This is a genomic window from Enterococcus sp. CR-Ec1, from assembly GCF_002850555.1.
GTDB classification, from domain to species: Bacteria; Bacillota; Bacilli; order Lactobacillales; family Enterococcaceae; genus Enterococcus_D; species Enterococcus_D entomosocium.
The window spans coordinates 1814559-1929901 of sequence record NZ_CP025223.1 but is presented as its reverse complement, the minus strand read 5'-3'; the positions used below and the strand labels follow the sequence as shown (position 1 = coordinate 1929901).

Below are 115343 nucleotides of genomic sequence, written 5' to 3'. Positions count from 1 at the left end.
TTTATTGAAGATAAAATAATAAACTATATAGATGAAACGGGTGATTACATGGAAACAACATTTTTCATTTCTAAAAATACTTCTGTCACGTCAAAACAGCTGGAAAATGAAGTGATTGGGCATGCTTGCGAGATATTGCAGCGTGACATTTTAACCGTTGTGGCAGACACAAAGAAGGCAAATGAAATTGAATTGGTTTTACTTGATGAAAAAAATGAAACGGATGCTTTTCATATACTTTTCGTATCGCCAGATAAAGTAAAAGTGTGTGCTAAAACACCGTTAGGATTAATGTATGGGGTTCTTGAAATCTCTCATAAAATTTTAGGTGTTCAACCCTTTTGGTATTTCATGGAGATTCCCCCAATAAAAAAGCCATTTATTGAATGGACAGGTTTTGACTTAACATTGCCTGATTTTGCAACGGACTATCGGGGCTGGTTCGTTAATGATGAGTTGCTGCTGGATCAATGGGAAGATAATGGTTCAAATGAATATGTATGGGAACGTATTTATGAAACATTGTTACGTTTAGGCGGAAATGTCATCATCCCTGGAACAGATAAGAACAGTCATAGACATCGAGAAAGTGCGCAAGCGATGGGGTTGATCTATACACATCATCATGCCGAGCCACTAGGCGCTGAGATGTTTGCTAGAAGGTATCCCAGTTTGAAGGCTTCATACGAGGAACATTTTGTGTTGTTTCAGGAATTATGGAAAAAAGCCTTACACGAGCAAAAAGGTACCAAGGTTATTTACACACTCGGTTTTCGTGGACAAGGGGATTGTCCTTTTTGGTCAGAAGATCTTGATCGTCAGTGGTCTGCAGCGGAAAAAGCAGCAGTGATCAACGAAATCGTCCATCTACAATATCATATGGTTAAAGAAGTCGATCCTCATGCAGTATGCTCGATGAACATTTATGGGGAGATGACGGAATTATTTAATCTTGGCTTACTTGAGCTTCCAGATGATGTGATTGAGATTTGGGCGGATAATGGTTATGGCAAAATGGTTTCTCGTAGACAAGGGAATCACGATCCACGAGATGAGGTGTTAACAAACACACCAAAACCAAATCAATCAAGAGGAATCTATTATCACGTTGCCTTTCATGATTTACAAGCATCTAATTTCTTGACGATCTTGCCTAATAGCCCAGAATTTGTTTCTAGAGAGTTAATGGCGGTTAGAGAAGTCAAGATGGATAAGTTTGTCTTAGTTAATACAGGTAACATAAAACCGCATATTTTGTTCTTACAAGAAATAGCGAATTTCTGGCGAGCAGATTATCAGTTACGAACCAATCAAGAGATAATTTTAGAGCATGTAACACAATACTATCAAAATCAGCAAGAAGAGATCCAAGCTGTCTACGAAGCTTACTTTGAAGCGGTTATCCGATATGGAACATATGAGGATCAAACCGCTGGGGATGAGTTTGCCTGTTATTTGATTCGAAAAATTATTCAATCCTGGCTCAAGCAAGAAACAAAAATTCCGAGGTTAGAATGGTTGACGGGTGATCGGAAAATCAAGGAGCAAGTCACAGAAATTTTCTCTATGGTAGGAGAAAAGATAGTAGCCTGGGAGAATCTATTGCTGAGATGCCAGCAGATTACATTATCCCTTCAGGATAAAAATCCGGAAAATGCTCGCTTTTTTAATGATATTTACCTCTCAGTAGCCGTTCAATGCAAAACATTAAAAGCACTGCTCCGTTTGTTAGACGCTTATCAGATGATTGATCGGGAAGAAATGGTTTTTGTATTTGTAAAAGTTTTCGATGCGTTAGAAGAAATCCATCAACTAATTCAAATACTGAAAGAAAATCCAAGTGATACATGGTATGATTTTTATGAAAACGATGGCTATACCAACCTAACATTGACAAAAGAGATGATTAAAAGCCTGTTGTCTTACATTCGCATCATTGGCGATGGTCCAGATCAAGACCAGTGGGAGAGAAAATATATTATGGACTCCACTGAATCAAGAGTTATGTTGCTTTCAAATACTAAAAAAGCGTTGACGGATGAAAAGTTAGCAAGAAAAATCAGAGTAAGTTTTAGAAAAGTTCGTAAATAATATTAATTTGAGATGAAACGCCATTCAAAAGTTAGACTTAATATCTTACTTTTGAATGGCGTTTCATCTAGTATGCAGTTTTTTATTAGAATTCATTAGGCGTGTTGGCCAATTCTAGCACCATATTATACCAAGCAACACCTGCATGTTGTGATTCTGACAGTCCTTCTAGTTGATAGCCATGCTTTTTGTAATATGTAACCAATGATTCTAAACAAGTTAAGGTGATTCCTTTTCTGTTTTGAAGACGACATTTTTCTTCAAGGGCTGACAGTAGTTTGTTACCAATTTGGCAGTTTCTATAATCAGGAGCGACAGCTAAGCTAAGAATACTTTGGTAGCCACCAAAAGGCTGATTAGGACGAGTACTTTCAAAAAGATTGTCAGAGAGATAACGTTTAGAAATAATGGGTCCTACAACGTAGCCGATCGGATAATCCTTTTCATTTACTGCAACAATAAAACTGTCACTTATTGTAAGTATACGATCCATCATCGCAGATTTGGATGCTGCTTCATCCGCTGTAAATCCTGCATTTTCAATCTGCATGATTTGATCAATATCATCTTCTTTTGGTGGTCTGAAAAAAACGTTCATTCAATCACTCCTATACTATTTAGGAATAGTTTATCATATAATGATCCTTTTAAAATCCATCTTACGCGCTTCTATTTTATTTTTGCTTGTCTAACGTTTTTTAACATAAATGCGTTGACTTTTTCGCCACATATTTGAGGAAAATCGAAAGATAAATGGAAAAGTCGTTAATAAATTATTGTTTACAACTTTCTTTCAAACTCTTTAATAAGCCTTAGAAATTTTATATGGAAAGATAATTAAAAAAAAGATTGGAGAGCCTTAGTGGTAAATCAACTTTATGATTTATTCAAAAATGAAGCTTTCTTCTTGTACCAGGAGTAATGCCATATGTTTCTTTAAATTTTTGGTAAAAGAAATTAATATTCTCAAATACGACTTGTTGCGAAATATCAACGATATCCATGTCAGTTGAAAGTAAAAAACGATCAGCTGCCAAGATACGTTGATTGATTACAAGTTTTTTGTAAGAATAGCCGGTGTGTTTTTTTAAAAGATTGGACAGATAATTAGGATTAAGGTTGAATTGTTTCGATAATTCTGTCAAAGTCACATTTGCATAATTTTTCTCAATGTATTTCAAAATTGGAACAATCGGGCTCTTTCGATATCGATCAGAACGATCCGTATAAGAGTCTTGATAGATATTCACAAGATCCGAAATGATCAAACTCAACAACCCTTCACAAATGTCGGTATATGCTGTTGAACGATCGAACCATTCGCATAACAACTCTTTAAAAAAGAACTGTAAACGTGTCCTTGTTTCTGAAGCAAAATGAATAAATCGATCATGTTTCATTCCATGAGTGATGGCTTCAATAAAAAATGAAGTCAAAACGCTGTCCGAGGAAAAACGGTTGAAGAAATTTGCAGTTAAATAGTACTTGGGAATAATCAAATTAATGAGAATATCATTTTCGCCAAGCGGTTCAATCTTGTGAACAGTGTTTGCATCCATCAGCAAAATTTGCCCTTCATACAGAAAATGTGGCTCATTGTTAATGATCTGCTGACATTTTCCAGCATACATATAATTAAACTCGATCCAATCATGGCAGTGAATCGGATAATTTTGAAAACGAGAATGCCGTTTTATAAAAAAAGGCTGTTCATGCGTAATCATCTGTGAATTTGTCAGTTACATGCAAAGAACTTCTTGACCATTGACAACTACTTTTTTATAGTCGGAATAATCAGGTTTCAAATTTCCGTTTCGATACGCCTTTTCATGATTAGAAACCTTACGGATCAGCCTGTCTAGGGATAAATGGTCCATCGTTGCGCTCCTTTTTTATCGATTTTAACAATCAAGAATCAAGTAGTCAAATCTTTGTTTTTGTCAAAAACAAGTCAGGAATTGATATTCGCTTTCGCTAAAGAGTCTGTTATATTGATAACAAGTTGAAATTGAAGGCGCTATCAAATCAACAATAAATGATTGGAAGGAAATATTATGAAAGAAAAAATCACAGGTCATTTCGATAAATTAAGTCCTTTTTTTGACAAATTAGGCAACAATGCTTATTTAAAATCGATCTCCGGGGCGATGATGGGGACACTAGGTCCTATTTTGATCGGCTCGATCGCTGTTTTACTTCTAGTATTACCTAATAGTCTTCCAGCACTTTCATTTTTAGCTGGTTTCGCAAATGTTTTTAGCAAACTAAATCAAATAACTATTGGCTCGATGGCTGTTTATGTCGTGGTATTAATGGCTTATCATTTAGTGAAAAATCTACGTCCGACAGAAGATGGTATTTCTGCTGCTATTATCGCATTGCTTAGTTTCTTTATCATTACCCCTCTAGGTACAACGACGGATGAAGTCAGCGCAATTCCAGCTACTTGGCTAAGTGCACAAGGAGTATTTTCCGCAATGATCGTTGGTTTGGTAAGTGGAAGGGTATATATTTGGCTGAAAGACAAAGGTTGGACAATCAAAATGCCAGCAGGTGTACCTCCTATGGTAACAAAAGTGTTTGAATCAATTTTACCTACGATTCTTATCAGTGTGCTCTTCATTGTACTAAATTCACTCTTTGAAGCAACCAGCTTCGGCAACATGCATCAGTTTGTTTACAGTATCATACAAGAACCGCTTCAAGGGATCGGAGGATCAATCAGTGCAGTCATTCTGATCTCACTGATTCAACAGGTTTTGTGGTTTTTCGGTATTCATGGAACAAATGTCGTTATGCCGATCGTTCAAGCCCTGTGGATGGCAATGGACGTCGAGAACTTAAACGCTGTTGCGGCAGGCCAAACACCGCCAAACATTACTGGCTATGCATTCTTTATGATCATAACTTGGAGCGGTATGGGCTTAGGATTAGCATTATTAATGCTGCGAGCGAAAAGCAAGCAGTATCGAGAAACAGGGAAAGTCGCAATTGTTCCAGCTCTTTTCGGAATCACTGAACCATTGATTTTTGGTACGCCTTTGGTATTAAACTTTAAATTAGCGGTACCATTCATTACCAATAATAGCATTGCTTTAATTTTAGCTTATGTTTTAACACATTTTGGATTTGTCGCTCGTTTTACTGGTGTTACTGCCATTTTCGGTTTACCAATTGGGTTCCATGCTGCTGTTCAAGGGAAACTGTCGATTATCATCTTACAGTTGTTCATTCAACTGATTTTGTCCCCAATACTATGGTATCCGTGGTTTCGAAATCTGGATAAAGAAACCTATCAATTGGAACAAGCCGCATTGAAGGAGCAAGTGTAAACCCGAAAAAGAAAGCGGCTAGTGTCGCTTTCTTTTTTCTATGTGGCAATACAAAGAGAAAAGAGGAGCACAATGAAGTATACCAATCCGGTTATCAAAGGATTTCATCCTGATCCGAGTATTTGTTTCGATGGAAAATCCTACTATTTAGTCTGTTCAAGTTTCGAATATTTTCCTTGTCTGCCGATTTTTAAAAGCCAGGATCTACTCAATTGGCAATTTAAACAGTATGCGATTGATTGTCCAGATCATATCAATCTGAAAGAAATCAGCAACTCGATGGGACTTTTTGCCCCAACGATCCGCTTCTTTGAGGAAACATATTTTCTGGTATGTACAAATGTCTCTCAAGGGAATTTCATCTGCCATACGAAAAACCTTGACCATGGCTGGTCTGATCCAATCTGGATCAATTGTCCTTTTGGGATCGATCCCTCGCTTTCATTTATTGATGGCCGATTTTTCTTCCAACTTGCTGCATCAATGAAAGGGAAAAACAGCATTCTACAATTTGAAATCGATCCTTACAGCGGGAAAATGCTGACAGATCCGGTAGAAATCAGCCAAGGGTGCGGTGGACGCGACGCGGAAGCACCACATCTTTTCAAGAAAGACGAATGGTACTATCTTATATTGGCGGAAGGTGGCACAAGAGAAGGACATATGGTAACGATTCAAAGAAGTAAATCAATCAATGGTCCATATGAAGGAGCAAGTATGAATCCTATCCTCTCGAATAGAGATATCAAGTCGCCGCTTCAAGCCGTAGGGCATGCAGATTTCTTTCAAGATAAAGAAGGTTTTTGGTGGCTGACAGCTCTTGCGACTAGGCCCAAACGTCATTTTACCCTGCTTGGTCGTGAAACGATTCTATTACCTGTAGAGTGGATTGACGGTTGGCCAGTTGTCAACCAGACAGGGAACGCATCGGTTGAAGTTGAAACAGATCGTTTTTCAAAGAGCGTTAAGCAGCGGAATGAACCGGTACCTTTTCTCTGCAAGAAGTTGCAGAGTGTACGTTTGCCAATTGATTATACGTATGATACTGATTTGGTCATTGATAACTTACCGACCCGTTTAGGAACTTCTAAGGACGAGCCCATTGCCTTTTTGTCCTTAAGTCAAGCTGATACTGACTGCTGCTTTGAAACGACATTGATGGTCGACGAATGTCAGGAGGGAAATTTTGGCATAGCAATCTATAAGGATGACCTGCATTTTTGCCAATTCGGATTGCGAAAAACAAAACACCAAACAGAGCTTTTTTCCAGCAAAATCATCTTCGATTTACATCTGCATCGATCCAATAATTTAAAAGATAGAAAGAGACTGACCCTGAAATTATCTGGAGACAGCAATAGCTACAATCTGCTGATTATAGATGGAACGAGTACTGTAGTGTTTAAAGATCAAATCGCTGTACGTCATTTTACAAACGAATGTTCTGACTCAAAATTTACCGGTGTCCAGTTAGGAGTTTTTGCAGAAGCAGCTACAGGAAAGACTCGCTTTATCACACCAGAACTAAGATATCAATAGAAAAAACTATGCGAGGAGTAATAATATGAAAAATCAAACACTGGTACAATTAGTCAACCAACTGACCTTAGATGAAAAAATCGGCCAATTGGTGCAGTTATCTGGAGAATTCTTTCACGGAAGCGATTTGTCTTTGGGTCCTCAGCAAAAACTTGGCATCGAACAACAAACCATCGATTTTGTCGGTTCGGTACTAAATGTCACAGGGGCTCAAGTAACTCGAAAGATTCAAACAGACTACTTAAGAAAAAGCCGACACAAAATCCCTCTATTGTTCATGGCAGATATCATTTATGGATACCGAACAGTCTTCCCGATTCCTCTAGGATTGGGAGCAACATGGAATCCGGCGTTGATTCAAAGCGCCTACCAAGCCGCAGCCCAAGAAGCAAGAGCGGCTGGCGCGCATGTAACTTATGCACCGATGGTCGACTTAGTACGCGATGCTCGCTGGGGCCGATGCTTGGAGTCGACAGGAGAGGATCCGCTGCTAAATGCTGATTTTGCGAAAGCGATGGTAGAAGGCATTCAGCAGGAAAAAGGGGGGGATCTGTCCGGAATCGCTGCCTGTGTTAAACATTTTGCTGCTTATGGAGCAGCAGAAGGCGGACGCGATTATAATACAGTTGATATGAGTGAACGCAAACTGCGTCAAGACTACTTAATCGGCTATAAAGCGGCTGTCGAGGCTGGATGCAAACTAGTCATGACTTCTTTTAACACGTATGATGGTATTCCCGCTACTGCTAATCAATTTCTGATCAAACAAATTCTAAGAGAAGAATGGCAGTTTGACGGAGTCGTTATTTCGGATTATGCAGCTGTTCAAGAATTGATTCCTCATGGGATTGCTGCGGATGATCGAGAAGCGGCCAAATTAGCGATCGAAGCAACAAATGACATCGATATGAAAACCCGCTGTTATGCGAAAGAGCTTCGTCCGCTGCTGGAAAGCGGTGCGATTGATCAGCGGTTGATCGATGACGCTGTGTATCGTGTCTTGAAACTTAAAAAGGATTTAGGGCTGTTTGAAGATCCTTTCCGTGGCAGTTCAGAAGAAGTAGAGGCTCAAATACTTTTATCCGAAGAGAACCGGAAACTTGCACGAAAAGTTGCCTCCGAAGCGATCGTTTTATTGCAGAATAAGCAAGAGGTACTTCCTCTTACTCCAAACAAAGAGAAAATATTACTCGTTGGTCCCTATGGTGACAACCAAGCAATGATTGGTTTATGGGCAGTACACGGAAAAACAGAGGATGTCACAACATTAAAAACGGCGCTCCAAAATGCAGTAACGGAAAAATATGTTCATTACGAACCAGGTTGTCCGCTTTTAGAAGATGATTCTATACTTGGAGACTTTGGCTATACTGCCAGCGGCAATTCCTCATCAGCTGCACAGCAAGATCTTTGGCTGAAAGAAGCGTTGAAATCTGGCACTGAGGCAGACATTATTCTTTTTGCTATGGGGGAACACAGTTTGCAAAGTGGGGAAGCTGGCAGTCGAACGGACCTTCATTTACCAGCTGTTCAAAGAGCTTTTATTAAAAAAATGACCGCTCTTGGTAAAAAAAATATCTTGATCAATTTCAGTGGTCGCCCACTGGTGTTAAAAGAAGAAACAAAACAAATGGATGCAATATTACAGGCATGGTTTCCTGGTACAGAAGGAGCACAAGCAATCGTTGATATACTTTTTGGGAAGGTCAATCCTTCTGGTCGTTTAAGTATGAGCTTCCCAGAAGATGTAGGGCAGCTGCCACTTTACTACAATCACTTCAATACTGGAAGACCATTGAACAGCAAGACACATACAGGACGTTTCGTTTCGAAGTATCTGGATTGCTCAAACGAGCCGCTCTTTCCATTTGGTTATGGGTTGAGTTTTGGGGAAGCATCATACCATTCGTTAAAATTGAGTGATTCAACCATGAATGAAACGTTGGAAGCTGAAATTACGATCCGCAACAATTCTGCTTACTCCAGATTGGAGACAGTCCAGCTTTATATCAGAGATCACGTTGGATTGGTAGTTAGGCCTGTGAAAGAATTAAAGAAATATCAAAAAATCTCTTTGTCAGCTTATGAAGAAAAAACCGTTCAGTTCACAATAACAAAAGAAGATCTTTATTATTATCAAAAAGACATGAATTATGGCGTCGAACCAGGAATGTTTACTTTGTTTATTGGAAAAAATTCATCTGAGGGCGAATCAACAACTTTTGAACTTCTCTGAATTTCCTTCGCTGGCCCAGATTAAACACTGAAAAACAAGATAGAACAATAAGAGATGAGACTTGGGAGAGCTGTAGAACAACAGGAATTATTTTACGGCTTTTCATTGTGTTGATTTTGTGAGAAATTGGTAAAAGAAAATCTAAAAACGCTTCTAGCGTATTGCCCTAAAGTACACTTCAGGAAATATACTTAAAAAGTCAATCTGATTGATAATAAGAAAAAGGGGTAATATGATGAAAAAAATTTTGTATGGAATACTTTTTTTAGTGATCTTTCTCACCGGATGTGGTCAATCACAAAATGAAGAGACAGAAAATGGTGCGACGACTGACAATACAGCAGAAGTTGATGGTCTAGAAAGTGAACAAGTAGGGAATGGAGGGGTAGAAGCTACGATTGCCATAGCATACTTTACACGTCCAGAGAATTTAGAACAAGAGCCTGAGATCGAAGCTGTTTCAAGAGCCAGTTTTAATATAGTAGACGGTGAACTCGCAGGAGATGTGCGCATTTTGGCTGAAATGATCGCAGAGGAGACAGGTGGTGAATTATTCTCCATTCAGACAGTATCAGGCTATCCAAATATTTATGATGAACATACAGCTACAGCCACTGTAGAGGTGGAAGAGGATGCGAGACCAGAATTGATGGAGAATACTGAAGAACTAGAAAATGCAGACGTTCTTTTTATTGGATTTCCTATTTGGTGGAACCGGGCACCGAGAGCTATTTTAACATTTCTTGAATCAAATGATTTTAGCAACAAACAAATCGTTCCATTTGCAACACACGGTGGTAATGGATTAACAAATAGTCAAAATGAATTGGAATTGCTATATCCAGACTACGAATTTCTCCCAGGATTTGGGGTAAGAGGGGGAAATGTGGAAGCGTCTGAAACGAACCTGCAGGATTGGCTAACGGAAATTGGATTCTAGCTATTTCTTTAGGTATCAGCAGATGGATGATACCTTTCTTGAAAAATAAAATGAAACATAATATTGTTATGGTAAACTAAATTTAATCGGAAGTCACAGCTACAATGAAGGAACATAAGGATCTTCATCGCAGCTGATTTGTAAAAAAAATCTATTATTAACTTGCTACATGAGCTTGTATAGATATTTAGACTATCTCGGGTAAGAATAAGCATAACAAAAACCCACTTATCCTACGTCAAATGCCATAAAATAAATAGCTGATAAACCTGTTCGTTTGTGCGAACAGGTTTTACATGTCATTCCATAAAACGATCTTCTTAAAATTCTACAGTCTTCTCCGCTTTTTTAGCATGATTCGCTGAATTAGCGATTCTTTGTTATTATTAAAAATGAATAGACCAAGAAGTAGGATGATTCTTTTCATCGCTAAGAGTTAAAATGTTGCAAAAAAGAGGAGGCGATTTAGTGGAATTTCGTTTATTAAAATATTTCTTCACGATTGCAGAGGAAGGGACAATTTCTCAAGCTGCAGAAGTGCTCCACATCACCCAACCGACATTGAGCCGTCAATTAAAAGAATTAGAAGATGAATTAGGAACGGCTCTTTTCATTCGTGATAATCGTACAATGCTCTTAACGGAAGCAGGTCGTTTTTTAAAAAGCCGTGCCGAGGAGATATTGAGTCTAACGGATCAAACCATGCAAGAGTTTGAAGATCGTAAGAAACAGTTGTTTAGTGGTCATTTCACAATTGGCTGTGTGGAAGCAGATAATTCCGACACGCTTTCCTTGATGTTGGAAGAATTTATCAGTGACTATCCAGATGTCCGCTTTCATATTCACAGTGGCACAGGAGATGATATCAACGAGCGTTTAGAGAAAGGCTTATTGGATTTGGCGATTTTGATCGAACCCATCGAAATCGAGAAATACGAAAAAGTCGTTCTACCAAGAAAAGAAACTTGGGGCATGTTGACATCGGCTGATTCTTTTCTCGCCCATAAAGAAGAGATTACACCAGAGGATATCAAAGGGGTGCCATTGCTAGTGTCAAGGCGTCCGGAAGTGCAGCAAATGTTCAGTCAATGGTCAAAAATACCAATAGAAGAATTACCGATCGTTGGAACATATAACTTGATTTTCAATGTCTTTTCCTTAGTAGAAAACCATGTTGGTTCGGCGTTGACCATCAGCGGAGCTGTCGGAGAACGGAGGGATGAAACGATCAAATTTTTGCCTTTAGTCCCTCAAATCGAAACCAGCTGTGTCTTGGTGTGGAAAAGAAATCGTGTGATGTCGCCGGTTGTGACGGCGTTCATTGCCCGCTTTCGTGACGCTTTTGAATAATTGCATCCTAAAAGCCAAAAGAAGTGGAGTGATCCGCTTCTTTTGGCTTCCACCTCTCCCTATGCTTCGTAAGCATAGGGACTTTTTATAGAAAGCATTATTCAACGGCTCCGCTTTGCCTTACTATTAAATATACCAAGAAGAGAAACCAAGGAGGTGACAAAATGCCGGCAATACTTGTGTATTCACGAGCAGGGGAGAATCTTATTGAAGGGCAGCGAAAAAAGCTGATAGTGGGAAATACGCGGGTTCTAGCAGAGAAAATAGCAGAGAAATTACAATGCCCGCTTTATTCTCTTGAACCGACTTATCCTTACCCTGAAAGCTATCAAGCAATGGTCGAGCTAGCAAAAAAAGAAAAGGCGGCTAATGATTTCCCTTTCTATCAAGAGATATCGGCAGCGTTTTTTAAAGAACGGGTCTTGTTTATCGGTTTTCCCAATTGGTGGGGCACATACCCGATGATCCTAGCGAGTTTTTTAAAAGATCACCGATTGGAAGGGAAGATTATTTTTCCGTTTTGTACTCATGAAGGCTCAGGATTCGGCAATAGCATTGAAGACTTTAAAAAGACTTGTCCTGATGCAGTTGTTTATCCTGGATTAGCTGTTCGTGGTTCAAGAATAGAGAAAGCGGATACAGCTATTCGAAATTGGTTAAATCAGCATTTCATTAAAATAGATGAAGGAGTCGATCGATATGGTCAAGAAACAAACAGCAGGAAGAGATAACTTAGGCAACTTTGCGCCGAAATTCGCGCAACTGAATGATGATGTGTTATTTGGTGAAGTTTGGTCACGTGAGGCAGAATTGGCTCCTCATACGAGAAGTTTATTGACGATATCTGCCTTGATTTCCGGTGGCAATTTTGAACAGTTGACTGCCCATTTAACGATTGGCAAGGAAAACGGGATCACTGTAGAGGAAATTGCAGAAGTAATCACTCATCTGGCTTTCTATGTTGGCTGGCCCAAAGCTTGGTCTGCTTTTAACATCGCCAAAACGGTTTATCAAGAAGAGCTAGCTGAATTGGAGGAAAAATAAATGTCAAAAGCTGATGCAGCAAAAGAAGCAGGAATCTTTTTATTGGGCAACACAAATGATGCCTATGCGCAATATTTTAGCGGTCAGAGTTACTTGAATCCTTTAGTAGCTGATTCAGCGATTCCAGTCAACGTTGGCAATGTGACCTTTGAACCGGGTTGTCGCAACAATTGGCATCGGCATATCGATGGTGGGTATCAATTGTTGTTGGTGACTTCAGGAGAAGGCTGGTACCAAGAAGCAGGTAAGAAACCGCAAAAACTTACTGTTGGTGATGTCGTAGTCATCAAGGAAGGGGTCAAACATTGGCATGGTGCAGCAAAAAATAGTTGGTTTGCCCATGTAGCGATTACTGCTGGTGCTTCAGAATGGTTAGAAGCAGTCAGTGATGAAGAATACGATCAATTGCCTGACGCATAAGTGATGGTAAGGCAGCCGTACTTGAAGGCGTGTAACAAATCTTATGGGGTCTCACTTGACTGCAGCCAATACTGTGGCTAGTCAAAAGAGATTGAAGAGATCAATGTGAATGAATGTACGGTCGATTCGATGATTCAACCGGGGTAAATAGGAAACAAAAAGAAGTGTCCACTTGCACAATTAACGTGCGAGTGGACGCTTCTTTTTGTTTAACCAAGATAAAATTCAATCAAGGTTTTTGCAATCAATTTTGTCATGGGATGACCTTTCGTAAAGCTTGATGCCAAATAGATCGTCCTTGATAAGGGGAAATCTGCTAGTTCACGTAAAACGAAAGGTGCCTCATCTTCATAACCCCAAGTAATTTTAGGAAAGAAGGTGATTCCTAGTCCTTGATTGATAAAGGAGCGCAGCGTCGCTGGATCGTCCGTCGTTGAGCCGATAGTCAAACTGATTTTTTTGGCTTCAAAAGCTTCGTCAATGGTTCTGCGCAGCGGGCTGTTTTCAACCAGCATCAGCAAAGGCACGTGTTGGATATCGGCAACTTGCAAGTCTTTTTTTTCTGCCAAGGGGTGCTTTTGGGGGATCGCCAGTAAGATGGGTTCCGTGAATATCGGCAGATTAGTCAAGCCGTTCTTTGGCTCTGAGGTAATGTAGAAGGCTTGTTCTTTGTTGGTCTCCTTACTGCCGTGCTGCTTGATCGAAAGTTGGATCTCAGGGTGCTTTTCAACGAATGTCGCCACCAGGTTAGGCAAGGAAACGGATGCGACTTCAGAGTAGATCGTCACTGCCGGGACCATTTCTCCATTTAAGGCTTGGATCGCACTCATTCCTTCGTCGAAACGTGCTAACGTCTCAACGACATAGGGATAAAATTCTTCAGCATACATCGTCAACTCGATATGCCGACCGGCATGATAGAACAAAGGAACGCCTAGTTCACTTTCTAAGTGTTTCATGGCACGGCTCAAGGCAGGTTGCGAGATGTATAATTCTTGTGCAGATTGGGTAATATTTTTCGATTCGGCTACTTTTTTAAAGTAGCGTAAATGATCAAGGTTCATCAGATACTCCTCTTTCCATACCTTTTGGTTATGGATATTCACGAAACTGGTATTTTTTATTATAACAAACTTCCGTTATTATGACACAGGAAAGAGAAATTGCTTAGGAGGTGTTTCATGAGTACAGGTTTCGTATACCCAGGACAAGGCAGTCAGACCAGCAAGATGCTTGAAGACGTACCTGCCAGTTATTTCCATCGGCTAGAACAGGCGACAGGCTTTGATTTACACCGTCTATCGGAGAATCTCGAACAAGATACCGTCTCTATTCAGTTGGCGCTTTTAGTAAAAGCGGCTTTTTACACGGACCAGATGAAAGCCTCTGGTGTGCAACCTCAGCTTGTGGCGGGGCATTCGATTGGCGCTTTTTCCGCTGCGTTAGCTTGTGAAAGCTTAAGTTTCGAAAATGCCGCTAGCTTGGTCTATCATCGGGCGACATTGATGAAAGAAGCCTATCCGACTGATTATGCCATGGGGGTACTTGTTGGTGTAACGAGAAGTGAAGCAGAAGCGCTCGTGGCAAAAACATTTGATCCTGCTGCTCCCGTCTATTTGTCAAATGAAAATTGCCCCATGCAGCATACGATCTCTGGTCATCTCAAAGGCTTGCGCAAGACGCTGGCTCAAGCGAAAGACTATCATGCGCAAACCGCCAAACTTTTAGCAGTGCCTGTGCCGTCCCATTGTGTGTTGATGACAGAACCCGTGAAACGGTTTGCGCCATTTATGAACACGGTATCCCTTGATGTGCCTATCTGTCCGTACCTCAAAAATACAGATGGGCGGATGACCATGAATCCTGAAGAGATCCGCCGTGATTTGCTGCAAAATATTGCTTTTCCGGTGCAGTGGAACAAGATCATGGATGTTGCCTACGAAGCAGGACTTGATTTGGCTCTTGAATTTCCTCCGGGCAACACCTTAACAAAACTGATCCAAGCAAAATTTGGTGAAAACAAAGCGATCCGTGTGATCAATTTGGATCAACATGGCATGGATGATGCTTTATTCCTATATCAAAAATGGAGATGAATAGAATGGAAAAACCTGCAAGAAACTGGGCAAGTAAACGTGAAAAGAAAGCCCAAACCATGAAAAAAATCGAGCATCTTCTCGATGGAAAATATGTCCCAACGGAAGCAATCATTGAAGTCTTAGAACAGTTGATCCGTCCGGGAGACAAAGTGGTCCTTGAAGGCGACAATCAAAAACAAGCAAGCTTTCTATCAAAAAGCTTAGAACAAGTCGATGCTCAAAAAGTCAACAATTTGCATATGATCATGTCGAGTATCTCCCGTCCAGAACATTTGACGATATTTGAAAAAGGCATTGCAGCGAAAATCGATTTTTCTTATGCAGGCGCACAAAGTACGCGCGTTGCCCAAATGATTGAAGACAAAACCATGAAATTAGGGGACATTCATACGTATTTGGAATTATATGGTCGCTTATTTATCGACTTGATTCCGAATGTGGTCCTTGTGGCGGCGGACAAAGCCGATCGCCAAGGAAATCTTTATACAGGTTACAATACGGAAGAAACACCAACGATCGTCGAAGCAGCAGCCTTTAAAGATGGGATTGTGATCGTCCAAGTTAATGAAGTGGTCGATCGTTTGCCGCGGGTCGACATTCCCAGCGATTGGATCGATGTCGTCGTGGTAGCAGACCAACCGTATCAATTAGAAGCCCTCTTTACGAGAGATCCGCAAAACATTACGGAATTACAAATTTTGATGGCGATGATGGCATTAAAAGGAATCTATGCAGAACATGAAGTACAATCGTTGAATCATGGGATCGGTTTTAATACCGCTGCGATCGAGTTACTTTTACCAACCTATGGAGAAACCCTTGGAATCAAAGGAAAAGTAGCGAAAAACTGGGTCTTGAATCCTCATCCAACGATGATTCCAGCTATCGAATCTGGTTGGGTCGAAAGCATCCACAGTTTTGGTGGGGAAGTTGGTATGGAAAAATACATTGCCGCTCGTCCAGATGTATTCTTTGTAGGAAAAGACGGCACGATGCGCAGCAATCGAGCATTATCCCAAACTGCAGGTCAATATGCCACCGATATGTTTATCGGTTCGACCTTACAACTGGATTATCAAGGAAATTCTTCTACAGTGACGAAAGGCCGCTTATCTGGATTTGGTGGTGCACCAAATATGGGGCATAATCCGGGGGGCCGTCGGCATTCGACTCCAGCTTGGCAATCCTTGCGGGATGAAACAGATCCTTTAGCAAAAGGACAAAAATTAGTCGTTCAAATGGTTGAAACGTATGGTTCCAATAAAAAACCTGTTTTTGTAGAAACGTTAGATGCGTTGGCTGTCCAAAAGCAAGCTGGTTTAGCCAATGCCCCAATTATGATCTATAGCGAAGATACGACGCATATCGTGACAGAAGAAGGCATCGCTTATCTTTATAAAGCAAACTCAAAAGAGGAAAAACAAGCAGCAATCGCAGCCATCGGTGGTGTAACCCCACTAGGAATGACCAGCACAAAAGCTTCTCTGGATGCCTTGCGCAAAGCGGGAATCGTGAAATTACCAGAAGACTTAGGGATCAAACGCAGTGATGCCAAACGATCATTGCTAGCAGCTCAAACCGTTGATGATTTGATCGAATGGTCCGATGGGTTGTATGAACCGCCAATGAAATTCAGAACGTGGTCTTAATAAGAGCAAGAGGAGAGAAGAAGAGATGGAAAAATTAGCTTATACGTATCAAACAACGAAACCAGTCACCAAAAAAGTCCATGTTGGCGTGGTTGGTTCTGGTGACTTGGAAATTCTGCTTTTTCCAACAGACAAACAAGAAACCACCGTTTCAGTTTGTACAGGAAGTGATGGCTTTGGCGATGTGTGGCAAAATGTCTTGACACGTTTTTTTGAGCGCTATCCAATCAGTGCGCAAATAGTGATCAACGACTTTGGCGCCACTCCCGGTGTGGTTTACCTACGATTAACCCAAGCAATGGAGGAACTAGCAGATGAAGAATAGTTTTGTAGAATTAAATGCCCGAGAACGGGTGCACGCCTTATTGGATGCCAAGAGCGGTCGTGAATTGATCGATCCATTCGACCAAATGATCGCACCCAATCTGGTGGCTCAAGACATCGTGCCACAAAGCGATGATGGGATCGTTGTTTGCCGTGGAACGATTTCTGGAGAAAACGTGGTCGTGATCGCTATGGAAGGAAAATTCCAAGGTGGCGGGATCGGTGAAGTTTCTGGTGCTAAAATCATCGCGGCATTGACTCATGTGTTGGAAGAAAACCAAAAGGGCAATCCGATCACACCGATCATCATCCTCGATACTGGTGGCGTACGCCTCCAAGAAGCGAATTACGGCTTATTGTCGATTGCAGAAATCGGCAATTTGATCGTTGCAATAAAATCGTATGTGCCAGTGATTGGCTTAGTGCCAGGTGGGGTGGGTTCTTTTGGCGGTATGTCGATTACCTCAGCACTTATGAGCTACTTGATAGCGACGAAGAAAGCCCGTATCGGTTTGAACGGTCCTGAAGTCATCGAACAAGAAGCTGGCGTGAGAGAATTTGATTCCAGTGATAAAGATTTGATTTGGAATACCATTGGCGCCAAACAACGTTTGGCAGCACAAATGATCGATGAACTAGTGACTGACAGTGTCGAATCGATCCAAGAAGCTGTGATTGCGGCGATGGTTGAAAAGAAAGACAGTCATCGCAGCGAAAAAAGTGGTTTTTATCTTTCTCTTTTAAACGAACTTGATCTATCAAAGCCGCTGGCTATCGAGGCATACAATAAGGCTCTTGCAACGCATAAAGCAACTGAAGTGGCACCTATTACTGTAACAGAAGGCCAAGAAGCTGCTGCTGACAGTATCGGTTATCATTGGTTTTCAGCATTGACGAATCTGCAGTTCCCAACCTCAACTAGTGCAACTGTCTATGCAGCTGCATCTGACCTTTTTACTGAAGAAGTCGTTGTTACAGCGATCGTGCCAAACCCAACTAATCCGATGTATCGGGTACGCAATGGAGAAGTTGGTTTAGTCGAAGGGTACGAGATGGGCCACCTGTTAGAAACTGTTTATCAAGAAGACAAAGAGAAAGCAGTCAAACGACCAATCATTGCGGTCATCGATGTCCCTAGCCAAGCGTATGGCTACAATGAAGAATTGATTGGTATTCATGCAGCTTTAGCAAACAGTGCGGCAGCTTATGCCAAACTACGCCAAGCGGGTCATCCAGTGATCGGTTTTATCGCTGGTAATGCGATCTCTGGGGCTTTCTTAGCGCATGGCTTGCAATCAAGTCGTCTGATCGCATTAAATAGTGAAAAGATCACTGTTCAAGCAATGTCAAAAGAAAGTGCAAGTCGGGTCACCAAACGGTCGATTGCAGCGATTGAAGCCGCGGCGGAAAAAGTACCAAGTATTGCTTATGATATCAAAAATTATACGAAACTTGGGGCAATCTTCACTTTCTTATCCTCCATTACGGATCAGTCTGTCACCTCTGAAAGCAAAGCGACTGTAATTGAAGCGATCAATGAGGCGATTGATGATGTGCGTAAAACGAATGACACGATGTTGACCAGTCGCTACACCAATCCGATCGCTAAAAAGAGCGGCCGGCTGGAAACGAATAACGTATTTGAAAAAATGAATGCAGAATGGAATGAGTAACGAATGAACCGTGCCCACGATATCGTTCAATTAGATAAAGAAGTTCTTGATATGATTGATATTCCCAAATGGTTTTCTGAAAAAGAACAGCTTTTTGCGACCGTCCGTCGTGGGAAACCCCGTAACCCCAGCTATTTACCCGTGGGGTTGCGCGGGGAAAAGCGGCAAGAACGGTTTGCCTTTGAGGCACCTTGCAACATGATCAAACGAACGATCCATCCTTGGGAATTGATCACTCGTGAGAGCTTTCGATTCAATGAAGTAGCCAATTATCCAGTTTACCGCAACTATCAACAAGCACGGCTTTTATTGAAGCACTATTCTTGGGGAATCGGTGGCAGCTTGGGTTTTGAATTGGCTGCAAAACAGGCAGCAATCAAGCCGACAAGTGATTTAGATCTGTTGCTTTATGCCGACACGAAAGAAAAGCTGCCACTGGAACTATTGGAAAAGCAGGCAGCCTTTTTTCAACAGATCGATGTTCAAGTTATCACAAAACAAGGCGGGTTTGCCTTAAAGGAGTATTTGGAACATCCATCAAAAAAAATCTTAGTAAAAACAGACGAAGGGCCAAAACTCACCACTGAGATTTGGTAATTATTAGAAAAGTGAGCGAAAAACATGTTTGAGAACAACGATTTAAAAATCAACATCAGTGATTTCCAAAAAGTATTTGCCGTGACAGCAGTAATGATGCAAACGATTTTGACTTTTGCCTTATCCAATACCCAAGATGAAAAGACTGCAGCATTCATCGGTACCTTTTATGTCTTGGTGAAATTTACCGCACCCCTGTTTATTTTTGCTATTGTTTATAACATGGTTAAGACAAGTCAACATCTGTCTTATCTAGAATTTTTGAAAGAAAAGTTTTTTGAACTTGTCGTGCCATATGTGCTTTGGACGACGGCTTATTTATGGCTCTTTCCCGCTGTCCAACAAGGAAAACCTTATACTGATACAGCAACGTTTTTACTGAAATATGTGACGGGGGATGCGGCGCCACACTTGTGGTATACGATCATGATGCTGCAGATCCAATTGTTGATGCCGTTTTTTGTCTGGTTAGGCTACAAAGTGTTGACGAAGAAAAAAAATGTTTGGCCAGTATTGATCGTCGCAACTGCTTTGTATGTCGCTTGGTATGTGTTTTATGATCGCCAAGTTTTTGAAGGACCGCATCATGAAAGCTGGTATTTATTGGATCGGTTTGTCTTTAGCTTTGTGATCTATGGGATCTATGGCGAAGCCGCTTTGATTTATCACGAAACCGTCTATCGCTTCCTATACAAGATTCGCTATGCTTTCTTGCCAGTGGGTTTAGCATTGGGGCTATTATCTGCCAATCATCTGCTACATTATGCAGGTGATCTAAGTTTCGCTCATGCACCGTATTTAAATACATTGCAAAGCTTATATAGCTTAGTATTGATTTTTGCAGTCTTTATGTTTGGGTCAACTATGCTCAAGAACAATGCCCCTCAGTTAGGGACATTTAAGTGGCTATCTACTTATGCGTATCGAACCTATCTTGCCAATGTTTTTGTCTTTCAAGTTTTGTTGCTATGCTTCAAAGATTTGTTGCTGCAACTGCCAATGGGCATCATGATCATCGTCGCTTATTTGGCAACTGCCAGCTGTGGTTTTTTAACAAGCTATGTTTTGCATGTTTTATGGGTAACGATCAAAGGTCAAATCAAAAAATAGAGGAGGAGTTGGATGTTTGCATTTGCTGTAGAAGAAAATTGTCAGCGACTCGCCCAATTGGTAGAAGAAGCCTTGATTGTAGAAGTGACATTGTCCCCAAAACCTGGGTTAGTGGATGCCATTGATTCAGGTGCCCATCACGATATGGATCAAGCACTCTTTTTGCGATCAGCTCGAGCATTGACGCCATACTTTGAAGAAATGGCCTTGGTGTCTTGGGGAAGCAGCATGTCTCAAGAGTTGCGGGAAGCAATCGCTGCAATCGGTCGGAAGGCAGAACAGGCGATGTTGGCAGCCACTGGTGGCATCAACACTCATAAAGGAGCCATTTGGGCATTAGGCTTGCTCATCAGCGCCGTCAGTAGCCAACTTAGTCGCAAACAGCGGATTTTTTTGCCAGAAGTCTTTTCTGACATCCAGCTTCTCACTGCATTTCCTGATCGTGCGCTGACTCAACAAACGGAAAGTCATGGCAAAACTGTTCAAGCCAAATATGGACATCTCGGTGCGTATGGGGAAGCTGCTGCTGGGTTCCCCCATGTTCAAATCGCTCTAGCGGATTATTTTTCTCGGGATTGTTCCAATGAGACTGAAAAAAGGCTCCACATGCTGTTGGCGATCATCGCTACACTGGACGATACGTGTATTTTATACCGCAGCAATCAAGAGGTACTGGCACTGGTTCAGCAACTCGCACAAAAAGCCAATCAGCAAGCATTGCCGAACCCAGCATTTCATGCACTAGCAGCCTTCTGCCAGTCAAAAAACGTGTCTCCCGGCGGTAGTGCTGATCTGTTGGCTGCCAGCTTCTTTTTATTGTCCATCAATTCGATTTTACCCGTAAATGAAGGAAGGACCGTTTATCAATAACTCTTTTCCTTAGAAGAAAGCCAATGATTCTTCTAAGGATTTTTTGTTTCATTTTTTCACTCGTTTAAGAAAAATAAAATCTCTTGCTATTTGCATAGTTTAATGATTAGATAATTCTTAGGCACTACTGAAATGCTTCATTGCTTCATTTCAACGAAAAAAGGAGTTACAGATGAAATACTATAATGCTTTTCTTCAAAATCTTGTGTTGCGGCGCTGGACGGTCTTGTTTATGCTTGCGGGCATTCTTTTTTTGTTTCGCAGTCTGATGACCATTCTTTTGCTGACCTTTATCTTTACGTATCTGATTTATCGGCTGGTTCTTTTGCTCCATCGAAAAAGCCGACTGCCCATCAAGCTTACGAGCATCCTGACTTACAGCTTGATTGTCTTCATTCTTTATTTAGTGGCAACAAATTATGTACCAATCATCATCAAACAATCCGTCCAATTAGTCAATTCCGTTGCTGATTTCTACCAACGGACAGACTCCAATAATGAATTGATCGAATATGTCTTGAATTTATTGCAGACCAGCGAATACATCCAGAAATTACAAAGCGGCGTTCTAGTCGTGATCAATTATCTGTATAATTTCGGTGAGTTGGCATTGAGGGTGCTGATCTCATTTCTGCTTAGTTTCTTCTTTATGATCGATAACAAAAAGACCGTTGCGTTTTCTCGGCTATTTTTGCAAGGGCGAGGGGCGTGGTTCTTTGAAGATGTTTACTATTTAGGAGCTAAGTTTACGCGTGCTTTCGGAAATGTGATCGAGACGCAGTTGGTGATCGCCTTAGTTAATACAGCAATCACTGTCTTCGCCATAGCGGTGATGGGCTTTCCGCAGCTGTTGAGTTTGGCGTTGATGATTTTCTTTCTCAGCTTGATTCCTGTTGCTGGTGTGATCATCTCGTGTATTCCATTGACGTTTATTGCGTATTCTATCGGCGGATTTAATGACGTGATCTACATTCTATTGATCATAGTGTTTGTTCATGCGTTGGAATCCTATATCTTAAATCCCCGCTTGATGGCCAATAAAACAGAGATCCCGATGTTTTACACGTTTATTCTCCTGTATCTTAGCGAACATCTCTTTGGCTTGTGGGGCTTGATCATCGGGATCCCATTGTTCACCTTCTTTTTAGATTTAATGAATGTGAAAGAGATTCCGCGATTGCGTAAAAAAACCGATGACACCTTGCAGGACCAATAAAAATGATTGCTGTAAAGGATGGCAATTGATAGAAAAAACCATCTCTGCCGATGAAAGGCGAGATGGCTTTTTTATTTCGCAGCAATTTTTTTCGTAAAGGAGACAAAGCAGATTGCTGAAGAGGTGCTTTGAAACCTGCCTGTTTGGGAATACCCCAAAGAATGATAAAAGTGAACCAGCTTGTGTTCTTGCAGGATCGTATTCAAATGTATCGTATCTGTTTGTACGTTCCTTTCAATCAAGGTCATTGCTTGTCTACCGATCCCGTGGTTCTCGTAGGAGGGAAGAAGGGCGATGGAAGATAGCTTCGTCGTATGCTCCTGCTCAACCGTCAGTTTTAGGAAGCCCACGGTTTTCTGAGCGGTCATGATTAAATAATAAGTGGTATTCGACGCAGAAAACTTTGCGTTTAGCTTCTCAAAACTTTGTAAATAGGGAGAAGTTTCTCCATCTTGATAACGGAGAAAGAGAGATTTGAAGGCAGCTTTTTGTATCAAGTAGATAGAAAGTAAATCGGAAAGCTTCGCTTCTTTAAGCTGAATGAGCATGCACACCTCCATAAAAAGTCAGACATCATTTGTTGAAAGACATTGATTCGGTATAGAAGGTCCTGATGAAAAAGCCATCGAAGAGCAGTCTTTCATTGGCTCGTTTCCGTTTTGATCCTTCCCTCAACCAGAGGTTCAAAAACGAAGAGATCCGCAGGGCTTCGTGCCAACGGTGTTTTATTGAAAAAGATCATTTATCGATGTAACCAAGTCGTCATAGGTTTGACCGGTAGCGATTGCATAAACGGAAAGCAAAAAGACGAGGGCTGCTGCCAGCACGTAAAAAATTCGGAGGCGATAACCGTCACCTGTCCGGCGATTTTTTACAAAAGTAAAAATCGTCACAGCTAGATAAGCGAAGGTCAATAAACAAATAAGATAAGTAATAATTTCTGGTGTCATGGGCGTTTTCCTTTCTTTTTCTATTTGTATAAAAATATACTCAATAAATATAATATAACCATTTCGATACCGTCAAAGAAAGCGCTCAATTTTTGATACAAAAAACTGACCGAGTGGTAGCCACTGGTCAGTTCTATTCAAAAACGATGGGGCATGATCTTAATTGTCTTTTTTTTCCGCATCTAGCAAGCTTCTTAGTTCATCTGCTAAAGCGATACAGGCAATACTATCCGTTAAGGACATCAGGGAATTTTCGAGTTGTCCTTGTGCAAGAGCGGTGTGAACTGCTTGAATCTCTGAATGGAAATCATCGATCTCGTACCCAATATCATAGACCGTGTCTTCTTGGTCAATCGTCACGGTAAAAGAAGCGGGGCGATGGAAGTTGGGGATCGTGATTTTCCCTTTTGTTCCTTGTAATTCCGCCACCGTCTCTTTTGTTTGGTCAAATCCAGTCTCAATCACTGCGACAAAGTCTTCACTGACAAAGCGTGCTTCAACGTAGGTATCAACCCCAGTTTCATAAAGGCTGTAACCGATCAATTCGGCAGTTAAATTTTCTGGTGAAAAATCTTGAATAAAGGCTAAGTTATAGATCCCCATATCCAGTAAAGCACCACCTTGTTTTGGCAGATAATGATAAGAACTGCCTTCGACTGGTAAATGGCGGCGAAAAGTAGTCGTAACACTGGTCAGCTCGCCGATATAACCACCATCCACAAGTTCTTTTAGTTTGCGATACGCTGGGGTGAAGCGTGGCTTCATGGCTTCCATAAAGAAGACTTCGTGTGCTTGGGCTTGTTTTTGTACATCGCGCATTTCTTGTGCAGTCAAGGTTGCTGGTTTTTCACATAAAACAGCTTTTTTTGCTTGAAAGGCTTTGATGATCCATTCATAGTGATACAAATGCGGCAAAGCAATATAAACGATATCGATAGCTGGATCATCTAATAGGTTTTGGTAGTTATCAAAGACGGCATCACACGGAAATTTTGCTTGAAACGCTTGCGCTTTTTCCATCGTACGACAAGCAACCCCATAAAGCTGGGCATCTTGAAAATTTTCTAGACTTGCAGCAAAGCGATTGGCGATATTTCCGGCACCAATAATTCCCCAATTGATCATTTCATTTCCCTCTTTTCTTCAGTTGACGGGTATTCTGAGAGAATCCCTGATTCCAAAACAGATTGTTTTTTTCTTAACTCGACAATATTTTTTGATATTCTTTGGCATACAGCAAGGCAAACAGTGAATCTAAAATATACTCAAAGGCGACCTGTGAAGAAAAGGTACCGACTTTGAGAAAATCACGTTCATCATGAGAAGCGATGATCGCATGGGTCGCTAATGGGATGATTTTCGCATGGGCGTTGCCAGAGATTACGATCACTGGTACCCCAACATCACGAAAGTGTTGCATGATTTTTTCGTATTGTGTATTTTTCCCACGATAGGTAATAAACACGGCACAATCATTTTGCGTGACGTTCGATGCATTCCACGCATCATCCCCATATTCATCCGCAATGATCAGATACTTATTGATTTTGACCAACTTATTTTGAAAACTCCTTGCCCGGATCTGAGAATCACCGCGAGCAAATAAGAAAATCCGCTGCGCAGCTTCCAACGATTGCACCACTGCTTCCATCGTTTCTGGAGCGACCTGAGCGTGGGTTTTGTGGATCGAGTTGATCGTTAGATCGGCCATTTTTTTCATAATATCAGGTGTTTGATCCTTGGGCGAAAAGGGAAAATTCGCGTCAACAAAGGTTGGGTTGAACATCTGATTATGGGCAATTTCAGCCAGACCTAAGCGAAAACTTTTAAATCCTTCATACCCCATCTTTTTGGCTAGACGAATGACGGAAGAGTGGGATGTGTATGTATGCTTAGCGATGACTTCAATCGTCAACGAAGGCACATCATTGATATTTTGCAAAATATAATCGGCAATCCGCTTCTCCGTATTGGTCAATCCTTCTTGAAGCCGTAATTTATCTCCTAATAACATCAAACCACCTCTTTCTAATCATAGCCTAGGACAAAGAAAACCAAAAGCAAAAACTGTGCCTTTTTGGCAATTTGGTAAAAATGTTCAGAACCACTCAACAGTTTGCGAAAAAGTCTGGTCAAAAGAACCTGTTTTTGGCAAAAGACTTCCCATTTCGAAGGATTTCATCAATAATCAAGCTATCAATTCATAGGAGGCGTTACAATGTTAACTATCGCATATCTCGGAAACGGAAAAAGCACCAATCGCTACCATCTGCCTTTTTCAACCAAGCTGCAGGATAAGATCAAAGTAAAGACGATCTATTCACCAAGCGGCAAGCTGACCTGGCCAACACTAGAAGGCGTTCATTACACCTCTGACTTAGAGGATATCTACCGTGATCCTGAAATTCAATTAGTTGTGGTCACGACCCCCAGTCATTTGCATTATGAATTAGGCAAGGATGTCTTGCTCCATGGGAAAAATGTCTTGATCGAAAAACCTTTTACGGAAACTTCGGCACAAGCAAAGGAATTGTTCGCACTGGCGCAAGAGAAAGGCTTATTTGTGCAATGCTATCAAAATCGCCGCTTTGATTCCGATTTTTTGACTACGCAAAAAGTGATCGAAAGCGGCGTGCTCGGAGATCTCTTAGAAGTAGAGATGCATTATGATTATTTTCGTCCAGAGATTCCACGGTCAGTGACCGAATTTTCATTGAATACTAGCTACTTGTACGGACACGCTTGTCATACACTGGACCAAGTGATCTCCTATTTTGGACAACCAGACGATGTCCATTATGAGGTTCGGCAATTGTTTGGAAAAAATCGCATGAATGATTACTTCGATTTGGATCTGTTTTATGGTCGAATGAAAGTCTCTGTCAAATCTAGTTACTTCCGATTAAAAGAGCGGCCTAGTTTTGTCGTTTATGGCGAAAACGGCGTTTTTGTAAAACAAACGAAGGATCGACAAGAAGAGCATCTAAAACAGTTTTATCTCCCAGATCATGCCGATTTTGGGATTGATTTGCCAGAGCACTATGGCACACTAACTTATATGGATGCTAACGGTGACTACCATGAAGAAAAAGTCATCTCTGAAATTGGTGATTATAGCCGTGTGTACGAGGGCGTCTATGAAACGATCATCCATGGCAAAGAGAAAATCGTGAAAGACGAAGAAACGATTTTACAAATCGAAATGCTAGAAACAGGCATCAATCAAATGATCACTGAGTCATAAGGCAGAGTGATTACGAGGCTTTTGACAAACAAAGCGCCTGAAGGCATCAACTGACTCAACGTAAAGGAGTAGATACGAATCGAATCTTCAGAAATCCTGCAAGAAGAACAGCAGCTGCAGTTTGCTCATTTTGACAATGACCTCGCATTGCGATTGGTAATTGCCATTGATCAGTACGTTAAAAGGAACTACCCGAAGCCTGTAGGGATCAAAGTTGTTCATCATGGCTTGCCGATCATTCGATTTTTAATGGCAGGGCGAAAAGAAAGCCCTTGGCTTGAAAGAAAAGAACGAACGGTACTAGAAAGCGGGCATAGTTCACTATACGTCTATGCGCAAAAAGATAGAGATATACAATTTGCTAAATGGGCACAAGACGAACATTATGCAGTTTGTGGTGGTGGTTTTCCAATTATCGAAGATAGAGAAGTCACTGGTGCTATCTGTGTGTCAGGTTTGGCCCATTTAGAGGATCATAAAGTGATCACCGAGGTATTGAAACAAATGATCTAAGAAGATAGAAAAGGGGAAGCAAGATGAACTTAGCGATTTTAGGGGCAGGCATGATCGTCCATGATTTTTTGACGGTGGCAGGGGATGTCCCGCAGCTTGAACTGTCCGCTATTTTTGGGACAGAAAATGATTTAGAGAAAATGAATCACTTAAAACAGCAATACGGGATTCAAACCGTCTATACAGAGTTAGGGGCATGTTTGGCGGATCCCTCCGTTGACACCGTGTATGTCGCATTGCCCAATCATTTGCATTATTCCTTTGCCAAAGAAGCGATCCTCGCTGGCAAACACGTCATTTGTGAAAAGCCATTTACGTTGCAGGCACGAGAATTAGTAGAATTAACAGAATTGGCTGCTGCCCATGGGGTGCTTTTGATGGAAGCCATCACGAATCAGTACTTAGCCAACTACCAAGGAATAAAAGCGCAGCTTGAAACATTGGGAGAGCTGAAAGTGATTGAATGCAACTATTCGCAATATTCTTCTCGTTATGATTCATTCAAAGAGGGAACCGTTTTACCTGCATTTAACCCAAAAATGGGTGGTGGGGCATTGATGGATATCAATATCTATAATATTCATTTTGTGGTCGGGCTTTTAGGAAAACCTAAAAGTGTCCGCTATTTTGCTAATGTCGAAGAGGGGATCGATACTTCTGGCATGCTGTTTTTAGACTATGAACAAACAAAAGTCGTTTGTATTGGCGCCAAAGATTCGACAGCGACGATTCGCTCAACGATCCAAGGGACGAAAGGATCGATCATCGTCAATGGGCCGACGAATATGCTTGCCAGCTATGACGTTGAACCGGTCAATGGGGAAAAAATCCATCAGGATCAAAGCGTTCACGGACATCGTATGTTTGAAGAATTCGCCCGTTTTGCACAAGCCATTCACGAAAATGATCATGTCTTTGTCAAGGAACGCCTTGCACATAGCAAGCTGGTGATGGAAGTAGTGGAAAAAGCATTGGCAGATGCCCAGATCGTATTAGGATAATCGCATCAATGTGGAAAGACACCAGCTTCTTAGAGAAGTTGCTGGTGTCTTTGTGTGTTGTCTTATTTTTTCTTCTTTAAACTCAATAAGGTTAGTGGGATACCCAAGGTGAGGTAGCCGACAATTGTCATCAAACAGACGACCAGCCAAAAATTATCTACTGCTAGAAACGCAATCAGGCCATAGGCCACCAGAATCGAGAGAAAATAAAAAAGAAAGAGCTGAAAAAAACGTTTAAAACTCACAGTCATTCATTCTCCTTTGTCGTTAAACTGACAAGAAAAGTATACCATATCAAACGCAATTTTAAGGGATGATTGTGATCATTCGCAGGAGCCGTTAAAGGCGAATTGTTTTGTGGGCTGACCGTGATTCGCTATACTTGAAGGGAAGAGAAAGAGCAGGATTTTTTTAAGAGAAGGAGGAGACAGATGAAAAAGGTGGATGTACTGATTATCGGAGCGGGTCCAGCTGGTACGGCTGCTGCCTACGGGTTAAAAGCCAAAGGAAAGACAGTGGCGATCGTCGAAGCTGATTTATGGGGTGGCACGTGCCCCAATCGCGGGTGCGATCCGAAAAAACTACTGATGCGAGGCGTAGAAGTCAAAACAGAGGCGAAACGTATGCAAGGCAATGGCGTTCAAGGGCAGGTAGCCATTGATTGGCCGGCACTGATGGCGTTTAAACGCTCGTATACTGATCGTGTGCCGGAGTCAACCAAACAAGGGCTACTGGCAGAAGGGATCACTACTTACTACGGACAAGCCGCTTTTCGTGATGTCCATACGGTCATCGTGGGCGCAGAAGAGATTCAAGCAGAAAAAATAATCATTGCGACAGGACAGCGTCCAGCCGTACTGCCAATCGTCGGCAAGGAGCATTTACAAAACAGTACTGATTTTCTTTCCTTTGAAAAGATGCCAGCAACGATTGCTTTCATAGGTGCTGGATATATTACCTTCGAATTGGCGATGATCGCTCAAGCAGCAGGTGCTGAAGTTCATGTGATTCATCATAATGACCAGCCATTAAAAGGATTTGATGCTGAATTGACCGCAGAAATGGTTCGTTCAATGCAGGACCAAGGTGTTTCGTTTCACTTTAACCAGAACACACAGCGAATCATGAAAGAACAAAACCACTATACAATTCAGACACAAGCATTGTCTCTCACCGTAGAAGCAGTGATTGGTGCCACGGGACGCAGACCCAATAGCGATCAGCTGCAACTGGAAAAGGCAGGGGTAGAAACGTCAAAACAAGGGATCGTTGTAAATGAGTTTTTGCAGACTAGTCAAACACACATCTACGCAATCGGAGATGTGCTAGCGAAAAAGCAGCCAAAACTGACGCCTGTTGCTAGCTTTGAAGCCGCCTATCTTGTCGAGCATATAGATGACCAGAAAACGCCCATCCGCTATCCACTGATCCCTACACTAGTTTTTGGTGCGGAAAAACTGGCAAGAGTCGGGATCAGTGAGCAAGAGATTGCCGATAATGCCTCAGAATATCATAGTGAGGTGATAGATCTTTCTTCTTGGTATACCTATCGACGAATCAATGATCAAGAGGCAAAAATCAAATTGGTTTATGACACATTTGATACAATCGTTGCTGTCACGATTTTTTCTGCACTGGCGGATGAGTTGATCAACCACTTCGTTTTTGTGTTGGAAAATCAGCTATCGAAAGAAGCACTGGCACAAATGATTTTTGCCTACCCCACACCTGCTAGCGATTTGTCCTATTTTCTATAAATAAACAAACAAGCCTGCGCTAGTTTCCGCTAGCACAGGCTCTAAATTATTATGTCCGTATTGACTATAGTCCGTGAACCTTAAATGAACCTTAAAGTTAGGCTGGGTTTCATTTAAGCAATGTCTTTGTTTTCTAGTAACCCTAGGTTTAGGCTTTTTTTGAAAGCCGACGGACAGCAACAATCAGTAAGATCGATGACAAGAAGAGTCCGACCAAATAGATGATGAAAATAGAATCTGGCTCATAGTGCCGATAATTGAATATTTTTACCATAAAAAAGAGAAACGGGATCGCTGCAATAAGGGTTGAAACGAAACGTTTCCGCCATTGTATGAAAAACGATCCAATCACTAGAAAAAGACAAAACGGGATCCAAAAGACCAAATGTCCGATAAGTTCGATTTTTCACACCTCCTAGCAAGTAAAATCATCATAACGTTTCTTCCTAAAAAGCAAGCGTGAATGAAAAAATAATCTCATTAGGCATGTATGAAATTATGAGTGGAGTCTTCTGAAAAGTTCACAAGAAATCTGAGAATTTCAAAAGGAAATGAAAAAACGGGCGGTTAGGAATGTCCCAATAGTCCGAGACAAGAAAGCACCTCTTGCAGCATTCGTTTTCACTTGAATCCTGCAAGAGGTGCTCTTCCGTAGAAAATCTGGTGCTTTATTCAATTGATATCAAAGAAATGATTAGGAAGGAACGGCAGTCTTTTTTTATGGCAAGATATTCTTACTATACAAAAGGGAAATGATCATACCTATATCCAATAGATCCTTATAATAAAATCCTTTCAGTGGACCAAAGTGTAAGAAAAATCCGAGAATCAGTAATACAAACAGCAGCAGGAAGAGCAGGTTGAAAATGGTCATCAAGCGAAAACTGAAATGCCAATTACTCAAGAAATACTGATATTTGGCTGCTCTGTAAATTTTGTTTTGAATTGGAATTTTCTTGAGTGCAGGGATCGATTCATGATAGGACGTAAATAATTCGTAGTCTTTTTTCGTCAGCACTTCTGAGAAAATGTGCGTCCCCGCTTGAAAGTCGAAATAGCCCCAATGGAATTGTTCTTTATCCTCTGGTGATTCGTGCTTCATCAGCTTTCTTGGCTTGATGGTGAACGCCTTGATGTTCTCATAGGGGTAACTGAAATAGGTGTTACTTTCTAAATAGTCGATGATGACCAGAAAAAGCATTCGGGTTTCTGTGAAAACCAACAAACGATTGCCGCGGGTATCATGAAAGATGTCACGGTATGCTTTTGCTTTCTCAGTTGTTGCATACGCATAGGCGCCAAGCCCTTGGTTGGCGAAGGCGAGGTTTCCATCTGGCGTCAAAGGCAGATAGCCAAGAATCGTTTCGTCTTTTGCTAAAAGCGTCCGAAGCTCCTCTAATAGATCTTGCAAGAAAACATATTGTTTGGACAGCTCGAAGGTTGTTGCTTTTTCTTGTTCAGTTACTTTTATCAGTGATTTATTTTCATTTAAGACTAACTGTTTAAAATCCATCGATAGTCATCCTTTCTTTTAAGCGTTTGCGGCCACGGGAAAGACGATTGTAGATTGCTGAGACATTTAAGTCCGTCTGCTCTGCGATGGTTTCGGGTGATTCCTGATAAAAATAGTAGAGCAGAAAGATCCTTTGATCAAGGGCTTCAAGGTCTTCAATAAAGCCCAAAAAGTTTTCCTTTGTTAAAGGTGATTCTTCAATAGCTAGTTCCTGCTCATCAACAGGTTTTTCTTCCAATGAGCGCTTGTTCAACTTTCGCTTGTGGTCAATCGCACGACTACGACTGATCAAAAGCAGCCAAGTAATCAAGCGGCTTCTGTCAGGTTGATACGCAGCAATCTTTTGCCAAACCTCGTAAAAAACTTCGTTCGCTACATCTTGGCGCTCGCTCACTTCATGCGGTTGGGAGAGGACACTATGAATCGTCCTCAGCATGCTATCACCATAAACAGCTAACAGTTCTTCTAAGCCGGCATAGTCTTTCTTTTTGATTCGTTCAATGATTTCTTCATCCTGCACCTTCTTCACCCCTTCACACTATATACGAAGAATTTTTGCCTTTTCTATCAGAAAAAGAAAAAAACCTCTGTTAACGAGGTTTATGATCTTTTGCCAGTAGATCTGTTGCCAAGCGCTGTGCCAAATACTCCCAAAGAATGCCACCAAAAAAAGCGCCTATCATATAAAGAGTAGCTGCTTGCAGCTCCAATGGATTATTTGCTAGCCAGAAAGAAAACAGCGAGCCGATGATGAATAGGTAGCTGCCAAAAAGCACTTGCCGCCACGAGCGTTTTTTAACAAACTTGCTAATGAGAAAGGTTGAAAGGATCATCAAGAGAATTTGGATGAATGCCAGAGAAGGAAGAAGTGCAAAGTCAGAAACAACCATTTCCCTCAATTGTTGAATCAAGAAAAAGAAAGCAAAGAGAATGAGCCCGCGTGAGAATATACTAAGCTGCAAGGAAGATATTTTTTTTCGCATTGGTTTACTCCTTGAAAGGTTTTCTTTATTATAGCAAATTTTTAGTTAAACAATGTAAAAAGATGAACGAGAAGGTCTGCAAAAAACTTCTCCTAAGTATGCGCTCTTTTAGTATACTTGAAAGAAACGAGTGGATGGACTCGATACATGAGGAGGATTGCATGCCAATGATTCTTTTTGCACCTGCGGTATTCAACTTGGCTGAAACGACACGGATGATCGAAGTCGCTAAACAAATGCAAGGAAATCACCACTGTGAGTTCTTTGGTTTTTCAAAGACCTTTGCTTCACTTATCATTGAAAGTGGTTTTACGTACCATTTATTGACGCCGACTCTGACAGAAAAACAAGAGGAACAGATCATAAAATTAGATCAACTGCGCTCATTCAAAAATCCCTTCACCAAAGAGATGGTTGCTGCGCGTATCCTGAGCGAAAAAAAACTGGTCGACAAGCTTGCTCCTCAGGTGATTGTAACTGGATCGAATGTCACGATCTTTCTATCTGCTCGCAGCAAACAGATTCCCTTAGTCTACGTAAAACCCTATGCGATGAGTGATCCCTTTTTTCGATCAGATAGCGCGTTTATCCCTTCTAGTTTGCGTTTCTTCGGACCGTTAAGGAAACCACTTTGGTATTGGACAAGAAAACAATTGGTAAAATCCCGCTGGATGCCCCGAGCATTCAAACACGCTGCCCAAACAGAAAAACTTTTTATGCCTGAAACGAGCTTACGAATGATGGACGCTGATTTAAATCTCATCACCACTCCTGATTTATTTTTAACGAAAGAGCAGCTGCCAGAAAACTATCAAATCGTTGGGCCGATTTTTGCGAAGCTCGGGTCTTCTTTACCAGACGAAGTGTTGACTTTTATTCAACAAAAGCGGCGGGAAAGAAAACGAATCGTTTATTTTGCGATGGGCAGTTCGGGGAATCCGCGCATGGTGCGAAAAATCTTAGCTTTCTTGCGAAACCGTTCGGAACTAGCGATCATTGCTCCGGTTACGCATCTACTCAAGGGGAAACACAACGTCTCAAAGAATTTGTTCCTGACCGAATATCTGCCAAGTCATCTATTGCATGAGCATATCGATTTTTCTTTTATCCATGGTGGGGAAGGGACTGTTCAAACAGCTTGTGCCTCTGGGAAGCCGTTTATCGGAATCGGGATGCACTATGAGCAAAGCTGCAATATTCAGTACTGCGTGGCGTATGGCAATGCAATTGCACTGACAAAACCAGTAACTGAGAAAAAGCTGGAAACTGCTCTGACAGAGGTTGGAGATCTGAAGATTTGCCAACAAGCCTGCCAGCTAAAGAATCATTTCCCGACAAATGGTCCTCAGAAGGCGATGCAGGAGATTGAGCACTTTTTAGAAATAAACAATAGTGATTATCATTGAGATAATCACTATTGTTTAATAGAGATCTAATAGCATCAGCAAACCTGGGACCCACGTAGTGAAGATACCGCAAGCGATCGCAAAATAATGAATCTTACGACCAAAGTTTACCTTCACGATCGTATCCAAAAAGCCGCAAAACCATAATGCTCCCCATGTTAACCAAATCAGTGCAAAAAGGGGATCTTGCTCCCATTGCCAAGAGACCCAGGCAAAAGGCAAGGTATTGATGGCTACGAATAGCGCAAAAATTCCATAAATCCGTAGATCCAAACCAAAGAGATAAATAATTCCTACTAGTAAATACGTGAAGGCAAAGAGAAAGCCTGTGCCTGCTTCATAATAAGCACCTTGGAGCATATAGATTAGATTGATAATGAAAGATAACGAACCTGTAAAAAGATTAATTAAAGCAAGTGAACGATAGTCAATGTGAAGTAAACTTCCCCAGCCGTTGATTATCAAAGTAATTCCTACAAAAAATAAGCCGATCCCTAACATAAAATCCTCCTTTACTTAAATTTAGAATAACAAATTCCAAGAAAAAATAATACCTTTATTTATTTTTATGTCAATAAAAAGGAAAATAATTTTCAAATTTACTATTTTTTGCTGTTAAATTTGATAAAATCAATAACAAAGAGCGCTGCTTGCCGATGTTTTTCTCGTTAAGGGGAAAATTCCAGCGTTTAAAAGGAACTTTAACTCGTTGGAAGAATGGGAAAAGAGAGAGGAACAATAGATTTTCAGTGTATTAATTGGACAAAAAGCTGACGAGGCAGTAGCTTATCGGTTTTTACGAATTTGCAGCAGTGAAGACTGTTTTGCGGAAAGGAGGAATTATGCCGAGAAAAGATCGAATCTTACTTTTTATTGACGAATATATGCAAGCTCAAGGTTGCGCACCTACCATACGAGAAATCTGTGCCAATGAAGAGATAAAAACAACTTCTTTGGTTTATCGTCATTTATTGCGTCTTGAAAAAAGAGGCCTGATTTACCGAGCTTATCGCTTTAAGTCACGTTCGGTTCGTTTTACAGACGAAGGGAAGGCCTATGTCAAAGTGTTGCGACAAGCACAAGCCAACGAAGAATAAATAAAACCAAAATAAAAAAGCCTAAGGCTTTTTTATTTTGGTGCACGGTAGCCGGCAGCTTCCGCTTCAGCGATGGTTTTGAACCATTCTTTCGGGTTGGTAGTATCCTCGTAGTATTTAGATCCGGGCAAATGATAGATGCCGCTTCTTGATCCTTTGATCAAACCGTTTCCTTGTTGATCGACATATTCTTTCTGTTTTTCCTCTGTTTCACTGCTTTGAGAAGTGGCTGTTGTCGTGTTGTTTTCACTACTTGTAGCATTCTCCGGCTGCGTCATATCTTCGTTGGAAATCTCGCTGCTACCATCCGCATAGTTGATTGTGACACCATCTTGGATGTTGAAGATATAATAGTTGAATTGGATCGTATCCTCGCCAATAGATTGGGCTTGCATCTGTACCCCACGGGCAACCAGCTCGTCATCGCGATAGATCGGGGTGACGGAATATCGGACATAATGATTTTTATCTTGCTTGAGATAATAGTTGATATCCATTTCTAAGCGCAACATCTCGGGATTGTTCAACTGACTTGTCCCTGTGATCAGATTCTTCCAGTTTGCATTTTCGCCAGCTAAAGCAAAGCCAATCAAGTGGGTTCGATTATATAAATATTTCCCATTGGGGAGCTGTTTATTACGCCAACCTGTCGGTTTCACACTGGAAATATCGCCACGCTTTTCCGTGGGCATCAAGGATTGATTCAACATTGCTTCAGCAGAGGTCGCACGATTGAGGTGATCGAGGTCGCCGTATGCTTCCCAGGCGCCATTTTCAAGGGAAAGATCATCTTCTGAAAACTCAGGAATGTTCTGATTGACTTCAATCGTTTGGGTGCCTTGGTAAGTTAACTGTGCCAGCTCATCTGCACGAATATCCTTAGCAGAAGTGACTGCCACTTCTGATGATGGTGTTTTGTGATTTGGGAATAGATCATTACTGTGTAGGAAACTAAATCCGACTGCTGCGAGTGCGAGAAGCGCAGTGACCGATCCGATAAATGTTTTTTTCTTTGCCATCTTTTTTTACCTCTCTTTTCATTGATGTATAGTTAGCATAAACGGGGAGTAAAAAAACTGCAACCCAGTCATCATACCATTTGCATGGAGAGTTTTACAGAACTTTCAGGTTTCTTTTGCTTTTTGATCTCAAATGTTCTTAACCCACTTTCTTTACCAAGGGAACATGCCTGAATGGTTTTTTTTATTTGCAAGTCAAATTTTTCATGTTTTAAAAAAACTATGTGATATAATGAATAAAGTTGTTGCTATTTCCCTTTGATGCTTGTTTTAATAACAGGCATCTCCAGCTGCGGAACGAAATTTCAGCTGTATAGCACGCAACCTTCAAACGAAAGAAATCTGGACAATTTTCTGAACGATTTCCTTTCTTTCTTTGAGCAAAATTACAGGAGAAGGAGTGTATCCCATGAACCAGCAAGAAACCATCTTACATTATTTAAATCAGAAAGACTCTGAAAAATTAAAAGAACTCGTATCAGGAATGGAAGAGCTGCCGCTGTTACAATTGTTCAGCAATTTATCCGCGGATGAAAAAGTGATCGTTTTCCGACTATTACCGAAAGATAAAGCACTTATCCTGTTTGAAGATTTGACACCAGCTACACAACAACACTTATTACGCTCTTTCACCGATGAACGGGCAACCGAGTTTGTGAACGAAATGGCACCAGATGTCCGAGTAAGACTCTTGGATGAGTTGCCAGCGACCGTAACACAAAAACTTTTACAATCAATGGCACCGGATGAACGTGCTGCAACAAACCTCTTATTAGGGTATGAGGCTGAGACTGCTGGACGTTTGATGACACCGGAATTCATCACATTGAAAAAAAATATGACGGTCAATCAAGCGTTAGAAAAAGTGCGAATGCAAGCCAAAGAAAAAGAAACGATTTATACGCTTTATGTTACTGATCAAACGAAAACATTAGAAGGTGTTTTGTCGCTGAAAGATCTCTTAATGGCGCAAGGGGATCAACTCATCAGTGAAATCATGTCCCAAAAAGTTATTTATGTTACCACGGACACGGACCAGGAAGAAGCGGCACGTTTGCTAAATGAACTAGATATCATTGCGCTACCAGTCGTAGACAAGGAATCGCGAATCGTTGGGATCATCACTGTCGATGACGCCATCGATGTCATCGAGCAAGAAACGACAGAAGACATGTTTAATGCCGCTGGTTTAGTCGATGTTGCTTCTAATGAAGCAGACCGTAGTAACGTTCTGATCAACGGCACCCTTTGGCAAATTTGGAAAGTCCGATTGCCGTTCCTAGTGATCACTTTGGTTGCCGGTCTTTTAGCTGGGGTAGTCATTGATGAATTTGAACAAACATTGGAATCGGTGGCAGCCGTTGCGATTTTTATCCCTTTGATCATGGATATGGGTGGAAACGTTGGTACACAGTCCTCAACTGTTTTTGTTCGCGGGATGTCATTAGGGCATATTGATCTTTCGACCTTCACTCGCCATTTCTTTAAAGAAGTTTGGATCGGCTTAAGTCTAGGTTTGATCGTAGGGGTCATCTCTGGGGTTGCTGCATCACTTTGGCAAGGAATCCCGATGTTAGGTGTGGCTGTTGGTATTTCGTTAGTTTTTGCCATGACCTTAGCCGCAGCACTTGGTTTCTTAGTCCCGTTTGTACTGATTAAACTAAACATCGACCAAGCAGCCGGTTCGGCACCGATCATCACATCGATCAAAGATATCGCCGGCTTGTTTATCTACTTCGTTTCAGTAAATGTTCTTTTGGGTCATTTGCTTTAGCATACTGTCCGTTCCGGTGGTATAATAAAGCGACATCACATGATGAGCACAACATAGAAAGGGGAAATGTCTTATGACAAATCAAATGAAGCAACATCAACTCGGAGGTTTCTCTTTTTAAGTGCGGCCTCCTAACTAACTGGAGGGAAATCATGGAAAAACAAGGAATTGTGGTCTTTCAGGCCAAAGATATCGCAAAAGTCCGCTTGACCACAGGAGAAGAATGTTTAGCAACGGTTTCAGGAAAATTTCGCCAACAGGCACTAGCGCCAAAGGATTATCCGATCGTTGGTGATTCTGTACAAGGACAGGTGTATGATCAAGATCATTTCTTGATTGATGCTTTGCTGCCACGAAAAAGTTTTTTACAACGAAAAGTAGCTGGAAATCGCACGGACGGGCAAGGCATTGCGGCGAACATCGACACAGTTTTTATTGCAACTAGTGCCAATGAAGAATTCAATTTGGCTCGGTTAGAGCGCTTTGTAACGATCGCTTGGGACAGTGGGGCTAATCCGGTGATTCTCTTGACCAAAGCCGATCAAGTTACTGCTGATAAAAAAGCAGAGCTGCTGCAAGCATTAAACGATGCATTTGGTGTGAAAACATTTGCTACGTCCATTTTTGAACCAAACGAATTGCTGATGGAAACGTATTTTTCTGACAGACAGATCAGCGCATTTATCGGTTCATCTGGGGTCGGAAAGTCCAGCTTATTAAATCAGCTTATGGCGCAAGACGTTCAAAAAACCAATGACATACGAGAGGATAGTCGAGGACGACACACGACGACGAGTCGCCAGTTGTTCACTCTGTCCTCTGGCGCAATGATCATCGATACTCCTGGTATGCGGGAAGTTGGCATCAGTACCGTCCGGTCAGCTTCGATCGACCAATCTTTTGAAGCGATCAGCCAGTATGCTGAAGGTTGTTTCTTCAGAGACTGTCGTCATGAAACAGAACCGAAATGTGCGGTCAAAGCAGCTATTGCTGCCGGTGAACTTTCAGAAGAAGCTTTCGCCCGCTATCGTAAAATGGAAAAAGAACTGGCGTATTTGAAGCGAAAAGAACAGATCAAAGAATTGAAAAAGTAAAAGTTAGCACTCCTTTCTTTAAGAGGAGTGCTTTTTTGTACGTGTTATTTGTACGTGTTAAGAGAGTCTTGTTGAGTAAAGAAGAGGGACGTAGACAATGTCCTTGTGTTTTCACGAAAAGGCGGCCAATTCCACAGGGCACTACATGCTAAGTGGTTGAACTAAGCTAAGAACGCCTGTCTGGTTGCAAGCTACCGTCAAGAAAGGCAGTATAAAAAAACACAGTGGGGTGTTTTCCCACTGTGTTTTGAGCAATGATTTGCCCCTGCCAAGGTATTTCAAGTATAAAGCGTTGATTCTTAAATAGCAACTCGAAAAAAATCGCCTCATTCAGCAGAGCGTAAAATTTTTGCCATGGCTTTTCCTTTCGCCAGTTCATCGATCAGTTTATCTAGATAACGAATTTCTTGAACCATTGGCTCTTCGATCTCTTCTACCCGAATGCCGCAAATGACACCAGTGATCTGCTTTCGTGCGGGATTGAGCTGAGGGGCTTGACTAAAAAAACGTTCAAAAGAAAGCTCTTCATTCATCTGTTGCAGCGTTTCTTGGTCATACCCGGTCAGCCAGGTAATAATCTGATCTACTTCTTCTTTTGTTCGATTTTTCCGCTCTGCTTTGGCAATATATAGGGGATAGACTTTCGCGAAACTCATTTGGGTGATCTTTTGATTTTTCATGATATACTCCTTTAGTCTTTACACAAAGTATACTTTATTTTCTTCGTTTTGCCGAGATTTTCGACACTTGCTGTGTGTCAAAAATAGGCGAGGGGACTAAAGAATGATCTTTTCTTCTTGTTCACGAAACCCTAGAACTTTTTGACGTGACTCGCCATCCCAATAGAGTAAGTCCAAATTCTTATGCAGCATTAGCTGTGTATATAATTCTTTCAGCGTCAGAGCGGGTTTTTTTGGTTCAAAAAATAAAATCAATTGGTTATGGCTATCTTGGGCGATCGTCGTAAAAGGAATCAAGTTTTCTTTGTACATTAAATAAATTCCTTGGTAATCTGCTGCACTCGACGACGTTGTCAGTGCTGTCAAGAGGTCTCTTGCTCTCATAATGAACCCGCCTTTACTGTTTTTTGTCGATAGGCATCGATATCCAACATGATTTTTGTTTTGCCGTACACCGTATACTTTTGCACCACGAATTGACGGCGCTTATTCCAATAGCCGCCCACGGTTAGAAACATGCCGTCATCAACATCCCCTAAAAAATTCAAACTGTGTTTCGCAATCAAACAGTTGGTGGTACCTAGTGTAAAGCGGACCAAAGGGGAGGGGGCAAAGGAGACGATTCTTATTTTTGAGACAGATCCTTTTTGTGTTTCCATCATTTCTTCCTCCTTTAGTTTAAGTAGTGTAAACAGTTGTATTATTCGCTGAGATCAAACCATTTTCTTTCTTCGTAGAAAGCAACGTGACGAATCTCATCATAATGGATTTTTTCCGTTGTTTCTCCCGTCAAATAAATGCCTAATGGGTCATAACCGCTGATTTTCCCGATAATATCTGGAGGATAGCCGCCTTCTTCATTAACTTCTTCTCGTTGGATCGCCACAGTTAGGTTCTTTTTCATGGCTTCAAATAAACACTGATTGATTTCTTCCGTTGTGAGTGACGGCTTAGGTGGACAATCAAACTTACGTGTCGGTTCCTCTTCAATTTCAGTTGTATGCTCAGATAAAAAGAATCCTTGCCACTTTAGCTTTTTTCGATCTTCATATGGTTGTAGCATACCCATAGCAATCACCTCTTATCTATATAATACAAACATACGTTCTCTTTTGTAAAGCGAACAGATTTTTAAATTTCTGATTCTTCTATGAAACATTTGAAAAGCGCATCAAACAAGGGGCTAGTGGTGGGTATCGTTTTTTTACACTATATCTGTTATAATTTATCCTGAAGCGCCGATGAACGATTTGGAAAATAGCTGGCGAAAAAGGAGAATAGTATGTCTGGATTAATCGTGGTCCTGCTTACGATCTACTTTGCAAGTAGGAAAGATAAAGAACAGTGGGGTTTTGATCGCAAACGATTGACTATTCTGACGCTTATGTTTGTGATCGTCGGCATAAGTTTGGGCTTAAATGACAAAATAATGAAGGATCCTCAGAACCAAAATATTAGAAGTGATTTACTGTTTAATTATTCGTTTCCCTTATTGATATGTATGCTAGGTTTATTTATCAAAGAAATACCACGTTGGGGACGGATCGTGACTTTGTCATTTGGCTTTATGATTTTCGGGTATTTAGCTTTGCACTATTTGATAGGGTTTCACAACCCGTATTGGGAAAATCTACAGCTAAGTCCATTGTATTGGCTGCCAAGTGACTAGCCATACGAAAGTATCGCCAATGGAAACGCAAAAAAAGCACTCCCTTTATTGAGTGCTTTTTTCGGCTAAATAACTGCAGCAAGGTGTTTCTTTTCCTAAAAAATGGGTTGGACCTAAGTAACGAGGGGATCATATAAGGAGAAGTCATGACTGTTTAAATCAAAACGATAGATTCTTGACTAAACCGTGTCTTTTGATCATTGCCAAAGTAAAATATGCGATGAGCGTTCCTGCAATACCAAAAAGTAAATCGATTCGATCAGGGGTGTTCATAAAGCCAAAGACAGTCTCACTCAATAGATTGGCAATGAGCAAAAGCAGGGTCAATAGCGTGACGGCTTTAAATGGCGCACCTACCAGAAGCCAAAAGTACCCCAGTAAGCCAATAATCAAACTAATCGAAAAATTGGAGATATGAAGATAAAAGTCAGCATACCTCGAAGTAAAGAAAGAAATGTTCAAGTACTTTGATAAGTAGAGGAAGAGGGCTGTGAACACGAAAAGCAAGTAGAGGAGTGACGCCCATATTTTTGGTAAAAAGACTAGCTTTAGTTGCGTATTCTTTTTCATTTTTATTCTCCTTTTAGGAATTATCAGCTATACTGATGGAATTGCTTTTATCGGGCATTAATTACACAAATGGAAAAACAAGCTGCAAACTAGGCAAGTCAGTAGTCTGCACCTCATTAATGGTAAAATGAGGTGAGGTGATAAAATGACAATAATAAACAATCAGCGATTATGGTTAGGCATAGGGATAGAAATTATTTTGCTCATATCATTCAGCATGATTATGTATTTCATCCTGACGAGTGGCAATTTGAAGCAAAACCCGTTCACAAGTCGACAAAAAGGAAAAATGAGCTTATGGATAGCTGCTGGTTTGATTTTACTTGCCATGGTTCTAGTATTCCAAGGAATGATCAACGGCGCTTTATTCAGGCTTTTTTAGCAGAATATGGACGTTTATGGTGACCTACGAACATTACAATTATATTAAATAACGAAATGCCCTAAGTTATCTACATAATTTTAGGGTTCTTTTTTATAGAATCATGTAACGGATATTTGTCAGTATTTGCAACATCTAAGCACTAGTGTAAGAACTTTGAAACGGATTGGCTGTATATGAATAAAATTTGAGAAAAAAGCTCAAAGATTTTCAAAATGATTATAGCATACAATCAAACCGATTGGTTCGTGAATCAAGGCTGATAGCTTGAATCTGTATTTGCTGAGATAAAAAAGACGAATCCGCAAGTAACTTGCTACCAGACAGTTATCAATCTGTTAATCAGCAAATCAAAAAAAGAATCTGAAGAACATGTAAAACAAGAAATTCTTAGTTTTAATTGAATTTTAGGTGCATTAGCGACAATCTACTGATAAAAGTCATTCGGAGGGAGGTAAAATGATACAAAATTGTCTTGAACTATTTAGAATGGCACGAACCCTTTTTTGAATGTAACTTTGTATAATATATATTATGTAAACTAAAATAAAAAATTTTTTGAACACCGTATTTAGCTAGTAATTGTGCGACTCTCCTCTCTCTTATTCATGATTATTTCCTTCAAATTAACCTAAATAGCAGCATAATCCAAAAAAACGGTTATTTAAGCGATAGTTTAAGATTTTTGTTTATTTTACGACTGACAAGAAAATCAATTGACAAATTATATCTGTACCTTTGTCTGTATTTGATCTTGTTGATCCTTGAATCTTTGAATTCAAACATTGCTTGCAACTGCTGGCCAATCTCAATGAATCACTCAGTGCTTAATGAATCGCTGTTCACGATTTTATCAGTAATGATTCGTACATAACCCAGCCAAATTTGTGCTAACTAAATAGCCTAATGGGAATCTTGATCACAGGCAAACCAGCAACGATAAACAACAAAAGTTGAGTTGCGTTCAGTTTTCACCTAAACGGATCCGATTCCCATAGCGAGTCCTAATCAAGGGATCACAGTCATCTAAGTACAATTTTCTTTTTGTTGCTGCTAATAAAGCAATGACAGCTACGGAAAGTTTCAAACTATGTAATACAGGATCGCCGAAAAGACAATGATCAAAACGACCAAAACAATGATTAGTTGATTTAAACGTCGAATAAGCAGGTTTTTCTTATTTTTTTCAAATTTTTTTCCTTCATTTCGATAATATTCTCTATCTTTTGTTCCCACGAGCGCCAACTCCTTTTCCCTGATTTTATCACTATCCTGAAAACAATGGGTGCAATCAAGGTGTTTTGTACAATAAATGGCAGTATTTTGTTAGAGCTTACCATCGTATACGTATAGAGACTAAATAAGACGACTGACGAGTTCTAAGTGATTCATAACCGCAGCTTTCCGAATAACGCCCATACCTGGAAACGACCTTTGCTGATAGGCAGCAATTAATAGCTGCAGCCCAGCTGTTTGTGTAGGATACTCTTCTTCATGCTGTAACAAAGCTTCCATGACTTCGAAAAACTTTTCTTTCTGATTTGGTAATTCTTCCTCAGAAAATAAGTGAACGATTCGCAAATCTTGCTCAGTTGTCGGATAGATCCAATGCAAAACCAACCGCTTTGAGGGATAACTGTGCTCATAATAAATTTTGCTATCGACAGAAAAATCACTAAACCCAGCATAACCCAATTTTTGATAAAGATGATGGGTTTTTGAAAACCCTTCGTCCGGACATTCTGTATAAAAACTATTTTTAGGTAAACGGGTAAACGGATCTTCCATCAGTAGTTTCGGGCCGTTGATTTTATTTAACAAACGAAACTCTTTGCCTACCAGCACCGGCAGTGTATTTTCCCGCCAATCACTAGCGAGTGCTGGGTCCGCTTGATGAACGATCCAAAGATCAGGCGTTTCTTCCACTGTTTCAATGGGTCGATCTACGATCATTGCTTTAGGGGCAGCAACATTTTGCAACTCTGCTAACCCCTCTGCAGTCAGAAAAGCCCCAGCCTGTGGATTGCGAACAAGATAAAAAGGATGCTGCTTCCTTTGAAACAGGTCAATGGTCGTCCAAAACGTTTTTGATTGCTTGACCGGTTCAATGATCGGCTGGATCGCTTCTGACAAGCGATCTTGTTCCAACAGTGCTTTCAACGCCAATAAATCAAATTGTTTTCCACGAATATACGGGAAGTACATCTTCTTCTCTCCTTCTTACTTGCCTGATAAAAAACGTTTTTCCAGCGCTTCATAGGCTGCTCTCGTAGCGGCCAATTCTTCTTTCAAGGCTTCGATCGCTTGCAGCTGAGTATCTTCAATAAATCGATCATAGTAATTGACTCCACCACCGAACAAGTCATACTCAGGCTGGCGTTTCTTCAGTTCTTGGTACAAACGTTCTGTTGAAAATACCCGCAATCCTCGAGCAGTCTGTTTTGCTTTGCCGACTTCTCTCGCTTGTGCCGAAATCAACCGAAACAATAAGCCATTTTCTGGAACCTGCAGCTCTTGCCGTTGGGGTTTCTTTTCGACACTGAAATACCCTTTGCTGCCCGTTTCTTTTTCAAGAAATGCATGATAGACCAAAACACCAATTGTAGGTGCAATCTGATCTTTGACTTTTTCATACAAAGACTTGGGTAAGACAAAATAATTATAATTCCCAATAAAGGATAGTTTTGCTTTTGAGCGAAAATCTGCCAAACTAACTTTGAGTTCGTAGCAACGCCATTCAAATGTATTTTCAGTCGTCAAGCGACAACTCAAAGTATCCACGATGCCGTGATCATCTGGCATGACTACCTCTTCTACCACAATATCACTGTTTTCACGACAATAATAATAAAGTGCCTCTTCCATTTCTAAAGTTAAGGATGTCTTCACAAATTCACGACCTTTATCTTGTTTCACCTATTATAAAACATATGTTCGCATTTTAAAAGAGGGAAATAAAAGCAACCTATCATCCCCTCACTCATTCGGGCATCCGTTACCGAGAATCTCTTCAACCGTCCTCTTTGTACCGCGGAATCGTAACAAAAAAAGCAGCAAGAGCACACCAAGTTGCGTGATTAATAGACCTTTAAAGGGAAATTCAAAAGTAAAGCCTGCGGGAAGATGAAAGAAATGAAAAAAATCCTGCAGTGCTTTTTGACTAAGCCACAAACCGCTGACAAGCCCTATCAAACCAATAACAATGCTTTGAATGCCTACAAAGAAAAGCTCTTCTAAGGTGACCACCAACGGAGACTGTCCTAACAACAACCGAATACTCAGGGATTGCTGCTCCTCCCCCATCAAATGAAAACGATACATGTGATTGCAGTGCCATAAAAAGGCGGCGATCAATCCTATAGCTAGAATGCTAAGTACGAAGCGCAGCAAATGCAAAAAGAAAAGCCAACTGGCATATGTGAGATCCATCTGATTCTCACCACTATTTGTTTCGTAGTGCAGCCATTGGTGAAAAAAAACTAGCCAATTCTCTGCAAAGATAGCAATGATCAGTAGAAGAATCGCCAATACACCACTCATCAGCAAACTGCGCCTACGAAGTGCTGCGTGCCAGCCGAATTGGCAAGGATAGTAGAAGTACCGCCATTTGTTCATGATAGCCCTCCTTTTGGCGTCTATTTTACAGAACTTTTCAAATTTAGACAAACATCTTCTTGTTTACATAATATAATTATGAACAAAAAAGAGTGCGGCACGTAGCCCACACTCTTTTCCTTTTAGCTATCGACGTCTACAAATACCTTGTCAGCAGCTGCAACAAGCGCTGCGGAAATTCTGTTAGATTGGAAAGATCAATAAAGCGTTCTTCCCCATAAATCGCTTTGATCACCTCTTTGTCTTGGCCAATGGCAGCTGCCAGAAACAGCACCCCTTGTCGTTCATAGTCAGCGATCACTTGCTGAATATCTTCTTTGGCTTTTACCCCTGTATAATCAGGAAGAGCTTTTGGCTGGCCATCACTGATATTCAAGAGTAATTTAGTGGTTGCCGGCTGATGAGCGAGCTTTTCAGCTAGCACGCGCAAGACAGCCCCATCACGGTTATTTTGCCGAGGCTTCATTGTCATGAGTTTCTCTGGCACAAATTCAAAGCCTTCATTAAATTCTTTGTAAGCAAAAAGCGAGGTTTTTTCACGAGCGGTCACGTCCGCTGTATCGCCATAGATCATCAATGGCAAAGATAAACGTTCGGCAAAAGCATTCACCGCTAAGACCGCCTGTTGCGCATACAATATCCGATCTTCTCGAATCATCGAACCCGATTCATCGATGCGCAAAGCAAGAGCTAAGGAAGGCTGTTCATGAGGTGGATTCTTCTTGTCAAAGGTCCGGAAATCTTGATACGCAACCTTGCTGGCATCAAAGCGTGTGCCGCTGTACTTACCTTTACTGTATGCCGAAGCTTGTTCATTTTCCAATACTTCTTGGGTTTGCTTGATCAATGACTCTACGATCGGCAGCAACGGCTGCAAACGCTGTTGGGCTTCAGTCGCTTTTTCTAAATCGACGGGTGGTCGATGAACGATCAGCCCTTCTTTGGCATGGATTGATTCTTTCAATGCTTGTCGTGCTGTCTTTGATGCCGTGGTTTTCTTTTCTTTCTCCTGGGTTTCATACGCTTCGATCGACAAAGAATGAGCAGCAGGAGCTGCCTCTTGTGCCTCACTCCCAGCTTTTGCTTGGCCATCATGACTATTGCGTTCCAGTTCTTCTGAAAACGTCGCCTCAGTTGCTGCGCTTTTCGCTTCTTGTTTGTCAGAATCACTGGTTTCCATCGTTTCCGCCTCAGTTTCTTGATTGGGCGTCTCAAGGACTTGTTCATTTTTTAGGACGGGCGTACCTTCTTCCACTACATTGCGCTGGTCCGCCTCTTCGCTGCTGATTCGACGCCCTTTGATTTGTTGTTTAAAAGCATTTAGTGGTTGTCCAGAAAACAAAAGTCGCAGTTGCGCCAATAACCCTGAAGCTTCTAGTGCCTGTTGTAACAGAGAAAGCTCATTTGGATCGGTGGTGATTTTGTATAGCACTTTGCTATCAATTGCAGTAAAAGGATCTTGTCCTTGTTTGACTGCATTTAGCCAATAAAAATAGGAACGCATGCCCGCCACCCCTTTGATGGCATTGGCTTTGGCGGTCACGTCTAGCAAGCGTATGATCTCAGCCATTTTCTCCGCAGTCGTTTTGTCTGGATAATTGGTTTTGGCAATGCCTCGCTGCACCATGACTGCCAGCTCAGGTAAATCCATTTTTTCAGCATGCTGCATCCGGTCTCGCAAGGATTCGTTCAAGGGGCGGTTGCCTTGGTAATTCCGATTCGTTGTGATGATCACCACACAGTCAGGGTGTCGTCGGACGAAGCCAGTCGGGATATTCAGCATTCCATTTTGTTCAAGGGCCGAGTTTAGTGCCACTAGTACCGAAGCATCACGAATGACCGTTGGCTCTTGAATCTCAAGCAAGTAGCCTTTTTCCAGCGCCCGTACGATTTCGGAGGGATAAAATTTGTATTGAATCGTAGGTTGTTGATCACTGGTTTCGATTCGTTCGATCAGTTCTGCAAATTTCGCCCGTGCCCGCTCACGAGTCAGGGAAAAATGCCGCTGGATCAACCCCAAAACATCTTCAAAACAATCACTTTGATAAATCGCATCCAGCAAGTCCTTGTCCTCTTCTTGGTCGGTGTTGATCACTGGTAATAAAGCACCAAACACATCTGACTTATCCATATCCGCAAAGCAGGTGATTTTGGTGTAGGGCAGTTGCAGGTCGGCAGAAAGTGCCTTTGCCAACTGGGTCTTGCCGGAACCAGCATCGCCTTCCAACAACACATTGAAGATCTTCATTTCTGGATCCGTCCAGTTCAACGCGATCTCTGAAGCGATTCGCAGTTCTTCGGCACTGGTCTGATGACTTTGTGGTTTCTTCCAAATCATTGTTTGTTCTAATTTGCTAAAAGCGCGTCCTTTCGTTACGACAAAAGACGGTTGAATTTGTGTCATGGTAATCTGCTCCTTTTCTTAATAACCTAGCTCATCCAAAAGCCGTTTTAGGATTTTGAAGCGTTCACCATAAAGTTCGCCATCTTTTTGCAAGGAATCATAAAAAAGTAGAATGTCTTCATCGATCTTAGGATTTTCGGTGTCTACTTCAACGGTCATACGATTTCCTTGTAAGCCAATGATCTCGATCAACGGATTTTCAGGATCGTAAAACTTTTCATGGCGATAAGCCTCTTGAAAATACAAACTGGATTGCGCCACTAAGATTGCTAGATCTAAGATTCTAGTGAGCGGTAGTTCTTCTGACTGACGAGACCATTTTTCACCTGTGTGGCGCCAAACCTTGCCTGAGATATCGACTTTTCCCCGGTCGTTCCATTGTGCCAATCCGAGGGAAAGGCCTTTTGCATCCGTATGTAACGCATTTTTTCCGTCAACAGTATCATAGTCTTCCACTTTAATGACGGGCTTATGTTTCAAGTTTTCTGGTATTTTCATTGTTCTCACTCCTTGTTTAGTAAATTACTAATTTACTAGATAGAGTAAGTATAATGAGGAAGCTAGTTTGGGACAAGCAAAAGGTCTTTTCTAGTAGCTAGGGACAGATGTCTATAGAAAAAGCACTTGATAAGAAGTATCTAAAAACAAACGCTCTTAAAAAGTGCTTTTTTAAGACGCATTACTTCACTAGCTCAATTGATTGAAAAAAAGGCGCAATTCTTGCTTTCTCTGACTTGCAAGTTGGGCTTTGGGAATGCCTTGGATCGCCCCTTCAATACCATAGAGCATATGGAGGCAAGCGCCCGCATCACATTGTTGGCGGATCGTCACAAAAATGGCTTCGGCCGTTTTTGTGCGCAATTGTTCAGGGGTACTGATGCCGATACGAACCAGGTGATCCGCTAAAACTTGGCCTACATTTGGTAACTTTTGCAGTTCATTCATAGGTTTCTCCTTTTTGATTGTTGTCATCCTGCCCGTCTTCCTCTTGACGAATCAACGCATAGAGTTTCATATCTAACAGCTGATGGTTTTTCTCCGCATGCTTTCGCAAAACGCCTTCTAATGTAAAACCTGCCTTTTCCAACACACGACAAGAGGAATGATTCTTCGCAAAAGATTCAGCAGAAATACGAACGATAGTTGAAGTAGTAAATATATAGTCACATAGTTGTTGAACGGCTTGTGTCATCAAACCTTTTCCCCAGTACTCTTGTGCAATAGAGTAGCCAATCTCAGCCGTTCTATAATGGATATTTTCTTTGCGAACAGCACGGATACTGCCGACTGCTCGGTCATCCACAGTGATTGCAAAGGCAAATTCTGCTTCTTCCACAGATCGAATATAGGCTTGTGCATCTGCGACCGTATACGGGAATGGCAACCCCTCCCGTAAATAATCGTGGATGGATTGATTATTTAACGCATGGGCTAAATCTTGCGCATCGCTCATTTGCCACCTTCTTAAGGAACACTTCATAGCAAATCCTCCTTTGCCAGTCCTTCATTTTGATCCTATTGTACGAGTTTGTGTGATTTTTTACAAGCGAATCTCAAAAAAGCAGAAAAAAGAACCAGCTAGACGAACGTCTAACTGATTCTTACATACATTGTCTTGAGGAGATAATGGCGTGAATAAACATAGAAAAAATAAAAATTATTGCGCTGAAATAGCGATGCCAATGGCTTTTTCCCCTAAATGCGTGCCGATAACTGGTCCGAAGTGACCAATCTCAATTTCTGCATTTGGGTATTTCGCTTGAAGCTTCGCTTTTTCTTCTTTCGCTACTTCTAAATTATTGGCGTGGATTACATAAAATTTAACAGGCAATGCGATTTCTTGCTCCCGTTGACCAATGATATCTTCCGCGCGATTGAATGCTTTTTTGCTGGAACGAATGCGCTCGTAAAGCACAATTTTTCCTTGATCAAAGGTCAAAATCGGTTTGATTTTTAATAATCCGCCAATCAAGGCTGCTCCATTGGTTAAGCGACCGCCACGAACCAAGTTATTCAAGTCGTCAACGATCAAATAGGCATAGGTATTGTCTCTGATAGTGTCCAGATGGGAAATGATCTCTTCTACGGTTTTGCCTTGACTTGACAGATCAAGAGCGGTTTCTACCATGTGCCCCATCGGCATACTTGTGATTTTCGAATCGTAAGGAATGATTTGAACGCCTTCGATTTCATCGGTAATTCCATAAAGCGTTCCGATAAATCCAGAGATACCGCTTGATAAGTGGATACTAATGATCGTGTCGTAACCGCGATCTTTCAATGACTCATATAAGGCTAACACTTCTCCTAATACCGGTTGAGAAGTGGTTGGGAATTCTTTGCTGTTTTTCAACAAAGCGTAATACTCATCAGCTTCAATGTCGATGCCCTCATTGTAGACTTTTCCATCTAAAATAACAGGGATCGGTATGATAAACAAATCTTCATGGTTTTTGATCCGTTCCGGCAGATAAGCTGTACTGTCAGTAACAACGGCTAATTTCATTCTTTTTCCTCGTTTCAACAAATTTCAAACGTCATTAATAATATAGCATAAATTTACTTACTTTCAAATGGTTTTCAGAACTTTTCATTCTGCTTACTCATTAAGAAAATTCCTGATCGCTTGTTGATTGGTTTCAAGATTGACGACTAACACACTTCCGGCACTCGCACTTGAACCGTATTGCCAAGAGTCAGCGACTGGGACAGTCAAGCTGTCGACTCCTCCCGCCCCTCGAGCAATCGAGAAGGTATTTTTTAATAGGAAAGACATTGGCAGGTTGGTGGAAGCATAGCCTAAGACTTTTCCAGCTGCATAAGGCAATTTTAAAATAGCTAAAGGATTTTTCATTTCGCTAAAGATCGCATCCATTACTTGCTGCTGTCGTCTTACACGACCGAAGTCACCTTCTTCGTCCATCCGAAAGCGTGCGTATTGCAACAGCTCAAGCCCATTCATTTGTTGTTGCCCTTGCTTGATGGCAACTTCAAGATTTTTACTCATATCTTTTTCCGCGTTGATAGCAACGCCTGAGGGAAACAATGTGTCGATCACTTTTTCAAAGGAACGAAAGTCAACTTTTGCATAATAGTTGGTTTCTAGCCCGAAGTTCTTCGCTAACGTTTGTCTAACCAAATCAGCACCACCAAAGGCATAAGCCGCATTGATCTTGTTTTCGCCATAACCGGGAATCGTAACTAAAGTATCCCGCATAAAGGAAAGTAGCTTCGGTTGCTTACTGGGACCATCTAATTGCAAAACCATAATAGTGTCTGCTCGTCCAGCTTCTCCTTCACGACTATCACTACCAATGAGCAATATATTCCGAGCACCATTTGCAGCGGCCGTACCATTAAAGGTCTCTTCATCAGTCGTAGCAAAAGCAGCGTCACTTCTTGCGACTTGCTGACCGACAAGAAACGCAATCAATGAATAGGCAAAAAGCACCAATAGTACCCGAACCACAATACGCAGAACTGGGTGCTTCCGCTTTTTCTTTTGTTTGGGTTGCTTGGTCTTCTTAAGCTTTGACGGTTTTTGTTTGCTTTGTTCCTGGCTTTGATGCATCGCAGGCCTCTGAGCAGATAGCGGAGGGATCGCGCTTTTTCGTCCCTCAGATTTTATTGCTCCTACTTGTGACTGTTCTCGAGAACTTTGAGCCGCACGAGAGTCGCTTGCCCTAGGATGCTCGGTGTTTTGATAAGGACTGTCTCCTACTCGCTCATCAGCAGAAGAAGTAGAATCACTCGGTCTGACGCGCTGGTTTCTTCTTTTGGCTTCTCGACGGGCAAAGATACTTTCTTTGGCTGCCTGACTGGATTCCTTTTCTAGCCGTTCATGCAGTTTTTTATTTTTTTCCATCCTGCTCATTGCTTCTGATCCTCCAACTAAAAAATAGCTCTCTGTCTATAAGGATACCCTAGACCTTATAGAAAGAAAGCTATTTTCTGAAATTTTAACCTTTTTCTAGGAAATTTCTTCATATTTTACTTTAGATGCTTTGATGCACCTTGTCGTATGCTCACAAATCCTGCTTGCTCATAAAATGATTTCACTTGGTTTGCCGACCAAAAGTTTAGTGAGAGATCATCGAAGCCTTTTTCCAGCGCGACATTTTCAGCAAATACCAACAATTGTTTTCCAATATGCATCCCTTGGTACCGAGGGTCAACAGCGATCGCTGCAATTTCCAGCCACTTTCGTTCATGCATCATCGCATTTTGTGGCAAACAGACCTCTTGAAGATGCACAAAGCCACAAGGCTGGTCCGCCAACCAAGCGATAAAAAAGTGGTGGCTTGGCTCTTGCAGCTGCTGTGTGATTGCTTGTTCAAATCTTGACTGATCAAAGGGCTTAAAAATCGTTGGGTACCATTGATGGTGCTGTGTTTGGATCTCTTTATGAAACGTTGCTAAAAGGGTTTCATCTTGGCTAAATTTTATTTTGACTTGAGTCATTTTTTGTCACTTCCTCAACAACATTTACGGAATACACGCCGAGAAGATGGACTTGACCACCCAACAACTGAATCTCTTCAAAAGCATTTACAATCAGTTGCCACGGCTTGTCCATCACCAGATCGATCACGAAAAAGTATTCCCCTAAGGTGGTTTTTGAAGGCCGCGATTCAATTTTGCTTAAATCAATTTCTCGCCAGCCAAAGGTTGCTAAGATTTTGTGCAAGATCCCCGGTCGGTTTGCTGGGAGCGTCACAAAAATCGTTGCTTTCTCAGCAGTCTGCTCTGGTAACTGGGTGTTTGCTGCTTTCTTCGTCAAAACCCAAAAACGGGTTTGATTAAAGGCAACATCTTGAATATTGGTTTCTTTGATCGTTAATTGATAGGCCAATGCCGCTTCTTTGGAAGCAATCGCCGCAACTGCTTCTTCTGGATGTTTTGCTACGTAGGCTGCTGCAGTCGTTGTGGAAGCAACCGCCTCAACAGTAGCTCCAGCAAATCGGGCTTCGATGAAGTCGGCACATTGCGCTAAGGCTTGCGGATGAGAAATAATCTTAGTGATGGGACGGTTGTCTTTTGATGTTTGCTGAGAAACTAACAATTGATGATTGATCGGTAAAATAACTTCCTGTTCGATGCTCAACTGATTTTGACGAAAGAGCGTATCAATCGTGGCATGAACAGACCCTTCTAATGAGTTCTCGTTCGGAACGACCGCGCGATCGATCACGCCGTTAGCTAGCGCTTGAATACAAAGCGGAATCGATCCATAGGGGATACAGGTATTTTCCGGATAAGCTTCTTGCGCAGCTATATGCGTAAAGGAACTTTTCGGTCCTAAATAACCAATCTTCATTTTATGCACCCGCTTTGATCAAAATTTCCTGTACGATTTCTTCTGGTGCTTTGTTCGTCGTTTCAACGATCAATGAAGCAGTTTCTTCATAAAGAGGGATCCGAGGACGGTAAACAGCCAATATTTCTTCTGGTGATTTTGAGACGACTAAGGGACGAATGCTGCCATTATCCGCCTTTAAGCGATGAATCAGCTCCTCGGGATCTGTTTTTAAATACACGACGAGCGGCATCTCTTTTAAAAGTTGACGATTTTCTTCTTTTAATACGATGCCCCCACCAGTGGAAATAATTTGTTCCTTTGCCAAAGTTTTAGCTAAAATATCCGTTTCGATTTTGCGAAAGGCTTCCTCACCGTGTTGGTCGAAAAATTCTTGAATGGTCATGCCGATCTCAGCAACGATCAAGTCATCAAAATCCACATGAGACTGTTTCGTTTCTTCAGCCAAAAGACGACCAATCGTGGTTTTTCCAGCACCCATAAATCCAATTAATATCACTTTTTTCACTCGCTGTTTCCTCCTTTAGCCAAACGTGCGACATCCTCAAAAAAATCAGGATAAGAAACTGCTACGGCTTCGGCTTTTTCTAATTCTACCTCTTCATCTGTCAATAAGGCGGCAATTTGCAGCATCATGCCGATGCGATGGTCCCCCCGACTTGACACACGTCCGCCATGCAAAGGGGTTGGACCGTTGATGATCAACCCGTCCTCGGTGGGAGTGATGTCCGCTCCAAGTTTTGTCAACTCTTCGGCAGTTGCATCAATTCGGTTGGTTTCTTTTACTTTTAGTTCTTCCGCATCTTTGATCACCGTTTTGCCATGAGCCTGCGTGGCTAACAACGCAATGATCGGCAATTCATCGATCAAACGTGGGATAATATCGCCAGCGATGGTCACTGCCTGCAAGGTAGAACTTCGAACGGTAAGGTCAGCTGATTGATTCTGATCGTCTTGATTAGAAAAAGCAATTGAAGCACCCATCTCCTCTAGTACGTCAAGAATTCCTGTACGAGTGGGGTTGATCCCGACATTTTTTAAAACGATCTCACTTTCTGGCATAATCGCGCCGGCTGTTAGGAAAAAAGCAGCGGAGGAAATATCACCAGGAACAATTACTTCTTGTCCTTGGAGTGTTTGAGGTCCCGTCACAGTGATCGTTTTGCCTTGTGTTGTAATGACACCACCGAATTGACGAATCATTTCTTCGGTATGGTTGCGACTTGTCTCTTTTTCAATAATCGTCGAGGTACCTTGTGCTTGCAATGCCGCAAAAATCAGCGCCGATTTTACTTGGGCACTTGCTACGGGCATCTGATAATTGATGGGCTGTAAAGAAGCAGTACCATTAACGGTGATCGGTGGGAACTCCGTCTGCTCATGCCCTCTCACATTGGCACCCATTTCTCTTAATGGCAGCATCACTCGGTTCATCGGACGTTTATTCAAAGAGTTATCGCCGAATAAGGTGGTTGTAAATGGCTGTCCAGCCAAAATCCCCATCATTAAGCGAATTGTTGTACCAGAATTGCCGATATCAATTGGTTCTTGGGCAGGCTTAAGGCCATTAAAGCCCTGTCCTTCGATCGTGATCGTCTGACCGTCATCATGGATTGGAACGCCTAATGATTGAAATGCATGAAGGGTGCTATAGCAGTCTTCTCCACGCAAGAAATTACGGACAATCGTTGTCCCTTCGGCTAACGCCCCAAACATGATACTACGATGCGAGATTGATTTGTCAGCAGGGACTGCTATCGTCCCTTTTAGATGTGTTGCTTTTTTTAGTTTCATAAAGGCCTCCTATTTTTTTCGACATGAATAGGTCGTCTTTTTTTGAATCAGCTGCTCTGCTTGCAGCAAATCATTTTGCGTTTTGAATGAAATCTGTAAAACACCAATAATATCTTCTCGAGTTTCAAGAATTTTCAAGTTGATCAAAGAGAGCTGATGTTCGCTCAATAGCCCCGTCACTTCAGCGACAACGCCGGGATGATCCGGTACATCGATGAATAGATCATAGAATGCTGGGATCGCCCCATTTTGATGAACCGGCAATTGATCCCGTGTTTCCTTCGCGGATTCAAAAAACCGAAAGATCGCCCGTTCGTCTTTTTTCTGCAACCAGTGAGCCATGGTCGTCATTTGTTTTTGCCACTCATCGATCAGCTGCAGCAGCTCCTGTCGATTACTCAATAAGATATCGGTCCACATACGAGGATCTGAAGAAGCAATGCGAGTGATATCGCGAAAACCGCCTGCTGCAAGTTGCTGTGCTCTAGGGTGTTCGTGGTTGAAGGCATCTGCCTGATTGACTAATCCCGAAGCAATAATATGAGGCAGATGGCTCAACATCCCTGTGATTTGATCATGCTCTTGGGGAGCAAGTGCCACATATTTGGCTCTAGTGCCGCGAAAAAGCTCTTGTAGTTCTTCCACCCGCTGACTTTTCGTCGGTGTGAAGATATAGTAAGCATTCTCGAAAAGGTTCTCATCGGCTGCTGTGATCCCTGATTTATGAGAGCCAGCCATCGGATGGCCCCCAATAAAATCAAAGGAAAAGGACTCGGCAAATTGCGTGATTTCCGCTTTGGTACTGCCGGTGTCTGTTACCAGGACCGAAGGCTTTAATGAAAGTGCCCCCAGTTCGGCAAGATAGTTTTTGGTGATCTCTACCGGCAATGCCAACAAAATCACGTCGGCACGGACAGCACCTTCAGAAAATGAAGGGGGCACTTCGTCTACTAAATTTGTTGCTAATGCGATCTCATTAGTTTCCTGACAATCCCACCCCATCAAATGCACTTGCGGATGTGCCTTTTTGATACATGTTGCTAAGGAAGCGCCGATCAATCCTAGACCGGCGACGAAGATATTTTGGCTCATGAAAAGAATCCTCATTTCTACTGGAATTTTTTGCTGTTTCTTTAATCAGTAGGTTAACAAGTATTCTCGATACGCCTGAACAGATGCGGTCAATTCTTCGAAAGAATCACTTGGAAACTTTTCTAATAGTTCATTGGCCACCACTGTTGCCACCACACTCTCACAAACAACACTAGCTGCTGGTACAGCGGTGCTATCTGAGCGTTCGACGCTTGCTTTATACGGTTCTTTGCTGTCGATATCAACACTTTGCAACGGCTTGTACAAGGTCGGGATCGGCTTCATAACCCCGCGAACCACAATTGGTTCCCCGTTCGTCATGCCGCCTTCAAAACCACCTAGGTTGTTGCTGCGACGGGTGTAGCCCCGTTGTTCGTCCCATAAAATCTCATCCATGACTTTTGAACCCGGTAAAACACCTGCCTCAAAGCCAACACCGAACTCAGCACCTTTAAAGGCGTTGATACTGACCACGGCTTGGGCAATCTTCGCATCAAGTTTTTTGTCCCATTGCACGTAACTGCCAAGACCAGCAGGAACGCCGCCAACAAGCACTTCCACTACGCCGCCGATCGTATCACCATTTTTCTTCGTTTGATCGATCAACTGCTTGATTTCTTCTTCGACTGACGGATCTAACACCCTTACTTCTGAAGCTTCAGAACGTTTTGCGATTTCTTTAACGGTCAACCCTTCTGGAATTTCTGCTTTGATGCCGCCTAACATCGTTACATGACCTGCCACATCGATGCCAAGCTCCTTCAAAATTTTCTTCGCGATTGCGCCGATGGCTACCCGCATAGTCGTTTCCCGGGCAGATGAACGTTCCAGGACGTTTCGTAGATCTTGATGGTGGTATTTCATACCGCCGACCAAGTCAGCATGACCAGGTCTTGGTCGTGCCACTCGTCGTAGTTTGCGGTCTTTTTCTGGTACCTCTTCGATTGCCATGACCTTGGTCCAATTTTTCCAATCTTTGTTCTCGACCACTAAAGTCACAGGAGAGCCTAATGTTTTTCCATGCCGGATACCGGAAGTGATACGGACTTGGTCTTTTTCAATCAACATCCGTCCCCCACGACCATAGCCGGTTTGTCGTCTCGCTAATTCAAAATTGATGTCTTCTGCTGTTAATGGCAATCCTGCCGGTAACCCTTCGATAATGGCGGTCAACTCTGGTCCATGTGATTCGCCTGCTGTAATATAACGCATGATCCGTTACCTTCCTTTCTTATACTAGGTAGTCTTTGATTTTTTCAGTCGGGATCGTCACGATTTTCGCCTGTCCGATCGCTTCTAATAGAATAATCTTCAATTGTTGCCCGCGGGCTTTTTTATCATGAGTGATTGCTTGGTATAATTGCTCTTTATCTATTTCCCTTGGTGTAATCGGCAAGTGAAACTTCTCAACCATTTCTGTAAGCTGCTGGGTCGTACCTTTTGGTGTTAATCCGGTGGCTTCTGCATGTCGGGTAATCATAATCATCCCCATCGCAACGCCTTCTCCGTGACTAGTCTCAAAAGCAGCCGTTCTTTCTAAGCCATGACCGATCGTATGACCGAAGTTCAGTGTCAGACGACTACCATGATCAAAGGGGTCTTCTTCCACTACTTTTTGTTTAACCTTTAAAGAAGCTGTGATCACATTTTCAGCGTGGGCCAACAAATCGGCTTCATCTTTCAAACCTGCTAACGTTTGCCAAAGTTCAGGATCTGCAATAGCGGCTGACTTGATGATTTCAGCAATGCCTTCTTGGACGCGTTTAAGCGGTAAACTTTCAAGTAAATCTGGATCGATCATCACACCGGTTGGTTGGGCAAACGTGCCAACGAGATTTTTGGCACTGCCAGTATTTACAGCTGTTTTCCCGCCGATACTTGAATCGACCTGTGCCAATAACGTCGTCGGAATCTGCAAGAAATCAATGCCGCGCATATACGTAGAAGCAACAAATCCTCCGAGATCACCGATCACACCGCCACCAAGGGCAATGATCCCATCGCTTCTGGTCATTCCGAATTGGGCAAGACCATCATATAAACTAGCTGCTTGCTCTAGTGATTTGCTTTTTTCGCCGGCTGGTACGACTAACAGTGTTGCCTCAAACCCGGCAGCGGTTAAGGAATCAACGATTTGTCCGCCATACAGGGGTGCGACATTGCTGTCTGTAATGACGGCAATGCGCTGTTTGTCCCACAACTGTTGTACCCAAGTTCCAACTTTTTGAAACGACCCTCGTTTAATGAGGATATCATAGGAATGGTCTTCTAAGTGAATGTGTAACATTGATTTTTGCACCTCTTTTATTGGTTGTCTTCACGCTTAGTCTTGCAACGCTTTGATTTCTTTCATCGCTTTTTCCATGATATGGACTTCTTTCATCATGTTCATGTACGTTTTTTCATTAAGTGATTGAGGGCCATCAGACCAAGCATTGGCTGGATCTGGATGGATCTCAACGATCATCCCATCGGCGCCAGCAGCAACACCCGCTCTTGCCATTGGTGGTACAAGATCCCAAATACCTGTTCCATGACTAGGATCAACGATGATTGGGAAGTGGCTCAGTTTTTTGATGATTGGTACTGCACTTAGATCAAAGGTATTACGGGTTGCTGTTTCGTAAGTTCGGATCCCACGTTCAATGAAAATCACTTCACTTTTATCTTGAACAGCGATGTATTCCGCTGCATTCAACCATTCGTCGATCGTGCCTGAGATGCCTCGTTTAAGGCCAATTGGTTTCCCAGTTTTTCCAACGGCAGCTAGCAATTTGAAGTTTTGCATGTTCCGAGCACCAATCTGCAAAATATCACTGTATTCCGCCACCATATCGATATGTCCTTCGTCCATGACTTCTGTGATGACTTTCATGCCAGTTTCATCAGCTGCTTGGCGAATGTATTTTAGCCCTTCTTCTTCAAGCCCTTGGAATGCGTAAGGCGACGTGCGGGGTTTGAAGGCACCACCACGTAAGATTTGTGCACCACCAGCTTTGGCGATTCGGGCACATTCACGAATTTGGTCTAAGCCTTCAATCGAACATGGACCAGCCATCGTAACAAAGTTGCCGTCACCGATTTTCACACCATCTACATCCACAACCGTATCTTGCGGATGGAACTCACGAGAGGTCAATTTGTAAGTATTTGAGATCCGAATGGCATCTTCGACACCTTCGTAGCTGCGAAAAGCAACATCTTGGATGCGGCGTGTATCCCCTTTTAACCCGATAACGACCTGTTCTTTTCCTTGGTTGACTTGAACATCTAAGCCTTCTTTTTTGATTCTAGTTACAACAACTTCAACTTGTTCTGGCGTAGCGCCTGGTTTCATAATTACGATCATTTTTTCTTCCTACTTTCGTTTTTTCTAATTTTTTTATTTTTTACATGGATTCAATAAGTGCTTTTACTTTTTCAACAGGCATTTCTTGGCCTGTCCAAAGTTTAAATGCAGCTGCACCTTGATACAGCAACATGCTTAAGCCGTTTGCAGTTTTGGCACCGACTGCTTTCGCATCTTTCAAAAGCTGCGTTTCTCTTGGATTATAGATGACATCATAGACAGCTAATGATTCCCGCAAGAGTGTTTTGTCTTTTAGAGGACTTACCGTATCATTCGGCTTCATCCCCACGCCAGTAGCATTAACTAAAAGACTGCTTTGATCGATGGCTGTTTTTAGAGCCGTCTGATCTTCTAAATCCGTTAATGTGATCTCAGAGGCGGTCTTTTCTGCAATCTGTGTCAATTTTTCCTGGATGATTGGATAAAACTCATCCTTGCGGTTAAAGACACGGATTGTTTTGACACCATCTAGTGCAGCTTGACTAATGATTGCTGTCGCTGCTCCACCTGCACCGATCACAGTCATCGTTTTTCCAATGATCGACACTTGAATGTCTTCAAGTGCGCGCATAAAGCCGATACCATCTGTATTGTGCCCAATCAATCGCCCCTCTTGATTGACGATTGTATTGATTGCGCCGATCAGCTCGGCTGCTGGTGAGCATTCATCCATCAACGGTACTGCTGCCATTTTATGGGGCATTGATAGATTGACACCTAAGAGATCCAACTGACGGATGCTTTGGATACTAGCGGCTAAATCATCCGGCTCAACATCAAAGGCCAGATACACGGCGTCGATCCCTTGTTCTTCAAAAGAAAGATTGTGCATCGCTGGAGAGATGCTGTGTTTGGCTGGTTTGGCAAATAGTGCCGCCAACCGTGTGTGACCGGTTATCATTTGTTTCATCTGGTTCATTCCTTTCAACAAAAAAAGATGTCCACCGTAAATTTAAGAATCTACAGTGAACACCTTCAAACATTACATAGCGACAGCGCCGATATGTGAATATAAAAAATAGCCACTATAGATTTTACGATCTACGTGGCTGCGAATTCATTACGAAATGCTCTAGCCATCATAGATACAAACTTAGCGTTTGTATCCATGCCTTCATGAATACAAACCTATCTAAAATAGCTAAAGTAATATTTATTCAGTTGTGTGGGGTTCGTTAGCAATAATTTTTGCATAGTCCTTCGCTCCAAACTGATGTAAGATTGACCTAAGTATAGGTTTAACTTTGAAAGATGTCAATGATTTTTTCTTATTTTTTTCATTTATTTGATTATATTTTTCGAAAACACTGTTCTATCAAGGGTTTATAAGTCGTCTTCAAAGAACAGTAACAGTTCTGGTAAACTTAAGCGAGCTTTTTCATCTGCTGAAAGATCCTTGACGATTTCCCCTTTTCTGAGCAGGATCAGGCGGTCTCCGTATTTTAATGCATCTTCCATCCGATGGGTGATCATGAGACAAGTTAGGTTTTGTTCTTCCACGCGTCTTGCAGTGATTTGCATCAGCTGTTTGGAGGTCTTTGGGTCTAACGCAGCCGTATGTTCATCTAGCAACAACAGTTTTGGTGTTTGAATCGTTGCCATCAATAAACTTAGTGCCTGTCGTTGACCACCAGATAAACTGCCCGTTGGCGTATCCAAATGATTTTCCAACCCGTTGCCGATTTCTTTACAAAGCGCAAAGAACATTTCCCTTTGTCCTTGGAGTTGTCGAAGACCAAGTGACCGTTTTTGCCCTCTTTTTTGTGCTAACAGCAGATTTTCTGCCACTGTCATACGTGGAGCCGTCCCCATTTTCGGGTCTTGGAAGACACGTGCCAAAAAGCGGGCGCGTTTTTCTTCCGAAAGTGCGGTCACGTTTTGATCATCGATCATCACTTGCCCACTCGTCAAGGGCATGGTGCCTGAGATGCAGTTGAATAACGTACTTTTGCCGGCGCCATTTCCTCCGACGACCGTGACAAATTCTCCTGGTTTTAAAGAAAGATCGATTTTATTCAAGAGCACTTTTTTCTCATTCGGTCCGTTGCCGACAACTTTAAAGGCTTTTTTTAAGGCTAACATTATTCATCCTCCGTTTCAAAACCAGTGCGTAGATGCAAGGCTTGTTTAAATTGAGGGATCAACAGGCAGATCGTCAAGACGATTGCAGAGAAGATCTTCAAGTAAGTCGTATCAAATCCAGCTTTGATCACAAATAGGATCAATAATTGGTAGATAATGCTGCCGATCACGATAGCGATCAGACGTTCCAGCAAGGTCAATTCACCATATAATACCTCACCAATGATGATTGACGCCAGTCCGATAACGATCACACCGATTCCCTTGCTTATGTCGGCGTAGCCGTCGTTTTGAGCGATCAATGCGCCTGAGAGTGCGATCACGCCATTGGAGACGATCAGTCCAATGATTTTCATTCGATCCGTATTGATCCCCATTGACTTGGCCATGTGTTCATTATCCCCGGTAGCAATATAAGCTTGACCCAAGTTGGTATGGAAAAAGTAAACCAAGACGCCCCCAATCAACAAGACCATGATCAATCCGATAATCACCGTATCATAATAATTCGGTAAATTCATTCTAGTAAAAAAATCTTGAATTTTCGGTTGGTTTAATAAAGAGAGGTTTGGTGAGCGCATCACAAACAGCATGACCGAGTTCAATGAAGACATCACCAAAATACCTGCTAAAATCACGGGAATTTTGCCTTTTGTATAAAGAAGTCCTGTCACACAGCCCGCACACATCCCAGCCAATACTCCTAACAAAGTCGCTAAGACGGGCGACACCCCATGGGTGATCGCTGTCACACAGACAGCACCGCCTAACGGAAAGGACCCTTCCGTCGTCATATCCGGGAAATTCAAAATACGATAGGTCATAAAAATCCCTAATCCCAGGATTCCCCAAAGTAGCCCTTGCCCTATTGCTGAAACAATCATCATTCTTCCTCCATATTCTTACAAGTTTTCTCTTTCAAGACTCTCTCGGTGATCGCAGGTGATTGCTGTTCCTAATTGTTACTCATCACTTGCTTCACTTTCCGGTGTCGTTGTAATCAATTTTGCCTCGTCTTTGAGGTTTTCTGGGATAGTGATTCCCAATAACTGCGCTTGTGTTTCATTAATGATCGTTTCGCCATCGCTGAATGTATAGATCGGCGTTGTCGCAGGTTCGGCCGTCCCGTCAAGAATTGCTGCCACCATCTTCCCAGTTTCGACCCCAATCGTAAATTGATCTTGCCCAACCGTTGCTAAGCCGCCTTGTTCCACCATCGTATCAACAGACGTGATGATGGGCGTTTTTGATTTATTGGCTTCTTGTACTACCGTCTGCATTGCGTTTGCAATCGTATTATCTAACGGAATATAGATAAAGTCGACTTCTCGTGCCATCACTTGCACCATTTGAGCAATTTCGTTACTTGAAGGAACGGCATACGATTTGCTGGTCAAGCCATTTTCTTCGGCAGCAGCTTCTGCTTCTGCCACTTGGTATTTCGAATTGTCTTCGGTCGAAGAATACAAAATGCCGACTGTTTTTGCCTCCGGTAGCAAATCTTTTGCTAGTTTGATTTGCGCAGCGACGGGTGCTTTATCTGAAACACCAGTGATATTTCCGCCGGGTTGATCCATATCTGCCACGAGATTTGCCCCAACTGGATCAGTGACCGCTCCTAAAACGATTGGTACATCCTGAGTGACATTCGCCAACGCTTGTGCTGCGGGTGTTGCTACCCCAACCAAAACGTCGGCATCTTTATTTAGCAGCTGCTGACTCATCGTTGCCAATTTACTTTGATCCGCTTGGCCGTTTTGGAATTCGATCGTCAAGTTGTCCCCTTCGGTATAGCCTGATTCTTTAAGGCCTTCTTTGATCCCCTCGGTGATCGCATCTAACGCTTCATGACTGACAAACTGCAGGATCCCAACTGTTTTTTCAGCTTTTTCTACTGGTTCCGAAGTCTCACTGGCTTGATTGGTCCCACTTCTCATTCCTAACTGATAGACAAAGGTCGCTCCTAAAAATAATAAAATAACGGCAACCGATGCAATTAATCCCTTGTTTTTCATTTTTCATTCTCCTTTTTCTGCTTACGTTTTTCGTGTTTTCGTTTTTACGGTTTTTGAGAACAAAAAAAGCAACTGCCTATGTGACGGCAATTGCAAGTAAGCAAAAGCCGCATAGAAGGTTGTCCTATGCGGCGATAAATTCAACTACCAGCATAGATACAGCACTTTAGAAGGTTCTCTAAAAAGTTGTATCTATGGAATGAGGTCCCATCAATACAACTATCTACGCCAGTTTTGCCATGATTTCACTTGCAATGGAATAAATAGTTTCATGATTGTTCCTCCTTCTCAACTTGTTTTCTTTCTTGATTGAATTCAGTTTAGCCTATTGATAAAAAAACGTCAACAATTTTCTGTCAAATTGTCAGATTTTTTTATCAATCATTGGCAGAAGAACGAATCGTCCACATGGGTAAACGATTCAATTCTGGGATGAATTCCGTCGTTGGCTGCTCAAATGAATCAAAAGTAAAGCGATTTTTCTCGACTCCTTCTTCATAGAAGACAAAGGTCACTTTATCAGGATCAATGTCATATTCATTGGAGAAAAATGCCACGTCATAGACGATCGGATAATAAAAAAATGTTCGATTCATTTCGTCTTCCTGTGCTTGGATCAGATCAAACACTTGATCCAGCTGTGGGCCATTTGGTTTACTGTACATCACAGAAATCGCTCTTGTTTCTCGAATCGTCTTATCAGCTGTCAAATATGGTAATGGCTGTACTTTTTCCGAAGGTAACTTGTCGAAAGCGATTCGATCCACTAAAGAGGCGTTGATGCGATTTTGAGAAAAAACGATCAAGCCTGCAAAAACCAGCGCGAAAAGAATGCCTCCGATCAGCGTGAAAATCGTTTTTTTCTGATCTCGGTATAGATCATCTAACAAAGCCTGCCAGCTTTCCACTGTTTTTTCTTTCGTGTAATGAACAAAGTTCCTAACTTGTTCCATAATTTGCCCACCTTTTTTAAAAATCCTACTATTAATTCATACTATCAATTCCCTTCTAGAACGTCAAGAAACTTCACATTTCTTCGATAATTCGGTAAGATAAAAGAAAACGGTAAAGGAGTCATTATGCATAATCTAGCTAGTTCTTTGATGACTGGAGCCAACCCAATCTTCGATTTCATTGTTGTCTGTTTAAACTTTCTCTCCATTTTCGTCATCGTTTGGGGTGTGTTGATCGCAGGCATTGATTTCGTGCGCTACGAATTAACAGAAAAGGACCGTTTGGTGGCAGCCAGAGAGAATAATTTTATCCGCAATTATTTAGGGAGTTATGTCTTATTAGGTCTTGAGATCTTGATTGCAGCAGATATTATTGAGACGATCATCCACCCTACTTTCGAAGACATCGTACGTCTAGCTGCAGTCGTTATTATTCGAACAGTCATCTCTTATTTCTTGAACAAAGAAATTGAGCGTGCACTGCAAACCACCGATCACCAACCTAACAAGAAAAAGGAAAGCTAGCTGCAATGGCTTTTCTTTGGATTCTTCGGTATAATAGATAGGAATATTTGACATTGGAAGGATCAATCCCTCAGTCAAACTATCCTTATAAGAAAAGAGGGAAACAATATGTCTTTTGATGGTGTTTTTACCCATTTAATGGTCAAAGAATTACAAAATCAATTAACCAGTGGACGTGTGAACAAAATTCATCAACCTTATGAAAATGAGGTCGTATTTGTGATCCGTGCCCAAGGGAAAAATCATAAACTTTTGCTATCCGCACATCCCACCTATGCTCGTGTGCAATGCACAACGATCGCCTATAGCAATCCAGAAACCCCACCGAATTTCTTGATGATGCTGCGGAAATATTTAGAAGGGGCGATCTTAGAATCAATCGAACAAATCGACAATGACCGTGTGATCCATTTTCATTTTACTCGACGAGATGAACTAGGAGATTTACAATCCCTCGTCTTGATTGTCGAATTGATGGGCCGTCACAGCACGATTTTATTAATGAATAAGACGAGCGGAAAAATTGTCGATACAATCAAACACATTGGTCATTCACAAAATACGTATCGTACTTTATTACCGGGTGCTACTTATATTGCACCACCAAAGCAAACAACACTTAATCCTTTTACAGCCTCTCGCACCAAAATTTTTGAAGAATTATCGACCATCGATCCCTTGACGGCAAAAGAACTTCAACAACGATTCCAAGGCTTAGGCCGCGATACAGCAGAAGAATTAATCGCTCGAATCAATGCCAATCCCAATGAAAAACTGCGTCAGTGGGAAGCTTTCTTTACAGAGCTTACCCAGGAGCTAGCACCAAGTTATCTCCAGTCAGAGAAAAAGGAATATTTTACACCAATTCCCTATCCATCATTGATCGATGCGACCACCACTGTCACCTCTTATCAGAGTCTGAGCGAGCTTTTAGATGCGTTTTATCACGACAAGGCGGAAAGAGATCGGGTCAAACAACAAGGTGGCGAATTACTAAAGAAGATTGAGAATGAACTGAAACGGAACCAATTGAAGTTAAAGAAACGCCAACAAACGTTAATCGATTCAGAAAACGCCGAAGAATTTCGTCAAAAAGGTGAGCTTTTGACGACCTTTATGAATCAAGTCCCCCGTGGTGCTGCTTCAGTTGATTTGGAAAATTACTATGATGAGAATCGGCTTTTGACGATCAAATTAGATCCCGCTCTTTCTCCCAATCAAAATGCTCAGAAATATTTTCAACGTTATCAGAAATTAAAAAATGCAGTCAAATTGGTCCATCAGCAGATTGCCGAAACGAAAGAAGAAATCGCGTATCTCGAATCCGTGTTAGCCCAATTAGAAATCGCCTCTCCAATGGATCTGGCGGTTATTCGGGAAGAACTGATTGCACAAGGCTATGTCAAAAATCGGACGAAACAGCGTAAAAAAGCCGCTCCTTCGCAACCAGAACGATTTCTTTCTTCAGACGGAACAGAAATTTTCGTTGGAAAAAACAATTTACAAAATGACCAACTGACCTTAAAAACAGCTCGTAAGAGTGATATCTGGCTGCATACCAAAAATATTCCTGGCTCTCATGTCATCATTCGTTCGGATGATCCTAGTGAGACAACCTTAATGGAAGCTGCAGAGCTTGCCGCATATTTCTCAAAATATCGTCAATCTGCCCAAGTACCGGTGGACTATGTGCAAGTCAAACATATTCGGAAACCGAATGGTGCCAAACCTGGATTCGTCATTTATGAGAATCAAAAAACGCTTTTTGTGACACCTGATGAGGGAATTTTGAGATTAAAACAGTCCTAGCTGCTCCTCAGTCTATTCGGATCAAAAAATCATAGTGTAATCAATAAAAGAACCGACCACAAAAGCGCTGCGAAACTACACGCGCTTGTGATCGGTTTTTATGCTTTTTCCTTCTATCTACTGCTCTTTCAGCGACAATTTTGCTTAGCTTGAAACACAAAAGGCAAGCCTTCTCAGAATTTAGCCATCGACGTATCTGCTAGATCCGATAGAATGGCATTCGAAAATCACCGTGAGAAAGTAGCTTCTGCTAGCTAATAAATTCCACCATCCTCCATAGTGACTTTCTTCTCGAAATCAAAATGATACAGCTTTTCCCAGTGATTGATATTCAACGTTCCTTTGGTCAAATGGATTGCTAGAAAGCAACAGCCTTTATCATTCTCATTGTTGACTTCGTCGTACCAGACAAAGGCTTTGCGAATTTTGCATCTTAATTCTGCATTTTTAGGGTCTAGCACCCAACCTAAATTCTCCCCTTGACCGACCGCAGTAAACCATTCACCGCTAACAGCAATGGAAACTGCTGGGTTCTTTTTGATTTGCTTGATTTTATTGGATTGCTCGTGTGTCGACACGTAAAAAACGCCCTCTTCATAAAAAGCATCAACTTCTCGAACGACTGGTTGTATGTGTCCCTCTACAGTCTTGTCACAAGCTGTCGTCGCAAGGGCAATCACATTGTCTTTAAAATGTCCGAATTTTTCTTCAAGCAGCTTTATTCCTTCTTCATACTGGTGGGTCATTATTCTGTTCCTCCTTGCATCTTAATTCTTTTTTTAAAAGGAATCCATAATTCGACATGAACCACATGATTTTCCCCTTTTCGATAAAGCTCAGGAAAAAAATTCTCAGCAATCCAGCCATTTTTCTTGAGCCAAAAACGGGTATAACGCATCGCCTTTCCCATATTGATGATCAGTTGCTCTGAGACCGTATCAAAACTGCAAACAATATACTCACGTTCTGGTAAAGTCCATTCAGTGCAGTTGAGAAATTGCGAACCATCAGATATTTGACCAACAAAATAACTTGAATAGCCTTCAGGCGCATCTCCCGGAAATGAAACACCGATCAGGCAATGATCGGTGCGAGGCTGATTGGCAGTCTTTTGATAAAAATCATGCCAAATATCATCAATCGGATCAATCCCTGTTCGTTGGCCCAGCATTTTTCCATACTTAAATGGATAGTAACCAACAACGCCACAAAAAACCAGCGGTTGCTGATTTCGCTTCTTCTGAATCTCCAAAACGACTCCTTCGCTGATCAATGGATTGCCTTCTTCTGTGACAATATACCCTAAAGATAGATCCGGCTTATCAAAATTTTGCAAGCCGATCGGCGCTTTTTGGTAAAGAGAAGGTGAAAGTCCATAAACGGTCTTAAAGGTTCTTGAAAATACTGCATGGCTGCTAAAACCAACCTCAAAAGCGACCTCAATGACTCGACTTTTTCTGTCTTTTAATAAAACAGCGGCTCTGGCCAGACGACGCAGTTTTATATATTCCCTAACAGAAATTTTAACTAAGCGAGTAAATAAGCGTTGATAATAAAATACAGAAAGTGATGCGACTTGTGCTAACGTTTCGATCTCTAGCGACTCAGCAAGATTGTCTTCGATAAAATCGATGGATTTTTGGATTGCTTCCCATGCATGCATATGGATTTCCTTTCTTTCACTATAAAATACTCAGCCAAAAAAGCTTTACCGTGTCTGCTCTTTTTCTAAAAAAACTATATTTGTATTTATTTTCACAATGCATTAACTGCCGAGAATCAGCTTATTTAATATTTTAGCATAGCCTTCATGGTCCTAGAATATAAAAATAAAAAAAGACGAAGAGTTTTCGTCTTTTTCTAGTCAATGACATTCTAAAAATTCTAACATCATTTTTATTGATTACCCTTACGAAGTGGTTTCTATACTGACCATCAAATGAAGTCAGTGATAAACACTACGTAAAAGGATCTATTTTTATAAATTAATAGAAATAAATAGGTCGATCTTTGCGGTCTTGTAATGGGCGATTATTGTTTTCTAACACTTCTTCCCGGAATTCCAAAATGAAGCGGCGGCTCATCTCCCCGATCCAGTCAAAGACGAACCAATTGATTGGCCCTTTGGTTGGCGGTGTCGTCAACGAACCCACATAATGGAAATGGTGGGTGCGTTCTGGTAAGAACATAGTCGGATCAAACCATTGCGTATGGTTTTCAAAGTCCCAGATGCTGTCGTCTTGCTGATTGCAGATCCAGTTGAGCTTATCCGTCAATTTGAATAAGATGCCCAAAACCAAGTTTTCTCCGTCCTCATTCATATGGACGAGATGAAACTCTAATTCTTGCTGTTCATCATCGATAATATGTTCAGACGGCATGTGGAAATGAATATCCGTCAAATAGTAGTTGATCCCTTTAAATGTGACATAACTTTCTTTGTTATATGGAACGAAGTGAATCGTATTTTTGAATTCTTTTTCCGTGAACCGCTCTCGTTTATAGTGAAAAGCCAAGTCCTGATCGATAGGTTCTTCGGTTTCATCGTGAACTAAAGCAATTGGGGATTGGTAAGGAAATTCGGCGCCTTGTGCATACCAATCGCACAAAGTGTGCCAATGTTCAGGTCCATTGTCTCCGGAATAACTCCAGGGAACATCCATATTTCTTTTCAAAAAAACAGCCTCCTAATTCAAGTTGACAGCAAGGAATAGCCCTTCCTATCAAAAAAACTTTCTCCCAATGCTATCAGAAAATAGGTGAAAATAAAACGAATATGCTTGGTCATTCCCTCACATATCCGTTTCTTATTTCAATTCCTTATTCACTCAACCAAGCAGCAGGATCTTTTCGCCACTCTTGTAACAGGGCAACATCAGACTCTTGAATAGCACCCGTTTCTAAAGCCGACTCGATCAACGCTGTATAGTTTGTCAAAGTCACATAGGATAGACCTGCTTGGTCAAAATTCTCTTGGACTTGAGGCAGCTCGTAAGTAAAGATCGCAGCGACGCCTAATACGTCGGCTCCTTCTCTTTTGGCTGCTTCACAAGCTTCTAAGACACTGCCACCTGTTGACAATAAATCTTCAATGACGACCATTTTTTGATTTGGCTGAATACGACCTTCAATTTGATTGCCTTTGCCATGTTCTTTTGCTTTGCTGCGAATATAAACCATTGGCAAATCTAACAATTCAGCGACCCAAGCAGCATGGGGAATCCCGGCTGTTGCGGTCCCTGCAATCACTTCTGCTTCGGGATAAGTCGTTTTGATGACTGCAGCTAAGCCTTTCGCAATGGCGCGACGTACATGAGGATAACTCATAGTGATTCGATTGTCGCAGTAAATAGGGCTTTTGATGCCGCTTGCCCAAGTAAATGGTTCATTCGGTCGTAAAAAAATCGCCTCGATGTCTAAAAGATCTTTGGCAATTTGATTGGATTGTTCTTTCATTGGCTAGCTTCCTTCCATTCTTGTTTTATTTGCAGATAACTTTCATACGGTGTCTTAGACTGGGTGATTGGACGTCCCACAACGATCATGGTAGCCCCCGCATTGCGAGCTTGTGCAGGTGTCATGATTCGTTTTTGATCGCCAACTTCACTGCCAGCTGGTCGGATACCAGGCGTCAAGCGTATGAAGGCATCGGTTGTTCTTTGCTTGATCTGTTTTGCTTCGTGTGCGGAGCAAACAACACCGTCTAATCCAGCTTTTTGGGCACAGGTGGCGTAATGGATAACACTTTCTTGCAGTGACGTCATGATCTGCTGATCATGATGCATTTGTGCCTCACTAGTGGAGGTCAATTGGGTAACTGCAATCAAATCAGGGACTTTGTCTCCAGCGGGGGTTCCTTGTTGCAGACCTTTTTTAGCAGCAGTCATCATTTCAATCCCGCCGGCTGCATGAACATTCGTCAAAGCAACACCTAAAGAAGCTAAGCGCTCCATTGCTCGTCCAACAGTATTAGGGATATCATGTAATTTTAAATCTAAAAAAATGTCATGGCCAAAGGATTTCAACCAAGTGACGATCGCTGGTCCTTCTTGGTAGAAAATCTCCATTCCAACTTTTACAAATAATTTTTCTCCCGCAGGAAATTGCGCTAAAAATGTTTCAATAGCCTGTTTGTTGGGGAAATCTAAGGCAATAATTGGTCGTTCACTCATCACACGTGCTCCTCTCTCACTTCTTTTATCAACTGTTCCAAAGAAGTGATCCCTAATTCTGCCATTCGGATAGGCAATTCTTCAATCAATTTTGGGCAAATGTAAGGATCGGTAAAGTTTGCAGTTCCTACTGCAACTGCACTTGCACCTGCCAGATACATTTCAAGTACATCATCCACTGACATCACGCCCCCCATGCCAATAATTGGTAATTGAGAAACTTGCGCCACTTGTTTGATTAGGCGGATCGCCACTGGTTTGATTGATGGACCAGACAAGCCCCCGGTTTGGTTGGCTAAAATCGGTTTTCGTGTTTTTAAATCGATCCGCATGCCCAAAAGCGTATTGATCATCGTAAACCCGTCGGCGCCGCCTGCTTCGATCGCTTTTGCAATTGGGACAATATCCGTCACATTCGGCGAAAGTTTGACATAGATCGGCACTTGCGAGACTTTTTTGACCGCTTCAGTCAATGCACCAGCAACCGCAGGATCGGTTCCGAAAGTGATACCGCCATGTTTGACGTTAGGGCAAGAGATATTCAATTCGATCGCTTTGACATTTTCTGCCTGACTGATTTCCTGACACACAAGAACGTAATCTTCGACGGTCGAACCAGCAACGTTTGCAATGATCGGTAACTCTGGATGTTTTTGAGCTAAGTCCGGCAATATTTGATTCATGACCGTTTCTAACCCAGGATTTTGCAACCCGATGGCATTTAACATACCACTAGGCGTTTCCGCTACCCTTGGGGTTGGATTGCCGAAACGTGGTTCAGGTGTGGTCGCTTTGATCATCACCGCACCTAATTGACTGATGTCATAATATTTATCATATTCTGCACCAAACCCAAAACAGCCGCTGGCAGGCATGATCGGATTTTTTAGACTCAATCCGGGTAGCTCGACGTTGATCGACATTAAATGACCACCTTTCTCGCCTGAAATACAGGCCCTTCGTCACAAACTTTGACACTTTTTGTACCTTGTTCGTCATCTTTCGTATGGCAAACACAGGCATAACAGGCACCCATCCCGCAAGCCATTCGCGCTTCCATGGATAATTGAACATCTGAAAGGTCTTCGAAAAGCTGGGCGGTGGTTTTTAAAAGACCGTTATTTCCGCAGGCAAAGATCGCCGCAGGTGTTTGCTCTGCAGCTAACAACAGGTTGCCAACATTTCCTTGTAAACCAGCGCTGCCATCATCGGTAGCAATCCTCGTGTCTCCTAGTGCACGAAATTCCTCTTCATAATACATGACGTCTTTGCTGGCAAAGCCCAAAAAGTGAATGACGTGGACGCCTTGTTGGGTCAGACGTTTCGATAATTCATAGAGCGGCGGTACACCGATACCGCCACCTACGATAAATGCAGTGTCCCCTTGATTTAAATGATGATAGCGAAACCCATTTCCTAACGGCCCCATCACATCGATTGGATCACCAACGGTCATTTCTGAAAAAATTCGTGTGCCATCTCCTTCGACCCGGTAAATGATTCGGCATTCTTTTTTCTCAGCATCGATATGATTGATACTGATCGGTCGGCGAAGAAGAAAGGCATTTTGAGGAACCCGCAGGTGCAGAAACTGCCCTGGGGTCCTCATCTCATTGACTAATTCACCAGTCAATGTCATTTCAAAAATCCGTGGTGCCAGTTGACGCTGTTTGCTGATGGTCATGATTTCTTGCTTCATCAAAAAACTCCTTTATCTGCGTTAAATTGCTTTTGTTGAAAAACTGCGGGATTCCATCACTTTTAGAATTGCATCCGCTGTATCAAGAGAAGTAAAGGTCGGTACACCATGCTCCACTGCTTCTCGGCGAATGATAAATCCGTCTTCCGTTGCATTTTGGCGATCTTTGTCCATGGTATTGACTACTACTTGGGTCGTTCCTTTACGGATCAAATCAACAACCGTTTCTTCTGCTTGTTGATCAGAGATTTTAGCAACTCGTGTCACTTGCAGGCCTTTTTCTTCAAAGTAATCAGCGGTTCCATTGGTAGCCATTAAGGTGAAGCCGACCTCTACGAAACGCGCCGCCAGTGCTGCTGCCTCTTCTTTGCTTTCGTCTGCAACGGTGAAAAGTGCTTTTCCAAATTCAGGAATATGCAGGCCTGATGCCTCAAAAGCTTTATAAAGTGCTTTTGCCAAATCTTTGTCTGATCCCATTACTTCACCCGTTGATTTCATTTCAGGGCCTAAGTAAGTATCGACTTTTAAAAGTTTTGTAAAGGAGAAGACAGGTGCTTTGATGTGTACTTCATTTGGTGTTGGAGCAAGTCCGTCTTGATAACCTAACGCTGTGATCTCTTCCCCGAGAATCGCCTTCGTGGCAATTTGTGCCATTGGGATCTCTGTTACCTTGCTTAAAAATGGCACGGTTCGGCTAGCACGAGGATTTACTTCAATGACATACACTTTGTTCTCATGGATGACAAATTGGATATTCATCATACCGATACAATTTAAACCTAATGCCAAGCGTTTGGTATATTCTTCGATCGTAGCAATTAGTTCATCCGAAAGATTTTGCGGTGGATAGACTGCCATTGAATCTCCTGAATGGACCCCTGCACGCTCGATATGTTCCATGATTCCAGGAATCAAAACAGTTTTGCCGTCACAGATAGCATCGACTTCACATTCTTTACCAACCAAGTAACGATCGACCAAGACAGGATGTTCTGGTGATGCTTTCACTGCATGACGCATATAATCTTCTAAATCGGCTTGGTTTTCCACGATTTCCATCGCACGTCCCCCTAAGACATAACTTGGGCGGACTAAAACAGGATAGCCGATTTTTTGTGCGATGGCGATCGCTTCTTGTTCGTTCGTCGCCGTGTCGCCTGGTGGTTGCGGAATATCTAATGCTTGTAATGCTTGCTCAAAGAGATCGCGGTTTTCGGCACGATCAAGATCTTCAATGCTGGTGCCTAGGATTTTGACTCCGGCTTTCACCAAAGGTTCGGCTAAATTGATCGCCGTTTGCCCGCCAAATTGGACGATGACCCCAATTGGCTGTTCCAAATCGATCACATGCAAGACATCTTCTAAGGTCAACGGTTCAAAATACAGCTTGTCGGAGATAGAAAAATCAGTCGAAACCGTTTCAGGATTACTGTTCATGATGATCGCTTCATAGCCAGCAGCTTGGATCGCTTTCACCGAGTGCACTGTTGCATAGTCGAACTCCACCCCTTGTCCGATTCGGATCGGTCCAGAACCTAGGACAAGAACAGATTCTTTTTCACTGCGCTTGCTTTCATTCTCAAACTCATAGGTGCTGTAGAAATAAGGTGTTGCTGATTCAAATTCTGCGGCACATGTATCCACCATTTTGTAGACTGGCAAAATCTTTTGCTCATGGCGCAGCGTGCGGATCTCAGCTTCCGTGGTTTCCCACAGCTCAGCGATCTTTTTATCCGTAAAGCCGTTTTGCTTAGCTTTTTTCAACATATCAAGGGATTGTGGATCGTTTGCTAATGCTTGTTCGATCTCAAAGATGTGAAGCATTTTATCTAAGAAGAATAAATCGATTTTCGTCATTTCATTCAAATCTTCGATAGTATACCCTCTTCGGATGGCTTCCATGACGTAGAACAGGCGATCATCTTGCGCCTTGATGACCTTCTCCATCAGATCATTGTCAGAAAGAGCTTCTAGTTCTTTCATTTCGATATGATGTGTGCCGATTTCCAATGAACGAACAGCTTTCAGTAATGACTCTTCAATATTACGACCAATGGCCATCACTTCTCCAGTTGCTTTCATTTGTGTTCCTAATCGACGTTCCCCCGTTTCAAACTTGTCAAACGGCCAGCGAGGAATTTTTGCCACAACATAGTCCAGGGCAGGTTCAAATTCTGCATAGGTGGTTTCTGTGACTGGATTTTTCATTTCATCCAATGTTAAACCGACGGCAATTTTCGCTGCCAGTTTGGCAATTGGATAACCTGTTGCTTTACTTGCTAGTGCAGACGAACGAGAAACCCTTGGATTTACTTCAATCACATAGTAATTAAAGCTATGTGGATCAAGTGCCAACTGAACGTTACAACCACCTTCTATTTTTAATGCGCGAATAATTTTTAATGACGCATCTCGCAACATTTGGTATTCATGGTCTGACAGTGTTTGACTAGGGGCAAAGACGATGGAATCGCCGGTGTGGATGCCGACTGGATCGAAGTTTTCCATATTACAAACAACGATCGCGTTGTCTGCAGAATCCCGCATCACTTCATATTCGATCTCTTTAAACCCAGCAATACTACGTTCAATCAAGCATTGGGTCACGGGCGAGAGCTTCAAGCCGTTTTCAGCGATTTGGCGTAATTCTTCTTCATTGTTACACATGCCACCGCCCGTTCCTCCTAGCGTAAATGCTGGACGAACAATGATTGGAAAGCCGATTTTTTTCGCAAATTCAACTGCTGCTTCCACCGTTGATACGATTTCGGATTCTGGGATCGGTTGATCCAATTCTTCCATTAATTGTTTGAATAAATCTCGATCTTCTGCCTGATCGATTGCCGCTAATTTGGTTCCTAGCAACTCAATTCCTAATTCATCCAAAATACCTGAGTTGGCTAATTCCATCGCCATATTCAAGCCCGTTTGTCCGCCTAATGTCGGTAAAATTGCATCAGGCTGTTCTTTACGTAAAATCCGTGAGACAAACTCAAATGTGATTGGTTCAATGTAGACTTTGTCAGCAATTTCTTTGTCCGTCATGATCGTTGCGGGATTCGAATTGACTAACACCACTTCGTAACCTTCTTCTCGTAAAGCTAAACAAGCTTGTGTACCGGCATAATCAAATTCTGCCGCTTGTCCTATAATAATCGGTCCAGAACCGATTACCATGATTTTCTTGATATCTGTACGTTTTGGCATATTAGTTCTGCTCCTTCCATGCATCGATCATCTCTAAAAATTCGTCAAATAAGTGGACCGCATCATGCGGGCCCGGTGCCGCATCTGGGTGGTATTGGACACTGAATGCTGGGTAGCGGCGATGACGAACCCCTTCGATCGTGCCATCGTTCACTTCGACGTGTGTCACCATTAGTTTTTCAGGATCGATGGATGCTTCATCCACAGCAAAGCCATGGTTTTGTGAGGTAAAATCGATCCGACCAGTGGCGATCTCTCTTACCGGATGGTTCAATCCGCGGTGACCGAACTTCATTTTATAGGTATCTGCCCCATTCGCTAATGAGAAGAGCTGATGGCCTAAACAAATCCCGAAGATCGGTACCTTGCCTTGAATCCCTTGTATCATTTTAATTGCTTCTGGCAAGCTTTTAGGATCACCCGGTCCATTTGTCAGCATTACACCATCTGGTGCGAGGTCTAAAATTTCTTGCGCTGTCGTATTGTATGGTAAAATCGTTAAATTGCAGTTGCGGCGTGACAATTCCCGTAAAATACTGTGCTTCAAGCCGAAGTCGATGACCACGATATTGCGACCAGTTCCAGGACTTGGATAAGGTTTTGAGGTAGAAACTTGTGCCACTTGATTGGTTGGTAAAACCGCCGCTTTTAATTGATCAAAGGCATGGTCAAAGACATCTCCTGCATCAACGATACTCGCTTTCATGGTCCCATGTTGACGGATCTTTCTTGTCAGCGCGCGTGTATCGATTCCTGCGATCCCTGGAATATTTTTGCGTTTTAAAAATTCATCTAACGTCAGCTGTTTCCGCCAATTGCTCGCTAGACGCGCGTGTTCTTTCACAACGACCCCTTTACAAGTCGGTGAAATTGATTCGTAGTCGTCTCGGTTGACGCCGTAATTTCCAACCATCGGATACGTAAACGTAATGATTTGTCCGTTAAAACTTTGATCCGTAATGGCTTCTTGATAGCCCGTCATGCTGGTGGTAAAAACAATCTCGCCAAAAACATTGATACTGGCACCAAAGCCTTCGCCTTCAAAGTATGTTCCATCTTCTAAAATAAGCCAACGTTTCATATTATTGCCCACCTTTTTGCCATACTAATTTTCCATTTACAAATGTATAACTTGTATCCCCATATAACGTCCATCCACCGAAAGGCGTATTGACTCCTTTTGATAGAAATTGCTTAGGATCCACGTTATAAGCTGATTCTAAGTCAAAAATCGCGAGATCGGCTTTGTCTCCGACCATCATCGTTCCGGCGCTTAGACCAAAGATTGATGCTGGTTTCACGGTCATCCAATCCACTAGTTGCTGCAAGGTAAAGCGTCCTGTTTTGACAAAATGAGTGTACAACAATTGGAAGGCATATTCTGATCCGACGATGCCAAATGGTGCTTTTAAAAAGCTTTTCATTTTTTCTTCATAGCCATGTGGGGCATGATCCGTCGCGATACAATCGATCGTGCCATCCAGCAGACCTTCGATCAACGCTTCACGGTCTTCTTGCCCACGTAACGGTGGGTTCATTTTCCAAAAGCCTTCATCGGCAGGAATATCTTCATCGATTAGAAGCAAATGATGAGGAGAAACTTCAGCTGTCACATGGATACCAGCTTTTTTGGCATCTCGGATCACTCGAACACTTTCTTTGGTCGAGACATGGCAGACATGGTAATGAGCACCTGTTGCTTCCGCCAAAAGTACATCACGAGCGATTTGAGAAGCTTCCGTTACACTCAAGATCCCCGGTAGTCCAAGTTCTTCTGCTTTTTTACCAGCATGCATCACGCCGTCAAAGAGTAAGGAGTCATCTTCTGTATGGGCAACCAAGGCCAAGTCATTTTCGGCTGCTTGCTTCATGGCCAGATACATTGTGCCAGCAGTCTGAACACCCACGCCATCGTTCGTCAAGGCGAAAGCGCCAGCAGCTTTCATTCCAGCTGCATCCGTCAACGTTTCACTGCGTAAGTTTTCTGTGATCGGGGCGTATTGTAAGACATTGATTGACGCATCTGCGTTGATTTTTTCGTAAACAGCTGTTAATTTTTCCGGTGTATCGGGAACTGGGTCAAGGTTTGGCATTGCGCAAACTGTCGTGAACCCACCGCGAGCTGCTGCGATGCTGCCCGTTTCAATTGTTTCTTTGTACTCAAAGCCTGGTTCTCTGAAGTGTACATGAACATCCACTAAACCTGGCGTGATCAATTGCTCTTTGGCATCGATGACTTCGTCAAAATCTGTTTCGGGAAATGCTGTACCGATCCCGCGAATGATTCCTTCTTCGATCCAAATTGCTGCAGGAACACAGTGATTGTCTTTTTTGATGATTTTACCGTTTTTAATGAGTGTTTTCATGTAAACTTCCTCCTCTAATTCTTTCCTTTTTGCCTGTTAGGCCTTACCGTTCAACACCGCTTCAAGAATCGCCATTCGAACAAAGACGCCATTGGACATCTGTGTGATGATTCGTGAGCGTAAGCTTTCAACTAAGGCATCAGCCAATTCCACATCGCGATTGACCGGCGCTGGGTGCATTATGATCGCATGCTCTTTCATTCTTGCGGCGCGTTCGACGGTCAACCCGTGATTTTTTAAGTATTCTTCTTTTGAAAAGCTTTCCGTTCCATCATGGCGCTCGTGCTGGACACGAAGCATCATCATAACATCGACTTCTGCGACCAATTCGTCTAATGGTAGCCAATGACCGTATACTTCAAATTCTTCGTCATACCATTCCTTTGGACCTGAGAAGAAGACTTTCGCTCCGAGACGCTTCAACATTTGCATGTTTGATTTTGCGACCCGTGAGTGGGTGATGTCACCTACGATTGCGACTTTCAAGTCGTCAAAATGCCCAAACTCTTCATAGATCGTCATCAGATCTAGCAAGCATTGCGTTGGGTGTTGCCCGCTGCCGTCCCCGCCATTGATGATACTGCACTGGATCGTTTTGCTTTGGATCAAAGCGTCGTAGTAATTTTCATCGCCGTGGCGAATGACCGCAACGTCTACACCTAAAGCCGACATCGTCAAGACCGTGTCATACAAGGTCTCGCCTTTTTGAACAGAACTGGTGGAGGCTTCAAATTCGATGACTTCGATCCCTAGTTTTTTCTCAGCAACATCGAAGCTTTTGTGGGTTCTGGTACTGTTCTCAAAAAAGAGATTTGTTGCGAAATATTGTTCTTTTTGGGGCATCCATTTCGCCCCTCTTTTGAATTCTTGTCCTCTGCGGATGAGTCCCATCACTTCACGGTCCGTCAATGCTTCTACCGTCAAAAGATGCTTTAAGCTGATTCTTTCGGATTGAATAATCATGAATGAATTCCTCCTTTGATTCTGTTTAAACGATGAGTTGGCACAAGTTATTTTTCTTCGCTGCGAGAGCTGTCAGGTAAAATAAGATTCAAGAAGATCCCTAGGACAGTTGCTAACGCCATTGCGGATAATGTGAAGGTACCGACCGTGAAGACAAGACCGCCGATTCCTACCACAAGGATCACTGACGCAATGATCAAATTCTTCTTACGATCAAAATCGATTTTGTTGTCGATCAAAATTTTCAACCCGCTGGCAGCGATGACGCCAAAGAGCAGGAAGCTGATCCCTGAGATGACTGGACCAGGAATACTTAAGATCAATGCGCTTAGTTTTCCAACGAAGCCTAGTACGATGGCTAGAACTGCTGCTCCACCGATGACGAACACACTGTGGACCCGTGTAATTGCTAAAACCCCAATGTTTTCTCCGTAACTTGTCACTGGGGGGCCCCCAACGAGACCGGCTGCAATTTGAGCAAACCCATCTCCCAATAGTGTTCGGTTCAAGCCTGGCTCTTCAAAAAAGTTCCGCTTGGTTAATTTGTTCAAGACCATCAGATGACCGATGTGTTCGGTCATGGTAACAAAAGCGATCGGCGCCATCGTAGTGATTGCATTCAGATACAGTTTTGGTTCATAGTTAATGAAGGGAATCTCGAAGCTTGGCATGCCAAACCAGTTGGCGTCAATGATGGGCTGCACATCGACGATCCCCGCTGCTAAGGCGATCAAGTAGCCGCCCACGATCCCCAGAAGGATCGGGATCAATCCTAAAAACCCTCGCAGAAACATATTGAAGAAAATCGTTAATCCTAAGGTAGCCAAAGCTACCAGAATGTACTTGAAATCGTAGACTGAGTCATTGTACATTGCATTCTGGGCGGCGTTAGCGGCTAACCCTAATCCAATCACCATAATCACAGGACCGACAATGATCGGTGGTAAAATTTTATCCAACCAAGCTGCACCGGCACGTTTAATGATCATCGAAACGATCACGTAAACCAACCCAGTCGTGATGGCGCCTTGTGCGATAGCTGGGTAGCCATCAGATTTCATCAGCATCTGCATCGCTGCGATAAACGCAAAGCTGCTGCCTAGATACGCTGGAATCTTCCCTTTCGTCGTGACCAAGTAAACCAATGTTCCAATACCTGAACTAACTAAAGCGATGCTTGGGTTGATCCCAACGAGGATCGGAACTAAAACGGTTGCCCCAAACATCGTGAAAAGATGTTGTAAGCTTAGACCTAACCAAGGCAGTGCTTTGGGCCGATCTTTGATGTCTAAAACTGCGTCTGGATTACGAAATTCTTGCTTCTGCATGTTGCTGTCACTCTTCTTCCTAGTCGTTTTCTTTATTGATCATGATCCGGTCAGAACCATCGGATTCTTCCATCTCCACGATAATTTCTTCACTTAAAGCAGTTGGAATATTTTTTCCAACAAAATCTGCCCGAATCGGCAGTTCACGATGACCGCGGTCAACTAAAACGGCGAGTGAGATTCTTTTTGGTCGACCAATATCCATGATGGCATCCAAAGCTGCCCGAATCGTCCGTCCTGTAAACAAGACATCATCGATCAAGATGACTTCTTTGCCATCAATGGCAGTCGGGATGTCTGATGAATGGATCTCTGGATCATCTTCTGTCTTTTTGTCATCTCGGTACAAGGTGATGTCCAATTCACCGACAGGTACTTCTACGCCTTCTAGTTGTTTTAAACGTTCTGCTATTCGTTGCGCGATATAGATGCCGCGGGTTTTGATCCCTACCAGCACCAAGTTATCAATGCCGCGATTTCTTTCTATAATTTCATAGGTGATCCGCGTTAACGCTCGTTTCATTGTTACTGCATCTACTACTTCTTTCGCTGCCATATGTTATTCCCTCCTAATTTTGAACATAAAAAAACTCCTACCTGCTTGAGGTAGGAGTCATGTTTTCCGATCGTTGCCTAAAATCCCATTCTGTGGATTTTGGGTACACGTTATCATCTAGTAAGGGTTCGAATCTCCAACGCGGGAGTCGTCTGCTTACTCATTCCTTCTTAGCCTCACGGGACTACATTTAAAGGAGCTATTTAGTTGTTACAATTACTATACAGTTCTCACACAAAAAAATCAATCATTTTTTCGCAATTTTTTTAACGTGTCCGTGAACAGCTCTGGTAATGGCGCTTCAAAGACCAGCGACTCGCCTGTTGTTGGGTGGGTGAAGCCTAGAAGCTTGGCATGTAAAAACTGCCCATTGCCTTTTAGCGTGCGTTTAGGTCCATATAGCGGATCGCCAGCTAGCGGAAAACCGATGTACTGCATGTGGACTCTTATTTGATGGGTTCTTCCTGTTTCCAGCTGTAGTTCTACTAAGGTGAACTGCTCGAAGCGCTCCAACACGGTGAAGTGAGTGACAGCGGGTTTGCCATTTTCGATCACGGCTTGCATTTTGCGATTGACTTTTGATCGACCGATTGGTGCATTGATGGTGCCTTTTTCGTGGCTGATCGTACCATGAACCAATGCTACGTACTTGCGTAACGATGTTTTGTCTTTCAATTGTTTCGCTAACGACTCATGTGCCTGATCATTTTTGGCGATCATTAACAGACCCGACGTATCTTTGTCGATTCGATGAACGATTCCTGGCCGAACAACATCATTGATCGTGGATAAATCATCCATATGGTACAATAACGCATTGACCAAGGTGCCATTTGGATGCCCAGCGGATGGATGAACCACCATCCCTTGCGGCTTGTTGATGACTGCCACATCAGCATCTTGATAGACGATCGTCAAAGGAATATTTTCTGGCTCTAAATCTACTACTTCCGGCTCTGGCACTTGGATGACCAAGTGATCGCCTGCTTTTACTTTATAATTAGCCCGAACCGTTTCACCTTCTAAAGTAACGGCATCTTCTTTCAGCCATTGTTGAACTTGTGAACGGCTATGGTCAGGCAAGCGTTCAGCCAACACTTTGTCGACCCGCCCTTTTTCTTCTTTAATGATTACTTCAATTTGCTTTTCCATTTGATTCTCCTTGTTTCCCTTTTGCTTCGTCATCTACCAGTGCATAAATAAAAATCAAGATTACCCCAAACACTAATGACATATCAGCGATATTGAAAATTGGGAAATTGATAAAATCAAGCTGGAACATGTCCACCACAAAGCCATGCTGCAAGCGATCGATGAAGTTTCCGATAGCGCCACCTAGAACAAATGCCAATCCAAAGCGAAACCACAAACTGCTTTTTTGGTAACGAAACAATAGGTAAACAACGACGGCAACCGCGATAACGGTGATGATCGCAAAAAAAGTGATTTTTCCTTCTAGAATACTCCAAGCTGCACCGGTATTCTGAAGATAGGTCAGGGACAACACATTGTCGATCAGAGAATGTGTTTCACCTAGTTGATAATTGGCAACGATCCAAATTTTCAGCCATTGATCCAAGCCAATGACAACAGCACTTAACAAAAAAAACAACGCGATCATAAATTTTCCACTCTTTCTTCTTTAAAAATATCTCGTGGACGGATGATGCCCAAGAGATTTCCATTCGGATTTTTATCCTTGGTGATCAAAACCGCCTCAAGCAGGGCATTTTTTTGAAACAATTCTTCCACTTCTACGATGGTCGTTTCAGCCGACACGAAACAATAATTTGATCGTTTCCCATCTCCTGCTAATAATTCATCTGCCGTTCTGCCTGTCAACTTGATTTCACCATGGAGGCTTTCTTTCGCTAACCAGTATCCCAGCATCCGCAAAGTGATCAAGCCCAAAAATCGACCATTATCATAGATCGGAAATTGTGAATAGCGCTTTTGGGCAACGATTTTCAATAACTCTGGTAATGGCAGGTGCTTTTCAAAACCAGTCACTCGTTTCGCAAAACGCGGCATGACTTTTTCAGGTGCCAGTAAAGAGCGTTCAATTTCTTGAATGCGATTGACGACCCATTCATTCGGTTCAGCAATGACAAAGTTTTCTCCGATTTTTTCATGTACGATGGCATTGCGCAGCTGAGCCATTTGTAATAAATCATCTTCTGCTCTTCTAACATTGATATTTTTGCTTTTTGACAAGCGACGAACCATTTCAGAAAAACCCATATTCCGTGGATTATCCAATTCGTCACGAAGCCGCTTTTCGATTCGATTAAAACTACTCAAAAATTGATCTGCACCACTAGCCATGAGGAACCTCCTTGATAAGATACGCTTTTTTCAAATAAATCAAAACAAAGACAAAATATGCCACCAAATACACCCCGACAAAAAGCAACGAGTAAAGGGAGATAGAGAATAAGCCCAATACCCCCATCATGAGAAAAAGGCTTAAATAAAAGCCGATATATAATCTTTTAAGCGTAGGATTCATCACGATCTCCAGCTTGAGCGCTGATTGGCCTTGTGGTAGCTGAAAAGGCTGACTTTCTAAAAAAAACATGCGCACACGAATCGGTGTCTGCTCAGCTAACTCTAAAAAAATCGTTTGCTGATGATTGATGGCAGCGATTCTTTTTTTCCCTTGCATGACCTCTAAGGGACTGCCCATTCCATAAAAACCAGTCCTCCTAGTTAGTTGTAGCTCCATTGACAAAGATCACCTCAATTGGTTAAGTATACTTGATTATCAAAAGAAAGAAAATAGACTTTTGCTTGCTTCCTTGATTATTATAACAAGAATCCCTACTTTTATCTTCCATCACGTCTAATGAACGAGAAAAAGACGAATGCCGCTTGCATCCGTCCTTTCAAATCATCTCTTTCCGTTTTTTCGTTTCAAATGCAGCGAATGTCTTCTTTGCTTGTGATCACTCTTTTAGAAAAGACCGATCGCTTGGCCATCAGAAGTCACGTCCATATTGATAGCCGCAGGTTTCTTCGGTAATCCAGGCATTGTCATCACGGCACCAGTCAAGGCAACGATAAAACCAGCACCTAATTTTGGCACGAATTCGCGAATCGTTACTGTGAAGTCATCTGGTGCGCCCAATCGCTTTGGATCATCACTGAATGAATACTGGGTTTTTGCCATACAAATCGGCAGCTGATCCCAGCCTTGCTCTTTGAAGCTTTGCAACTGTGCCTTGGCTTTAGGCGCAAACTCAACCTCTGCCCCGCCGTAGATCTCACGCACAATCAAAGAAGCTTTATCCGCTAAAGGCAAATCGTCGGTATACAAGCGATGATAGTTGGCGGTTTTTTCCTCAATTACTTGTACCAGCGCTTTTGCTAGATCCGTTCCACCGGCGCCACCTTCTGCCCAAACGGCTGTCCGTGCGATGGTGACGTCGATTTGCTGACACATGGTTTCAACTAATTTCCGCTCTGCTTCTGTGTCTTGTGAGAACTCATTAAGGGCAACGACAACTGGAATACCATATTTACGCATGTTTTCAACATGACGCTTTAAATTACTGAAGCCTCGCTCTAATGCTTTTAAGTTTTCTGTCCCTAAATCAGCGACAGCGACCCCACCATGCATCTTCAGTGCTCTGATCGTTGCTACCACTACGATCGCATCTGGTGCCTTTGATAAATTCGGTGTTTTGATATCAAGAAATTTCTCTGCGCCTAAGTCAGCACCAAACCCAGCTTCGGTCACCGTGTATTCGCCTACGTGCAAAGCCGTCTCGGTTGCGATGACACTATTACACCCATGGGCGATATTCGCAAAAGGACCGCCATGGATCAGCGCAGGGGTTCCTTCAATCGTTTGAACGAGATTCGGTTTGAGGGCATCTTTTAAAAGTAAGGCTAAAGCACCTTGGACCGCCAGATCTTTTACGTAAATCGGTTGTTTCCCAAAAGAATAACCAATTAAAATCTTTCCTAATCGCTCTTTTAAATTATCAATACTTGTTGCCAAGCACAAAATCGCCATGATCTCACTAGCAACGGTAATGTCAAAACCGTCTTCTCGGGGAACGCCTTGTAACGGTCCCCCTAGACCGACGATCACTTGTCGTAACGCTCGATCATTCAAATCGACAACGCGTTTCCATGTGACCCGACGTCCGTCGATCCCTAATTCGTTGCCTTGTTGGATATGATTGTCGATCAACGCAGACAAGGCGTTATTGGCAGCCGTGATCGCATGCATATCACCTGTGAAATGTAAGTTGATGTCTTCCATCGGTAGAACTTGTGCTTTGCCGCCGCCGGTGGCGCCGCCTTTGATGCCCATTACTGGGCCCAATGATGGCTCCCGCAAAGCAATGACGGTTTGTTTCCCGATTTGATTCAGGGCATCCGCAAGTCCGATGGTCACCGTTGATTTACCTTCCCCTGCTGGTGTCGGGCTGATGGCTGTGACTAAAATAAGCTTACCTAACGGCTTGTTTGCTTTTTCTTTGATTGCCGACCATTCGATTTTTGCTTTATATTTGCCATAAAGTTCCAGGTCATCCCCTGTTAAACCAAGTGGTTCAGCAATTTCAATAATCGGTTTAGGCGTTGATTCTTGTGCAATTTCGATATCTGATTTCATTTTTACCCTCAATTCACGAACTATTTAGCACTTTAAAATGTATTTTGTTTGCTATGCTCTTATTATACTTGATTTTATTCAGAAAGAAAGAGAGATTTTCCACACTTTTACAAGAAGTTTGCCGAATCCTCTATGTAAACAAAAAACAACGTCCTTCCTAAGGCTGTACCGCCAAAAGGAGTGATCGCTGTTTTCTAGATTCCTATGAATTACTCGTTGGTTTCGACCTGCACCCTTTTTTCAGGGATTTTTTCTTGAAAAAAAGTTTCTAACCATGCCACATCTTTTTTACGCAACGTGAAGGTATACGTTTTTTGATGATCGGTAATGCTGATTAAACGGTTTTTAATTTGCCATTTTTCTATCTCAGGTAAAGAAATAAGGCGTTTCTTCCATAAGCGGGCATAGCGAATAAGGAGCAAATCATTTCTGATGAGCATGCTTCGGTGAATACCTAACCATACAAAAAAGAAAAAGACGGCTAAAACGAGGTTGCTTTTCCAATAAGGTCTGGTATTTTCCAACGAAAGAATCAAACTGATAAATAATATCATCATAGTAAACGACCAATAAATGATCGCTGTAGCAGCTTCCGGTTGCCAATACAATTTACGCTTCATAAAAGTTCCTCACAACATAAAATTTCTAGTATACTATCTTTATCATATCAAAAAAGGGTGAGACAATGTTAAAAGTTTATCTTGATGCTTCCACGAAAGGCAACCCCGGCCCTAGTGGCGGTGGAATCGTCATTGTCGGTACTGATCTGCATGAGCAAATTGCGTTTCCGCTACCTGATTCAACCAACCACCAAGCAGAGTTCGCTGTGATGGTAAACGCGTTGCAGCTGCTGATTGACAAAGGGTTACAGGAACAGACGATTATGCTCTATACCGACAGCAAAGTCGTTGCGCAGACTATCGACAAGAATTATACCAAAAACCCTGCTTTTTCTGATTATTTAACGGAAATTCAATGCTTGTTGAAACAGTTCCCTTTAGCGATCATCCAATGGATCCCTGAGAGCCAAAACAAAGGTGCCGACCATTTGGCACGCCAAGGATTAGCAAAGGCTTTGAAATTAAAGGATCGGAGACAATAACCGAGAGAAGTTTTGTTTGAAGCGCAACCAGTAAGACTGCTTAGCTAAAATTTCATCCGTCAGTAATGTTGATTGCGCCATATCCTCTTCAAAGAAGCCTTTCAACGTTTGCGTGACATCGTGATCGTAGGCAAAAGCATTGACTTCAAAATTCAAGGCATAACTCCGAATGTCTTGATTTGTCGTCCCAAAGGAACTAATGGTATCATCCATCATGACCGTCTTCGCATGGAGGAAACCATTGTTATAGATGTAGATTTTTGCACCACGACGATGCAAATAATTGGCATAATGCTGTGTTGCCCGGTAAATGAATGGGTGGTCAGGCATACATGGGATCATGATTCGGACGTCTACACCTGAGTGGATGGCAATTTCCAATGCGTTCATCATACTGTCATCAGGAATCAAATAAGGCGTTTGGATCCAAATCGATTCTTTGGCAGCTAAGATCATTTTTACAAAACCGCCTTTGAGAATTTGGGTCTCACTTTCAGGACCATCAGCGACAATCTGCAAATCAACATTTCCAGAGAGCTCTTTCGGCGGTAGAATAAAGTAGCGATCCTCGTATTCCAGTTGATCCTCTTCTTTTTTTACAGATGCGTTCCAGTCACGAATAAAAATCTCTTGTAGTGTAAAACTGGCAGTACCTACGATTCTTGCATGGGTGTCTCGCCAATAGCCAAATTTGGCCTTTTTCCCTAAATATTGATCGCCGACATTAAAGCCGCCAGTCCACCCAATTTGACCATCGATCACAACGATTTTTCGATGTAGATGATAGTTCAATCGTGTGTTACGGATCAGGTTCTTCGAAGTGATGAAAGGCACGACTTTTCCACCGGCATCAATCAACGGTTGAAAGAATTTCCGATTGGCTTTCGGTGACCCCCATGGATCATAGACCAAACGCACTTCAACACCTTCACGGGCTTTATCGATCAAGATAGACAGAAATTGGCCACCGATCTCATCATTAAAAAACGAATAATATTCCACATGCAGATTATCTTCTGCTTGCTTCATGTCTTCAAACAATGCTGCAAATTTTTCTTTTCCATCTGTATAAAATTCTACTTTGTTTCCTTTAGTCAAGGGCGATTCATCAAGGTTCTTAAAATAGCGCTCTAATAGATGATTGTCATCTGAGTAAGGATGTTCAGGAAAAGAATAATTGTGCACTTTGATGATTTGATTCAACTCATTGATCCTACTTTGGTGGTGCTCACTAAATTTATAAATAATTTCTCCGTCGATCCCCCGACCACAAAACAAGTACAACAAAAACCCGATGCCGGGGATGAATACCAACGTCATCATCCAAGCAAAGACACTTGCAATCGAGCGTGGTTTCCGAAAAACAGTAATAAAGGCAGCAATCGTATTAATAAACAAAAGTGCCAATAATACCGTGGAAATCATGCTCATATCCATTTTTATCATAGTTTCCTCCTATATCCTGTAACCCTATAATAGGTAACTATGATCGAAAGCAAGCTTCAATTCATAGTCCCCTAGTGTTTCTTTGATTTTTTGTTTCAGCATTTCTTCGATTTCTTGATCACTATACGCCGATTTTGCGGGAATCACTAAATCAAACGCCAACAGATCTCCTTTGACCTGAAAATCATGCATCCGTAACTGCGGATCAACGAAGCGAATGATCTTTGACACTTCTTTTTTTAAATACCGATACTGCTGATCTTGAATTGGTACTGGATCAAGATGACAGACAAGGTCGACCTTTAAAGATTGGCGAAAATCTTGTTCAATAGCATCAATCACCTCATGCGCTTCTCGTAAAGACCACGTTTCATCCACTTCGATATGCACACTGGCAAAGCGATTTTTCGGTCCATAATTATGAACCAGTAAATCATGGTAACCGAGAATCGTCGGATAGTGATCCAAGCGCTGCTCCATGGCAGCTACTTCTTCTTGCGTTGGGCGTGCCCCTAATAATTCGTTGATAAAGGAACGAATCATTTTGATTCCGCTAATCAAAATATACAAGGCAATCAGACAGCCGACAAAGCCATCGATACGTAGGCCAGTCAACCACTCGATCGTCGCTGAAAACAAAACCGCACCCGTTGTATACACATCGTTGAGACTGTCTTGCCCACTGGCTTTAAGTGTTTGAGAGCCAATCAGGTTCGCCAGTTTGCGGTACATCGCTCCCTGCCAGATTTTGATCAAAATCGATAAAAACAAAACGATAAACAATAGTGGTGAAAGACGGATACTCGTCGGTTCCATGATGCGTTGCACAGAGCTGATGAGAAATTGACCGCCAACAAACGTGATGATCAAAGATACCACAAACCCACTGATGGCTTCAAATCGCTCATGTCCATATGGATGTTCACTGTCGGCTGGTTTCGCCGAGATCCGAAAACCGATCAATGTTAAAATAGACGAGGCTGTATCTGAAAGACTGTTGATGGCATCGGCCATAATCGAAACAGATTGTGCAGATAAGCCAATGATAAATTTTCCGGCAAATAATAGGAGGTTGGAAAGCAACCCGAGGCTACCTGCTAACTTCCCGATGGCTGTACGTTCGTAGACACCATTTTTTTTGCTACGATTTAAAAAAAAGTTTAGCAAATCATCACCCTCTCAAAAAACCATCTTTCTTATTTTACCCCGAAGGAATTCAATTAAACAACTATTCGTATCGTTTTTTCGAAAAAAAAGCGAATTCCCTTCAATTATCAAACGCATTTTCAGATAACACGTAGGAAAAAAGGAAAAAGATAACGGAAGGGTCTCCCCCTCCGTCATCTTCGTTCAAAAAAGGACTGTGCTAAAGACCTGCGCTCCTCTTTCACCTATCTTCTTAGAAGGAAAGGAACTTGCGGGTACAGATTCAACCATAGTGTGCTTACTTGGCAGCTAACCACGCTGCTGCGGTCTCAAGTGCTGCTGTGATTCCTTCAGGATTCTTCCCGCCGGCTTGTGCCATATCAGGACGGCCGCCACCGCCGCCACCAACTTTAGGTGCGATCTCTTTGATCAAATCGCCCGCTTTCAATCCTTTTTCATTGGCTACTTTGTTCATAGCAGCTAAAAGATTCACTTTGCCATCATTCGCGGTAGCTAACACTAAAATATCAGAATGGTCTTTTTGTTTCCATTGATCGGCTAGTTGACGTAATTGGTTCATGTCCTTAACAGTCACTTTCGCTGTGATTAGACGCAGACCATTTACTTCTTTGACATCTTTGAAAACATCCCCTGCTTGCTGATTTGCTAACTTGCTGGCAAGAGCTTCGTTTTCTTTTTGCAATTCACGTAGCTGCGCTTGCAGTTGTTCTGTTTTGGCAACGACTTCTTTTAATTGGGCAGATTTAACGATTCCTGCGATTGCTTTTAATTGCGTTTCTTCTTCATGCAATAACGTATAGGCCTCTTGACTAGTCACGGCTTCGATCCGACGAACACCAGCACCGATCCCTGATTCAGAAACGATTTTGAAAATACCGATATCCTCCGTATTTGCCACATGGGTTCCCCCACATAATTCGATCGACCAATCGGCAACATTGACGACGCGAACGTCATGCCCATATTTTTCACCAAAGAGTGCCATCGCTCCCATGCCTTTTGCGGTATCGATATCCGTTTCGATTGTCACAACAGGGAGGGCTTCCCAAATTTTTTGGTTGACGATTTGTTCCATTTGGCTCAGTTCTTCGCTGGTCACTTGCCCGAAATGACTAAAGTCAAAGCGCAAATGTCCTGGAGCAACTAATGAACCTGCTTGGTTCGCATGGCTACCTAATACTTCTTTTAACGCTTTATGCAATAAGTGAGTCGCCGTATGATTTTTGATGATCTTATTGCGACGATGCTGATCCACTTGTAAGAAATAGTTCACGCCTTCTTGTAGTGGCGCTTTGACTGTAGCAGTATGCAAGAACTGACCGTTCGGTGCTTTTTTGACATCCGTCACTTCCGCTACGATCGTACCATCTTCTGCTACGATCGTGCCTGTATCCGCAACTTGTCCACCCATTTCTGCGTAAAATGGTGTTTCAGCAAAAATCAGTTTTGCTTCACCTGTCGAAACAGAATCGTGTAATGCTTCGTCTTGGATGATCACTAATAATTCACTGTTAGCTTCAAGTGAATCATAGCCAACGAAACGGCTGTCTACTTTGATATCCGTCAATAAAGCGGATTGTACGCCCATTGAAAGCTCTGTTTGTCGAGCCGCACGAGCGCGGGCACGTTGTGCATCCATTTCTTGTTCAAATCCTTGATGGTCCACTTTCAACCCTTCGTCTTCCGCCACTTCTTCTGTCAATTCAACTGGGAAGCCGTAAGTATCATACAATTTGAAAATATCTTGACCAGCTAACGTATCTTGGTTGTCTGCTTTTACTTGGGCGATCACTTGATTTAAAATATCTAACCCTTCATTGATGGTTTCATGGAAACGTTCTTCCTCGTTGCGGATCACTTTTTCAATAAATTCTTGCTGCTCTAGTACTTCAGGATAGTAGCTTTCCATGATCTCGCCAACGATCGGTACTAATTTGTATAAGAAGGCAGCATCGATCCCTAATTTTTTCCCATGCATGACTGCACGACGTAATAAACGACGTAAAACATAGCCACGGCCTTCATTTGAAGGAAGTGCCCCATCGCCGATCGCAAAAGAAAGCGCGCGGATATGGTCTGCAATCACTTTAAAGGAGATATCTGTCGTTTTGCTGTCGCCGTAGTTCACACGACCGCTTAAATCTGCCACTGCATTGATGATCGGCAGAAACAAGTCTGTTTCAAAATTGGTTGGTGCATTTTGAACGATGGAAACCATTCGTTCCAGCCCCATCCCCGTATCAATGTTTTTATGTGGTAGTGGTTCATAGGAGCCATCTGGTTGATGATTGAATTCTGAAAAGACCAGATTCCAGATTTCCAAATAGCGCTCGTTTTCGCCACCAGGATAGTTTTCGGGATCATCTTCCGCTACGTCATTAAACTCAGGGCCACGGTCATAGAAAATCTCCGAATCCGGTCCACATGGTCCTGCACCAATGTCCCAAAAGTTGTCTTCAATCTCAACGATATGCTCTGGTGTCAAGCCGACTTCTTCTGCCCAGATCCGTTTTGCTTCTGTGTCTTTTGGATAAACCGTGACATATAACTTTTCTGGATCAAAAGCCATCCATTCTGGGGAAGTCAAAAACTCCCATGCCCAATGAATCGCTTCATTTTTGAAATAATCGCCGATCGAAAAGTTTCCTAGCATTTCAAACATCGTATGGTGTCTTGCTGTTTTCCCAACGTTTTCGATGTCGTTGGTCCGAATTGATTTTTGCGCATTGGTCATTCTTGGGTTTTCAGGAACAACACTGCCGTCAAAATATTTTTTTAGCGTTGCCACCCCTGAATTGATCCATAATAGGGTTGGATCGTTGACTGGGACAAGGGACGCACTTGGTTCAATTGAATGACCTTTTGATTGAAAGAAGTCCAAAAACATTTGGCGTACTTCTGCACTGGATAATTGTTTCACGTTATTCTCCTACTTTCTTCTGTGTTCGCTTAAGATACAGGGGCTGACAAAATTGCTGGTAAGGCGCTCTTATGCCTGTAGAGTCGTTTTGACGATAAAAAAACACCATTGCAGAGCAAGGACGTCGATACGCGGTACCACCTTGCTTGCAATGATGTGACTCATTACCTCTTAGACTCGTTAACGCGGAGTGGACGGCAACATTTCTGCTGCAGTTGAGCACCAAAGGGAGCAATCCGTCTGAATTCATGTTTTTCTCTCAGCAGTGAAAAACTTTCTGTAATGAATCATCAAACCGACCATATCCTTCGTCATTCAAAGTATAAGGAAATGTGTCGAAAAAGTCAATCCTCAAATCCGGTCTTTATTGATCAGAATCGCTTTGCGGTAACGATAGCTCTGCGGAGAAAGCTTTTGATCTGGCTGTAGCATTTTCCGTGAACGGTAATAACTGGCATAAGGCAATGCATCGAATAAGGGATGCCCACAAATTTGCCAGTTCTCCATTTTTAAAGACAAGCCATCTGTCAGCTCCCACGCATCCGCAAGCCCATAGGTGCAGCCAAATAAATTCGGTTCAAGCAATTCAGCGGTTGGCAAAGAGACACCATCGTCGCAAGACTTTTCATTGCCCCAGCGAAAAAGTCGCCGAGTAGCAGCACCGCAGACATATTCCCATTGATCCTCTGAAAGCAGCTGAAAGCCTTGTTTATCTAACTGCTGTTTCAATTCTGTTTGACTGACGGATTCGTGGGTAAATAACTGATAGGTTTCCGATAACGGCTCTAGTGCAGCAAAATAGCGATTCTCTTCGTGATAAAAAGCGGGTAATTCCCAACGCAAGCTTTCCTCAAAGGACGCTGGTGCTGTGAATTGTGCCTTTAGCTCTTTTTCGAAAACACTGAATTGATCGACTAACCCGTGAAACTCCCCAGTGATCGTATTTAACTGCCCGATATACCTTGCGCCAGCAGGCAGAGAACTTTTTTGGACTAGCATGGGATCAATCACAGCTTTACGCAAAGGGCTCGTCGACTCATTGACAAAAATCCCCCAATCCTGGCTGGTTTCTAACTCATAGATTGTTTCCAGTTGGCGAATGATCTCATTGGGTGGTGACTGCCAATTTTTACTCCAGCAAGTAGCCGGTAATCCTTGCACACCGAGATCCCAACCTAAGATCGCCTCAGAATTCCCTGGTATAAAGACAAAGTCTTCGCCATCGATCGTTAATTCAAAGGTAGCACATTTCAATCCTGCATACGTCAACTGACTAAAATGGACATCGGTGATCTCCTTTAAAGGACTGACAAAATACATTAAAATTTGCTGGATCAGCTGTTCTTTGATTTCAAAGGACAGTGTCTTCCAATTTGACCATTGTAACGCCTCAAAAAAATCCACGTCATTTCTCCTCTCATCTGCTACAATTACTATATAACGAGTATACCACGAAAAAGGAGGAAAACGACTGATGCTTTATTTTGGACGCAGTCCGTGGATGCTACAAGCGGTTTTCGCCTTGCGGCAAGCCGTTTTTGTAGAAGAACAGCACATTCCGGCAGAATGGGAATTTGATGAAAAAGACCAAACCTGTCCATACTTTCTTTGGCTTGATGGAAACACACCGATCGCTACCATTCGCTATCAATTCTCTACACCGAACACTCTGCAACCTGATCGCTTTTGCGTAGCTAAGGCCTTTCGGCACCAAGGATACGGCACCAAATTATTGCATTACCTCGAAATGCGTGGTGTCCAAGAGGGTGCCCTCCAATCAGTGTTATCCGCAGAGATCGACGCTTGTGCGTTTTATGAATCCTGTGGGTATCAAAAAACATCTGAACCCTATGCTGAAGATGGCGTATTGTGTGTAGAAATGACTAAACAATTAAAAACAGCAGTCAAGGAAGAGTAGTTCTCTTCCTTGACTGCTGTTTTGGTAAGCATTAGCTATTCGAATTTTTCTTGTTTTTGCGGGCGGTTCGAGTCGTTTGACGACGTTCGATCTTCCGTTTTTCTTTGTTCTTCTTATCAACGGCCCATTGAATTTTTTTCTTGTAGCCAGGCTTGATTTTTTTCTTCTTTTTCTTGACTAAGCCAATCAAGGTTGGGTCTAATTCGTCACGAGATTTTTCCCGCTTTTGCCGACGATTCCGATCGTAAGTCGCAACGATCTCGCCATTTTTGATTTCCTTCGGTTGGAAAACAACCCCTAGATCTTCGATGGCTTGGATTGCCCCTTCATCGCTTGGATCATATAAAGTGATCGCGGTCCCATCCATTTGATTTCGACCGGTCCGACCAACACGGTGGATAAAGAAATCCAAATCAGCTGGAATCTCGGCATTGATGACATGAGAAACCCCTTCAATATCAATTCCTCGCGCAGCTAAATCTGTTGCGACAACATATTGGTAGTCCAAATTTTGCACTTGGCGCATGATCCGTTTTCTTTCACGAGGACTGATGTCGCCGTGGATCTTCGCTACTTTTAAGCCTTGTTCCTTTAAGTAATCCGTAATTTCATCCACACGGCTCTTCGTGTTGGCAAAAACGATGGCAAGATAGGGATGGCCTGTAGTCAATAATTGATAGATCAATTTATTGGTATTTTTCCCTTTGGTAGAAATCAACCAATTCTCGATCGTATCAGAGATGACTGCTTTCGATTTGATTTCTTCGATCAATGGATTGGCCATGTATTTTTTCAAGAATGGGCGCAATTTCTCTGGAATCGTTGCGGAGAAAACCAGCATTTGTAGTTTCTCAGGCAAACGCCCCGCAATTTGATCGACTTCTTCCAAAAAGCCCATATCCAAGGTCATGTCTGCTTCATCCACGACAAATACATTGGCAGTGTGAACCCCTAAGGCTTGTTCGTTGATCATATCCAAGATACGACCAGGTGTCCCAATCACGACATGGGGCTGTTGATTTTGCAGACGGCTCAATTGGCGCTGTTTATCCGTTCCTCCAACAAAATTTGACACACGAATCTCCGGATCATGAAACCCGCCGATCTGTTTTGCGGCTTGATAAATTTGTGTGGCTAATTCACGACTCGGTGCAGTAATCACGACTTGCACTTCATCTTTTTCGGCATCAATTTTATCCATCAATGGCAGTAAAAATGTATGGGTCTTACCACTCCCAGTCTGAGATTGTCCAACAACACTACGGCCTTTTTGGATAACAGGTATCAATTTTTCTTGCACTTCTGTTGGATTAGAGAACTTTTTATCAGCAAGTGCTTCATAAATAAATGGTTGAAATTTAAATGACTCAAAAGACATTCAAACACCTTCTTTCTTTTAGCATCCTTTGGATTATAGCATATGTTGCCTTGATTTCCTAACTTTCTTTTGTCACGGGTTTTGGATCAATCGTGCTAATTGTATACGTTGCACTGCGGCGTTCATAGAAAAAGCGGCTTTCTTTTTTTATTGCAGCCCAAAAGAGATTCATGTAAAAGCCAAACTGGATCAAGCCAAAAATGACCACCATCAATAAACTGACGACCAGAAGCAGCGTATTATCCGAATCAAGAAACGGTGCAAAAAAGATGTTGACCCGACTGATGCTGGCATAAATCAGATAAAACAAACCATAACGTTTCAATAACGCAGCCAAGCTGACCCTCTGACGGGCTTCTTGCATGATTTTGATTCGTACGAGTTTTTTTCCAATCGTTTGTCCTTTGGCAAGATAAGCAAACAACACAAAGTACAGTAATACTTCAAGAGCAAAGTACCAATAGTCCCCACTAAAGTCCCTTACCGTCTGTTGAGTAAGCAAACGAACAGCGAGCACCACAATGAAACTGACCACATTCAGTATTCCCCAATCGATCAACCAAGCAAATATCCTTCGTGTTACGGTTACCCGAGTACCTTTGGCGTATGAATCGGCATCCATCTCTTCTCTTGATGGCAATAAGAACGTAAATAGCGGGGCAATGCTCCACCCCAACAATCCTCCTAGTGTATTGACAAAGAGATCATTAACATCAAATAAGCGATAAGGACGGGGATAAATAAAATAAAGTCCTGTCAGCTGAGTCAATTCAAAAAACAACGTCAGACAAAACGTAATCGCCAGCGTTTTCAGAAAAGAACACTTGAAGTAATAACGTAAGTAAACGCCGAAAGGCAAGGTCAACAATAAATTAAAGAGTGGTTCGAGAAAGACCCCCTGCTTCATGGCAGGAAGATAGGTTTGCGGGTCGTGGATATTTAAGACCGTCTGTTGGACAAAATGGTGCCAGGATGCTCCTAGCTGCAATTCCATCTTAGGACCAGTCATATGAGCTACCTCTTCAATCGAGGGCAATGGCAAAATAACTAAAAAATAGGCGCATAATAAATAGAAGACAAACGAATAAAGAACCAGTGCACGAGAAAAGATAAAACGACCGTATTTTCGATATTGGATAACAAAAAAAATCATTGATATCGCCAATGCTAGAAATGGAAAAACCAGCAGAGCAACCTTTATTGGGGTAATATAAGCGGACATAAAGAACTCCTTCACGTTTTCTTTTTATCTTACACGCTATTTCCCAAAACGTAAATTTTGGAGTATCATAAAAGAAAAGGAGGTTAAAAAACCATGTTAAATCCCTATTTTGCCTTTGGCGTACCGGCATTCCTTTTGGTTTTATATGTAGCTTTTGCTCTTTTTCGCCGGTCTTCCGATATACCCTACTTAGGATTTGCCCTATTCATCATTGCTGGTTTTCTGACTGGATTTAGTTTACAAGTCATTCAACAAGCCATCAATGAAGTGGAGAAAACTTCTCTTGAACACGTGCAAGAAACCCACCTTTACTCGCCCTACTTATTAGCGATTCCATTGATTGTGGGCATTCTTTTACTTATTCTCAACTTGATTCGCGGCTATCTAAAAGTCAAAAACGTTCGTCTGCGGACAAAATAAAAGCAACCTACCTAGAAATACGAAATGATCCTGTTCCTCTTAATGGGAAATGAGATCGCTTCGTATTTTTTTTGGTAAGCTGCCTAGATTGCTAAACCCCTTCAAAAGATCCAACCACCACTCCCGTAGTAAAACAGTTTATCAACCACAAAAAGCGTTTATTCGTCGGCTAGTTCTTCATCCAGGTCTGTCTCTGACGTATCAGCAAAAGATTCTTTTACATCATCATTGACTTGTTCCAATAAATATTGCCAGTCACTATTCGACACAACCACCACATCGATATTCTTTTCTTCATCGATCAGCTCGAGATTCGAAACATCCTCTCCTAACTGCTGGAATAGGTCAATCAATGTTTTGTCTTGGAGTGTTACGTATTCAGTCCGTTTCATTCTTCTTCCCCCCATGAATCAAAAAATTCATAAAACAAGATATCGAAACTAGTAAGATCGGTCATCTTTTGTAAAGTAGATAGATCTAAACGAATAAACGCTTTTTCCACTAATAAATAATGGTTTTCTTCCAACGCTTCTTCGATAAATGGTAAAATCTCTTCCTCGTCCCCTAATGTCTCACTAGAGATTTGTTCGATTTGATCAAACAAGCGATCATCTTGCAACAAAAAGAATTGATCGTCGTAAAGATAGACTGCGATTTGATATTGCCGGATGGGTAGCTCAGCCCGAATGACAAAAAAGCATTCCCCTGAATTGGAAATCGCTGGCAATAGTTCACTCGGTTGTAATGCCTGTTGGTAGTACATTTCCATCCCTCCTTTGTACTTACTATTATAAAGAACAATAAAGGAAAAAGGAAATAATCGAATTGCAGTTTAAAAAACTCTAAACAAAGTTAGACATCCCATTCTGCATAGAATTCTTCTAAAAAATCCTTCATGAAAACCACACGTCGCTGAGCTTCTTTTTTGCCATAATCCGTGGTCATCTTTTCAGGAAGCAAAAATAGTTTTTCATAAAAATGATTGATCACCGTCGTCCCTTTTCGGTAATCCTCATGATTTTGAAACGTCTTTGGGGCTAAGTCACTGACATGGATCGGGTGTTGATGACTGCCACCAAAATAGCTCGTCCGTAAAATACCGATCGCACCTAAAGCATCGAGACGATCTGCATCACGAACGACGCGGCCTTCTACTGAGACAACTTGTGCGCCTTGCAAAAGTTCTTTTGAAAAAGACAGATTTTCGATAATAGAAAAAATTTCTTTCGTTTGTGCTTCACTTGCCCCTGCTGCAGTCAAACAAACTCGCACTTCGGCATAAGCCGCTGTGACATCCGCCACAACTTTGTCATCCACCGTATCATGCAAGTAAGCTGCTGCCTGTACGACAAAACGATCAACCGCCAATTCGTCGGCATCGATGATAGCTTGACTTAAGCCCGCCACCCGTTTGACATGATCAAACCCATGTCCTGTGTAATCATTCCCCAAAATACTTTCGGCATAGGCAATTACTTTGCTAATATCGGTAACATTGTTTTCTTCCTTCATCTTTCTCCTTCTTTCGATACGAAAGCAGCAAGCCTTCCTTTTTTCAGTGGTTATCGATACAAAAGGAAAAGAAGTTTAACAAAACGAGCACCCCACGAAACAGTTAGGGCGGCAACGTCTTGCGAAGCTTCTTTTCACTCGTTTCTTTTAAGCGAAATCTTGCGTCTCGCTGATTTTATAGACACTATAATAGATCTTACGTAAATAGTCTAATAGATATTGAGGATTCAATAATTCATCCGTTGCATCTAAAATCAATTCATTTGGTTTCTTTGATGCCCCATATTGATGGATATTTTCAGTCAGCCATTTACGAATCGGTGAATAATCATCTGAAGCCAACACTTCATCGACATTGATTTCTTTTTCCATCGCATGCAGTAATTGCGCGGCATACATATACCCTAACGCATAGGATGGGAAGTAACCAAAGCTGGAACCTGACCAATGAACATCTTGTAAGATTCCTTCAAGGTCATTCTCTGGACGAATCCCTAAATATTCCTCGTATTTGTCATTCCAGATTTTCGGCAGTTCATCGATCGATACTGTTTCGTTAAAGATCATTTTTTCGATCTCGTAACGAATAATGATATGGATTACGTAAGTCAAACTGTCAGCTTCAATACGGATCAAGCTGGCTTTAGAATGCTTCAAAGAATCATAGAAGGTGTCAAAAGACACATCATCAAACGAGCCTTCCGCACATTCTTGGAAAAATGGGTATTGCTTGGCCCAGAAATTGCGATTACTGCCGATAATGATTTCATTAAAAAGCGATTGAGATTCGTGGATCCCCATAGACGCTCCTTCATGAACCGGTGTTCCTTCGTATTTTTCGTCAATATTTTGCTCGTACATTCCATGTCCGGCTTCATGAATTACACCGAATAGTCCCATTGAAAAATCGTTTTCGCTCCAACGAGTAGTCAAACGCACATCGTTGTGATTGATCCCCGTAGCAAATGGGTGGACCGTATTATCCAAGCGGCCGCGAGAAAAGTCATAGCCTAAGTCGGCAATCACTTTTGAGATAAATTTACGTTGCTGCGCTTCGGTCATCTTACGTGACAGGATCGAAGTATCTGGTGCTGTTCCTTTTTCAGCCAATTGACGACGAATATCCATGATACCGTCTCTCACTTGTGAGAAAACATTATCCAAGATCTCAACCGTCATATTTGGTTCGTATTGGTTTAACAACACATCATAGTTTGTCAGCTCATTCTTCTTCCAATAAGGAATCAATTCTTTCGTCAAGCGAATATTTTCAGAAAGTGCGTCTTTAAATAAAGAAAAATCTTTTTCTTTACGGGCTTTGAGCCAAGCAGTATGTGCTTTTGACGTTGCTGCGGAAGCCGCCATCGCCAACTCATTTGGTACATCTTTTTGCAATTCATACTCTTCTTTGACTAGCTGATAAGCCGCTTTCCCAACTTCTGATAATTCTTCTGGGTGTTTCCCAAAATAGCTGATTGCTTCTTGGATCGGCTCTCCAATTTTTTTGTCAAAATAGAGGCCATATAAATAGCTGTCAACTTCCGCCCGGTAATCACTGGCTTTTTCTGGCATCCCCGTTTGATTGTCCCAGCCTAAGATCCCCATTGCTTGTTGTAATAGATCGATTTCTTTTAATTCTTTCAGAAATTCTTGTTCTTTCATTAAGCAAACTCCTTTTTGCGTGGCGGACGTTGTCCCCAGTATTGGAAGAGATCGGTACGAATCGCACCGTTGTATAATTTGCGTTTTTTTGTCGCTTTTTCGCCGTAATGGGTCTCAAAAGTCAAGTCACTGGTCAAAAAGTATTTACTCCATGTTTTAAGCGGTCGAAACACTTGGCCCATTTCTTGATACAGTCGCTGAACAGACTCTTCTTCTCCTAAGCGTTCGCCATAAGGAGGGTTAGCCACAACGACACCATACTCTTTTTCTGTTTTAAAGTCTTTAACAGCTTGTTGTTTGAAGGTGATCGAGTCTCCTAGACCGATTTCTTCCGCATTCCGGCGGGCGATCTCAATCATTCGACCATTGATATCCGAACCGGTAATATCTAATTCGACATCATAATCTGCTGCTTCATCTGCTTCTTTCCGTACTTTTTCAAATACTTCTGCTGGGAACCAATCCCACGTTTCGCAAACAAATTCCCGATTAAATCCAGGGGCGATATTATGGCCGATCAAAGCTGCTTCAATACACAATGTGCCTGATCCACAAACGGGATCGACAAAAGGCTTGTCTTTGTACCAATTTGTCAGCATCACTAAAGCCGCAGCCATGTTTTCTTTCAGAGGTGCGCCCCCTTTTTCTAAACGATAGCCGCGTTTAAACAAACTAGGGCCAGTCGTATCCAATGTGATCATCGCATGGTCTTTCAATAAAGCGACTTCTAATTGGAAAAAAGCGCCAGTTTCAGTCAGCGGCACACTTGCCGGACGATGATATACTTCTCTTAAGCGATTGACGATTGCTTTTTTGGTAATCGCTTGGCAGTCAGGTACACTATACAATTTTGATTTGATTGATTTTCCGGCTACTGGAAATTCAGCGTCTAACGGTAAAAAGTCTTCCCACGGTAACGCTTTAACTTCTTCAAACAGCTGATCGAAAGTCAATACGTCAAATTCCCCAACGACGATTTTGATACGGTCGGCTGTACGGAGCCACAAGTTCGCGGTAGCAATGGTCTCCATTGTCCCTTTAAAGCGCGCTCGGCCGTTTTCAACCTCACACTCGATCCCTAAATCCCGTAATTCTTTGCCCACTAGTGCTTCTAAACCGCTCGCAGCGGTGGCAATACAATTAAATGTTTTTTCAGTCATAACGCTCTCCTTCTTGGTATAAAAAAACCTTCCGTTGCTGGAAGGATTCCCTGATAGGTTGTGATTTTCTATAAGCCATGTTTTGTCCGTATTTTCCTCAGGGAGAAGAAAACACTGGGTAATTATCTATCTGCAATTACTTGCCTTCTTGCTCCGTTCATTTCCGTGCAAAAAGTGCCCCTACCATTGTTTGGGTTGCTCGCTCGAGGGGTTTACCGCGTTCCACCAAGACGGTTTCCCGGCTTGCTTCGTCACTGTGGCACTTTCAAGGATACTTTGGCATAGCTTGCACCTTAGCCATTTTTCCTGCCGTTACTTTCTCAAGTACCCTAGCTTATGGTTTCGCTAGGCACGAACACTACAAGCGTCTCAGCTTGTGCGAGCATGGACTTTCCTCAGCATAATCGAGTTATGCCGCAATTACCCGAAAATCACAACTATCTTTTCTACATTAGAATTGACGGGTTTTTTCGTTGTCGTCTTCAAAATCAGCATTTGTATAGTTGCTGTTGTATGAAGAAGAACGAGTGACAGGTTCTGATTCACGATCAAGCTTTTTGCCAAACACTTCTTTTTCAAGATTAGACAAACGTTTTAAAATATCAAAATTTGTGACTGTTTGGCTTTTCGGTGCTTCTTGTTGAACACGAGAAGCGATTGCTTGGTTTTTCGACAATTGATCGATTTTCGCTGTCAGACGATCGTTTTCTTCTTGCAGGGCTAAGATCTCTTTATTGTAGCTTTCGTAGTCTTTAATGATATTATCTAAAAACTCGTCCACTTCCACTGGATCATATCCACGCATTTTTGTTTTGAATTCTTGTTGCAGAATATCTTTTGGACTATAAATTAAATTTGCCATTATTTACACCTCATTGTTTATTCCAAATGGTTTTCACTTTCTAGACCATTCTATCAAAAAATATACGAAAATCAAAGTAAATTACTATCAAATGTTGCGTTTTGTAAATCATCCATTGTTATTTGATGAATAAAGTAGGGATTTTGCTCACTATAGGCTTTCGCATCTCTTAAGAAATAATTAGGTTTTCCTGGAAATTCGTCATCATATAACACAAGTGCACCTTCAGTATGCTCCAGTAAAAACGCTGTGTGATTTCTTAATTGACTGGGGTCTTGGTAAGGCTTATGGCTGGTGGCATTGACATAATCGGCAAATGACTTCGCTGTTTGCAGTGCCTGTTGATTCGTTTCGTTCCAATTTTCACCAAACCCTTCAAAAGGAAAAATAATTCCTAGTTTCAGTTCCGGGTATGTTTGTTTTAATTGTTCAATGGCTTCGGCACACCACAGCTCTGCTCCAAGATTCCCGCTGATCAAGAGCCATTCTAGCCCTTCTTCGACATAATTGGTCAATGCCGACATTATTACTTTCTTAATAACTGCAATCTTGGGATCTTTTGCTTGAAAGACACCTAATTCATAATTACGATAGCCAGTAAAGTATAAGGTTTTCATTGTTTCTCTGGTCATCTCTTTTCTTTCCAAACGACTTTTTGGTATAATGTTGCCTAGGAGTGTGAACAACATGGTTATTCGTTACCCGAATGGACAATCTACTACCTATGATGACGGCAAAAAACAAAAAATGCAAGAAAAACTAATAAAGCCAAAAACGTATGCCAATCGTGGGATGCGTTTTGAAGAAGCGATCAATGAAAGCAACCTTTATTATTTAAATCGCAAACTTGCGGTCATTCATAAGAAACCGACACCAGTTCAAATCGTCAAGGTAGATTATCCGAGAAGAAGCGCCGCCGTAATTAAAGAAGCCTACTTTCGAGAGGCCTCTACCACCGATTACAATGGGGTTTATCAAGGGCAATATATCGACTTTGAAGCGAAAGAGACTCAAAACAAAACGTCATTTCCCTTTAAAAATTTTCATCCACACCAAATCAAGCATATGGAAGACTGTTTGGAACAAGCGGGATTATGTTTTGTTCTTTTATGGTTTTCTAGTCTACAACGCTGCTTTTTTCTAGATAGCAAGTGCTTAGTTTCTCAGTGGCACCTGCAAAAGGAAACTGGAAAAAAATCAATGACGTTGGCCTATATCGAAACCAATGGGATCGAAATCATCCCCACTATTGCGCCGCGTATTCCCTATTTAAAAGCAGTTGATCAATTTTTAACGATGAAGGAGAATGATGAGTATGGCAAATGAATCACAATCGAGGACCTCTCGGCATGATTCTAAGAAAGGCACTGCTAAAAAAGCACCAAAGCCCCCTAAAGCCAAAGGCAAACGAAGTATTGGGAGTATTATTTTAAAAGTGTTTATGGGCCTATTTTTCTTAGGCTGTATCGGGATTTTATCAGGAATGGGGCTGTTTTGGTGGTACGCCAAAGATGCACCAGCACTTGATGAAACACGTTTGGATTCGACTGTTTCTTCGCGCTTTTATGCCTCCAATGGTGAATTGATCACTGAATTCGGAAGTGAAACGAGAGAAAAAATCACCGCAAGTGAGATTCCCCAACTGCTGGAAGATGCGATCGTCTCTGTCGAAGATCGTCGGTTCTATCAGCATATCGGGGTCGACCCGATCCGAATCGTTGGTTCTGCATTATCCAATGCCACAACCGGCGGTATGCAAGGCGGAAGTACGTTGACTCAGCAATTGATCAAGCTGTCCTTCTTTTCTACCAGCGCCGAAGATCAAACGTTACGAAGAAAAGCACAAGAAGCTTGGATGGCGGTTCGGCTTGAACAAACCAAATCAAAGCAGGAAATTTTGACTTACTATATTAATAAGGTATATATGTCCAACGGGGTTTATGGAATGCAAACAGCTGCTATGAAGTTTTACGGCAAACCTTTGGCTGAACTAGACCTAGCGCAAACCGCTTTGATTGCGGGTTTACCAAATGCCCCTTCTGCGTTTGATCCTTTCGCTCATCCGGATAATGCGAAAAGTCGTCGAGATGTGGTTTTAGGCGCAATGCTTGAAAACGAGAAAATCACGCAAGCGGAATATGATGCGGCCGTTGCCGAAGATATTCAAGAAGGATTGCAAGAAAACCCGCGAGAAAACCAAGAGTGGAAGTACTTTGATAATTACTTCAACGAAGTGATCGCAGAAGTCAAAGAAAAAACCGGCAAAGATGTTTATACCGATGGCTTAGATATTTACACCAATGTCGATATCGATGCGCAAAAACGGTTATATGACATCGTCAACAGCGATGATTATGTTAATTATCCAGACGATAAGATGCAGGTTGCCGCTACTTTAGTTGATGTCAATACGGGCAAAGTCACGGCTCAAATTGGTGCCCGCAACGTTGATGACGTTCTAGCAAACAACCTGGCTGTCAACGTCGCTCGGGACTTTGGATCGACCGTTAAACCGATCACAGACTACGGCCCTGCCTTCCAATTTCTACAAGACTCTACCGGTAGAATGATTTTAGATGAACCTTATACTTATAAAGGAACCGATATTCCTGTGTACAACTGGGATCGCCAATATATGGGCAATATCACGCTTCGAACTGCTTTAGCAGAATCCAGAAATGTACCAGCAGTGAAATTGTTTGATGAAGTTGGCGCGGATAATATCGCCGACTTTCTTAGCGGGTTGGGTATCGAATACCACACGATTACTCAATCTAATGCGATTTCTAGCAATACGGATAAATTAGATGGCACAAAATATGGGATCTCCAGCCTGAAAATGGCCGCTGCTTATGCTGCTTTTTCAAACGGTGGAACCTATTATGAACCTCAGTACGTCAACAAAATCGTCATGCAAGATGGGACCGAAGATGAAGAATCCTTTAAAGTTGATGGTCAAGAAGCAATGGATGATACGACGGCTTATATGGTGACCGATATTTTGAAAGATGTTATTTCTGTCGGTACTGGGACCAATGCGCAAATCGATGGGTTATACCAAGCAGGGAAAACGGGAACTTCCAATTACACCGATGACCAGCTAGCACAACTGGATACATCAAACGGTGCTTATCCGGATATTACTTTTGCCGGCTATACTCCCTCCTATTCATTGGCGGTATGGACCGGATACAACGACAAAATGACACCGATCACTGATAGCAGTACCCATGTGGCTTCAGATGTCTATCGTGAATTGATGCGCTATGTTTCTGCTTCTGTAGAAAACACGGACTGGACAATGCCAGATGGACTGACACGGATCGGAAGAGAGCTTTATCTTGAAGGGACATACACGCAGCCAAGCTATTCAGCACCAAGTTCGTCCAGCAGTAGTTCGTACGTTGAACCGACGACACCTTCTACAGAAAGTAGTGAAGCAACACCATCAAGTACAACAGAATCATCAAGCGAAGTGACACCCCCAGTGACAACACCTGATGAGGATGATTCATCTTCGGTCGTTACACCTCCTGCTTCTAGTCAGGATCCTGGCTCAACAACGCCTTCCAGCAGTGAAGAAAATCCTTCCTCACCGCCGGATCCACCAGAACCAAATGATGGTAACTCCGAATAACTGAGAATAGTGAAAAACAGTAGATCAGATTTTGATCTACTGTTTTTTTACTAACGACCATATAAATGTAGAAGCTTACTTTTCAAGCTCTTCAAAAAGCAATTTTTTATCTGAAAGCTGATAAACTTGATTATGCAGATCGTCAAACAAATGAATCACATTTTCTTTTGTCTCGTTCACTTCAAAAAGAATCTCCTTGGCACGATCATGAATGCCATCGATTCGCATTTCTGTCGTACGGATCATTCGTTCAGATTCGATCTTCGCTTCTTGAATCGTGCGATTTGCTTTTCTTCTAGCAAAGACTAAAACCTCACTGATTTCTGTTTGGAACTGCTCGTTTTCGATTTGTAGGGTTGCATTTTCTTCCCTTAGTGCTTCGATCTTCGCCTGAAGCTCTGCGACTTCTTCATTTGATTCGCTAGCTGAAACTTTTGCTGCAAGCTCTTCTTTTTCTGCCAATTGCTGTTTCAAATCAGCAATTACTTCTTGCAACTGCTGGATTTCTTGCCGCTTCAACGTCCATTCAGCGCGTTCCTTTTCGTAATTTTGTTTCTCTTTTTGCTCTTTTTCTTGCTGAACAGCTAACTTAGCTTCTAATTGCTGGATCTTTGCTTCAAGTTTTTCTGTATCTACTTTTGTAAGCTGTTCTTCTAGGTCTTTGACTTTCTTATTCGCTTCTACTAGCGAAGCTTTTAATTCTTTTGCCTCTGCTTCTTGTTGAGCCACTACCTTCTGCTGTTTTTTTAACTGTTTTTTTTCTTCCTGTAGTTGCTCATTTTCTAAAATCAATTCTTTAATTTCAAAAGATAAATTTTCAATCATATGATCCTTTTCTTGTTCTTCTGACTCTTGCTTATGTGTCTGGTTTATACTCACGTTCTCCTTTGTCTTCAACGAGTTGACTATCTTTGGCGTGGTTATCACGGTTCCCAGAGGATTTTTGCTGCACTGCTATCTTTTTGACACTTTGATCTGTCTGTTGATCAACAGACACTCTTTGCTGAGAAATCGGTTTTGCTAAAGTCTGTGCGACAGGTTTCGCTGTTTCTTTCTGGGTTTTAGGGGGTTCATTGTCCGCTTGTCGATTGGTTCCTTTCTCTTTTTTTTCAGGCGTAGCCTTTGCGAACCCTTGATCCTCAATGCTTCCCTCTTCTTGATTTGTCTCCTCAAATTCATTCAACTCTTCTATGGATAATTGATTTACTTCATCCATTAGCTTTTGGACAGAAAACAAACCTTTGTTTTTCTTTTTCATCATTAATTTTTCACACTGCCTTTTTGTTCATTTGTATTGATCGTTTCACTTTGATCCGTTCGAGGAGTAGAGGATATGCTTTCGCTCCCCTCGTTATTAGCTACTTCTTGAGCGTCAGTGTTTGGAAAGCTGCGTTCTAAAAGGGTCCAAACTCCATTCTCGTCACGAATGATCGTCTGCTCAAAGGACTGATCAGAATCCTTGGAAAATTGAACAGAGAAGGTTCCTTGGGTGATCAAGGGAACGTTCTGCATATCATGTAGTAGACGAGAAAAATTTTCTTCCCATCCGTTTAGGTCATCAATTGATGGTAATTTGCTAGATAGAACAATCGAGATTTCTTGCAAGGGCTGATCAACAAAAATCATCGCTACAGTGCGGCCTAGATATGGTGATAACTGATAGGCCAACTCATATTCAGCTGCAAACTGTGCTTCACGATCATTGGATACGAGTAAATGCTCCCAATCAATCGCTTCAAAAGCAAAGCCGTTCTCAGGATAAGCAAAAATCGGCATACGCATCCATTCCGTTTGCTCAGTTCTTAGCGCGAAGACTTCCTCTTTCAATTGACTGGTTTCTTCTTGCAGCCTTTGCAAATGAATGCCGCCTGTCAGCTGAAAAACTGTTAGTAGCAAGACACTTACGATTATGGCACTACTGCAGCCCAATACAATTAGCAGGTGCCCACTGCGCAGGTTGTGCTTAAATAAACGCAGTTTCCTTTTGGCTAAAGCATCTGACGACAGCTGCTTTTCAACTTTTCTTAATAAATATTCTCGATACAATCGCCAACCGATGATACTACCTGCTCCAATGGCAAGCAGTATCATCCCAATATAGATAAAAATCACAGTCTCTTCCTTCCATCAAAACTAAAATTCGTTTTATTCATCCCTTTTGATACAAACTTAGTCTCGTTGATATGTTGCAAGAAATGAATCATCGCAAACTTCCTTTCAAGAAGCTGATGTGTCAGAAGAACGTGGTCACCACACCATAAAAGGTTTTACTTGAAATGATTCCAAATTCTCTACTATCACTTGAAGTGAGCAGTGCATCGCCAACGACAAAGTACTCATCTTCTTTGAGGTACCCCCGAATCGGCAACGCCTCAACGGCTTCATCCTTCACAGTGATCATAAATGAAAAATCAAAGTCAGTATCCTCCGCCCCAATCAACAAACGCTCCTGTGTACGAACGAAGGAATCCCCCGGCACACCAATCACTCTCTTGATCAAAAATTTCCCTTCCTGTTCGAAAGCGATCAGCTGATAGCGATTTGGCTGGCGCTTTTTATGGATCAGCACAACTTGTCGATCCTCGATCGTCGGCAGCATGGACGTTCCTCTGACTAACGCCAGTCGATACGGCTGAAGAAACGCAATAAGCAAAAGGACCATCAAAAAGATACCGCTGATAGGAAGACCTATTTGTCTATGCCTTTTACTCATATTGCCAGCCCTCCATCCTTATTTTGGCATAATATATGAAACACTTGATGAGTGCGCCAATTCATTGCTGATCACGCGATAAGAGATTGTGGTTCCACCATAGACATTTCCTTCTGAAACCAAAATACCATTTGGACCAACGGCTTCAACAAAAGCGACATGCCCATAACGAGGATCAGATCCAGCTGTTCCAGGTGCAAAAGAGATCATACTGCCTGCTTTAGGCGTTTGACTGACGTTGTAACCTAAACGTCGTCCGGTATTGCCCCATTGACCACCATTTCCCATGTAGTCATCTACTTGACCGCCTAATTGACTCACGCGATTGAACACATACCAAGTACATTGTCCAACAGGATACGAACCAGAAAGATTGTAGTCACGACCGTTGTATTCTCGAAATGTCATGAGGGAGCGATACTCTTCTGGAATTTGTTCTTTTCCTTGGATAAACAAGCCTGTTTCTGTTGCGATCACTTGGTCATATTGCGTCAATCCATAGACTGCAATCAGTGAATTGATTTTTTTACTATAATTAACATCGGTCGCATAAGTGCCCGTCAAAGCATCTGCTGCCCGAAGATAGTTTTTTGATTCAGAGCGCCACACGTCTTGATAAAAGGTTGGATTTCCAGTGATTCCTCCGCGAATCAATTTGACATAATCAGCCATGGAATCTCGATAACTTGAATAGGAACGAAAGGCGGCTTGAATTTGGAATAGTTCTCCGTTGCCTTTATCTTCCATTGTTGGTAAAGTCACGCTGTTTCCTTGATAACTGCCTTTGATCCCAAAAAGGTTATAATGGGGACTGCTGGAAAGCCCGCTGTCGCCACTGCCGCTTTCAAGGATCGCTTGCGCGATCAATACAGAAGCAAAGACATCGTATTCTTGCCCTAAGCTTTGGGCTTCTTGTGCCAATGTTTCAATAAACGTCTGGGTCTTTTGATTCACTGTAAATTCGTAAGGGGCTGGATATTCAGTAACTAGCTTTTTGCCATATGTAGCCAATTCAGGATTTGATAGCCGTCTGATCGATAGCGGCTCTTCGATAGAAACCCGCTGAACTTCGATGGCAGTTTTCGTTGGCTCTTCTTGATTTGTCACTAAACTTGCTTGGTAACCATCTGCGAGGTAGATACCGATTAACTTATTTGCGTCATATAAAAGATCCCCCGGTTGTAATTGTTCAACCGGCTGTTCTTTTTCTATCCAGCTAGCTTCTCCTTTTATAACCGCTTTGATCCGTTCATTGATCCATTCGTCCATCGTCAATGGTTCTTCTAGTTCACCAATTTGCCCGATGATCTCGTAGACGAATGCCGCTTGCCATTGCGCATCATAATCAGCTAATATCGGCAAGGTGAAATCTAACAGATTCGAATCTGCGATCTTTGCTGCCCGAAAACTCTCTGGTAAATCAATGGTACGTCCATCATAAAAAGAATTTTTCAAGTGAGAAGTAGCATCTGGTGATTGAACGACAGGGTTTATTACTTGCTCAGGTGCAATAATCGGAGGTGTTTTCGGCTCCTCTTTTTTTGCATTTTCAGTATTTTCGTTGCTCTCAGTTGAAATTTCATTTTCTTTTGGTGCCAATGACTCATCAATCAAGTCGGTCTCTTTTGGCTTGTTCTCTGTTTCTACTTCTAGATCGTCCGTTTCAGCATCTATTTTTTCCTCTTCCTCGGAAGGTTCCGCGGACTCTGATTCCTCTAGTTCGGTCGTTTCCGATGACTCGGTCGTTTGCGTTGAGTCTGCTTCTTCAGACGAATCAAGAGATTCTACAACGGTATCTGCTGTTTCTGAATCCATAAGCGGCTCATTTGATTCGGAGGATAACTCGGTCGAGCCCTCCGTTTGCTCTTTGCTGACGTCTTCTTGACTCTCTTGGGCTTCTGCTGCCGATGAATCTTGGTCATCAAGTTGCTGTTCGACATTTGTATTTTCTGAATAGTTATCAGGCTGAGGGCTTTCTTTCGCCAGTAATACGGGAGAAACAAAAAGTTGGCTTGCTAAAATCCCAGCACTGAATAATGTTAAATATGACTTCTTTTTTCTACTCTTCATACAGTTTCCTTTCTCTTGTTTCAGCCGGCATCATTGGTTTTGATCAAAACCTGACGAACTGATTCAAAGTTGCTTGAATAGTTTTTGCACGAGTTTAGGTGAACTCTGTATCTTCGCGATTATTTTTGAAGCAAACGATTGATTTAGCCAGCTTAAGCAGATTTTGCTCAGCAGCGTGATCTACCATAAAAAAGCGTTAAAATCCACTGCTTTTCAACCGATTTATTCACTGTCTTCCTATCAAGAATGGAAGCTGTCATAGGCGTCAACAGCTTCCATTTGATAAGATTGAGCATCGATCATTCGGTAGATGGGACAAAACTTAACTCCCATTCAATCGTTGCTTGATAGGTCATATTACGCGGATTTGATCCAATGGGTACTTCAAGTTTGACACTATCCCCCATCGTCCCCATATCCCCGTAGCGCTGAATCCAGGTACCGCTTCCTTCATTTGCATCCGCTTCAGCGATCAAAGCGGGTACCCCAGGATCAAGGATCATTGATTCACTATAAGTGGGAGGAATTGCTGAATTGGCGGCATTCGTCAGCATAACTGCATTTTCTAAAATAATTCGTGCACCCCGAAGTTCTTCTCCTCGATCATTACGAAATCCTGCAGCAGATAATGTCGCGTTTAGTTCCCAGCCGGTAAATTGAGCGCGACGGTCAGAAATCTGCACGTAATTTGGCCGTTCCTCAGTTACTGAGCCATCTGCACTGCTAAGACGTTGTGGCAATGCCTTGTACTGTTTGGTATCTGCACTTATCGATACATCTCCAAAGCTATACTGGGAGATGAAATCGATACTGATAAACCCTAAATGTTCTGGTATATCCGGTTTATTTTCTGGATTCACTTCAATATCTGGCGCGATCGGATCTCGTGGATTCATTGTGGCAATCTCTTGAACAACTGTTTCAGCTGTATCGAATTTTCCATTTAAGAAAGCGTAAGCCGTCACCGTATTATGTTTTGTAAACCGATCCCCCTCGGCTAAGGTCAAGCTGAAATCACCATTTGCATCTGCTTGAAGATGAAACAAGCTGTTATCATCAAAAGAGGGTGATTGCAGTTGCGGTGCGGGAATCGCTGGATCTCCGTCAAAACGAATCACACTATAAGGTGTGGCTTTTCCCTTAATGATTCTTGAGCCTTCCAGTGCCGGGTCTTCCGTTAATGGTTCTAAATGAACCTCGACATCTGGAATATATTCAAATAGGATACGTTGTGCTCTTGTGGTAAAATTCGCGCGAAAATGATCAACGATCTCTTGTGAGATGGAAGAAACATTCGAAATCGATGACAAGGTAGAGGCAAAATTCACTTTTAAATTGAAGATTGGACTCCAACTGAAGTCTGGTTCCTCCGTCAAGTTTCCATGCCGCCATTGCTTCGCAGCTTGAATATCCACATCTAATAGCCCGCCGCTGCCGGAAATCGAAATAAGGCTACTATTTGCTGCATTTCCGGTAACCGCCCTTGTTTTCTCTAAATTGATGCGTTGTGCATCCGCAAAAGTGAAGGTTGAGGCCGAGCTCAAAAATGTCATCAAGGAATGAGAGGGATTGGTTCCGTCCGACTTAATATCCAAGACTCCTTCTTTAGCAACAATAAATGTGGCGGCACCGGCTACATGGATCACTCCGGAGGTGGTGGTCCCTTGATTCACTGCATCAATTTCGACACTGCTTTTATTTCCAATAAGCATCGTGCTTCCAGCACCCATGTAGATAATGTTATAGCCCCATCCATTGAGGCTTGTGGTACGTCCATCAGCTTTGATTACCACTTTGCTATCCTCAGACATTTCAAAGTGGGCGCCGCTAGCATACATACTGATTGCGGGGGAGTTGGCTCGGGCAGTCAAATGAAGCTCTGATCGATTACCGATATTGATCCGTCCATTCGCAATATAAATATTTGCTCCAAAAGCCTCACCGGCTGTTCCAGCAGCACGCAGGGACATCTTTGCATCATTGCCAATAGTCATACGCCCCGTTGCATAATATAAATAGATATTGCCGGAATTTATTGTCGACATGTCAACTGTTGCGTTATCAAGAATTTCTAATTGTGTTACTTCCATATTCGCTTGGTTGGTTGCATTGATCGTTTGCACACGTCCAGATCTGGAAGTATATGTCGGAGTTTGATGCGATATTACTTCGCCAGACATAATAACAGGTGTCGCTAACGAGTGGATCAACTGATTGCCCGCGTTGGTTAAATTGTGGTAACGCATTCTGGATAGATTTTGTTGCGGAATACTCATATTCGTAAAATTCATGAAGCCATAATAGTTGCCATGAACGATATCGATATTTTGGTACGTGATATCCCACGGCGTTGCACTATTGACGGTACTATCATAAAATCCGACAGCAACAGCTCTAAAGTCGATTTGATACCCATTGCCTTCGATCACAAGCGTTCGCGAAATTCCAGAAGCATTGGTCCAAATATAGGCTACCCCATTCGACGGGTTGGAAGTTGCACTTCCCGCAGCCACTCCGGAAACTCCTTGAGTAGGATTGTTTGATGATTCAAAGTCATTTACGATATTGATATAATTTACTTCTCTATTCACGATTGCCGCCATAAACTCTTGCCAGTTGGAAACATCCCGGTGACTGATTTCGTCTAACGGTGTGACAGGTTCTGTCAATTGGGCAATTGCTTCTGCTTGGTCAGCTTCTGTGTCTTGCTGATTCTCATTTAGGTTCGCGTCATTAGAAGGTTGCGTGGTTCGTTTCCCTTCCTGAGGCGTATCTGATGGTGAGACCTCTGTCTCGATCGTTTCATTATCTGCATCATCATCCGAGTCCTCTTCCCCGTCATCTTCTGCCTGTACTTCGATCGTTAGTTCCGCTTCACCTATAAAAAGTCGATAATCGCCTATTTTATTAAAGACGATAGGAATCTCGAACTCCATTAGCTCTTCATCAAAGGTAAGCGTCCATTCCCGTTCTTCTTCAGACAGCTTCTTATTCTTCACTTCTGCAGCAAATTCTTCTTCCACGATCGCTGCTTCTTTCGCTACAACTAGCGTAATCTCATTTAAAGGTTGGCTTGATACGACGAAAACGTCGATCGGTTGATCCACGACACCTTCAATCACACTAACTGGAAACTGAAAAAAAGGTTGATGGATGTCAAATTCTTTTGTTTGGATCGGTTGTGTTGCTTTATCAAGCAAGGACATATTCTGCGTTTCGTCCAACGGTTCAATCGTGTGATCGATGGCGTGGATTTCCGGCAATAGGATACTGCTCAGACTTGGAAAAAAAGTTTGCACACTTAGTAATCCAATAATGATCGCAATTATTACCTTGTGCGGGGTATTCTTCATTTCAACTTTTCCCACCTTCCTTTGCATTTTTTTTCTTATGAACAATTAGGATGATCGCAATAATTAGAAGCAAGCTGATTAGACCAGCCGTGGCGATCATCCACCAATTGAGTGACGTATCTACAGTGACATCGAGTTCATTTAAGCGGCGAGCATCTTCTGCCTCTACGCTAAATATCTGTTCCCAAGACCACTCTTCCTCTCCTGACCGCGCAGTAAGATTCAATACATACTCCCCATTACGAAAACGATCGCCATCCAAGGGAATTGGGAAATGCATATGTGAATTAGGAGCCATTTGCATAGATGATTGACTTGTTTCATATAAGATCGTCTCACCATCAACAGAACGAATTTCAGCTGTTACTTCCAATTGATTGACAAATGTTGCTGTATAATTTTGGATAACAGCACTAAATACGTTTCGGTAGTTTACTTGATCGGCAAAAACATCAAGCAGTTCCAATCCCGGATCCGTTGCGGACCGATTGTTGCTTACTACCACACCAATGACATAGGAAAATGCGTTCCGAATGCCTAATCCTTCTTCAGCAGATTGTGTTTGCTCCTCTTCCGAAATAACCTCTTTGATTCGAATGCCACCTGCCAAAACCCCTTTGAATTCCTCTTCTGGCATCGTAATCGGTAAAGAAATGATTCGTTTTTCTAATGGATCTAACAATACGGTTTCAGGCACCTCTACCAGTTCATCAATTGATGCAGGTAAAGTCGGATCAGGGGATTCTGCATCCCTGCCATATTCCACAACACCATTCACATTCGTAAATG

At 42.2% G+C, this 115343-nt stretch carries 112 protein-coding genes, 1 other RNA gene and 1 pseudogene (1 of these 114 only partly in view); 33 read left to right on the top strand and 81 right to left on the bottom strand.

What is annotated here, in order from left to right; genetic code table 11:
• Nucleotides 1-48 precede the first annotated feature (48 nt).
• On the top strand, nucleotides 49-2091 hold the full coding sequence (locus CXM95_RS09300) for a glycosyl hydrolase 115 family protein (RefSeq protein ID WP_181154936.1): 2043 nt from the start codon (nucleotides 49-51) through the stop codon (nucleotides 2089-2091).
• An 85-nt stretch (nucleotides 2092-2176) separates the two neighbouring features.
• Here the strand turns inward: CXM95_RS09300 and CXM95_RS09295 are convergent, their stop codons facing one another.
• Entirely contained in the window at nucleotides 2177-2689 is a 513-nt protein-coding gene (locus CXM95_RS09295) for a GNAT family N-acetyltransferase (RefSeq protein ID WP_101699048.1), read from the bottom strand.
• 289 nt (nucleotides 2690-2978) lie between these two features.
• Nucleotides 2979-3815: an AraC family transcriptional regulator gene (locus tag CXM95_RS09290; RefSeq protein ID WP_267892584.1), complete on the bottom strand. Its 837-nt coding sequence runs from the start codon at nucleotides 3813-3815 to the stop codon at nucleotides 2979-2981.
• Nucleotides 3816-4145: 330 nt separating this feature from the next.
• Here CXM95_RS09290 and CXM95_RS09285 point away from each other — a divergent pair, with 330 nt between their 5' ends.
• The 8 genes from CXM95_RS09285 (at nucleotide 4146) to CXM95_RS09250 (ending at nucleotide 12952) form a co-directional block, all read left to right on the top strand.
• Nucleotides 4146-5423 carry a PTS sugar transporter subunit IIC gene (locus tag CXM95_RS09285; RefSeq protein ID WP_008380010.1) on the top strand — a complete coding sequence of 426 codons (1278 nt, stop codon included), beginning with the start codon at nucleotides 4146-4148 and terminating at the stop codon, nucleotides 5421-5423.
• 72 nt (nucleotides 5424-5495) lie between these two features.
• The gene (locus tag CXM95_RS09280; protein WP_101699047.1) at nucleotides 5496-6962 is read left to right on the top strand and encodes a glycoside hydrolase family 43 protein; all 1467 of its coding nucleotides are present in this window, start codon (nucleotides 5496-5498) and stop codon (nucleotides 6960-6962) included.
• The gene (bglX, locus tag CXM95_RS09275) at nucleotides 6955-9198 is read left to right on the top strand and encodes a beta-glucosidase BglX (RefSeq protein WP_267892620.1); all 2244 of its coding nucleotides are present in this window, start codon (nucleotides 6955-6957) and stop codon (nucleotides 9196-9198) included. Before CXM95_RS09280 ends, bglX begins: the two co-directional genes overlap by 8 nt.
• Before the next feature lie 235 nt (nucleotides 9199-9433).
• Nucleotides 9434-10138: a flavodoxin gene (locus tag CXM95_RS09270; RefSeq protein WP_267892583.1), complete on the top strand. Its 705-nt coding sequence runs from the start codon at nucleotides 9434-9436 to the stop codon at nucleotides 10136-10138.
• A gap of 468 nt (nucleotides 10139-10606) precedes the next feature.
• Nucleotides 10607-11488 carry a LysR family transcriptional regulator gene (locus tag CXM95_RS09265; RefSeq protein WP_034878550.1) on the top strand — a complete coding sequence of 294 codons (882 nt, stop codon included), beginning with the start codon at nucleotides 10607-10609 and terminating at the stop codon, nucleotides 11486-11488.
• A 164-nt stretch (nucleotides 11489-11652) separates the two neighbouring features.
• Entirely contained in the window at nucleotides 11653-12219 is a 567-nt protein-coding gene (locus tag CXM95_RS09260) for a flavodoxin (RefSeq protein WP_016611811.1), read from the top strand.
• A complete protein-coding gene (locus tag CXM95_RS09255) occupies nucleotides 12188-12532 on the top strand; it encodes a carboxymuconolactone decarboxylase family protein (RefSeq protein WP_016611809.1) in 345 nt (114 codons plus the stop codon). The genes CXM95_RS09260 and CXM95_RS09255 overlap by 32 nt, the downstream gene beginning before the upstream one ends.
• Nucleotides 12533-12952 carry a cupin domain-containing protein gene (locus CXM95_RS09250; protein WP_008379994.1) on the top strand — a complete coding sequence of 140 codons (420 nt, stop codon included), beginning with the start codon at nucleotides 12533-12535 and terminating at the stop codon, nucleotides 12950-12952.
• Between the two features lie 209 nt (nucleotides 12953-13161).
• Here CXM95_RS09250 and CXM95_RS09245 read toward each other — a convergent pair whose 3' ends face one another.
• Nucleotides 13162-14016 (bottom strand): LysR family transcriptional regulator, encoded by an 855-nt coding sequence (locus CXM95_RS09245; protein WP_034872658.1) that lies wholly within the window; start codon nucleotides 14014-14016, stop codon nucleotides 13162-13164.
• A gap of 117 nt (nucleotides 14017-14133) precedes the next feature.
• On the opposite strand from CXM95_RS09245, the gene CXM95_RS09240 reads away from it, so the two are divergent.
• The 8 genes from CXM95_RS09240 (at nucleotide 14134) to CXM95_RS09205 (ending at nucleotide 22490) form a co-directional block, all read left to right on the top strand.
• Nucleotides 14134-15048: an ACP S-malonyltransferase gene (locus CXM95_RS09240; protein ID WP_086299421.1), complete on the top strand. Its 915-nt coding sequence runs from the start codon at nucleotides 14134-14136 to the stop codon at nucleotides 15046-15048.
• A gap of 5 nt (nucleotides 15049-15053) precedes the next feature.
• Nucleotides 15054-16700, top strand: coding sequence for a malonate decarboxylase subunit alpha (gene mdcA, locus CXM95_RS09235; protein WP_101699045.1), 1647 nt, complete (start codon nucleotides 15054-15056; stop codon nucleotides 16698-16700).
• Between the two features lie 25 nt (nucleotides 16701-16725).
• Complete coding sequence (locus tag CXM95_RS09230; protein ID WP_005226050.1) at nucleotides 16726-17025, top strand: malonate decarboxylase subunit delta; 300 nt, start codon at nucleotides 16726-16728, stop codon at nucleotides 17023-17025.
• The gene (mdcD, locus tag CXM95_RS09225; protein WP_101699044.1) at nucleotides 17015-18697 is read left to right on the top strand and encodes a biotin-independent malonate decarboxylase subunit beta; all 1683 of its coding nucleotides are present in this window, start codon (nucleotides 17015-17017) and stop codon (nucleotides 18695-18697) included. The genes CXM95_RS09230 and mdcD overlap by 11 nt, the downstream gene beginning before the upstream one ends.
• A 3-nt stretch (nucleotides 18698-18700) precedes the next feature.
• Nucleotides 18701-19294, top strand: coding sequence for a malonate decarboxylase holo-ACP synthase (locus tag CXM95_RS09220; RefSeq protein WP_005231351.1), 594 nt, complete (start codon nucleotides 18701-18703; stop codon nucleotides 19292-19294).
• Nucleotides 19295-19318: 24 nt separating this feature from the next.
• The gene (locus CXM95_RS09215) at nucleotides 19319-20404 is read left to right on the top strand and encodes an acyltransferase family protein (RefSeq protein ID WP_086299423.1); all 1086 of its coding nucleotides are present in this window, start codon (nucleotides 19319-19321) and stop codon (nucleotides 20402-20404) included.
• Nucleotides 20405-20416: 12 nt separating this feature from the next.
• Nucleotides 20417-21274, top strand: coding sequence for a triphosphoribosyl-dephospho-CoA synthase (locus CXM95_RS09210; protein ID WP_086299424.1), 858 nt, complete (start codon nucleotides 20417-20419; stop codon nucleotides 21272-21274).
• A 172-nt stretch (nucleotides 21275-21446) separates the two neighbouring features.
• A complete protein-coding gene (locus CXM95_RS09205; protein WP_101699043.1) occupies nucleotides 21447-22490 on the top strand; it encodes an AI-2E family transporter in 1044 nt (347 codons plus the stop codon).
• Between the two features lie 71 nt (nucleotides 22491-22561).
• Here the strand turns inward: CXM95_RS09205 and CXM95_RS09200 are convergent, their stop codons facing one another.
• The 4 genes and pseudogenes from CXM95_RS09200 to CXM95_RS09185 all read right to left on the bottom strand — a co-directional run bounded on the left by CXM95_RS09200 (nucleotide 22562) and on the right by CXM95_RS09185 (nucleotide 25454).
• Nucleotides 22562-23038 carry a GNAT family N-acetyltransferase gene (locus CXM95_RS09200; protein WP_086299426.1) on the bottom strand — a complete coding sequence of 159 codons (477 nt, stop codon included), beginning with the start codon at nucleotides 23036-23038 and terminating at the stop codon, nucleotides 22562-22564.
• A gap of 177 nt (nucleotides 23039-23215) precedes the next feature.
• Nucleotides 23216-23440, bottom strand: coding sequence for a hypothetical protein (locus CXM95_RS09195; RefSeq protein WP_005235901.1), 225 nt, complete (start codon nucleotides 23438-23440; stop codon nucleotides 23216-23218).
• Between the two features lie 159 nt (nucleotides 23441-23599).
• Nucleotides 23600-24565 carry a Gfo/Idh/MocA family protein gene (locus CXM95_RS09190; RefSeq protein ID WP_086299428.1) on the bottom strand — a complete coding sequence of 322 codons (966 nt, stop codon included), beginning with the start codon at nucleotides 24563-24565 and terminating at the stop codon, nucleotides 23600-23602.
• Nucleotides 24562-25454 (bottom strand): annotated as a pseudogene (locus CXM95_RS09185) (MurR/RpiR family transcriptional regulator). The gene CXM95_RS09190 and the pseudogene CXM95_RS09185 overlap by 4 nt, the downstream one beginning before the upstream one ends.
• A 204-nt stretch (nucleotides 25455-25658) precedes the next feature.
• On the opposite strand from CXM95_RS09185, the gene CXM95_RS09180 reads away from it, so the two are divergent.
• From CXM95_RS09180 to CXM95_RS09170, 3 genes are all read left to right on the top strand, one after another.
• Entirely contained in the window at nucleotides 25659-26684 is a 1026-nt protein-coding gene (locus CXM95_RS09180; RefSeq protein WP_086299429.1) for a Gfo/Idh/MocA family oxidoreductase, read from the top strand.
• Between the two features lie 72 nt (nucleotides 26685-26756).
• Nucleotides 26757-27197, top strand: coding sequence for a heme-binding protein (locus CXM95_RS09175; RefSeq protein ID WP_308810356.1), 441 nt, complete (start codon nucleotides 26757-26759; stop codon nucleotides 27195-27197).
• Between the two features lie 23 nt (nucleotides 27198-27220).
• Entirely contained in the window at nucleotides 27221-28198 is a 978-nt protein-coding gene (locus CXM95_RS09170; protein WP_086299430.1) for a Gfo/Idh/MocA family protein, read from the top strand.
• Between the two features lie 62 nt (nucleotides 28199-28260).
• Here the strand turns inward: CXM95_RS09170 and CXM95_RS09165 are convergent, their stop codons facing one another.
• Nucleotides 28261-28449 (bottom strand): hypothetical protein, encoded by a 189-nt coding sequence (locus CXM95_RS09165; protein ID WP_005226063.1) that lies wholly within the window; start codon nucleotides 28447-28449, stop codon nucleotides 28261-28263.
• A 180-nt stretch (nucleotides 28450-28629) separates the two neighbouring features.
• Here CXM95_RS09165 and CXM95_RS09160 point away from each other — a divergent pair, with 180 nt between their 5' ends.
• Nucleotides 28630-29955 (top strand): dihydrolipoyl dehydrogenase family protein, encoded by a 1326-nt coding sequence (locus CXM95_RS09160; protein ID WP_086299431.1) that lies wholly within the window; start codon nucleotides 28630-28632, stop codon nucleotides 29953-29955.
• A gap of 242 nt (nucleotides 29956-30197) precedes the next feature.
• Here CXM95_RS09160 and CXM95_RS18840 read toward each other — a convergent pair whose 3' ends face one another.
• From CXM95_RS18840 to CXM95_RS09135, 4 genes are all read right to left on the bottom strand, one after another.
• Nucleotides 30198-30365, bottom strand: coding sequence for a hypothetical protein (locus CXM95_RS18840; RefSeq protein ID WP_005235914.1), 168 nt, complete (start codon nucleotides 30363-30365; stop codon nucleotides 30198-30200).
• A gap of 308 nt (nucleotides 30366-30673) precedes the next feature.
• On the bottom strand, nucleotides 30674-31468 hold the full coding sequence (locus CXM95_RS09145) for a hypothetical protein (RefSeq protein WP_005235915.1): 795 nt from the start codon (nucleotides 31466-31468) through the stop codon (nucleotides 30674-30676).
• Entirely contained in the window at nucleotides 31458-31997 is a 540-nt protein-coding gene (locus CXM95_RS09140) for a sigma-70 family RNA polymerase sigma factor (RefSeq protein ID WP_005235917.1), read from the bottom strand. Before CXM95_RS09140 ends, CXM95_RS09145 begins: the two co-directional genes overlap by 11 nt.
• A 61-nt stretch (nucleotides 31998-32058) precedes the next feature.
• Entirely contained in the window at nucleotides 32059-32451 is a 393-nt protein-coding gene (locus CXM95_RS09135; RefSeq protein WP_086299434.1) for a hypothetical protein, read from the bottom strand.
• Between the two features lie 161 nt (nucleotides 32452-32612).
• Between CXM95_RS09135 and CXM95_RS09130 the strand changes: the two genes are divergently transcribed.
• Nucleotides 32613-33857 (top strand): glycosyltransferase, encoded by a 1245-nt coding sequence (locus CXM95_RS09130; RefSeq protein ID WP_086299435.1) that lies wholly within the window; start codon nucleotides 32613-32615, stop codon nucleotides 33855-33857.
• Between the two features lie 15 nt (nucleotides 33858-33872).
• On the opposite strand, the gene CXM95_RS09125 is transcribed toward CXM95_RS09130, so the two are convergent.
• On the bottom strand, nucleotides 33873-34358 hold the full coding sequence (locus CXM95_RS09125) for an AmiS/UreI family transporter (RefSeq protein WP_005235922.1): 486 nt from the start codon (nucleotides 34356-34358) through the stop codon (nucleotides 33873-33875).
• A 341-nt stretch (nucleotides 34359-34699) separates the two neighbouring features.
• Here CXM95_RS09125 and CXM95_RS09120 point away from each other — a divergent pair, with 341 nt between their 5' ends.
• The gene (locus tag CXM95_RS09120; RefSeq protein WP_016620130.1) at nucleotides 34700-34954 is read left to right on the top strand and encodes a LexA family protein; all 255 of its coding nucleotides are present in this window, start codon (nucleotides 34700-34702) and stop codon (nucleotides 34952-34954) included.
• A 32-nt stretch (nucleotides 34955-34986) separates the two neighbouring features.
• Here CXM95_RS09120 and CXM95_RS09115 read toward each other — a convergent pair whose 3' ends face one another.
• Nucleotides 34987-35973, bottom strand: a complete 987-nt coding sequence (locus CXM95_RS09115; protein WP_008379949.1) for a DNA/RNA non-specific endonuclease — start codon at nucleotides 35971-35973, stop codon at nucleotides 34987-34989.
• 409 nt (nucleotides 35974-36382) lie between these two features.
• Here CXM95_RS09115 and mgtE point away from each other — a divergent pair, with 409 nt between their 5' ends.
• Entirely contained in the window at nucleotides 36383-37747 is a 1365-nt protein-coding gene (gene mgtE / locus CXM95_RS09110; RefSeq protein ID WP_086299436.1) for a magnesium transporter, read from the top strand.
• Between the two features lie 152 nt (nucleotides 37748-37899).
• On the top strand, nucleotides 37900-38841 hold the full coding sequence (gene rsgA / locus CXM95_RS09105; RefSeq protein ID WP_086299437.1) for a ribosome small subunit-dependent GTPase A: 942 nt from the start codon (nucleotides 37900-37902) through the stop codon (nucleotides 38839-38841).
• A 326-nt stretch (nucleotides 38842-39167) separates the two neighbouring features.
• Here rsgA and CXM95_RS09100 read toward each other — a convergent pair whose 3' ends face one another.
• The 4 genes from CXM95_RS09100 to CXM95_RS09085 all read right to left on the bottom strand — a co-directional run bounded on the left by CXM95_RS09100 (nucleotide 39168) and on the right by CXM95_RS09085 (nucleotide 40590).
• A complete protein-coding gene (locus CXM95_RS09100) occupies nucleotides 39168-39521 on the bottom strand; it encodes a DUF2200 domain-containing protein (RefSeq protein ID WP_008379942.1) in 354 nt (117 codons plus the stop codon).
• A gap of 96 nt (nucleotides 39522-39617) precedes the next feature.
• On the bottom strand, nucleotides 39618-39905 hold the full coding sequence (locus CXM95_RS09095) for a hypothetical protein (protein ID WP_008379940.1): 288 nt from the start codon (nucleotides 39903-39905) through the stop codon (nucleotides 39618-39620).
• Nucleotides 39902-40180: a hypothetical protein gene (locus CXM95_RS09090; protein ID WP_016611786.1), complete on the bottom strand. Its 279-nt coding sequence runs from the start codon at nucleotides 40178-40180 to the stop codon at nucleotides 39902-39904. Before CXM95_RS09090 ends, CXM95_RS09095 begins: the two co-directional genes overlap by 4 nt.
• Nucleotides 40181-40221: 41 nt before the next feature.
• Nucleotides 40222-40590: a hypothetical protein gene (locus CXM95_RS09085; RefSeq protein WP_008379938.1), complete on the bottom strand. Its 369-nt coding sequence runs from the start codon at nucleotides 40588-40590 to the stop codon at nucleotides 40222-40224.
• Between the two features lie 213 nt (nucleotides 40591-40803).
• Here CXM95_RS09085 and CXM95_RS09080 point away from each other — a divergent pair, with 213 nt between their 5' ends.
• Nucleotides 40804-41190, top strand: coding sequence for a hypothetical protein (locus CXM95_RS09080; protein WP_008379936.1), 387 nt, complete (start codon nucleotides 40804-40806; stop codon nucleotides 41188-41190).
• 159 nt (nucleotides 41191-41349) lie between these two features.
• On the opposite strand, the gene CXM95_RS09075 is transcribed toward CXM95_RS09080, so the two are convergent.
• The 23 genes from CXM95_RS09075 to CXM95_RS08955 form a co-directional block, all read right to left on the bottom strand.
• Entirely contained in the window at nucleotides 41350-41760 is a 411-nt protein-coding gene (locus CXM95_RS09075) for a hypothetical protein (protein ID WP_008379933.1), read from the bottom strand.
• A gap of 1738 nt (nucleotides 41761-43498) precedes the next feature.
• Entirely contained in the window at nucleotides 43499-44347 is an 849-nt protein-coding gene (locus CXM95_RS09065; RefSeq protein WP_016611778.1) for a sce7725 family protein, read from the bottom strand.
• A 15-nt stretch (nucleotides 44348-44362) separates the two neighbouring features.
• Entirely contained in the window at nucleotides 44363-45031 is a 669-nt protein-coding gene (locus CXM95_RS09060) for a hypothetical protein (RefSeq protein WP_034872648.1), read from the bottom strand.
• An 87-nt stretch (nucleotides 45032-45118) separates the two neighbouring features.
• Nucleotides 45119-45757, bottom strand: coding sequence for a hypothetical protein (locus tag CXM95_RS09055; protein ID WP_034872646.1), 639 nt, complete (start codon nucleotides 45755-45757; stop codon nucleotides 45119-45121).
• Nucleotides 45758-45893: 136 nt separating this feature from the next.
• Nucleotides 45894-48161: an AAA family ATPase gene (locus CXM95_RS09050; RefSeq protein ID WP_086299439.1), complete on the bottom strand. Its 2268-nt coding sequence runs from the start codon at nucleotides 48159-48161 to the stop codon at nucleotides 45894-45896.
• Between the two features lie 18 nt (nucleotides 48162-48179).
• Nucleotides 48180-48659 carry a DUF6530 family protein gene (locus tag CXM95_RS09045; RefSeq protein WP_005235941.1) on the bottom strand — a complete coding sequence of 160 codons (480 nt, stop codon included), beginning with the start codon at nucleotides 48657-48659 and terminating at the stop codon, nucleotides 48180-48182.
• A gap of 189 nt (nucleotides 48660-48848) precedes the next feature.
• On the bottom strand, nucleotides 48849-49106 hold the full coding sequence (locus tag CXM95_RS09040; protein ID WP_005235943.1) for a TfoX/Sxy family DNA transformation protein: 258 nt from the start codon (nucleotides 49104-49106) through the stop codon (nucleotides 48849-48851).
• A complete protein-coding gene (locus CXM95_RS09035; protein ID WP_008379907.1) occupies nucleotides 49099-49641 on the bottom strand; it encodes a GNAT family N-acetyltransferase in 543 nt (180 codons plus the stop codon). Before CXM95_RS09035 ends, CXM95_RS09040 begins: the two co-directional genes overlap by 8 nt.
• A 177-nt stretch (nucleotides 49642-49818) precedes the next feature.
• Nucleotides 49819-50667: a DegV family protein gene (locus tag CXM95_RS09030; RefSeq protein WP_005235946.1), complete on the bottom strand. Its 849-nt coding sequence runs from the start codon at nucleotides 50665-50667 to the stop codon at nucleotides 49819-49821.
• A 93-nt stretch (nucleotides 50668-50760) separates the two neighbouring features.
• Entirely contained in the window at nucleotides 50761-52035 is a 1275-nt protein-coding gene (locus CXM95_RS09025; protein ID WP_101699042.1) for an LCP family protein, read from the bottom strand.
• Nucleotides 52036-52151: 116 nt separating this feature from the next.
• The gene (locus tag CXM95_RS09020; RefSeq protein WP_086299441.1) at nucleotides 52152-52622 is read right to left on the bottom strand and encodes a GNAT family N-acetyltransferase; all 471 of its coding nucleotides are present in this window, start codon (nucleotides 52620-52622) and stop codon (nucleotides 52152-52154) included.
• The gene (gene pheA / locus CXM95_RS09015) at nucleotides 52597-53478 is read right to left on the bottom strand and encodes a prephenate dehydratase (RefSeq protein WP_086299442.1); all 882 of its coding nucleotides are present in this window, start codon (nucleotides 53476-53478) and stop codon (nucleotides 52597-52599) included. The genes CXM95_RS09020 and pheA overlap by 26 nt, the downstream gene beginning before the upstream one ends.
• Nucleotide 53479: 1 nt before the next feature.
• Nucleotides 53480-53986: a shikimate kinase gene (locus tag CXM95_RS09010; protein WP_008379901.1), complete on the bottom strand. Its 507-nt coding sequence runs from the start codon at nucleotides 53984-53986 to the stop codon at nucleotides 53480-53482.
• Entirely contained in the window at nucleotides 53983-55272 is a 1290-nt protein-coding gene (gene aroA / locus CXM95_RS09005; protein ID WP_086299443.1) for a 3-phosphoshikimate 1-carboxyvinyltransferase, read from the bottom strand. Before aroA ends, CXM95_RS09010 begins: the two co-directional genes overlap by 4 nt.
• Before the next feature lie 9 nt (nucleotides 55273-55281).
• The gene (locus CXM95_RS09000) at nucleotides 55282-56364 is read right to left on the bottom strand and encodes a prephenate dehydrogenase (protein ID WP_008379898.1); all 1083 of its coding nucleotides are present in this window, start codon (nucleotides 56362-56364) and stop codon (nucleotides 55282-55284) included.
• Between the two features lie 45 nt (nucleotides 56365-56409).
• A complete protein-coding gene (gene aroC / locus CXM95_RS08995; RefSeq protein WP_005235960.1) occupies nucleotides 56410-57576 on the bottom strand; it encodes a chorismate synthase in 1167 nt (388 codons plus the stop codon).
• Nucleotides 57577-57595: 19 nt separating this feature from the next.
• On the bottom strand, nucleotides 57596-58651 hold the full coding sequence (gene aroB, locus CXM95_RS08990; protein ID WP_086299444.1) for a 3-dehydroquinate synthase: 1056 nt from the start codon (nucleotides 58649-58651) through the stop codon (nucleotides 57596-57598).
• Nucleotides 58652-58687: 36 nt separating this feature from the next.
• Entirely contained in the window at nucleotides 58688-59713 is a 1026-nt protein-coding gene (gene aroF, locus CXM95_RS08985; protein ID WP_005226100.1) for a 3-deoxy-7-phosphoheptulonate synthase, read from the bottom strand.
• A 40-nt stretch (nucleotides 59714-59753) separates the two neighbouring features.
• Nucleotides 59754-60623, bottom strand: a complete 870-nt coding sequence (locus CXM95_RS08980; RefSeq protein WP_034872642.1) for a shikimate dehydrogenase — start codon at nucleotides 60621-60623, stop codon at nucleotides 59754-59756.
• Between the two features lie 413 nt (nucleotides 60624-61036).
• Nucleotides 61037-61795, bottom strand: coding sequence for an ABC transporter ATP-binding protein (locus CXM95_RS08975; protein WP_005235966.1), 759 nt, complete (start codon nucleotides 61793-61795; stop codon nucleotides 61037-61039).
• Complete coding sequence (locus CXM95_RS08970; RefSeq protein ID WP_008379889.1) at nucleotides 61795-62679, bottom strand: ABC transporter permease; 885 nt, start codon at nucleotides 62677-62679, stop codon at nucleotides 61795-61797. Before CXM95_RS08970 ends, CXM95_RS08975 begins: the two co-directional genes overlap by 1 nt.
• A 78-nt stretch (nucleotides 62680-62757) precedes the next feature.
• A complete protein-coding gene (gene trpX, locus CXM95_RS08965; protein ID WP_010748363.1) occupies nucleotides 62758-63810 on the bottom strand; it encodes a tryptophan ABC transporter substrate-binding protein in 1053 nt (350 codons plus the stop codon).
• 377 nt (nucleotides 63811-64187) lie between these two features.
• Nucleotides 64188-64763: a hypothetical protein gene (locus CXM95_RS08955; protein ID WP_005235969.1), complete on the bottom strand. Its 576-nt coding sequence runs from the start codon at nucleotides 64761-64763 to the stop codon at nucleotides 64188-64190.
• A 126-nt stretch (nucleotides 64764-64889) separates the two neighbouring features.
• Between CXM95_RS08955 and CXM95_RS08950 the strand changes: the two genes are divergently transcribed.
• A complete protein-coding gene (locus CXM95_RS08950) occupies nucleotides 64890-65288 on the top strand; it encodes a DUF1622 domain-containing protein (protein WP_005235970.1) in 399 nt (132 codons plus the stop codon).
• Between the two features lie 108 nt (nucleotides 65289-65396).
• Nucleotides 65397-67097, top strand: coding sequence for a fibronectin-binding protein EfbA (gene efbA, locus CXM95_RS08945; protein WP_005235971.1), 1701 nt, complete (start codon nucleotides 65397-65399; stop codon nucleotides 67095-67097).
• Nucleotides 67098-67351: 254 nt separating this feature from the next.
• Here the strand turns inward: efbA and CXM95_RS08940 are convergent, their stop codons facing one another.
• The 19 genes from CXM95_RS08940 to CXM95_RS08850 all read right to left on the bottom strand — a co-directional run bounded on the left by CXM95_RS08940 (nucleotide 67352) and on the right by CXM95_RS08850 (nucleotide 86632).
• Nucleotides 67352-67843 carry a pyridoxamine 5'-phosphate oxidase family protein gene (locus tag CXM95_RS08940; RefSeq protein ID WP_005235973.1) on the bottom strand — a complete coding sequence of 164 codons (492 nt, stop codon included), beginning with the start codon at nucleotides 67841-67843 and terminating at the stop codon, nucleotides 67352-67354.
• Nucleotides 67843-68760, bottom strand: coding sequence for a helix-turn-helix domain-containing protein (locus tag CXM95_RS08935; RefSeq protein ID WP_005235975.1), 918 nt, complete (start codon nucleotides 68758-68760; stop codon nucleotides 67843-67845). Before CXM95_RS08935 ends, CXM95_RS08940 begins: the two co-directional genes overlap by 1 nt.
• Before the next feature lie 322 nt (nucleotides 68761-69082).
• Entirely contained in the window at nucleotides 69083-69760 is a 678-nt protein-coding gene (locus CXM95_RS08930) for a carbonic anhydrase family protein (RefSeq protein ID WP_101699594.1), read from the bottom strand.
• A gap of 157 nt (nucleotides 69761-69917) precedes the next feature.
• Entirely contained in the window at nucleotides 69918-70553 is a 636-nt protein-coding gene (gene pyrE, locus CXM95_RS08925; protein ID WP_005226111.1) for an orotate phosphoribosyltransferase, read from the bottom strand.
• The gene (pyrF, locus tag CXM95_RS08920) at nucleotides 70550-71269 is read right to left on the bottom strand and encodes an orotidine-5'-phosphate decarboxylase (protein WP_008379878.1); all 720 of its coding nucleotides are present in this window, start codon (nucleotides 71267-71269) and stop codon (nucleotides 70550-70552) included. The genes pyrE and pyrF overlap by 4 nt, the downstream gene beginning before the upstream one ends.
• Complete coding sequence (locus tag CXM95_RS08915; RefSeq protein ID WP_016611756.1) at nucleotides 71269-72192, bottom strand: dihydroorotate dehydrogenase; 924 nt, start codon at nucleotides 72190-72192, stop codon at nucleotides 71269-71271. The genes pyrF and CXM95_RS08915 overlap by 1 nt, the downstream gene beginning before the upstream one ends.
• On the bottom strand, nucleotides 72192-72968 hold the full coding sequence (locus tag CXM95_RS08910; protein WP_086299446.1) for a dihydroorotate dehydrogenase electron transfer subunit: 777 nt from the start codon (nucleotides 72966-72968) through the stop codon (nucleotides 72192-72194). The genes CXM95_RS08915 and CXM95_RS08910 overlap by 1 nt, the downstream gene beginning before the upstream one ends.
• Before the next feature lie 21 nt (nucleotides 72969-72989).
• Nucleotides 72990-76175: a carbamoyl-phosphate synthase large subunit gene (carB, locus tag CXM95_RS08905; protein WP_086299447.1), complete on the bottom strand. Its 3186-nt coding sequence runs from the start codon at nucleotides 76173-76175 to the stop codon at nucleotides 72990-72992.
• A gap of 1 nt (nucleotide 76176) precedes the next feature.
• Complete coding sequence (locus CXM95_RS08900) at nucleotides 76177-77256, bottom strand: carbamoyl phosphate synthase small subunit (RefSeq protein WP_005235984.1); 1080 nt, start codon at nucleotides 77254-77256, stop codon at nucleotides 76177-76179.
• Nucleotide 77257: 1 nt separating this feature from the next.
• Nucleotides 77258-78541, bottom strand: a complete 1284-nt coding sequence (locus CXM95_RS08895) for a dihydroorotase (RefSeq protein WP_086299448.1) — start codon at nucleotides 78539-78541, stop codon at nucleotides 77258-77260.
• 36 nt (nucleotides 78542-78577) lie between these two features.
• Nucleotides 78578-79504, bottom strand: coding sequence for an aspartate carbamoyltransferase catalytic subunit (locus CXM95_RS08890; RefSeq protein WP_005235988.1), 927 nt, complete (start codon nucleotides 79502-79504; stop codon nucleotides 78578-78580).
• 47 nt (nucleotides 79505-79551) lie between these two features.
• The gene (locus tag CXM95_RS08885) at nucleotides 79552-80832 is read right to left on the bottom strand and encodes a solute carrier family 23 protein (RefSeq protein WP_005235990.1); all 1281 of its coding nucleotides are present in this window, start codon (nucleotides 80830-80832) and stop codon (nucleotides 79552-79554) included.
• A gap of 19 nt (nucleotides 80833-80851) precedes the next feature.
• Entirely contained in the window at nucleotides 80852-81388 is a 537-nt protein-coding gene (gene pyrR / locus CXM95_RS08880) for a bifunctional pyr operon transcriptional regulator/uracil phosphoribosyltransferase PyrR (RefSeq protein WP_005231374.1), read from the bottom strand.
• A gap of 243 nt (nucleotides 81389-81631) precedes the next feature.
• Nucleotides 81632-82540 (bottom strand): RluA family pseudouridine synthase, encoded by a 909-nt coding sequence (locus CXM95_RS08875; protein WP_008379864.1) that lies wholly within the window; start codon nucleotides 82538-82540, stop codon nucleotides 81632-81634.
• The gene (gene lspA / locus CXM95_RS08870) at nucleotides 82524-83009 is read right to left on the bottom strand and encodes a signal peptidase II (protein ID WP_005226122.1); all 486 of its coding nucleotides are present in this window, start codon (nucleotides 83007-83009) and stop codon (nucleotides 82524-82526) included. The genes CXM95_RS08875 and lspA overlap by 17 nt, the downstream gene beginning before the upstream one ends.
• The gene (locus CXM95_RS08865) at nucleotides 83006-83713 is read right to left on the bottom strand and encodes a CBS domain-containing protein (RefSeq protein ID WP_005235996.1); all 708 of its coding nucleotides are present in this window, start codon (nucleotides 83711-83713) and stop codon (nucleotides 83006-83008) included. The genes lspA and CXM95_RS08865 overlap by 4 nt, the downstream gene beginning before the upstream one ends.
• Nucleotides 83706-84113, bottom strand: coding sequence for a hypothetical protein (locus CXM95_RS08860; protein ID WP_005235998.1), 408 nt, complete (start codon nucleotides 84111-84113; stop codon nucleotides 83706-83708). The genes CXM95_RS08865 and CXM95_RS08860 overlap by 8 nt, the downstream gene beginning before the upstream one ends.
• A gap of 228 nt (nucleotides 84114-84341) precedes the next feature.
• Nucleotides 84342-86012: a formate--tetrahydrofolate ligase gene (locus CXM95_RS08855; RefSeq protein ID WP_008379859.1), complete on the bottom strand. Its 1671-nt coding sequence runs from the start codon at nucleotides 86010-86012 to the stop codon at nucleotides 84342-84344.
• A 209-nt stretch (nucleotides 86013-86221) separates the two neighbouring features.
• Nucleotides 86222-86632, bottom strand: coding sequence for an EbsA family protein (locus CXM95_RS08850; protein ID WP_008379857.1), 411 nt, complete (start codon nucleotides 86630-86632; stop codon nucleotides 86222-86224).
• Between the two features lie 65 nt (nucleotides 86633-86697).
• Here CXM95_RS08850 and CXM95_RS08845 point away from each other — a divergent pair, with 65 nt between their 5' ends.
• The gene (locus CXM95_RS08845) at nucleotides 86698-87114 is read left to right on the top strand and encodes a ribonuclease HI family protein (protein WP_005236004.1); all 417 of its coding nucleotides are present in this window, start codon (nucleotides 86698-86700) and stop codon (nucleotides 87112-87114) included.
• Here CXM95_RS08845 and cls read toward each other — a convergent pair.
• The 4 genes from cls to CXM95_RS08825 all read right to left on the bottom strand — a co-directional run bounded on the left by cls (nucleotide 87094) and on the right by CXM95_RS08825 (nucleotide 94051).
• Nucleotides 87094-88560 (bottom strand): cardiolipin synthase, encoded by a 1467-nt coding sequence (cls, locus tag CXM95_RS08840; RefSeq protein WP_008379854.1) that lies wholly within the window; start codon nucleotides 88558-88560, stop codon nucleotides 87094-87096. The two genes, CXM95_RS08845 and cls, sit on opposite strands and share 21 nt — an antisense overlap.
• A 24-nt stretch (nucleotides 88561-88584) precedes the next feature.
• Nucleotides 88585-89727 carry a cation diffusion facilitator family transporter gene (locus tag CXM95_RS08835; protein WP_101699041.1) on the bottom strand — a complete coding sequence of 381 codons (1143 nt, stop codon included), beginning with the start codon at nucleotides 89725-89727 and terminating at the stop codon, nucleotides 88585-88587.
• Nucleotides 89728-90004: 277 nt separating this feature from the next.
• A complete protein-coding gene (gene alaS / locus CXM95_RS08830; protein ID WP_005236010.1) occupies nucleotides 90005-92647 on the bottom strand; it encodes an alanine--tRNA ligase in 2643 nt (880 codons plus the stop codon).
• Nucleotides 92648-92998: 351 nt separating this feature from the next.
• Nucleotides 92999-94051, bottom strand: a complete 1053-nt coding sequence (locus CXM95_RS08825; RefSeq protein ID WP_005236012.1) for a DUF7278 family profilin-like fold-containing protein — start codon at nucleotides 94049-94051, stop codon at nucleotides 92999-93001.
• A gap of 70 nt (nucleotides 94052-94121) precedes the next feature.
• Between CXM95_RS08825 and CXM95_RS08820 the strand changes: the two genes are divergently transcribed.
• Nucleotides 94122-94565 (top strand): GNAT family N-acetyltransferase, encoded by a 444-nt coding sequence (locus tag CXM95_RS08820; protein WP_008379848.1) that lies wholly within the window; start codon nucleotides 94122-94124, stop codon nucleotides 94563-94565.
• A gap of 31 nt (nucleotides 94566-94596) precedes the next feature.
• Here CXM95_RS08820 and CXM95_RS08815 read toward each other — a convergent pair whose 3' ends face one another.
• Both CXM95_RS08815 and CXM95_RS08810 read right to left on the bottom strand, forming a co-directional pair.
• Nucleotides 94597-95943, bottom strand: a complete 1347-nt coding sequence (locus CXM95_RS08815) for a DEAD/DEAH box helicase (RefSeq protein ID WP_005236016.1) — start codon at nucleotides 95941-95943, stop codon at nucleotides 94597-94599.
• Between the two features lie 58 nt (nucleotides 95944-96001).
• On the bottom strand, nucleotides 96002-97165 hold the full coding sequence (locus CXM95_RS08810) for a VanZ family protein (RefSeq protein WP_086299451.1): 1164 nt from the start codon (nucleotides 97163-97165) through the stop codon (nucleotides 96002-96004).
• 93 nt (nucleotides 97166-97258) lie between these two features.
• Here CXM95_RS08810 and CXM95_RS08805 point away from each other — a divergent pair, with 93 nt between their 5' ends.
• Nucleotides 97259-97585, top strand: a complete 327-nt coding sequence (locus tag CXM95_RS08805) for a hypothetical protein (RefSeq protein WP_005236019.1) — start codon at nucleotides 97259-97261, stop codon at nucleotides 97583-97585.
• A 158-nt stretch (nucleotides 97586-97743) separates the two neighbouring features.
• Here CXM95_RS08805 and CXM95_RS08800 read toward each other — a convergent pair whose 3' ends face one another.
• From CXM95_RS08800 to CXM95_RS08765, 8 genes are all read right to left on the bottom strand, one after another.
• Nucleotides 97744-97977: a hypothetical protein gene (locus CXM95_RS08800; RefSeq protein ID WP_005236021.1), complete on the bottom strand. Its 234-nt coding sequence runs from the start codon at nucleotides 97975-97977 to the stop codon at nucleotides 97744-97746.
• Nucleotides 97974-98354, bottom strand: coding sequence for a hypothetical protein (locus CXM95_RS08795; RefSeq protein WP_005236023.1), 381 nt, complete (start codon nucleotides 98352-98354; stop codon nucleotides 97974-97976). The genes CXM95_RS08800 and CXM95_RS08795 overlap by 4 nt, the downstream gene beginning before the upstream one ends.
• Nucleotides 98355-98437: 83 nt before the next feature.
• Nucleotides 98438-99097, bottom strand: a complete 660-nt coding sequence (locus CXM95_RS08790) for an HD domain-containing protein (RefSeq protein ID WP_101699040.1) — start codon at nucleotides 99095-99097, stop codon at nucleotides 98438-98440.
• 147 nt (nucleotides 99098-99244) lie between these two features.
• Nucleotides 99245-100759: a carboxypeptidase M32 gene (locus CXM95_RS08785; RefSeq protein WP_086299453.1), complete on the bottom strand. Its 1515-nt coding sequence runs from the start codon at nucleotides 100757-100759 to the stop codon at nucleotides 99245-99247.
• Entirely contained in the window at nucleotides 100759-101919 is a 1161-nt protein-coding gene (locus CXM95_RS08780) for a THUMP domain-containing class I SAM-dependent RNA methyltransferase (protein ID WP_086299454.1), read from the bottom strand. Before CXM95_RS08780 ends, CXM95_RS08785 begins: the two co-directional genes overlap by 1 nt.
• Nucleotides 101920-101985: 66 nt before the next feature.
• Nucleotides 101986-102351: RNase P RNA component class B (rnpB, locus tag CXM95_RS08775), an RNA gene on the bottom strand.
• A gap of 19 nt (nucleotides 102352-102370) precedes the next feature.
• Nucleotides 102371-102781, bottom strand: a complete 411-nt coding sequence (gene gpsB / locus CXM95_RS08770; protein ID WP_005226142.1) for a cell division regulator GpsB — start codon at nucleotides 102779-102781, stop codon at nucleotides 102371-102373.
• Nucleotides 102782-102852: 71 nt separating this feature from the next.
• Nucleotides 102853-103398 (bottom strand): DUF1273 domain-containing protein, encoded by a 546-nt coding sequence (locus CXM95_RS08765; protein ID WP_008379834.1) that lies wholly within the window; start codon nucleotides 103396-103398, stop codon nucleotides 102853-102855.
• Between the two features lie 70 nt (nucleotides 103399-103468).
• On the opposite strand from CXM95_RS08765, the gene recU reads away from it, so the two are divergent.
• The gene (recU, locus tag CXM95_RS08760) at nucleotides 103469-104107 is read left to right on the top strand and encodes a Holliday junction resolvase RecU (RefSeq protein WP_008379833.1); all 639 of its coding nucleotides are present in this window, start codon (nucleotides 103469-103471) and stop codon (nucleotides 104105-104107) included.
• Entirely contained in the window at nucleotides 104097-106418 is a 2322-nt protein-coding gene (locus CXM95_RS08755) for a PBP1A family penicillin-binding protein (RefSeq protein ID WP_034872636.1), read from the top strand. The genes recU and CXM95_RS08755 overlap by 11 nt, the downstream gene beginning before the upstream one ends.
• Nucleotides 106419-106493: 75 nt before the next feature.
• Here the strand turns inward: CXM95_RS08755 and CXM95_RS08750 are convergent, their stop codons facing one another.
• The 7 genes from CXM95_RS08750 to CXM95_RS08725 form a co-directional block, all read right to left on the bottom strand.
• Nucleotides 106494-107297, bottom strand: coding sequence for a hypothetical protein (locus CXM95_RS08750; protein ID WP_233499120.1), 804 nt, complete (start codon nucleotides 107295-107297; stop codon nucleotides 106494-106496).
• The gene (locus CXM95_RS18975; RefSeq protein ID WP_233499119.1) at nucleotides 107275-107676 is read right to left on the bottom strand and encodes a hypothetical protein; all 402 of its coding nucleotides are present in this window, start codon (nucleotides 107674-107676) and stop codon (nucleotides 107275-107277) included. Before CXM95_RS18975 ends, CXM95_RS08750 begins: the two co-directional genes overlap by 23 nt.
• 2 nt (nucleotides 107677-107678) lie before the next feature.
• Nucleotides 107679-108530, bottom strand: a complete 852-nt coding sequence (locus tag CXM95_RS08745) for a hypothetical protein (RefSeq protein WP_233499118.1) — start codon at nucleotides 108528-108530, stop codon at nucleotides 107679-107681.
• Nucleotides 108531-108651: 121 nt separating this feature from the next.
• Nucleotides 108652-109131 carry a signal peptidase I gene (gene lepB / locus CXM95_RS08740; protein WP_015509748.1) on the bottom strand — a complete coding sequence of 160 codons (480 nt, stop codon included), beginning with the start codon at nucleotides 109129-109131 and terminating at the stop codon, nucleotides 108652-108654.
• 18 nt (nucleotides 109132-109149) lie between these two features.
• Entirely contained in the window at nucleotides 109150-111201 is a 2052-nt protein-coding gene (locus CXM95_RS08735; RefSeq protein ID WP_086299455.1) for a glucosaminidase domain-containing protein, read from the bottom strand.
• Between the two features lie 299 nt (nucleotides 111202-111500).
• Nucleotides 111501-114554, bottom strand: a complete 3054-nt coding sequence (locus CXM95_RS08730; RefSeq protein ID WP_233499117.1) for a WxL domain-containing protein — start codon at nucleotides 114552-114554, stop codon at nucleotides 111501-111503.
• A 1-nt stretch (nucleotide 114555) separates the two neighbouring features.
• A protein-coding gene (locus CXM95_RS08725) for a DUF916 and DUF3324 domain-containing protein (protein ID WP_005236047.1) crosses the window boundary here: on the bottom strand, nucleotides 114556-115343 show its 3' portion. It continues 340 nt past the right edge of the window; 788 of the gene's 1128 nt are visible here — the last part of the coding sequence; the start codon falls outside the window, past its right edge; it ends in the stop codon at nucleotides 114556-114558.

Coding starts and splice junctions, on each gene's coding strand:
- CXM95_RS08820 (WP_008379848.1), top strand. CDS start 94,122: ATGCTTTATTTTGGACGCAGTCCGTGGATGCTACAAGCGGTTTTCGCC.
- pyrR (WP_005231374.1), bottom strand. CDS start 81,388: ATGGCAGCGAAAGAAGTAGTAGATGCAGTAACAATGAAACGAGCGTTA.
- CXM95_RS09160 (WP_086299431.1), top strand. CDS start 28,630: ATGAAAAAGGTGGATGTACTGATTATCGGAGCGGGTCCAGCTGGTACG.
- CXM95_RS09055 (WP_034872646.1), bottom strand. CDS start 45,757: ATGAACAAATGGCGGTACTTCTACTATCCTTGCCAATTCGGCTGGCAC.
- recU (WP_008379833.1), top strand. CDS start 103,469: ATGGTTATTCGTTACCCGAATGGACAATCTACTACCTATGATGACGGC.
- CXM95_RS09045 (WP_005235941.1), bottom strand. CDS start 48,659: ATGAAAATACCAGAAAACTTGAAACATAAGCCCGTCATTAAAGTGGAA.
- CXM95_RS08910 (WP_086299446.1), bottom strand. CDS start 72,968: ATGAAGCAAGAAATCATGACCATCAGCAAACAGCGTCAACTGGCACCA.
- trpX (WP_010748363.1), bottom strand. CDS start 63,810: ATGAAAAACAAGGGATTAATTGCATCGGTTGCCGTTATTTTATTATTT.
- CXM95_RS09210 (WP_086299424.1), top strand. CDS start 20,417: ATGTTTGCATTTGCTGTAGAAGAAAATTGTCAGCGACTCGCCCAATTG.
- CXM95_RS08915 (WP_016611756.1), bottom strand. CDS start 72,192: ATGTCGATCAACGTCGAGCTACCCGGATTGAGTCTAAAAAATCCGATC.
- CXM95_RS08900 (WP_005235984.1), bottom strand. CDS start 77,256: ATGAAACGTTGGCTTATTTTAGAAGATGGAACATACTTTGAAGGCGAA.
- CXM95_RS09190 (WP_086299428.1), bottom strand. CDS start 24,565: ATGATCAATTGGGGAATTATTGGTGCCGGAAATATCGCCAATCGCTTT.
- CXM95_RS09125 (WP_005235922.1), bottom strand. CDS start 34,358: ATGTTAGGGATCGGCTTATTTTTTGTAGGAATTACTTTGATAATCAAC.
- CXM95_RS08815 (WP_005236016.1), bottom strand. CDS start 95,943: ATGTCTTTTGAGTCATTTAAATTTCAACCATTTATTTATGAAGCACTT.
- CXM95_RS09215 (WP_086299423.1), top strand. CDS start 19,319: ATGTTTGAGAACAACGATTTAAAAATCAACATCAGTGATTTCCAAAAA.
- CXM95_RS08755 (WP_034872636.1), top strand. CDS start 104,097: ATGGCAAATGAATCACAATCGAGGACCTCTCGGCATGATTCTAAGAAA.
- rsgA (WP_086299437.1), top strand. CDS start 37,900: ATGGAAAAACAAGGAATTGTGGTCTTTCAGGCCAAAGATATCGCAAAA.
- CXM95_RS08970 (WP_008379889.1), bottom strand. CDS start 62,679: ATGATTGTTTCAGCAATAGGGCAAGGGCTACTTTGGGGAATCCTGGGA.
- CXM95_RS09180 (WP_086299429.1), top strand. CDS start 25,659: ATGTTAACTATCGCATATCTCGGAAACGGAAAAAGCACCAATCGCTAC.
- CXM95_RS09260 (WP_016611811.1), top strand. CDS start 11,653: ATGCCGGCAATACTTGTGTATTCACGAGCAGGGGAGAATCTTATTGAA.
- CXM95_RS08940 (WP_005235973.1), bottom strand. CDS start 67,843: ATGACCCACCAGTATGAAGAAGGAATAAAGCTGCTTGAAGAAAAATTC.
- CXM95_RS09035 (WP_008379907.1), bottom strand. CDS start 49,641: ATGAAGTGTTCCTTAAGAAGGTGGCAAATGAGCGATGCGCAAGATTTA.
- CXM95_RS09100 (WP_008379942.1), bottom strand. CDS start 39,521: ATGAAAAATCAAAAGATCACCCAAATGAGTTTCGCGAAAGTCTATCCC.
- CXM95_RS08790 (WP_101699040.1), bottom strand. CDS start 99,097: ATGAAGGAAGAAAACAATGTTACCGATATTAGCAAAGTAATTGCCTAT.
- CXM95_RS09200 (WP_086299426.1), bottom strand. CDS start 23,038: ATGCTCATTCAGCTTAAAGAAGCGAAGCTTTCCGATTTACTTTCTATC.
- aroC (WP_005235960.1), bottom strand. CDS start 57,576: ATGCGTTATATTACAGCAGGCGAATCACATGGACCAGAGTTGACCGCC.
- aroA (WP_086299443.1), bottom strand. CDS start 55,272: ATGAAACTAAAAAAAGCAACACATCTAAAAGGGACGATAGCAGTCCCT.
- CXM95_RS09090 (WP_016611786.1), bottom strand. CDS start 40,180: ATGGAAACACAAAAAGGATCTGTCTCAAAAATAAGAATCGTCTCCTTT.
- CXM95_RS09145 (WP_005235915.1), bottom strand. CDS start 31,468: ATGGATTTTAAACAGTTAGTCTTAAATGAAAATAAATCACTGATAAAA.
- CXM95_RS09205 (WP_101699043.1), top strand. CDS start 21,447: ATGAAATACTATAATGCTTTTCTTCAAAATCTTGTGTTGCGGCGCTGG.
- CXM95_RS09300 (WP_181154936.1), top strand. CDS start 49: ATGGAAACAACATTTTTCATTTCTAAAAATACTTCTGTCACGTCAAAA.
- CXM95_RS09020 (WP_086299441.1), bottom strand. CDS start 52,622: ATGACTCAAGTCAAAATAAAATTTAGCCAAGATGAAACCCTTTTAGCA.
- mdcA (WP_101699045.1), top strand. CDS start 15,054: ATGGAAAAACCTGCAAGAAACTGGGCAAGTAAACGTGAAAAGAAAGCC.
- CXM95_RS08950 (WP_005235970.1), top strand. CDS start 64,890: ATGCATAATCTAGCTAGTTCTTTGATGACTGGAGCCAACCCAATCTTC.
- CXM95_RS09050 (WP_086299439.1), bottom strand. CDS start 48,161: ATGACACAAATTCAACCGTCTTTTGTCGTAACGAAAGGACGCGCTTTT.
- CXM95_RS09095 (WP_008379940.1), bottom strand. CDS start 39,905: ATGAGAGCAAGAGACCTCTTGACAGCACTGACAACGTCGTCGAGTGCA.
- aroB (WP_086299444.1), bottom strand. CDS start 58,651: ATGTTACACATTCACTTAGAAGACCATTCCTATGATATCCTCATTAAA.
- CXM95_RS08795 (WP_005236023.1), bottom strand. CDS start 98,354: ATGGAAATGTACTACCAACAGGCATTACAACCGAGTGAACTATTGCCA.
- CXM95_RS18975 (WP_233499119.1), bottom strand. CDS start 107,676: ATGAAAAAGAAAAACAAAGGTTTGTTTTCTGTCCAAAAGCTAATGGAT.
- CXM95_RS08980 (WP_034872642.1), bottom strand. CDS start 60,623: ATGAAACAAATGATAACCGGTCACACACGGTTGGCGGCACTATTTGCC.
- CXM95_RS09085 (WP_008379938.1), bottom strand. CDS start 40,590: ATGGGTATGCTACAACCATATGAAGATCGAAAAAAGCTAAAGTGGCAA.
- lspA (WP_005226122.1), bottom strand. CDS start 83,009: ATGATCGCGTTGTTTTTTTTGTTAAGTGCTGTTGTCATTGGCTTGGAT.
- CXM95_RS09115 (WP_008379949.1), bottom strand. CDS start 35,973: ATGGCAAAGAAAAAAACATTTATCGGATCGGTCACTGCGCTTCTCGCA.
- CXM95_RS09245 (WP_034872658.1), bottom strand. CDS start 14,016: ATGAACCTTGATCATTTACGCTACTTTAAAAAAGTAGCCGAATCGAAA.
- CXM95_RS09290 (WP_267892584.1), bottom strand. CDS start 3,815: ATGATTACGCATGAACAGCCTTTTTTTATAAAACGGCATTCTCGTTTT.
- CXM95_RS08845 (WP_005236004.1), top strand. CDS start 86,698: ATGTTAAAAGTTTATCTTGATGCTTCCACGAAAGGCAACCCCGGCCCT.
- carB (WP_086299447.1), bottom strand. CDS start 76,175: ATGCCAAAACGTACAGATATCAAGAAAATCATGGTAATCGGTTCTGGA.
- CXM95_RS09065 (WP_016611778.1), bottom strand. CDS start 44,347: ATGTACTTCCCGTATATTCGTGGAAAACAATTTGATTTATTGGCGTTG.
- CXM95_RS08730 (WP_233499117.1), bottom strand. CDS start 114,554: ATGAAGAATACCCCGCACAAGGTAATAATTGCGATCATTATTGGATTA.
- CXM95_RS08810 (WP_086299451.1), bottom strand. CDS start 97,165: ATGTCCGCTTATATTACCCCAATAAAGGTTGCTCTGCTGGTTTTTCCA.
- CXM95_RS08850 (WP_008379857.1), bottom strand. CDS start 86,632: ATGAAGCGTAAATTGTATTGGCAACCGGAAGCTGCTACAGCGATCATT.
- CXM95_RS08865 (WP_005235996.1), bottom strand. CDS start 83,713: ATGGCTAGTGGTGCAGATCAATTTTTGAGTAGTTTTAATCGAATCGAA.
- gpsB (WP_005226142.1), bottom strand. CDS start 102,781: ATGGCAAATTTAATTTATAGTCCAAAAGATATTCTGCAACAAGAATTC.
- CXM95_RS08930 (WP_101699594.1), bottom strand. CDS start 69,760: ATGGATGTTCCCTGGAGTTATTCCGGAGACAATGGACCTGAACATTGG.
- CXM95_RS09195 (WP_005235901.1), bottom strand. CDS start 23,440: ATGACACCAGAAATTATTACTTATCTTATTTGTTTATTGACCTTCGCT.
- CXM95_RS09230 (WP_005226050.1), top strand. CDS start 16,726: ATGGAAAAATTAGCTTATACGTATCAAACAACGAAACCAGTCACCAAA.
- CXM95_RS09130 (WP_086299435.1), top strand. CDS start 32,613: ATGCCAATGATTCTTTTTGCACCTGCGGTATTCAACTTGGCTGAAACG.
- CXM95_RS09120 (WP_016620130.1), top strand. CDS start 34,700: ATGCCGAGAAAAGATCGAATCTTACTTTTTATTGACGAATATATGCAA.
- efbA (WP_005235971.1), top strand. CDS start 65,397: ATGTCTTTTGATGGTGTTTTTACCCATTTAATGGTCAAAGAATTACAA.
- aroF (WP_005226100.1), bottom strand. CDS start 59,713: ATGATCGTAATTATGAAACCAGGCGCTACGCCAGAACAAGTTGAAGTT.
- CXM95_RS09250 (WP_008379994.1), top strand. CDS start 12,533: ATGTCAAAAGCTGATGCAGCAAAAGAAGCAGGAATCTTTTTATTGGGC.
- CXM95_RS08890 (WP_005235988.1), bottom strand. CDS start 79,504: ATGATTATTCAATCCGAAAGAATCAGCTTAAAGCATCTTTTGACGGTA.
- CXM95_RS08805 (WP_005236019.1), top strand. CDS start 97,259: ATGTTAAATCCCTATTTTGCCTTTGGCGTACCGGCATTCCTTTTGGTT.
- mgtE (WP_086299436.1), top strand. CDS start 36,383: ATGAACCAGCAAGAAACCATCTTACATTATTTAAATCAGAAAGACTCT.
- CXM95_RS08855 (WP_008379859.1), bottom strand. CDS start 86,012: ATGAAATCAGATATCGAAATTGCACAAGAATCAACGCCTAAACCGATT.
- CXM95_RS09295 (WP_101699048.1), bottom strand. CDS start 2,689: ATGAACGTTTTTTTCAGACCACCAAAAGAAGATGATATTGATCAAATC.
- mdcD (WP_101699044.1), top strand. CDS start 17,015: ATGAAGAATAGTTTTGTAGAATTAAATGCCCGAGAACGGGTGCACGCC.
- CXM95_RS09025 (WP_101699042.1), bottom strand. CDS start 52,035: ATGAGCAGGATGGAAAAAAATAAAAAACTGCATGAACGGCTAGAAAAG.
- CXM95_RS08935 (WP_005235975.1), bottom strand. CDS start 68,760: ATGCATGCATGGGAAGCAATCCAAAAATCCATCGATTTTATCGAAGAC.
- CXM95_RS09135 (WP_086299434.1), bottom strand. CDS start 32,451: ATGCGAAAAAAAATATCTTCCTTGCAGCTTAGTATATTCTCACGCGGG.
- CXM95_RS08955 (WP_005235969.1), bottom strand. CDS start 64,763: ATGGAACAAGTTAGGAACTTTGTTCATTACACGAAAGAAAAAACAGTG.
- CXM95_RS08785 (WP_086299453.1), bottom strand. CDS start 100,759: ATGAAAGAACAAGAATTTCTGAAAGAATTAAAAGAAATCGATCTATTA.
- CXM95_RS08800 (WP_005236021.1), bottom strand. CDS start 97,977: ATGAAACGGACTGAATACGTAACACTCCAAGACAAAACATTGATTGAC.
- CXM95_RS09165 (WP_005226063.1), bottom strand. CDS start 28,449: ATGACTGTGAGTTTTAAACGTTTTTTTCAGCTCTTTCTTTTTTATTTT.
- CXM95_RS09075 (WP_008379933.1), bottom strand. CDS start 41,760: ATGAAAAAGAATACGCAACTAAAGCTAGTCTTTTTACCAAAAATATGG.
- CXM95_RS09285 (WP_008380010.1), top strand. CDS start 4,146: ATGAAAGAAAAAATCACAGGTCATTTCGATAAATTAAGTCCTTTTTTT.
- CXM95_RS09255 (WP_016611809.1), top strand. CDS start 12,188: ATGGTCAAGAAACAAACAGCAGGAAGAGATAACTTAGGCAACTTTGCG.
- CXM95_RS09030 (WP_005235946.1), bottom strand. CDS start 50,667: ATGAAATTAGCCGTTGTTACTGACAGTACAGCTTATCTGCCGGAACGG.
- CXM95_RS08875 (WP_008379864.1), bottom strand. CDS start 82,540: ATGGAAAAGCAAATTGAAGTAATCATTAAAGAAGAAAAAGGGCGGGTC.
- pheA (WP_086299442.1), bottom strand. CDS start 53,478: ATGAAGATTGGTTATTTAGGACCGAAAAGTTCCTTTACGCATATAGCT.
- CXM95_RS08885 (WP_005235990.1), bottom strand. CDS start 80,832: ATGCAGAAGCAAGAATTTCGTAATCCAGACGCAGTTTTAGACATCAAA.
- CXM95_RS09080 (WP_008379936.1), top strand. CDS start 40,804: ATGTCTGGATTAATCGTGGTCCTGCTTACGATCTACTTTGCAAGTAGG.
- cls (WP_008379854.1), bottom strand. CDS start 88,560: ATGATAAAAATGGATATGAGCATGATTTCCACGGTATTATTGGCACTT.
- CXM95_RS09000 (WP_008379898.1), bottom strand. CDS start 56,364: ATGAGCCAAAATATCTTCGTCGCCGGTCTAGGATTGATCGGCGCTTCC.
- pyrE (WP_005226111.1), bottom strand. CDS start 70,553: ATGAAAGAACAATCCAATCAAATTGCCAAAGATCTTTTAGACATCGAG.
- CXM95_RS09280 (WP_101699047.1), top strand. CDS start 5,496: ATGAAGTATACCAATCCGGTTATCAAAGGATTTCATCCTGATCCGAGT.
- CXM95_RS08780 (WP_086299454.1), bottom strand. CDS start 101,919: ATGACTGAAAAAACATTTAATTGTATTGCCACCGCTGCGAGCGGTTTA.
- CXM95_RS08895 (WP_086299448.1), bottom strand. CDS start 78,541: ATGAAAACACTCATTAAAAACGGTAAAATCATCAAAAAAGACAATCAC.
- CXM95_RS09240 (WP_086299421.1), top strand. CDS start 14,134: ATGAGTACAGGTTTCGTATACCCAGGACAAGGCAGTCAGACCAGCAAG.
- CXM95_RS08975 (WP_005235966.1), bottom strand. CDS start 61,795: ATGTTAGCCTTAAAAAAAGCCTTTAAAGTTGTCGGCAACGGACCGAAT.
- lepB (WP_015509748.1), bottom strand. CDS start 109,131: ATGAGTAAAAGGCATAGACAAATAGGTCTTCCTATCAGCGGTATCTTT.
- CXM95_RS08735 (WP_086299455.1), bottom strand. CDS start 111,201: ATGAAGAGTAGAAAAAAGAAGTCATATTTAACATTATTCAGTGCTGGG.
- pyrF (WP_008379878.1), bottom strand. CDS start 71,269: ATGAGTGAACGACCAATTATTGCCTTAGATTTCCCCAACAAACAGGCT.
- CXM95_RS09270 (WP_267892583.1), top strand. CDS start 9,434: ATGAAAAAAATTTTGTATGGAATACTTTTTTTAGTGATCTTTCTCACC.
- CXM95_RS08860 (WP_005235998.1), bottom strand. CDS start 84,113: ATGGAGCTACAACTAACTAGGAGGACTGGTTTTTATGGAATGGGCAGT.
- CXM95_RS09040 (WP_005235943.1), bottom strand. CDS start 49,106: ATGAATGAACTGCAAAAGTTACCAAATGTAGGCCAAGTTTTAGCGGAT.
- CXM95_RS09170 (WP_086299430.1), top strand. CDS start 27,221: ATGAACTTAGCGATTTTAGGGGCAGGCATGATCGTCCATGATTTTTTG.
- CXM95_RS08765 (WP_008379834.1), bottom strand. CDS start 103,398: ATGAAAACCTTATACTTTACTGGCTATCGTAATTATGAATTAGGTGTC.
- CXM95_RS09220 (WP_005231351.1), top strand. CDS start 18,701: ATGAACCGTGCCCACGATATCGTTCAATTAGATAAAGAAGTTCTTGAT.